99 protein-coding genes and 1 pseudogene (2 of these 100 cut by a window edge) are annotated in these 115,343 nt (G+C 59.0%); 66 read left to right on the forward strand and 34 right to left on the reverse strand.

The window, feature by feature from the left end; genetic code table 11:
• A protein-coding gene (locus tag EKM85_RS00550) for an aldose epimerase family protein (protein ID WP_125584324.1) crosses the window boundary here: on the forward strand, window positions 1–800 show its 3' portion. It extends 202 nt beyond the left edge of the window; only the last 800 of its 1,002 coding nucleotides appear in the window; the start codon falls outside the window, past its left edge; the stop codon is at window positions 798–800.
• A 120-nt stretch (window positions 801–920) separates the two neighbouring features.
• On the opposite strand, the gene EKM85_RS00555 is transcribed toward EKM85_RS00550, so the two are convergent.
• From EKM85_RS00555 to EKM85_RS00565, 3 genes are all read right to left on the reverse strand, one after another.
• The gene (locus tag EKM85_RS00555; RefSeq protein ID WP_125584325.1) at window positions 921–1,424 is read right to left on the reverse strand and encodes a DUF4811 domain-containing protein; all 504 of its coding nucleotides are present in this window, start codon (window positions 1,422–1,424) and stop codon (window positions 921–923) included.
• Window positions 1,421–2,881 carry an MDR family MFS transporter gene (locus EKM85_RS00560; RefSeq protein WP_125584326.1) on the reverse strand — a complete coding sequence of 487 codons (1,461 nt, stop codon included), beginning with the start codon at window positions 2,879–2,881 and terminating at the stop codon, window positions 1,421–1,423. The genes EKM85_RS00555 and EKM85_RS00560 overlap by 4 nt, the downstream gene beginning before the upstream one ends.
• A 179-nt stretch (window positions 2,882–3,060) precedes the next feature.
• On the reverse strand, window positions 3,061–4,446 hold the full coding sequence (locus tag EKM85_RS00565) for a hemolysin family protein (protein WP_125584430.1): 1,386 nt from the start codon (window positions 4,444–4,446) through the stop codon (window positions 3,061–3,063).
• A 613-nt stretch (window positions 4,447–5,059) separates the two neighbouring features.
• On the opposite strand from EKM85_RS00565, the gene EKM85_RS00570 reads away from it, so the two are divergent.
• The 4 genes from EKM85_RS00570 to EKM85_RS00585 all read left to right on the forward strand — a co-directional run bounded on the left by EKM85_RS00570 (window position 5,060) and on the right by EKM85_RS00585 (window position 8,843).
• Window positions 5,060–6,142, forward strand: coding sequence for a hypothetical protein (locus EKM85_RS00570; RefSeq protein ID WP_125584327.1), 1,083 nt, complete (start codon window positions 5,060–5,062; stop codon window positions 6,140–6,142).
• A 136-nt stretch (window positions 6,143–6,278) separates the two neighbouring features.
• On the forward strand, window positions 6,279–7,172 hold the full coding sequence (locus EKM85_RS00575; RefSeq protein WP_125584328.1) for a helix-turn-helix domain-containing protein: 894 nt from the start codon (window positions 6,279–6,281) through the stop codon (window positions 7,170–7,172).
• Complete coding sequence (locus EKM85_RS00580) at window positions 7,169–8,068, forward strand: helix-turn-helix domain-containing protein (RefSeq protein ID WP_125584329.1); 900 nt, start codon at window positions 7,169–7,171, stop codon at window positions 8,066–8,068. The genes EKM85_RS00575 and EKM85_RS00580 overlap by 4 nt, the downstream gene beginning before the upstream one ends.
• 31 nt (window positions 8,069–8,099) lie before the next feature.
• Window positions 8,100–8,843, forward strand: coding sequence for a TIGR02452 family protein (locus EKM85_RS00585; RefSeq protein WP_125584330.1), 744 nt, complete (start codon window positions 8,100–8,102; stop codon window positions 8,841–8,843).
• Window positions 8,844–8,879: 36 nt separating this feature from the next.
• Here the strand turns inward: EKM85_RS00585 and EKM85_RS00590 are convergent, their stop codons facing one another.
• Together EKM85_RS00590 and lysA are read right to left on the reverse strand one after the other, a co-directional pair.
• A complete protein-coding gene (locus EKM85_RS00590) occupies window positions 8,880–9,455 on the reverse strand; it encodes a class I SAM-dependent methyltransferase (RefSeq protein WP_125584331.1) in 576 nt (191 codons plus the stop codon).
• A 56-nt stretch (window positions 9,456–9,511) separates the two neighbouring features.
• Window positions 9,512–10,801, reverse strand: coding sequence for a diaminopimelate decarboxylase (gene lysA / locus EKM85_RS00595; protein WP_125584332.1), 1,290 nt, complete (start codon window positions 10,799–10,801; stop codon window positions 9,512–9,514).
• Between the two features lie 190 nt (window positions 10,802–10,991).
• On the opposite strand from lysA, the gene dapF reads away from it, so the two are divergent.
• Complete coding sequence (gene dapF, locus EKM85_RS00600) at window positions 10,992–11,987, forward strand: diaminopimelate epimerase (RefSeq protein ID WP_125584333.1); 996 nt, start codon at window positions 10,992–10,994, stop codon at window positions 11,985–11,987.
• Window positions 11,988–12,064: 77 nt separating this feature from the next.
• On the opposite strand, the gene EKM85_RS00605 is transcribed toward dapF, so the two are convergent.
• The 3 genes from EKM85_RS00605 to EKM85_RS00615 form a co-directional block, all read right to left on the reverse strand.
• A complete protein-coding gene (locus tag EKM85_RS00605) occupies window positions 12,065–12,430 on the reverse strand; it encodes a hypothetical protein (protein WP_125584334.1) in 366 nt (121 codons plus the stop codon).
• Between the two features lie 66 nt (window positions 12,431–12,496).
• Window positions 12,497–13,285, reverse strand: coding sequence for a tyrosine-protein phosphatase (locus EKM85_RS00610; protein WP_125584335.1), 789 nt, complete (start codon window positions 13,283–13,285; stop codon window positions 12,497–12,499).
• Window positions 13,286–13,374: 89 nt separating this feature from the next.
• Window positions 13,375–13,767: a helix-turn-helix domain-containing protein gene (locus EKM85_RS00615; protein WP_125584336.1), complete on the reverse strand. Its 393-nt coding sequence runs from the start codon at window positions 13,765–13,767 to the stop codon at window positions 13,375–13,377.
• A gap of 292 nt (window positions 13,768–14,059) precedes the next feature.
• Between EKM85_RS00615 and EKM85_RS00620 the strand changes: the two genes are divergently transcribed.
• The 3 genes from EKM85_RS00620 (at window position 14,060) to EKM85_RS00630 (ending at window position 16,467) form a co-directional block, all read left to right on the forward strand.
• A complete protein-coding gene (locus tag EKM85_RS00620) occupies window positions 14,060–14,509 on the forward strand; it encodes a universal stress protein (protein WP_125584337.1) in 450 nt (149 codons plus the stop codon).
• A gap of 471 nt (window positions 14,510–14,980) precedes the next feature.
• Window positions 14,981–15,514: a DNA-3-methyladenine glycosylase I gene (locus EKM85_RS00625; RefSeq protein WP_125584338.1), complete on the forward strand. Its 534-nt coding sequence runs from the start codon at window positions 14,981–14,983 to the stop codon at window positions 15,512–15,514.
• A 29-nt stretch (window positions 15,515–15,543) separates the two neighbouring features.
• On the forward strand, window positions 15,544–16,467 hold the full coding sequence (locus EKM85_RS00630) for a DMT family transporter (RefSeq protein WP_125584339.1): 924 nt from the start codon (window positions 15,544–15,546) through the stop codon (window positions 16,465–16,467).
• A gap of 9 nt (window positions 16,468–16,476) precedes the next feature.
• On the opposite strand, the gene EKM85_RS00635 is transcribed toward EKM85_RS00630, so the two are convergent.
• The gene (locus EKM85_RS00635) at window positions 16,477–16,662 is read right to left on the reverse strand and encodes a hypothetical protein (RefSeq protein ID WP_125584340.1); all 186 of its coding nucleotides are present in this window, start codon (window positions 16,660–16,662) and stop codon (window positions 16,477–16,479) included.
• Between the two features lie 242 nt (window positions 16,663–16,904).
• On the opposite strand from EKM85_RS00635, the gene EKM85_RS00640 reads away from it, so the two are divergent.
• Window positions 16,905–17,396 carry a hypothetical protein gene (locus tag EKM85_RS00640; RefSeq protein WP_125584341.1) on the forward strand — a complete coding sequence of 164 codons (492 nt, stop codon included), beginning with the start codon at window positions 16,905–16,907 and terminating at the stop codon, window positions 17,394–17,396.
• Here EKM85_RS00640 and EKM85_RS00645 read toward each other — a convergent pair.
• Window positions 17,393–17,632: a hypothetical protein gene (locus tag EKM85_RS00645; RefSeq protein WP_125584342.1), complete on the reverse strand. Its 240-nt coding sequence runs from the start codon at window positions 17,630–17,632 to the stop codon at window positions 17,393–17,395. The genes EKM85_RS00640 and EKM85_RS00645 overlap by 4 nt on opposite strands.
• A 149-nt stretch (window positions 17,633–17,781) precedes the next feature.
• Here EKM85_RS00645 and EKM85_RS00650 point away from each other — a divergent pair, with 149 nt between their 5' ends.
• Complete coding sequence (locus EKM85_RS00650) at window positions 17,782–18,948, forward strand: GNAT family N-acetyltransferase (RefSeq protein WP_125584343.1); 1,167 nt, start codon at window positions 17,782–17,784, stop codon at window positions 18,946–18,948.
• Between the two features lie 161 nt (window positions 18,949–19,109).
• Window positions 19,110–20,552 carry an amino acid permease gene (locus tag EKM85_RS00655; protein WP_379882103.1) on the forward strand — a complete coding sequence of 481 codons (1,443 nt, stop codon included), beginning with the start codon at window positions 19,110–19,112 and terminating at the stop codon, window positions 20,550–20,552.
• A gap of 67 nt (window positions 20,553–20,619) precedes the next feature.
• Here the strand turns inward: EKM85_RS00655 and add are convergent, their stop codons facing one another.
• A complete protein-coding gene (gene add, locus EKM85_RS00660) occupies window positions 20,620–21,639 on the reverse strand; it encodes an adenosine deaminase (RefSeq protein ID WP_125584345.1) in 1,020 nt (339 codons plus the stop codon).
• A 116-nt stretch (window positions 21,640–21,755) separates the two neighbouring features.
• Between add and EKM85_RS00665 the strand changes: the two genes are divergently transcribed.
• From EKM85_RS00665 to cydC, 5 genes are all read left to right on the forward strand, one after another.
• Complete coding sequence (locus EKM85_RS00665; RefSeq protein WP_125584346.1) at window positions 21,756–23,057, forward strand: pyrimidine-nucleoside phosphorylase; 1,302 nt, start codon at window positions 21,756–21,758, stop codon at window positions 23,055–23,057.
• 148 nt (window positions 23,058–23,205) lie between these two features.
• A complete protein-coding gene (locus EKM85_RS00670) occupies window positions 23,206–24,630 on the forward strand; it encodes a cytochrome ubiquinol oxidase subunit I (RefSeq protein ID WP_125584347.1) in 1,425 nt (474 codons plus the stop codon).
• Window positions 24,627–25,634 carry a cytochrome d ubiquinol oxidase subunit II gene (cydB, locus tag EKM85_RS00675; RefSeq protein ID WP_125584348.1) on the forward strand — a complete coding sequence of 336 codons (1,008 nt, stop codon included), beginning with the start codon at window positions 24,627–24,629 and terminating at the stop codon, window positions 25,632–25,634. Before EKM85_RS00670 ends, cydB begins: the two co-directional genes overlap by 4 nt.
• Window positions 25,635–25,662: 28 nt before the next feature.
• Window positions 25,663–27,405, forward strand: a complete 1,743-nt coding sequence (gene cydD / locus EKM85_RS00680) for a thiol reductant ABC exporter subunit CydD (protein ID WP_125584349.1) — start codon at window positions 25,663–25,665, stop codon at window positions 27,403–27,405.
• Window positions 27,392–29,113: a thiol reductant ABC exporter subunit CydC gene (cydC, locus tag EKM85_RS00685; protein WP_125584350.1), complete on the forward strand. Its 1,722-nt coding sequence runs from the start codon at window positions 27,392–27,394 to the stop codon at window positions 29,111–29,113. The genes cydD and cydC overlap by 14 nt, the downstream gene beginning before the upstream one ends.
• A gap of 225 nt (window positions 29,114–29,338) precedes the next feature.
• Here the strand turns inward: cydC and EKM85_RS00690 are convergent, their stop codons facing one another.
• Window positions 29,339–30,307: a polyprenyl synthetase family protein gene (locus tag EKM85_RS00690; RefSeq protein ID WP_125584351.1), complete on the reverse strand. Its 969-nt coding sequence runs from the start codon at window positions 30,305–30,307 to the stop codon at window positions 29,339–29,341.
• A gap of 86 nt (window positions 30,308–30,393) precedes the next feature.
• On the opposite strand from EKM85_RS00690, the gene EKM85_RS00695 reads away from it, so the two are divergent.
• The 4 genes from EKM85_RS00695 (at window position 30,394) to sfsA (ending at window position 34,410) form a co-directional block, all read left to right on the forward strand.
• A complete protein-coding gene (locus tag EKM85_RS00695) occupies window positions 30,394–31,308 on the forward strand; it encodes a 1,4-dihydroxy-2-naphthoate polyprenyltransferase (RefSeq protein WP_125584352.1) in 915 nt (304 codons plus the stop codon).
• Window positions 31,309–31,347: 39 nt separating this feature from the next.
• Window positions 31,348–32,439, forward strand: a complete 1,092-nt coding sequence (locus tag EKM85_RS00700) for a metallophosphoesterase family protein (protein WP_125584353.1) — start codon at window positions 31,348–31,350, stop codon at window positions 32,437–32,439.
• A gap of 739 nt (window positions 32,440–33,178) precedes the next feature.
• Window positions 33,179–33,640: a universal stress protein gene (locus EKM85_RS00705; protein ID WP_125584354.1), complete on the forward strand. Its 462-nt coding sequence runs from the start codon at window positions 33,179–33,181 to the stop codon at window positions 33,638–33,640.
• 44 nt (window positions 33,641–33,684) lie between these two features.
• Window positions 33,685–34,410, forward strand: a complete 726-nt coding sequence (sfsA, locus tag EKM85_RS00710; protein WP_125584355.1) for a DNA/RNA nuclease SfsA — start codon at window positions 33,685–33,687, stop codon at window positions 34,408–34,410.
• A 48-nt stretch (window positions 34,411–34,458) separates the two neighbouring features.
• Here the strand turns inward: sfsA and EKM85_RS00715 are convergent, their stop codons facing one another.
• Window positions 34,459–35,829 (reverse strand): MFS transporter, encoded by a 1,371-nt coding sequence (locus EKM85_RS00715; protein WP_225418908.1) that lies wholly within the window; start codon window positions 35,827–35,829, stop codon window positions 34,459–34,461.
• Window positions 35,830–35,992: 163 nt separating this feature from the next.
• Between EKM85_RS00715 and EKM85_RS00720 the strand changes: the two genes are divergently transcribed.
• Together EKM85_RS00720 and EKM85_RS00725 are read left to right on the forward strand one after the other, a co-directional pair.
• Entirely contained in the window at window positions 35,993–36,706 is a 714-nt protein-coding gene (locus EKM85_RS00720) for a class A sortase (protein WP_225418909.1), read from the forward strand.
• A gap of 63 nt (window positions 36,707–36,769) precedes the next feature.
• Entirely contained in the window at window positions 36,770–37,828 is a 1,059-nt protein-coding gene (locus EKM85_RS00725) for an AI-2E family transporter (RefSeq protein ID WP_125584357.1), read from the forward strand.
• Between the two features lie 83 nt (window positions 37,829–37,911).
• On the opposite strand, the gene EKM85_RS00730 is transcribed toward EKM85_RS00725, so the two are convergent.
• On the reverse strand, window positions 37,912–38,121 hold the full coding sequence (locus EKM85_RS00730; RefSeq protein ID WP_125584358.1) for a hypothetical protein: 210 nt from the start codon (window positions 38,119–38,121) through the stop codon (window positions 37,912–37,914).
• Window positions 38,122–38,293: 172 nt separating this feature from the next.
• Between EKM85_RS00730 and EKM85_RS00735 the strand changes: the two genes are divergently transcribed.
• A complete protein-coding gene (locus EKM85_RS00735; protein ID WP_125584359.1) occupies window positions 38,294–38,986 on the forward strand; it encodes a 2,3-diphosphoglycerate-dependent phosphoglycerate mutase in 693 nt (230 codons plus the stop codon).
• Window positions 38,987–39,178: 192 nt separating this feature from the next.
• Complete coding sequence (locus EKM85_RS00740; protein WP_125584360.1) at window positions 39,179–39,595, forward strand: flavodoxin family protein; 417 nt, start codon at window positions 39,179–39,181, stop codon at window positions 39,593–39,595.
• 119 nt (window positions 39,596–39,714) lie between these two features.
• Here EKM85_RS00740 and EKM85_RS00745 read toward each other — a convergent pair whose 3' ends face one another.
• Window positions 39,715–40,422, reverse strand: a complete 708-nt coding sequence (locus EKM85_RS00745) for a DUF805 domain-containing protein (RefSeq protein WP_164510618.1) — start codon at window positions 40,420–40,422, stop codon at window positions 39,715–39,717.
• Window positions 40,423–40,667: 245 nt separating this feature from the next.
• Here EKM85_RS00745 and efp point away from each other — a divergent pair, with 245 nt between their 5' ends.
• The 8 genes from efp to EKM85_RS00785 all read left to right on the forward strand — a co-directional run bounded on the left by efp (window position 40,668) and on the right by EKM85_RS00785 (window position 51,072).
• Window positions 40,668–41,225: an elongation factor P gene (efp, locus tag EKM85_RS00750; protein ID WP_125584362.1), complete on the forward strand. Its 558-nt coding sequence runs from the start codon at window positions 40,668–40,670 to the stop codon at window positions 41,223–41,225.
• An 811-nt stretch (window positions 41,226–42,036) separates the two neighbouring features.
• Window positions 42,037–43,356, forward strand: a complete 1,320-nt coding sequence (locus EKM85_RS11550; protein ID WP_225418910.1) for a polysaccharide deacetylase family protein — start codon at window positions 42,037–42,039, stop codon at window positions 43,354–43,356.
• A gap of 62 nt (window positions 43,357–43,418) precedes the next feature.
• Window positions 43,419–44,057, forward strand: a complete 639-nt coding sequence (locus tag EKM85_RS00760; protein WP_164510619.1) for a histidine phosphatase family protein — start codon at window positions 43,419–43,421, stop codon at window positions 44,055–44,057.
• Between the two features lie 415 nt (window positions 44,058–44,472).
• Window positions 44,473–45,447 carry an ABC transporter substrate-binding protein gene (locus EKM85_RS00765; RefSeq protein ID WP_125584364.1) on the forward strand — a complete coding sequence of 325 codons (975 nt, stop codon included), beginning with the start codon at window positions 44,473–44,475 and terminating at the stop codon, window positions 45,445–45,447.
• A gap of 428 nt (window positions 45,448–45,875) precedes the next feature.
• Window positions 45,876–46,835: an ABC transporter substrate-binding protein gene (locus EKM85_RS00770; protein ID WP_125584365.1), complete on the forward strand. Its 960-nt coding sequence runs from the start codon at window positions 45,876–45,878 to the stop codon at window positions 46,833–46,835.
• A 30-nt stretch (window positions 46,836–46,865) separates the two neighbouring features.
• Window positions 46,866–47,765, forward strand: coding sequence for an ABC transporter permease (locus EKM85_RS00775; protein WP_125584366.1), 900 nt, complete (start codon window positions 46,866–46,868; stop codon window positions 47,763–47,765).
• On the forward strand, window positions 47,765–48,574 hold the full coding sequence (locus tag EKM85_RS00780; RefSeq protein ID WP_125584367.1) for an ABC transporter ATP-binding protein: 810 nt from the start codon (window positions 47,765–47,767) through the stop codon (window positions 48,572–48,574). The genes EKM85_RS00775 and EKM85_RS00780 overlap by 1 nt, the downstream gene beginning before the upstream one ends.
• 368 nt (window positions 48,575–48,942) lie before the next feature.
• Window positions 48,943–51,072, forward strand: a complete 2,130-nt coding sequence (locus EKM85_RS00785; protein WP_125584368.1) for an ATP-dependent Clp protease ATP-binding subunit — start codon at window positions 48,943–48,945, stop codon at window positions 51,070–51,072.
• Between the two features lie 180 nt (window positions 51,073–51,252).
• Here EKM85_RS00785 and EKM85_RS00790 read toward each other — a convergent pair whose 3' ends face one another.
• From EKM85_RS00790 to spxB, 3 genes are all read right to left on the reverse strand, one after another.
• Entirely contained in the window at window positions 51,253–52,077 is an 825-nt protein-coding gene (locus EKM85_RS00790; protein WP_125584369.1) for an alpha/beta hydrolase, read from the reverse strand.
• Between the two features lie 79 nt (window positions 52,078–52,156).
• Complete coding sequence (locus EKM85_RS00795; RefSeq protein ID WP_125584370.1) at window positions 52,157–53,353, reverse strand: MFS transporter; 1,197 nt, start codon at window positions 53,351–53,353, stop codon at window positions 52,157–52,159.
• A gap of 210 nt (window positions 53,354–53,563) precedes the next feature.
• Window positions 53,564–55,384 (reverse strand): pyruvate oxidase, encoded by a 1,821-nt coding sequence (gene spxB, locus EKM85_RS00800; RefSeq protein WP_125584371.1) that lies wholly within the window; start codon window positions 55,382–55,384, stop codon window positions 53,564–53,566.
• A 288-nt stretch (window positions 55,385–55,672) separates the two neighbouring features.
• On the opposite strand from spxB, the gene EKM85_RS00805 reads away from it, so the two are divergent.
• From EKM85_RS00805 to glgD, 3 genes are all read left to right on the forward strand, one after another.
• Entirely contained in the window at window positions 55,673–56,506 is an 834-nt protein-coding gene (locus tag EKM85_RS00805; protein WP_125584372.1) for a YitT family protein, read from the forward strand.
• Window positions 56,507–56,674: 168 nt separating this feature from the next.
• Entirely contained in the window at window positions 56,675–57,817 is a 1,143-nt protein-coding gene (locus EKM85_RS00810) for a glucose-1-phosphate adenylyltransferase (RefSeq protein WP_125584373.1), read from the forward strand.
• A complete protein-coding gene (glgD, locus tag EKM85_RS00815; RefSeq protein WP_125584374.1) occupies window positions 57,814–58,980 on the forward strand; it encodes a glucose-1-phosphate adenylyltransferase subunit GlgD in 1,167 nt (388 codons plus the stop codon). The genes EKM85_RS00810 and glgD overlap by 4 nt, the downstream gene beginning before the upstream one ends.
• A gap of 87 nt (window positions 58,981–59,067) precedes the next feature.
• Here the strand turns inward: glgD and EKM85_RS00820 are convergent, their stop codons facing one another.
• The gene (locus EKM85_RS00820; protein WP_125584375.1) at window positions 59,068–59,802 is read right to left on the reverse strand and encodes a GntR family transcriptional regulator; all 735 of its coding nucleotides are present in this window, start codon (window positions 59,800–59,802) and stop codon (window positions 59,068–59,070) included.
• A gap of 179 nt (window positions 59,803–59,981) precedes the next feature.
• Between EKM85_RS00820 and EKM85_RS00825 the strand changes: the two genes are divergently transcribed.
• The 7 genes from EKM85_RS00825 to EKM85_RS00855 all read left to right on the forward strand — a co-directional run bounded on the left by EKM85_RS00825 (window position 59,982) and on the right by EKM85_RS00855 (window position 71,252).
• Entirely contained in the window at window positions 59,982–61,355 is a 1,374-nt protein-coding gene (locus tag EKM85_RS00825) for a glycoside hydrolase family 1 protein (protein ID WP_125584376.1), read from the forward strand.
• A 114-nt stretch (window positions 61,356–61,469) separates the two neighbouring features.
• Entirely contained in the window at window positions 61,470–62,813 is a 1,344-nt protein-coding gene (locus EKM85_RS00830) for a PTS sugar transporter subunit IIC (RefSeq protein ID WP_125584377.1), read from the forward strand.
• Between the two features lie 21 nt (window positions 62,814–62,834).
• Window positions 62,835–63,065, forward strand: coding sequence for a hypothetical protein (locus EKM85_RS00835; protein WP_125584378.1), 231 nt, complete (start codon window positions 62,835–62,837; stop codon window positions 63,063–63,065).
• A 666-nt stretch (window positions 63,066–63,731) separates the two neighbouring features.
• Complete coding sequence (gene glgB / locus EKM85_RS00840; protein WP_125584379.1) at window positions 63,732–65,636, forward strand: 1,4-alpha-glucan branching protein GlgB; 1,905 nt, start codon at window positions 63,732–63,734, stop codon at window positions 65,634–65,636.
• Complete coding sequence (gene glgA, locus EKM85_RS00845; RefSeq protein ID WP_125584380.1) at window positions 65,629–67,056, forward strand: glycogen synthase GlgA; 1,428 nt, start codon at window positions 65,629–65,631, stop codon at window positions 67,054–67,056. Before glgB ends, glgA begins: the two co-directional genes overlap by 8 nt.
• A gap of 23 nt (window positions 67,057–67,079) precedes the next feature.
• Window positions 67,080–69,473, forward strand: a complete 2,394-nt coding sequence (locus EKM85_RS00850; protein WP_125584381.1) for a glycogen/starch/alpha-glucan phosphorylase — start codon at window positions 67,080–67,082, stop codon at window positions 69,471–69,473.
• A gap of 9 nt (window positions 69,474–69,482) precedes the next feature.
• A complete protein-coding gene (locus tag EKM85_RS00855; RefSeq protein WP_125584382.1) occupies window positions 69,483–71,252 on the forward strand; it encodes a glycoside hydrolase family 13 protein in 1,770 nt (589 codons plus the stop codon).
• A 150-nt stretch (window positions 71,253–71,402) separates the two neighbouring features.
• On the opposite strand, the gene EKM85_RS00860 is transcribed toward EKM85_RS00855, so the two are convergent.
• Window positions 71,403–72,338 (reverse strand): FAD:protein FMN transferase, encoded by a 936-nt coding sequence (locus EKM85_RS00860; RefSeq protein ID WP_125584383.1) that lies wholly within the window; start codon window positions 72,336–72,338, stop codon window positions 71,403–71,405.
• A 186-nt stretch (window positions 72,339–72,524) separates the two neighbouring features.
• Between EKM85_RS00860 and EKM85_RS00865 the strand changes: the two genes are divergently transcribed.
• The 16 genes and pseudogenes from EKM85_RS00865 to brnQ all read left to right on the forward strand — a co-directional run bounded on the left by EKM85_RS00865 (window position 72,525) and on the right by brnQ (window position 88,890).
• Entirely contained in the window at window positions 72,525–72,863 is a 339-nt protein-coding gene (locus EKM85_RS00865; RefSeq protein ID WP_125584384.1) for an ArsR/SmtB family transcription factor, read from the forward strand.
• Between the two features lie 294 nt (window positions 72,864–73,157).
• Window positions 73,158–74,420, forward strand: coding sequence for a tyrosine--tRNA ligase (gene tyrS, locus EKM85_RS00870; RefSeq protein ID WP_125584385.1), 1,263 nt, complete (start codon window positions 73,158–73,160; stop codon window positions 74,418–74,420).
• A 71-nt stretch (window positions 74,421–74,491) separates the two neighbouring features.
• Entirely contained in the window at window positions 74,492–74,845 is a 354-nt protein-coding gene (locus tag EKM85_RS00875; protein WP_125584386.1) for a hypothetical protein, read from the forward strand.
• Window positions 74,846–75,094: 249 nt separating this feature from the next.
• Window positions 75,095–76,243: a C40 family peptidase gene (locus EKM85_RS00880; RefSeq protein ID WP_125584387.1), complete on the forward strand. Its 1,149-nt coding sequence runs from the start codon at window positions 75,095–75,097 to the stop codon at window positions 76,241–76,243.
• 256 nt (window positions 76,244–76,499) lie between these two features.
• On the forward strand, window positions 76,500–77,708 hold the full coding sequence (locus EKM85_RS00885) for a C40 family peptidase (RefSeq protein ID WP_125584388.1): 1,209 nt from the start codon (window positions 76,500–76,502) through the stop codon (window positions 77,706–77,708).
• Window positions 77,709–77,856: 148 nt separating this feature from the next.
• Window positions 77,857–78,429, forward strand: a complete 573-nt coding sequence (locus tag EKM85_RS00890) for a nucleoside/nucleotide kinase family protein (protein ID WP_125584389.1) — start codon at window positions 77,857–77,859, stop codon at window positions 78,427–78,429.
• Window positions 78,430–78,496: 67 nt separating this feature from the next.
• Complete coding sequence (locus tag EKM85_RS00895) at window positions 78,497–78,928, forward strand: Fur family transcriptional regulator (protein WP_125584390.1); 432 nt, start codon at window positions 78,497–78,499, stop codon at window positions 78,926–78,928.
• Between the two features lie 170 nt (window positions 78,929–79,098).
• Entirely contained in the window at window positions 79,099–79,551 is a 453-nt protein-coding gene (locus EKM85_RS00900) for a hypothetical protein (RefSeq protein ID WP_125584391.1), read from the forward strand.
• A 4-nt stretch (window positions 79,552–79,555) separates the two neighbouring features.
• Window positions 79,556–80,383, forward strand: coding sequence for a DUF6681 family protein (locus tag EKM85_RS00905; protein ID WP_125584392.1), 828 nt, complete (start codon window positions 79,556–79,558; stop codon window positions 80,381–80,383).
• 303 nt (window positions 80,384–80,686) lie between these two features.
• A complete protein-coding gene (locus tag EKM85_RS00910) occupies window positions 80,687–81,424 on the forward strand; it encodes an amino acid ABC transporter ATP-binding protein (RefSeq protein ID WP_125584393.1) in 738 nt (245 codons plus the stop codon).
• A gap of 11 nt (window positions 81,425–81,435) precedes the next feature.
• Window positions 81,436–82,263, forward strand: coding sequence for a glutamate ABC transporter substrate-binding protein (locus EKM85_RS00915; protein ID WP_125584394.1), 828 nt, complete (start codon window positions 81,436–81,438; stop codon window positions 82,261–82,263).
• A complete protein-coding gene (locus EKM85_RS00920) occupies window positions 82,260–82,904 on the forward strand; it encodes an amino acid ABC transporter permease (RefSeq protein ID WP_125584395.1) in 645 nt (214 codons plus the stop codon). Before EKM85_RS00915 ends, EKM85_RS00920 begins: the two co-directional genes overlap by 4 nt.
• Before the next feature lie 18 nt (window positions 82,905–82,922).
• Window positions 82,923–83,576 (forward strand): amino acid ABC transporter permease, encoded by a 654-nt coding sequence (locus EKM85_RS00925; RefSeq protein WP_125584396.1) that lies wholly within the window; start codon window positions 82,923–82,925, stop codon window positions 83,574–83,576.
• A 140-nt stretch (window positions 83,577–83,716) separates the two neighbouring features.
• Window positions 83,717–85,459 (forward strand): glycoside hydrolase family 38 N-terminal domain-containing protein, encoded by a 1,743-nt coding sequence (locus tag EKM85_RS00930; protein ID WP_125584397.1) that lies wholly within the window; start codon window positions 83,717–83,719, stop codon window positions 85,457–85,459.
• A 78-nt stretch (window positions 85,460–85,537) separates the two neighbouring features.
• Entirely contained in the window at window positions 85,538–86,824 is a 1,287-nt protein-coding gene (locus tag EKM85_RS00935; RefSeq protein WP_164510620.1) for a glycoside hydrolase family 38 C-terminal domain-containing protein, read from the forward strand.
• A 672-nt stretch (window positions 86,825–87,496) separates the two neighbouring features.
• Window positions 87,497–88,890: pseudogene (gene brnQ / locus EKM85_RS00940) on the forward strand (branched-chain amino acid transport system II carrier protein).
• Between the two features lie 105 nt (window positions 88,891–88,995).
• Here the strand turns inward: brnQ and hflX are convergent.
• The 4 genes from hflX to EKM85_RS00960 all read right to left on the reverse strand — a co-directional run bounded on the left by hflX (window position 88,996) and on the right by EKM85_RS00960 (window position 95,360).
• Window positions 88,996–90,273, reverse strand: coding sequence for a GTPase HflX (gene hflX, locus EKM85_RS00945; RefSeq protein WP_125584399.1), 1,278 nt, complete (start codon window positions 90,271–90,273; stop codon window positions 88,996–88,998).
• Window positions 90,274–90,467: 194 nt separating this feature from the next.
• Window positions 90,468–91,391 (reverse strand): diacylglycerol/lipid kinase family protein, encoded by a 924-nt coding sequence (locus EKM85_RS00950; RefSeq protein ID WP_125584400.1) that lies wholly within the window; start codon window positions 91,389–91,391, stop codon window positions 90,468–90,470.
• A gap of 323 nt (window positions 91,392–91,714) precedes the next feature.
• Window positions 91,715–93,358, reverse strand: coding sequence for an APC family permease (locus EKM85_RS00955; protein WP_125584401.1), 1,644 nt, complete (start codon window positions 93,356–93,358; stop codon window positions 91,715–91,717).
• 352 nt (window positions 93,359–93,710) lie between these two features.
• Entirely contained in the window at window positions 93,711–95,360 is a 1,650-nt protein-coding gene (locus tag EKM85_RS00960) for an APC family permease (protein ID WP_125584402.1), read from the reverse strand.
• A 310-nt stretch (window positions 95,361–95,670) separates the two neighbouring features.
• Here EKM85_RS00960 and EKM85_RS00965 point away from each other — a divergent pair, with 310 nt between their 5' ends.
• The 3 genes from EKM85_RS00965 to EKM85_RS00975 all read left to right on the forward strand — a co-directional run bounded on the left by EKM85_RS00965 (window position 95,671) and on the right by EKM85_RS00975 (window position 98,981).
• Window positions 95,671–96,429 carry an ABC transporter ATP-binding protein gene (locus EKM85_RS00965; RefSeq protein WP_125584403.1) on the forward strand — a complete coding sequence of 253 codons (759 nt, stop codon included), beginning with the start codon at window positions 95,671–95,673 and terminating at the stop codon, window positions 96,427–96,429.
• Window positions 96,430–96,441: 12 nt separating this feature from the next.
• Window positions 96,442–98,259, forward strand: a complete 1,818-nt coding sequence (locus EKM85_RS00970; protein WP_125584404.1) for an ABC transporter permease — start codon at window positions 96,442–96,444, stop codon at window positions 98,257–98,259.
• Between the two features lie 197 nt (window positions 98,260–98,456).
• Window positions 98,457–98,981 (forward strand): hypothetical protein, encoded by a 525-nt coding sequence (locus EKM85_RS00975; RefSeq protein WP_125584405.1) that lies wholly within the window; start codon window positions 98,457–98,459, stop codon window positions 98,979–98,981.
• A 226-nt stretch (window positions 98,982–99,207) separates the two neighbouring features.
• Here the strand turns inward: EKM85_RS00975 and EKM85_RS00980 are convergent, their stop codons facing one another.
• The 7 genes from EKM85_RS00980 to EKM85_RS01005 all read right to left on the reverse strand — a co-directional run bounded on the left by EKM85_RS00980 (window position 99,208) and on the right by EKM85_RS01005 (window position 106,671).
• Window positions 99,208–100,902 carry an oleate hydratase gene (locus tag EKM85_RS00980; RefSeq protein WP_125584406.1) on the reverse strand — a complete coding sequence of 565 codons (1,695 nt, stop codon included), beginning with the start codon at window positions 100,900–100,902 and terminating at the stop codon, window positions 99,208–99,210.
• A 383-nt stretch (window positions 100,903–101,285) separates the two neighbouring features.
• Window positions 101,286–101,420, reverse strand: a complete 135-nt coding sequence (locus tag EKM85_RS11630) for a hypothetical protein (RefSeq protein ID WP_263853290.1) — start codon at window positions 101,418–101,420, stop codon at window positions 101,286–101,288.
• A 93-nt stretch (window positions 101,421–101,513) separates the two neighbouring features.
• Entirely contained in the window at window positions 101,514–102,071 is a 558-nt protein-coding gene (locus EKM85_RS00985; RefSeq protein WP_125584407.1) for a TetR/AcrR family transcriptional regulator C-terminal domain-containing protein, read from the reverse strand.
• A gap of 3 nt (window positions 102,072–102,074) precedes the next feature.
• Window positions 102,075–102,737, reverse strand: coding sequence for a histidine phosphatase family protein (locus EKM85_RS00990; RefSeq protein ID WP_125584408.1), 663 nt, complete (start codon window positions 102,735–102,737; stop codon window positions 102,075–102,077).
• Between the two features lie 95 nt (window positions 102,738–102,832).
• Complete coding sequence (locus EKM85_RS00995) at window positions 102,833–103,786, reverse strand: aminoglycoside 6-adenylyltransferase (RefSeq protein ID WP_125584409.1); 954 nt, start codon at window positions 103,784–103,786, stop codon at window positions 102,833–102,835.
• An 83-nt stretch (window positions 103,787–103,869) separates the two neighbouring features.
• Window positions 103,870–104,775 (reverse strand): proline-specific peptidase family protein, encoded by a 906-nt coding sequence (locus EKM85_RS01000; protein ID WP_125584410.1) that lies wholly within the window; start codon window positions 104,773–104,775, stop codon window positions 103,870–103,872.
• Window positions 104,776–104,847: 72 nt separating this feature from the next.
• Window positions 104,848–106,671 (reverse strand): monovalent cation:proton antiporter family protein, encoded by a 1,824-nt coding sequence (locus tag EKM85_RS01005; protein ID WP_125584411.1) that lies wholly within the window; start codon window positions 106,669–106,671, stop codon window positions 104,848–104,850.
• 215 nt (window positions 106,672–106,886) lie between these two features.
• Between EKM85_RS01005 and helD the strand changes: the two genes are divergently transcribed.
• The 3 genes from helD to EKM85_RS01020 all read left to right on the forward strand — a co-directional run bounded on the left by helD (window position 106,887) and on the right by EKM85_RS01020 (window position 110,857).
• Window positions 106,887–109,175 carry an RNA polymerase recycling motor HelD gene (helD, locus tag EKM85_RS01010; protein ID WP_191987286.1) on the forward strand — a complete coding sequence of 763 codons (2,289 nt, stop codon included), beginning with the start codon at window positions 106,887–106,889 and terminating at the stop codon, window positions 109,173–109,175.
• 15 nt (window positions 109,176–109,190) lie between these two features.
• On the forward strand, window positions 109,191–109,652 hold the full coding sequence (locus tag EKM85_RS01015; protein ID WP_164510621.1) for an acyl-CoA thioesterase: 462 nt from the start codon (window positions 109,191–109,193) through the stop codon (window positions 109,650–109,652).
• A 176-nt stretch (window positions 109,653–109,828) separates the two neighbouring features.
• Entirely contained in the window at window positions 109,829–110,857 is a 1,029-nt protein-coding gene (locus tag EKM85_RS01020; RefSeq protein ID WP_125584413.1) for a branched-chain amino acid aminotransferase, read from the forward strand.
• A gap of 59 nt (window positions 110,858–110,916) precedes the next feature.
• Here EKM85_RS01020 and EKM85_RS01025 read toward each other — a convergent pair whose 3' ends face one another.
• The 3 genes from EKM85_RS01025 to EKM85_RS01035 all read right to left on the reverse strand — a co-directional run bounded on the left by EKM85_RS01025 (window position 110,917) and on the right by EKM85_RS01035 (window position 114,531).
• Window positions 110,917–111,933, reverse strand: coding sequence for an NAD(P)-dependent oxidoreductase (locus EKM85_RS01025; protein ID WP_125584414.1), 1,017 nt, complete (start codon window positions 111,931–111,933; stop codon window positions 110,917–110,919).
• 160 nt (window positions 111,934–112,093) lie between these two features.
• Complete coding sequence (locus EKM85_RS01030; RefSeq protein ID WP_125584415.1) at window positions 112,094–113,080, reverse strand: LacI family DNA-binding transcriptional regulator; 987 nt, start codon at window positions 113,078–113,080, stop codon at window positions 112,094–112,096.
• Window positions 113,081–113,097: 17 nt separating this feature from the next.
• Window positions 113,098–114,531 carry a sucrose-6-phosphate hydrolase gene (locus tag EKM85_RS01035; protein ID WP_164510622.1) on the reverse strand — a complete coding sequence of 478 codons (1,434 nt, stop codon included), beginning with the start codon at window positions 114,529–114,531 and terminating at the stop codon, window positions 113,098–113,100.
• Between the two features lie 155 nt (window positions 114,532–114,686).
• Here EKM85_RS01035 and EKM85_RS01040 point away from each other — a divergent pair, with 155 nt between their 5' ends.
• Window positions 114,687–115,343, forward strand: the 5' end (the start) of a protein-coding gene (locus EKM85_RS01040) for a sucrose-specific PTS transporter subunit IIBC (RefSeq protein WP_125584417.1). Its footprint extends 1,299 nt past the window's final position; the window shows 657 of its 1,956 coding nt (coding positions 1–657); its start codon is at window positions 114,687–114,689; the stop codon falls past the right edge of the window.

A 115,343-nucleotide genomic window follows, 5' to 3' on the forward strand; every position in this document is an offset into this window, starting at 1 on the left:
TCTTGGGCGGCACGGTGGGCCGCGTGGTGGGCCGGCTGCCCGGTCACGTCTGGCACCGCGGGGAGCGTGAGGTCACGCTGCTCGCCGGCGAAGGCGATAACGCGATCCACGGCGGCCCGGAAGGCCTCGACACTCAGGTCTTCACTGGCACGTACCAGGAAGGCGAGAGCAGCGACCGCGTCGTGTTTACCTTTGTCGATCCGGCCGGGCATAACCGCTTTCCCGGTACCGTCAAAACCACGGTGACCTACACCCTGCACGAGAACAATTCGCTGACCTTTGCGCTGCACGCCGCGACCGATGAAGCGACCCTATACAATCCAACGAACCACGTGTACTTTGCGCTGGATGGCCTGGCGGCGGGCGTGGCCGGCAGCACGCTGCGACTGGCCGCGGACTACTACGGCCCCCTGGATGACCATCACCTGCCGAGCGCGGGCTGGGCGCCAGTGGCCGGCACGCCGTTTGATTTTCGCACGGGCGCTAAGCTCGGCGACCGCATTCCCGCGGTTCTGGCTGGCCAGGGATTCGACCATCCGTTCCTGCTTAAGGCAAAGGCGGCGGCCGTTCTCACCGGGCAAAATGGCCGCAAGATGGCGCTAACGACCACCGCCCCGGCGCTGGTCATATACACCGCCAACCACTTCGACCACACCGGCATTCCGCACAACATCGGCGCCCACAGCGGGGTGGCGCTGGAAGCGCAGATCGCGCCGCCAAGTGGGCCTGACTGGTCAAGTATCACCTTGCTGCCGGGCGAGCCGTATGATCTGGAAACGAGTTGGCGCTTCTTTGAATAACCCGTCGGCGCCGGCGGAAAGCATTTTTTAACCGTCAGTACGCAAAAATGGCCAGCTGCCCGTGATGGGGCGGCTGGCCATTGCTGTCGGCGCTTAGCTAACGTGCCGGTTGGGTATCACCTAGCGCTTGCTGATGACGGCCCAAGACAGCGGGATGTGGAACGTGTAGGTGGTGCGGAGGACCTGCCCGTTTTGCCCAGAGCCGGCAAACAGGACCGCGGCAAGCGTGTTGGAATAATGCAGCTTAGTCCGCGCGATTGTCATCCGCGCTGTGCTGGCGTTGGTGCGGTGCACCCGGACCGCGGTGGTGATACTAGGTTTGGCGACGGTCACTTTTTGGCTCAGCGGGTTCGCCCGGTAAGCGACCGCGTAGGCCTTTTTTGCCGCCCCGACCGGGGTTGCGAAGACCGTGTGGTTCGCCGCCCCGACGATTTTGACCGTCTGGGTGGTGGTGGTCGTTTTCATGCCGAAGCGTGACGCGTCGTTAAGGGCGATCACCACGACACTGCCGATCAGCACGGCGCCGATAATGCCGATCCACAGCCGCCGCTGAGCTGTCGGCTTGCCCAGCACTGCCACCAAGAAGAGCAGGAGCGCAGCGAGCACAAAGATAAAGAGAATCATGCACGGTCACCTCCCTGGTCGATCGCGTCGTTTTTCAACCGCAGGCTCAAGCAAAAGCCGATGACGGCGAAAGTCAAGGACACCACGAAGGCCGCGCGGTAGCCGGCGACGGTGGCCGTTTGCATCTGCGTGGCAAACGCGACGGGGTCGGCTTTCGCCAGACCCGCAGCCGGCACCTGGCCCTTCGTGACCGAGGCCAGCACGGATACCAGCACCGCGGTGCCGATCGATGCGGCGATCTGGCGCACGGTGTTGTTAACGGCGGTGCCGTGGTTGATCAGGTTGTCCGGCAGGGCGTTCATGCCGCTTGTGGTGACCGGCATGGTGACCATGGTGATCCCGAACATCCGCACCGTGTAAAGGACGGTGACAAAGAGAATGGGGGTATCTGGGGTCAAGGTGATCAGCGGGAAGGTCCCAACCAGCAGGAGAAACAGCCCGGTCGTGGCCAGCCGCTTGGCGCCCATGCGGTCAAAAATGCGTCCGGTGATCGGTGACATGATCCCCATCATGATGGCGCCGGGCAGCAAGATCAGGCCGGAGTGAAAGGCACTTTGGCCGCGGATGGTTTGGATGTACATTGGCAGTACCATTTCAACGCCGACCATCGACATGAAAGCAACGGCCGTCAGGATGACGGACAACGTGTAGGTCTTGCTGGTGAACACCCGGAGCTCCAGCAGGGGCGTTTCCAGGTGCAGCTGCCGGTAGACAAAGGCCCCGACGACCACGACGCCGAGCGTCAGCGTCCCGAGGACCAGCGGCGAGCCCCAGCCGGCGTCCCCAACGCTGGAGAAGCCGTACAGCAGGGAGCCAAAGCCAATGGTTGACTCGACGACGGACAGGACGTCGATTTTAGGATCGGTAGTGGTGAGCACCTTACGCATCGAGTACGCGGAGAGGATGAGCACCAGTGCCGCGATCGGCAGGATGACGGAAAACAAGGAGCGCCACGAGTGATTGAGCAGGATCCAGCCGGACAGAGTCGGCCCGACCGCCGGTGCCAGCCCGATGACGATCCCGGCCAGGCCCATCGCAGAGCCCCGCTTGTTGGGCGGAAAGACCGAGTACATCACGGTCTGGAAGGTCGGCGCGGACATGCCGACGCCCATCGCCTGGATCAGGCGCCCGCTTAGAAGCATGGGGAAGCTGATCGCAAAGCGGGAGATCAGCGTCCCCAAAAAGAAGATCGAAATTGCGGTCATGTAAAGGTACTTCACATTAAACTTACTGAGCAGCCATGCGGAAACCGGGATCATGATCCCCATCACCAGCATGAAGCCCGTCGTGAGCCACTGAACGGCCGAGGCGTTGATGTGGAAGGCGCGCATCAGCGTGGGAAAGGCCGTGGTCAGGATCGTCTGCGTTAAGAACGTGGTGAAGGTCCCAATCAGCATGGTCACGACTAGCAAGGTCCGATTGTACGGCTTGCCATTAACATCTGTCGGCTGATTCACGTGTTTTCATTCCTTTCGATAATAAATTGCAATTAATAATACTAACACTTATCAATAATAAGACACAAGCGTGAATGGCGGTCAAGGTCCGAGCTGGCCGACCGAACGCGAGTGCCCAGGCGCCGACCGCCAGAAAACACCACCAAAAAAGGCCGGTTTCCCGGCCCTTGCGTACTTGGTTAAAGTGGCACTTCTTCGTCTTCACCGTCGCCGTCAACGTCCATGACCTTCGGAATTGCCGGCCCGACGGTCACGTTAAACCAATTGGCAAAGCCGCGGCTGAAGTCGGTAACGGTCAGGTTGAAGCGGTCGAGCACCACAGAGTCATTCAGGCGCAGGTCCGGATACAGCTCCATCAAAAAGCCGGCGATGGTGACGATGTCCGAGTCCTCGAACTGCTTGAGATCGACGTGGAAGAACCGTTCGAAGTCGTAAAGCGTGGTTTTACCAGAGACGCGGTACACGTTCGGCTGATCGGTCTTGATGATGTACTCGTCAGACACGTCGTCGATCTCGTCCTTGACGGTCCCGAAGAGCTCCTCGTAGATGTCCTTATCCGTCACGATTCCGGAGGTCCCGCCGTACTCGTCGACAACGACCACGATTGGCGTTTGCTTCTTGATCATCTGCTGCAAAATCGCGTTGATCGGCGTGGCTTCAGGCACTGTCACCATCGCCCGCAGCAGCTTGGAGACACGCACCGAATCGTCCACTTGTGCCTGCTTGACCAGGTCGTAAATGTAGACGTAGCCCAGGATCTTATCCTTATCCCCGTCGGCCACAACCGGGAAACGCGAGTAGCCCTCCTGCAGGTAATCGCGGATCACCTCGTGGACCGTCGCCTCAATGTCGATGACCACCAGGCTCGTCCGGTCGACCATGATGTCATGCGCGGTTTTGTCGTTCAGGTCGAACGCGCGCTGCATGTAGGTGACGTCGTTTTGCTCCATGTCACCGTTGTCGATCGCGGCCTTGGACAGGTTCAGGATCTCAGCTTGACTGAAGGCCTCATTGCCCTCGTCGGCAGGCGACATCCCCAGCAGGCGCACCAGACCGTTCGCGCTGACGTTTAACAGCCAGACGAAAGGGTAGAAGATGGTGTGGAAATAGTGGAGCGGGGTGACGACCACCATCAGCACCTTGATGGGGATGTCGATCGCAATGTTCTTCGGCACGATCTCGGTGATCACGACCTCAAGGTAGGTCAGGATGATGACCCCAAGGACGGCCCCCACGGCGTGCAGGCTGCCATTGGGAAGCTGCAGGTGCGTGATCTGCATCAAATCAATGAGCAGAAACTCGACGAAGTTCTCGCCGATCCAGCCCAGGATGATCCCGCAGACCGAAGTGCCGACCTGCGTGGTGGACAGGTACTCATTGAGCCGATGGACCATCCGCAGCGCCCGCTGCAGTTTTTTCCGATTGCCTTCACCGTTGTCGATCATTTCCTCTAAGGCACTGGGACGACTTTGCACCAGCGCAAACTCTGCCGCCACAAAAAAGATGGCGAAGATGAAAGTGATCACTAAGATGGTCAGACTAGAGGCAACTTGGCCGCTATCCATTGATTCCATTCCTCATTTCATGGTTAATTCTGCGTCTATTGTAGCATTTTACAGGAATTGACGAGTATTTTGCTTAGGCTATCTTAAGCCGTCATTTATAGGAAACGCCGAATTAGAAATCCTGAAGGCCGCCTGCTCATCGTTTTCACTATTCGCCTAGTGTAACCTTTCGTTCGTTTAATGACATTAATTCGTTGAAATATAATGTACTCCGCGGAAAAATGAAGGGTTTAGCCGGCTTGGATAGCAATCTGTAAAATCCAATCGCTCCCGGTTAGGCTGGTTGCGATGGACTCAGTTTGAGAACTGCCAGGCGATACAGCATGGGTCCGTTGCCTGTCTTTTTCCATTGTGTTTTACGCGTTTAAGTGCTTTAATTGGGCCATAAGAACATCCACATAGTCGGCCGACTGTGTGTCTCGAATTCAATACTTGCTAGCATTCTTGCAAGACCGAATTTGAAACACCCGCAAAATTCACTAGTTGAGTTTTGCACCGGCCGATTTTGTTTTGCATTTTTGCAAGGTAATTGAATTCTTCTTGGTAGTGCTAACAAACTTACGTAATTGTTTTCCTATTTTGGGGCACGGTGAATACAAAGGAGAAATGAATTATGTCAAAGACTCTTAGTTTCAAGAAAACGCTCTACACCTCTATGGCGGCCATTGCACTGCTCGGTGCGGGGGCTGCAACAACGGGGGCTGCTTTCACGGGTTCCCAGACGGTTAATGCGGCAAGTACGACGGTTCCAGATGGTTACGGCCACGTTGACCTGACTGTTAAGACAACCGACGGCAAGGTTCTGACACACTCCAGTTGGGATAACATTCTTAATACTCGTTTGAAGCAAGGTTTTGGATACTACATGACGGGGTATGAATTTGTTTCTGTAAATGATCCAGCTTTTACTTATAATACTGCTTCTGAAACATTAGACGGTATTGTTACTAAGACTAATACTGTCATTGTTGTGACGGTTAAGAAAGCTTCTGCCAACACCAATGAGGGTACCGGTGAGGACAACAACGGTTCCACGATTGGCTGGTCAGTTGATACCAGCAATGTCGATGAGAATGGTAATGCTAAAGTAACTGTTGACCCAGACGTAGGGGGTGGCGGGGATACCAATACATCCAGTCAAGGCGACCAAGGCGACCAAGCAGCGCCGGAACAAGGTAGCCAAACAACGCCAGACCAAGGTAGTGCTGTAGGCACACAACCTTCGGGCAATACTTCCAAGCCATCAGACACCACTGGGTCTAAGGACAATACATCCAAGCCATCAGATACCACTGGATCAAAGGACAATAGCTCCAAGCCAACCGGTTCTGATACCGCAAAGACGCCTAATCAGGGCACTGATGACAATGCTCCGGCTGAGGTGGTGTCGCCGTCGGGCGCAGATGATGCGGACACGCCAGCCGCCGCTGAGGACACCCCAAATGGTGCCCAGGACGGTTCCGCGGCTGCCGCTGGGAAGAATGCCAGCGGTGCCCAAAACGCCGCAAATGGCACCCAGGGGGCTTTGGGAAAAGTGGCCCCAGCCGGGACGGTAAACACTCCTAAGTCCGGGGCTGAGAATAAGAAAACCTTGCCGCCACTCGGAGAAGCTAACAATAGCCTCAGTACGATTGGTATGCTTGGGCTAGCTATCACTGCACTGCTGGGTATTGCTTACAAGAAACAGCGTAACTAATCCCGCCACGTCGAGAAGAGAAGCCCTCTGTACTGGGCTTCTTTTTTATGTAGCGATGACCTATTCGATGGTACAGTATGAGCGGAAGAATTTATCGGGCAACGGAAGATGGTGTTTAAATTGGGGGCAAGGACAAATGGCAATCTCTGAGAATAACGATATGTTGGGCCAGACCTTCAAGAAGTTCCGGGAAGCGCGCGAAGTGACGCTTAAAGAGGCTGGTTATGGCTCTTCTGTCTCGGCACTTTCCCGGTTTGAACGTGGCCAAACCAATCTGAATAATCAGGCGCTGAATACTGTGATGACCAACATCGGGGTAGTTCCAGCAGACCTGCGCATCGACTCAATTATGTTTTATTCGCCGTTTATCAAGTCGCTGGGGATCATCAAGGCATTACGCTTGGGTCTCAGTCTAGACCGAGCGAAAGGCGCAGTGGCTCTGTATCGTAGTAGTACGGCAGATCATGAGTACCCGCTCCGTGATTTGAATACCGCCGTGTTTGAATGGATGATCAAGAGCTACGAGGCCAATGAGGAGCTGCGGATGCCGGCTGACTTGCAGAAGCAGATCAGCCGTGTGCTGATCAACAACCACGCCTGGTATCTGTACGACTACAATCTGTTCAGTTTCGTTATGAACTTTCTTGACACAGACGTTATTGTCCAGGCCTACCATTCGTTACGCGCGCATGAACACTTCCGAGAAAATACCCCCTATGCAGACGATATTGCTTTTGTGATGTGGCATGTGGGGCTGGCGCTGGTCATGCGTGGTGTTTCTGAGCTACTGCCTACTGTTCAGAAGGATATTATCCGGTTCCGTGATGCAATGACCGACCGGCAGGGGCCTTTGATCAGCAATTTGGTGCTGGCACTGGTGGTTGAGAAGGAAGCACCGAGCCCGGCGCATACCGCCCGGGTGGCCCAAGCACTTAACGCGCCTAAGATCATTGGCATGCCTAATCTGGCAGAGTTTTGTCAGCTAATTGTGAATAAAGCACACGGGGCAAAGGCGGGGGTCATCATATGACGAATAACAACATGGGGCGCCTCTATAAACAGGCCCGGCAGCAGCGTGGTCTGACGCTCAGTGAGGCGGGTCAAGACGTGGGCGCGTCCTCGTATTCCCGGTTCGAAAATGGTAAGAGTGACATTAATAACAGCCGGCTTGGCTGGTCTCAGGAAGCTCTGGGGCTATACCCGACTGATTTAAGGAACGCTGACGTGATGGCTCCCGTAAGGCTTGGTGATTTAGCATACGCGTGGGGAAATGATGCCAAGAAGATCCAAGATAATCTAATTGCAATTGATCAACTGGCAGTTGCCCCTGACAATCCCATCTGGTCAATGGTGAAGTCGTCATTAACGGAGCTGTTAGTACTGACTCAGGAACCGGTACTTATTCATAGACGGATTAGTCGTGAACTGCAAAAGCGCATCAGCCATTATCTCCTAGGCCACCTCTTTGGCCTTAACGATTACGATTTTGCTTTAACGGTCATGCCAGCGTTGGATCCGATCTTGGCGGTGCGAATCGGCGAACACGTCTATAACAATATGAGACAAAATAACAACTTCAGACACACAGTTTATTATTATCAGACTGCGGCAGTTGTCAGTGCGGCGGTGATTGCGGGGGTTAATGGCAATCTTGCGCCAGAACAACTGGTTAAAATTGATACAATGCTGGACAGTCTGGAAATGTTTGAATATTACGGCGTCTTAGTTCACTTTGATTGTTCGTATGCGCGCAGTCTATTGGAAATGAATGCGCAACAAACGAGCTCACAAATTCGGGAAGACCATTTGGCCATTGTGAAGGCGGCTGAAGATCTGGTTATTACGCCTCGCTTCCAGTATATCGTTGAGAGTGAGCGCCAGTCTGGACGGCTGCCCGCCGCTGCATTACCCGGGTCAATGAAGTAAGCTAGGGCAAGGCGAGCAAGGGGGAGTTGCGATGGATCAGATTGAAATGTTGCGCCAGAGCCTGGCGGGGTATGCGGAAGACCCCGCTAAGCCGCACAGCGAACTCATTACTGAGCGCTTGCCGGAGACGGCGGCCAAGGGTGCGACGCCGGCGCGCTGGACGGTGGTCAATGAGGATGTGGTCAAAACCATGGCGCGCCTGACCGGCCACGTGGGGGTGATGAACTTTGCCAGCCCGACCAACCCTGGTGGCGGTGTGGAATACGGCGCCAAGGCCCAAGAAGAGAGCATCGCCAAGTGCACCTACCTACTGCCGGCACTGAGGCAGTTCCAAGCGAGTTACTACGCGCCCAATCTGGCCCGGCCCAATCGCGGTTTGTTCAGCGCCGCCCTGATCTACTCCAGCCGAGTCCGGCAGGTGTTCAATGAACGCGGCGAGCGCTTGGCCGATCACTTCGTTGACGTGGTCAGCGTGGCGGCGCCGAACCGGGCCGCCTATCCTGACCTGACGGCGGCCGAAACGACCCCGGATCTGACCCTGAAGATCAGCCAGACGCTGCGGACCTTCAAGGACCACGGCGCCCGCCACTTGATTCTGGGCGCCTTTGGCTGCGGCGTGTTTGCCAATCCGGGCACGCAGGTGGCGCGGCTGTTTCGCGAACAGTTGCTGCGCTCGGAGTTTAATGGCGCCTTCAGTGAAATCGTGTTTGCGATCTATGACCCCGCCGGCCACCTGGTGAGCACCTTTGAAGCCGGGCTGGCCGCCCGGCAGTGAACGTAAAACGCCTGCCATTTTAAAATGACAGGCGTTTTACTTGGTGCGACTCGGGCGGCGCCGCGGGGTGGGTGGGGTCAGCTTGGTGCGGCCGGCCACGACGACGAAGAGCTTGGTGCCGCTGGGCTGCTGGCTTGGCGCGAAGCACTCGCTCACGGTGATCAGGCTGGATAAATTGGCCCGGACCTGACTGGCGTCGGCCGCGCCGGTGATGGCCAGGATCATCTGACCGGTGGGCCGCATCAGCTTGGCCAGCTGGTGCGTGCTTTGCCGCAGGTCCTCGGCGGGAAATGCGAAGGGCCCGATCACTAAGTCGTAGGGTCCCGTCAGCATGTCAAACCGCCGATCGGGCATGATCCGGTAACGCAAGCGGTCAGAACTTGCCACATCGCGGGCGGCGCTGATTGCATGGCGGTCATGGTCGACTCCTAGCACCGCGATCGCGCCGGCGTTGATGGCCGCCCGGCAGAAGGCGCCGTCGCCGGAATGGATCGCCAGCACGCGCTTGCCCACCAGTGCCGGGGCTTTTTTGGCCAGCACCTGCCACAGCGGCTGATTGCTAGACGTGGGCAGGCTTCCTGCGGCGGGTTTCATTGTTGGATAAGGTTCCATTTCTGCACGACCTTTCGCTACCATTATACGGGAAGGACCCTGGCCAGGAAAGCAGGCTAGAGGTAACTCAAATCGTTTTGGATCAGGTCGGAAAAACTTTCGCGCCGCACGACCAGCTTGGCCTGACCGTTTTCGGCAAAGACCACGGCTGGGCGCGGGTTGCGGTTGTAGTTGGACGCCATCGAGTAACCGTACGCGCCGGTGGCTAAGACCGCGATCACCGCCCCTGCGGTCAAGTGCGGCGGAGGGGCCTGATCGATCAAAATATCACCGGATTCGCAGTACTTCCCCACGAGGCGGACCGTTTCAGTGGCAGGGGCGGCCGGGTCTTTGGCGGCGACGGCCTCGTACTTCGCCTGATAAAGGGCAGGGCGAATGTTGTCGCCCATCCCGCCGTCGACGGCGACGAAGGGGGCTAGGCCCGGAACGTCCTTGCGGCTGCCAACAGTGTAGAGCTGGTACCCCGCCGCACCGACGATGGCGCGGCCCGGCTCGATCCACACCGCGGGCACCGCAAAGGGGAGGTCAGCGGCGCTGATGGTCTCGAGGATCGCCGTGATAAACCGTTCGGCGGGCAGCGGATCGTCCTGATCGGTGTATTGAATCCCGAAGCCGCCGCCGAGGTTAAGCACGCTGGGGGTGAAGGCCAGCGTCTCGTGCCAGTCGGTCAGGATCGCCAGCAGCCGCTTGGTGGCCGCCACAAAGCCGGCAACTTCAAAGATCTGGCTGCCAATGTGGGCGTGAATCCCGAGTAGGTGCAGTTGGGGGTTCGCGAGGACCTGGGTGGCCGCAGCTTTGGCCTGGCCGGAATCCACGTCGAAGCCAAACTTGCTGTCGGTTTGGCCGGTTTGGTCGTAGGCGTGGGTATGCGCGGAGATCCCCGGGGTGACACGCAGCATGACGTCCTGCACGCGCTGCGGCGTCTGCTTGAGCAGGGCAGCCAGCAGCGTTAACTCGTGAAAGTTATCAATAATAATGGTGCCCACGCCTGCGGCCAGCGCCTGCTTCAGCTCGGCTTCACTTTTGTTGTTGCCGTGAAACGAGACGTTGGCCATGGGAAACTGGGCGGCCTGCGCGGTGTAAAGCTCACCGCCGGACACGACGTCAACGTGCGCGTGCTCTTGGGCGGCCACCTGGTACATTGCCACCGTCGCGAACGCTTTGCTGGCGTAACTGACGGCGTACTGGACGTGGTGCTGCTCAAACACCTGGGCGAACGCCCGCATCTGCCCCCGGATCTGCGCGACGTCGTAAACGTAAGCCGGCGTGCCGAACTGCGCGGCCAGCGTCAGCGCGTCGCAGCCGCCGATGGTCAAATGACCCTCATCATTGGTTTCAAACTTCATTAATTGTTACCCCCTTGGCTGCTCAATGTATGTTAAGGAAAGTCTAGCCTTTAGGCAGCAGGCGGTCAATGACGGATGGCGAACCCGCAGGCGGTGTGCTACAATTTAGCCACTTACTTTTCGTGGCGGCTGCTCACTGCCAGCTTTGTTTGAGCATAACTTTGATGTGGTGAGTTGGGGAGGTTTTATCATGGCAGAATTGCGGCGCGTGCACGGCTCGGAGAACACGTTTTTCCTATTAGATCAAACAACGCTCAGGCAAAAGCTTGATCAGGCGACCCTGGTCGCGTTGACGCAGAAAATTACCGATCGGCGCTTCGGCCTTCTAGGCGGTGCGGACGGGATGCTGATCGTGGACGATGCGCCTCAGGCCACTGGGGCCATGACGGTGATCAACGCCGACGGCAGCCTGGCCAAGATGTGCGGCAACGGGTTGCGCACGGTGGCACGGTACCTCAGCGAAAAGACGGGGCAGCAGGCCTTCGCGGTGCAAACGGCTGAAGCCAAGCTGCGCGTGCGCCACGTCGCCGATTTTGCCGCCGGGGTTCCCGGCTACTCGGTCGAGATCTCGCCGGTCAGCTTTGCCGCGGCGGCGCTGCCGTTTGCCAGCCTGAATACGCAGCGCATCGTGGACCAGGTCCTGCCGGCGCTCGATCCGGCGCTGCACTTTACGGCGGTGGCGGTGCCCAATCCGCACCTGATCGCGTTTGTGGGCGAGGCGGACCTAGCGGGCGAGAAGCTCGGCGCCTTGGGCCGGCGGCTGAACGCACCGAACCCGTACTTTCCCGAAGGCGTGAACGTGACGTTCGCGGCGATTGAAGGACCGCACACGCTGTTTGCGCGCACGTTTGAACGCGGCGTTGGCTTCACTAACGCCTGCGGTACGGGGATGGCCGCGACCAGCTTGGCCTTTGTGCTCACCCACCCCGAAGCGGCGGCGCTGGACCAGGTCAACACGGTTTACAATCCAGGCGGCGTGGTGAAGACCAACGTCCATGGCAGCGGGGATGATTACTGGATCGAACTGATCGGCAACGCGACCACGACCCACCTGATCGCTGTGCCAGAAGCCGCACTGCGCCAGGCCGACTTTGCCGGCGCCGAAGTGGCCGCGACCGGTGAGGCGGTTGCGTATGAAGCCTACGTGGCGACTCTGCCGTACCGCGGCCTGGTGGCGGCAATCTAACTGTGAACCGCAAAAACACCTCTGCCTAACGATTCAGTGACGAATCGCGAGGCAGAGGTGTTTTTGGTGAGGCTGCTTTAATCCACGAACACCAGTTGGAATTCGTGGCTCTTTGTGTCGAGGTTGACGGCAACGTGGCGGTTGAGATCCTGCACCATGTTCCGGGCGAAGTTCATCTTGTCTTCGAAATCCTTGTAGGCGCGGGTCTCAGGAATGCTGGAGTAGTCGAAGTTTTCCCCGATAAAGGCGGGGTCCGTCACAAAGCGCAAATTATTTTGGTCGTGGCGGCTGCCGGGCTTCAAGACGCTGTCGATGTAGTGGAAAAGCGTCGCCGGCGCAAAGTTGAGGGGCTTGTCCAGCTCGGTTTGAATGGTAAAATCCGGGGCGTCGTCCACCAGTGAGTCATTCACCTGAACTTGGGTCAATCCTTGGTATAATTTCATAGCGCTGTCTCCTTTCCGCTCATTCGTCCCTATTATAACGCAGATGCAAAAAGGGTGTGGTCACGCTTACTCGAGATAAAGCGCGCGCAGGTCCCGCTGTTCAGCGGCACTCAGCATCAGCTCAGTTTGCAGATAATTCGGCAGGCTCCCGTACTCGTGATTAATGGTGAACAGTGCTGAGTCGAGGTACTCGTTGGCCACGCTCCCTAATGAGCGGTATGACGCCTGCAGCGCCGGCGAGCCGCCCTCTGCGATCACCGCATCCACCAGCCGCTGGCCTTCCTCGACCAAGTAGCGGTTTGAGGCGAGGTAGTCCTGCCGAATGGTCAGCGGATCCACCCCGAGCGCGGTCAGCAGGTACACGGCACCCATGCCGGTGCGATCCTTGCCGGCACTGCAGTGGAAGAGCAGGGCGCCGGTGTCGCCGGCACTCAGCAGGGCGTCAAAAAACTGGCGGTAGGCCCTCTTGGCACTCGGCTGCACGACCATGGTCGCGTAGGTATGGACCATGCTGCGAAACCCCGCTAGCGGGTCGCGGGCGAGCGCGGTGTGGCGTTCCTCTTCGGCCGCGGCGGTCACCTTGGTCTCATCAGTCGGAAACACCGGATTGAAAATGTCCACGGCGCCGGCGGGGACCCGGTCCGGGGCATCGGCGCGTTCTTGAGGCGAGCGGAAGTCGATCACCTGGCGCAGGCCGTAGTCGGCAAGGTAGTTCAGATCCGCTTCTGACAGCTCGTTCAGGCGGCCTGACCGCAGGATGCGGTGGGTGCGCAGCGTTTGGCCGGCCTTGGTTTGATAGCCGCCCAAGTCGCGCAAGTTAATGCCGTGCTTTACGTCTAAGACAATTGGTGTCACAGTGCAGCCTCCTCAATGGATTCGGTTTCAGTATACCGAAAGCGCGTAAAATAAAAAAGCCGCCATTTCGCGACTTTTCTTAGGTCGGCTTAGTCTTGCTCGGCGGCACTACCGATAATCAAACCGGCGGTAAAGGAGGCAACTAGGTCTTTTTTATTCTGCGCTAGGCGAGTCCCGTTGTAAGTCAGCACCGTGTTGTCTGCGAGCAGGTCCTCAACGCGGATCACGTTATACTCATCAAGGTCGATCGCATCGTGATCCGTTGCATATTTGTCCGGATAGGCGAGCGCCAAGATATTAGTGGCGTCCGTGTTGTAGTATTCCGCCAGTTTGCGGATACTCCGCTCGCTTGGAATCGTCTGATCGTTTTCCCACTTGGTAAAGCTGGCCGGGGAGGTGTGCGTGGCTTTGGCGACTTCAACGATCGATTCGCCACGGCCCTTGCGAATCTGACGCAAGGCACTGCCAACTGTTTCTGTCATGTTTTCACCACATTCCTATAAAATTAGAATAACAAAACCAATGAAATCGGTTCATCGTTTAATTTAGCTTTTTTACAAGCGAAATGCAATTCATTAGCGACAATTTTATCGAGTTTTTTATTATCGCGGGTGGCCGAAATTGATTAGGTATCTTGGGACCGCGCTTTTTTCGTTCTTTTATGCCAAAACAGTCGCGCGAAAAAGGCTTTAAAACAGGCCGCAAACGGTGGTGCTTCTGCTTGTTTTTAGGCGGCCGATGATTTACGCTTAAGAAAAGAGAGGGTGTGATCACATGGATCAAGAATATACCACGATACTGGTTCCAGTTGATGGCTCTGACGAGGCGGAACTGGCATTCAGCAAGGCGGTCAAGGTCGCCCAGACCAACCACGCCCACCTAGACATCCTGAACGTCCTTGACACCAAGCAGTTCATTGGCGGCTATGGCGGCATGATCTCCGGCGACGCGATCTACCAGCTGACCCAGGATGCCCAGAAGTACTTAGAAGGATTAGAGGAGCGAGCGAAGCAGGCGGGGCTTGACGACGTGGCGATCCACGTCCGCTTTGGCAACCCCAAGAACGTGATCGCGACCGATTTTCCGCACGATCACAAGACCGACTTGATCATGATCGGGGCAACGGGGCTGAACGCGGTTGAACGGGTCCTCGTCGGCTCTGTCACCGAGTACGTCAACCGCACCGCGCCGTGCGATGTGCTGATCGTTAAAACTGAAGCATAGACACTTAGTCGGATAAAGTAGTGAGGGATGTGGCCATTCGCCGCATCTTTTTTGTTAAGGTGCGCAGGGTCGACGCACTTAGCCCGACGCTTAGCCTAGCCCAGGGCCTTGCCGCTGAACTTTAGCGGCGAGGCCCTGGGCGTAGCTAGGCGCTCGGGCGTTGTCGACCCGTAGCCCAGTTAAGGTGCGCAGGGGTCGCGTACTTAGCGGGACAGGTAGCCGCTACGCATGTCAGACTGTACGCCATAAAAGGCTACAGTCTGAGCATATCACCAGCCATTGCCGGCGTACTTTGCCGGCGAGGGCTTGAGCGTAGCTAGATGCTCGGGCGTAGCCAAGCCGGTGCCCGATTAGGCAAGCGGGGCGACACTGCCCGGAACCAAGCCGTTCCGCAGCCCCCCTGACGTGCGGCGAGCCTTAAGTCCAGAAATTCGGCAGGAATACGCGTAATCTAGGCGTGGAGGTGATACTATGGAAGAATCAGTTTGGTGGGCGAAAAGCCCGGTGCTCAAAGCTTATCACGACCACGAGTGGGGTGTGCCCAAGCATGATGATCGCCAGCTGTTTGAGCTGCTCAGTCTGGAAAGTTTGCAGATCGGGCTCAACTGGGAATTGGTGCTCAACAAGCGGGCGGCTTTCAACGAGGCGTTTCACGGGTTCGATATTCCGGTGGTCGCGGCGATGACCGCAGCCGACTTGGCGCCGCTGCTTGAGGATGTGCGGCTGATTCGCAACCGGCGTAAGCTTGAATCGATCCCAAACAACGCCCGTGCGATCCAGCAGATTCAGCGTGAGGACGGGAGTTTTGATGCGTACGTCTGGCATTTTACAAACGGCCAGCAGCTCATCAACAAGCCGCGTCGGATGGCCGACGTGCCGGCTTACACGGCCCTTTCGACGGCGGTTGCGGACGATATGAAGCGGCGCGGCATCAAGATGATCGGGCCGACTTCAGCCTACAGCTTCTTGCAGGGCGCCGGGGTGATCGATGACCACCTCGCCTGACTGATAATCTGCGTTTGGTAGGGAAAACAATGCACAATAAGCGGTTGTTAGGATTAAGTCTTGCCATCTTCGGCTCCAGTCTCTGGGGGGTGTCGGGGCCGGCGAGCGAAGTGTTGTTTCAGCAGGGGACTGACGTTGCCTGGCTCATCAGCAGCAAAATGCTGATCGCGGGCGTCTTGACCATGATTTTTGCCTGGCTGAGGGAAGGTAAGCGAGTCTTCGCCCCCTGGCGCAACAGGCGCGACGCTTCACAGATGATCATTTTTATCATCTTTGGCATGATCACCATGCAGTTCATTTACTTTAAGGCCGTCGCAGTGGCAAACGCGCCCACCGCGACCACACTGCAATACCTGTCGCCGGTGGTGATCCTGCTGATCCTGGCGCTGAAGACGCGCGAGCTGCCAAGGCGCACTGATGTGCTGGTGATCGCGCTGGCAATGCTCGGGACCCTGCTGGTGGTGACCAAGGGCCATCTGACGACGCTGGCCATCTCGCCGGCGGCGCTGTTGTGGGGGCTAGGAGCGGCCCTTGCGGCGGCCCTGTACACGTTGCTGCCGTCGGGGCTGTTGGCCCGGTTCTCACCGCTAGTGGTCGTCGGCTGGGCGCAGCTGATCGGGGGTCTGGTCATGACCGTCTACCGGCCGCTTTGGCGCGGCATCCCGCACCTCAATGGCTTTGGCTGGGGCGCCTTCTGGTTCGTTGTGATCTTTGGCACGCTGATCGCCTATCTGGCCTACCTGGCCAGCCTGCGGTACATCTCGGCCACCGCTGCCGGCCTGCTTGATGCCTTTGAGCCGATTGGCGCCACGGTGGTCTCGGTGCTGGTCCTGCACTTACACCTTGGGGCGGCGGAGATATTGGGGACGGCGATCATTATTGGCACCGTCTTTCTGATGGCGGCGGCCGGGCCGCACGCCCCGAACCAAAAAAAGCCACGCCCTGCGGCATGACTTTTGCGCCTATTGGGCGTGGGATTGACGATCAGATAGGTGAACGAGATTCGGTAAGCGGGTTTGGTGCTGGTTGGAGGTCAGTGCGAGAATATAGCCGTTCTTCACGCGCAACTTGTACGTGATTTTAGGCTTTAGCCGCAGCGGGCGGCCTTGCGCATCAAACACCGGCAGTGGCCGTTTGAGGTCGGGCATGATCATCCCTCCTTTGAAACTGGCAACTGGCAGCAGCCGGTGCTGGCCGGAAGCTGCCGAAGCGAGGCATGAGTCGCGCTTAAAAGACTCATCCTCAACGCTAATTATAGCAGGCTTGGCGCGCGAGGGTTAGGTGGGTTGCCGGCGTGGCCGCTCACCTTGGGCAGATGCTTGGACAATGGTACAATATCATTGATGAAAATTCGGGCGAAAGGTTCGTCCCGTCACACGTGGAGGGCACAATGGATCAATTTGGAATCAGCGAACTGGCCGACTGGCTTGAGGCCAACAATAATCAGCTGCTGGACAAGACGGCACTCATGCCAACGGACAAGGTGCTTGCGGCGATCGACTACCTGAAGGTGTTGGCACAGCCTGCCGCCGCTTACCTAGTTATGAAGCAAGGCAGCTATGACCGCGAGGAGTCTGACCACAAGCTCAACTTGATGGCCGATGAGCGGCCGCTTGGCGAGGTGGAAGACCGGATCATGGTCAACCACGTGGACGGATCGATCACCAAGGATGAAATCAATTTTACCTACAACCACGAGCCTGTTTTCGATAATGGCTACCAGGCCAAGAAGGATCTGAATATCGTCAAGTTTGGGCTCGAAGTGATCGGTGCCGTGGCCACTTCTGGGCATTTGGCCACGATCACGGCGGCTTTGTCGCGCGACGCAGCAGTGACGTTGATCGTCGCCGCCGCTCGTTTTCGCCAGTGGCAAGAGGCCTAGCTTGGTTCAGGCATCAGCCAATCTGAGTCAGTCAACTGGTGCAGCCTAAGCGAAACTGGCACCCACAGGCGAGGCTTGAGAATAGCGCTGATGGCCTGCCAGAAGGCGGGGTCGTCGCGCTGTTTTTCGTTCGTTTCGATCATCACCGTGGTGCCTCGTTCGGTGCGCGCCACAATCTCTGGATAGGCAATTGCCTCAAGCTGGGCAGCCACCACGTTCGTTTGGTTGAGTTCCATGAGAATCATCCTTTCGCTTAGTTGATAATTCAAGGATAACCAGGATTTATGGCCTTTTCGCTGGTAAAAGATGAAGTTTGTGAGTAAATGTACTTAAGAAAGTCTTGGGCCTCAGCCGCTTAATGAAGAACCGTTTGTAGGAGGATAAGATGACATCAGTTGACCGCTTGACCGCTTCCGACGAGGCCGCCTATTACGCGCTCGCCCGCTACGCCTTTAACAAACCGCAAAGTGCAACGCGCGACCGGGCGTTTGCCAGCTTGTATGAGCATTCAAGTGCGTGGGGGATCGGCACACCGCTGGAAAGCGGTGTGCTTGGGACCCACTTTGAGGTGGATTTTGCGGGCGTTACTTACAAGATGAGTGGCGTCGGTTACGTGGCTTCCTACCCCGAGGCGGCGGGCCACGGCGGCATCGGCGCCATCATGAAAGAAGCCTTCAAGGATATGCGCCAGGCAGGGGAGACCCTATCTTACCTGGCCCCGTTTGCCAGTACTTTTTACCGCCGGTTTGGGTACGAAGGCGCGTTCGACCAAGTTGAACACCGACTGATGGCGAGCGCTTTTCCTAAAGTACCGCAACGCAGCTCTGAGGTGAGCGTGCACCGCGTCCCGTTTCGCGCGGCGATCCCGGCCATGCAGGAGGTATACGGGCGCAGCCTGGATGCCACCCGTGGCGGCCTGCGGCGGGCTGACTGGTGGTGGCTGAACCTGGCGGATCACTATCCTGACCGAGAAGTCGCGATCGCCACCTTGGGCGACCGGCCGACCGGCTACGTGGTCTACCAGCGCGAAGCCGCCACCTTCCGGATCTTCGAGCAGTTTCACGATGATCTGGATGCGCTGCTGGCGCTGGCCCGCTTCATTGGCGGTCACCGCACGGCCTACCGCGAACTCGTCTACACGACGGGCAACCCGGAGTCACTACACGATCTGCTGCCCGACCCCAGCGTGCTGCACACCACCGTGCGTCCGTACATGATGGCGAGGATCGTGGACGTGGCCGACTTTATGCGGCGCTACCCGTACCAGACGTCAGATCTGGCCCCGGTGTTGATCGCGATCCAGGACGATTACATCCCAGAAAACGCCGGCGTCTGGCAGCTCGCCTTGGACGACGGGCAGGCCAGCTTCACCCGGCAGGCGGGGACCCCGCAGATCACGCTGTCGATCCAGCAGCTGGTCAAGGCCACGTTCGGCGTGCGCTCCTTGCAGGATGCGTACAGCCTCGGGTTGATCGATGGCGACCCCTTCACCATCACCAGTGTGGGGTCAGCGCTGAGCGGGCGCCAGGCGCAGCTGTACGATTACTTTTAACGGAAAAACGCTTCGCGGCCGCCGCACTTTGGGGCGGCTTTTTGATTACTAACGACATTCTCATCAGATTTTGACTGACGATTCACTGAAATCCCTGGCCGCCTCCGTAGACTGAAAGAGATTCCTGTGTCAGTCTGCACGGGGGAAAGTAGGGAAATCTGATGGAAGAAAGCAAAAAACTGCGCTGGTACAACGTGGCGCTGATCGCCTTCGTCGCGGTGTGGGGCCTCGGCAACGTGGTCAACAACTACGCCCAGCAGGGGTTGTCGGTCGTGACCTCGTGGGTGCTAATCATGCTGCTGTACTTTGTGCCGTATGCGCTGATCGTTGGCCAGCTCGGCTCCGCCTTCAAAGATGAAAGCGGCGGGGTGTCCAGCTGGATCAAGCGCACGTCCACTAAGCGCCTGGCCTATTATGCCGCCTGGACGTACTGGGTCGTGCACGTGCCGTACCTGGCGCAAAAGCCCCAGGGGATCTTGATCTCCCTCAGCTGGCTCTTCAAGGGCAATGGTAAATTTGTTAATGAGGTCTCCTCAATGACGGTTTCGCTCATTTGCCTGGCGTTGTTTCTGGTCTTTCTGTGGCTGTCTTCGCGGGGCCTGGCCACGCTGAACCGCATCGGTTCGGTGGCCGGGACGGCCATGTTCATTATGTCGCTCCTCTTTATCATCCTGGCGGTGTCGGCCCCGTTTATGGTGAAGGGCACGCCGATCGCCACGCCGCACATGGACCGGCTCAGCACCTACCTGCCGAATTTCAACCTCAACTACTTCACGACCCTGTCCATGCTGGTCTTTGCGGTCGGCGGGGCGGAAAAGATCTCGCCCTACGTTAACAGCACCAAGCACGCCGCCAAGGAATTTCCGCTGGGGATGCTGGTGCTGGCCGGCATGGTCGCCTTGTGCGCGATCCTGGGGAGCTTCGGCATGGGGATGCTGTTCAACTCCAGTCACATTCCTCAGGACCTGATGGCGAATGGGGCCTACCTGGCCTTTGCCAAGTTGGGTGGGTACTACCACGTGGGGAACGTCTTCGTGATCCTGTACGCCTTGGCGCAAACCATGGCGCAGATCTCCGCGCTCGCCTTTTCGATCGACGCGCCGCTGAAGATCCTGCTGGGCGACGCCGACCCGGAGTTTGTGCCCCGTGGCCTGCGCAAGCTGAACCAGAACGGGACGCCGGTGAAGGGGTACTGGATGACCGGGGTGCTGGTCAGCCTGCTGATCGTGGTTCCGGCGCTGGGCATCGGCAACATGAACATGCTTTACAATTGGTTGCTAAACCTGAACTCCGTGGTCATGCCGCTGCGCTATCTCTGGGTCTTCCTTGCTTACATCCTGCTGAACAAGCATCTGAACCGGTTCCAGTCGGACTACGAGTTTGTGAAGAATCCGCGCCTGGGCATGGTCATTGGCGGCTGGTGCTTCTTCTTTACGGCCTTTGCCTGTGTGATGGGCATGATGCCGAAAATCAGCTTTGCTGCGGACCCCGCGACTTGGTGGTTCCAGATGGGGTTGAACGTGATCACGCCGCTGCTCTTCCTGGCGCTTGGCCTGATCCTGCCCGCCATCGCCCGGCGGCAGAAGCCTGAGCTGAAAGCCTGAGCGCGCTGACCAAACGCAAACGCGCCGCCCTCAAGTGCTGAGGGCGGCGCGTTTTTAACGGTTACGATTAGAGGTACCGCTGATAATCCTTTTCCAGCCGGGCGTGCAATACCGCCTTTTGCGCCTCGGTGCAAAACGCAGCGTCAACCGCGGTGTGGTTAAAGGCCAAAAGGTCAGCGAGGGTGACGCCGAAGTTCTGCCCGAACAGCCAGTACTCACGGGTCAAGGTGGTGTTCGAAACGGTCCGGTTGTCTGTGTTGATAGTGATTTTGGCCCCCGCCGCGTGTAAGGCAGGGTACGGGAATTCGGCGAGGCTGCGGGCGGCTTTGGTCTGCAGGTTCGAGGTCAGACAAAGTTCGGCCGTTGCGCCAGCGTTCACGAATTGGTGGATCAGCGCCGGCTGGTCGTAGAGCGCAGTGGCGTGGCCGATCCGCCGGATCCCTAGCCGCAGCGTTTGTTCGATGTTCTGCGGCTCATGGCATTCGCCGGCATGCAGCGTCAGCGGCACGCCGAGCTGCTGGGCCCGCAGAATGGCGGGCTTGATCGCGGTCGGGGGGAAAGCCGCTTCATTGCCGGCAAAATCGGCGCCGACGAGGCCACGGGTCAACAGTGGGGCGGTTTGCTCAAACATTTTCGCCGTCGTGCCCACGGGCAGCTGGCGCATGCCGCAGACCAAGGCGCGCGCGATGATGTCGAACTGACTCATGCCGCGGTGGAGGCCAGCGATCACCGCCGTGGTTGCCTCGGCCACGCTCAGGCCTTGGTCGGTCGACTGATCAGGGGCAAAGCGCACCTCGATGTAACGCACGTTCTCTGCCGCGGCTTGCGCGATGACGTCATACGCGGCCATTTCAAGCGCCTGCTTGGTTTGCAGCAAGGGCCGGATGAAGTCGAACGGCTTGAGGTAATCCATGAGGTCTTCGCTGTCCGGTGGGGCAGAAACCAACTGACGCAGCTCCGCGTCACTGGCCGGCAGCGGCTGGCCGATCAAGGCGGCCAGCTGCCGGATCATTTCCAGGCTCAGGGAGCCGTCAAGGTGGCAATGCAGCTCCACTTTACCGATTGCATGCAGCACTTTTTCGTCCATAATCGCCCTCCTATTCTACATGCAGTGTAACATACTGGCCGGGCAGGCAAACGATTTCAGCCGCCATTTTGGTTTCTGTTACAATGGAGGCATCTAGAAGGAAAGCTGGAGATTGTATGCGAATGGTAGATCTGATCGCCAAGAAGCGTGACGGCCAAACACTGACGAAGGAAGAAATCGCTTGGATGATCACGGGGTACGTGAAGGACGAAATTCCTGACTACCAAATGAGCGCCTTTCTGATGGCGACCTACTTTCAGGGCATGACGGACACAGAGCAGGGCCACTTGGCGTTTGCGATGTTGAATTCGGGGGATCGGCTTAATCTGGATGCGATCCCCGGCATCAAGGTCGACAAGCACTCGACGGGCGGCGTCGGGGACAAGATCAGCATTCCGCTGACGCCGCTGGTTGCTTGCTTAGGGGTGCCGGTGCCGATGATCTCAGGCCGCGGGCTTGGCCACACCGGGGGCACGCTGGACAAGCTCGAAAGCATTCCCGGGTTCCGGGTCAACTTAAGTGAGCAGGAATTCAAAAACCAGGTTGGCCAGATCCGGCAGGCCATCGTCTCGGCTTCCGGCGACCTGGCGCCGGCGGACCGGCGCATTTATGCACTGCGGGACGTCACCGCTACCGTCGAGTCCATTCCGCTGATCGCCAGCTCAATCATGTCGAAGAAGATCGCCTCGGGCACCAACGCGCTGGTGTTTGACGTGAAGGTCGGCGGCGGTGCCTTCATGAAGACCGAGCAGCAGGCCGAAAAACTGGCGCACGCACTGGTTGGCATCGCCAAGCAGGCCGGTGTTCAAAGCGTTGCGCTGCTCACGGACATGGATCAGCCCTTGGGCATCACCATCGGGAATTCGCTGGAGATCGCTGAAAGCATCGCGATCCTGCGCAACAAGGGGCCAAAAGACGTGCGCGAGCTGACGCTGACGTTAGCCGCCCACATGCTGGTGCTGGGGGGCAAGACCCACAGCCTGGAGCAGGCGATCGGCATGGCGGAGGACGCCCTGCGCGACGGGCGGGCGCTGGCGGCGTTCAAACAGCTGATCCAGGCGCAAGGCGGTGATGTGCGCGTGGTCGATGATCCCAGCCGGCTGCCGCAGGCCAAATACAAGGTGAACGTCAAGGCGCCGCATGGTGGCGTGGTCACCGCCATTGACACCAACGCGCTGGGCCTGGCAGTGATGCAGCTGGGCGGCGGCCGGGCCAGAAAGGACGACAAGCTGGATCTGGCCGTTGGCCTGGTCCTTCACAAGAAGCTGGGCACCCCGGTCACGGCCGGCGATACACTGGCCACCCTGCATGCGGATACGGAAGACGTCGCGGCCGTCGAAGCGGCAGTTCAGCGGGCCTTCACCATTGGCGAAAAGGCTCCCACCAAGGCGCCATTAATCAAAAAAGTAATTCGTTGATAAGAAAGGTGCGGTTTTCCAAAGAGGAAACCGTGTTTTTTTATGCCTCAGGTGCTAAACTAGAATCGTAACAATGTAAGCACTTTTTTCGACGTGGGGGACGTCGACAATTTCGGTGCCGACCTGGCACCGCGAGGAGGTTATGGCGATGATTGCAGGGTTGTCAGTTCTTGATCTTGCACGGTTTCAGTTTGCCATGACGACCGTTTTCCACTTCTTTTTTGTGCCGTTTTCTATTGGGATGGCGTTGGTCACCGCGATCATGGAGACGCTGTACGTGCGCAAGAAGGACGAAATGTACAAGAAGATGGCCAAGTTCTGGGGAAGGATCTTCCTGTTGAGCTTTGCTGTCGGGGTCGTCACCGGTATTATTCAGGAGTTCCAGTTCGGGATGAACTGGTCGAATTACTCCCGGTTCATGGGGGACATTTTTGGCGCGCCGCTAGCGATTGAGGCGCTGCTTGCGTTTTTCATGGAGTCGACGTTCATCGGTCTGTGGATGTTCACGTGGGAACGCTTCAAGCCCGCGGCGCACGCGGTGCTGATTTGGCTGGTCTGGCTGGGCACGACCCTGTCGGCGATCTGGATCCTGAGTGCCAACTCGTTCATGCAGCACCCGACCGGATTTGCCATCAACGAGGCCACTGGGCGCGTTAAGTTGGTGGACTTTATGGCCGTGATCACCAATCCGCAGCTGTGGGTCGAATTCCCGCACGTGGTTTTTGGCGCGTTTGTGACCGCGGCGTTCGCCGTGGCGGGGATGTCCGCTTGGCGGATCCTCAAGCATGACCACGTGGACTTTTACAAGCAGTCCATGCGCATTGGCCTGATCGTTGGCCTGATCGCGTCCATCGGCGTGGTCGTGGTCGGCGACTTCCAGACCCGGTTCATGATGAGTGACCAGCCGATGAAGTTTGCGGCGACTGAAGGGATCTACAAGGATACCAAGAGCCCGGCACCGTGGACGGTGGTCGAGCTGATTGACACCAAGCACCACACCACCAAGGGTGCAGTCGACATTCCGTACCTCCTGAGCCTGTTGTCTTATCACAAGACGACCGGTGCCGTGAAGGGTATGGAGACCGTCAACAAGCAACTGGAGGAGAAGTACGGGGCCGATAAGAATTACTACGTGCCGGTCAAGACGCTGTTCTGGTCCTTCCGCGTGATGGCGGGGGTCGGCACGGGCCTGATTATCGGGTCCGCGGCAGTGCTGTGGTTCTCACGCAAGAAGCGGGACACGATCGAAAATAAACGGTGGCTGCTCTACCTCACGGGCTTTGCGCTGTGGCTGCCGTTCATCGCGAACACCGCCGGCTGGTTCATCACCGAGCTCGGCCGCTACCCGTGGGTGGTTTACGGGCTGTACACAATCGCGGACGCGGTTTCGCCGACCACCACGGCGGGGCAGCTGCTGTTCACCAACATTATGTACTTCCTGATCTTTACCCTGCTGGGCGGCGTGATGATCTACTACAGCCATCGCGTGCTCAAAAATGGGCCGGATGGTCCGCTGGACACCGATTACGGTGTGACCAAGGATCCGTTTGCGAAGGAGGCGTTCGCAAAATGAGCGGCTTACAACTGTTATGGTTCTTATTGCTGCTGGTCCTGTTCGTGGGCTTCTTCTTCCTGGAAGGCTTTGACTACGGCGTCGGCATGGCAACCCGGCTGCTTGCCCACAACGAGGACGAGCGGACCCAGCTGGTCGCCACCATCGGCCCGCACTGGGATGGCAATGAGGTCTGGCTAATCACGGCCGGTGGGGCGATGTTCGCGTCGTATCCGCTGTGGTACGCCAGCCTGTTCTCCGGGTTCTACATCATGTTCTTCCTGGTGCTGTTCGGGCTGATCGTGCGCGGCGTCTCATTTGAGTTTGCGGCGCATGCGGAAACCCTGCGTGGCCGGAGCGTTTGGCGCTGGGCGCTGTTTATCGGCTCCTTGATCCCGCCGTTTGTGCTAGGGATGATCTTCACGGCGATCATTCAGCCGCTGCCGATCGACGCTAAGGGCAACGTCTTTGCCACGCTGGGCAACCAAGTCAACCTGCTGACGATCGTCGGCGGGGTGGCGGTCACTTTGATGTGCTTCATGCACGGGTTGAACTTTATCCGGCTGAAGACCACCGGTCCGCTGCGGGCTCGCGCGCGGCAGTACAATCAGGTTCTCTCTTGGGTCCTGTATGCCGGCGAGGTCGTCTTCGCGCTGCTGGTATTCTTCTTCACCGACTTCTTTGCCAAGCGCCCGATTTCCACGACGCTGATCATCTTGCTGATCGTGTGCGCGGCGGTGATCCAGCACTATGGGGTACTCAAGGACAACGAACTGGTGTCGTTCATCGGCTCTGGCCTGGGGCTCGCCCTGGTGGTCGGCCTGATCTTCAACGGTCTGTTCCCCCGCGTGATGATCGCGCAAAACGCGGCGCACTCGATCATGATTGCCGACGCGTCGGCCAGCCCGCTGACGCTGGCAATTATGACCGGGGTCACCTGCGTGCTGCTGCCGATCGCGCTGGCTTACTTCATTTGGAGCTACGTGGTCTTCCACAAGCGCATCGCGCCAAAAGGGAATGCCTGATTTTTAAGTCAACAAAGGAGTTCACAGTATGATCGACAAACGACTACTGCGTTTGCCGGGAATGCGGACGATCATGACAATGCTTGCCGGGCTCGCGCTCGTGCAAGCATTTGTCATTTTAGGCCAAGGTCATTTTCTGGCCGCCGGCATCGTGCACGCCTGGCAGCGCAAACCTCTGACTGGGATCTGGGTGTTCGTCCTCGGCTTTGCCGTCGCGTACACCTTGCGCCAGGCCATTACCTGGCTCCGCAACGTGATCGCTGAGCGCTTCGCCCGCAAGACGGCCGGTGCCTTGCAGCGGCAGCTCCTGGCGAAAATGTACGCGCTGGGGCCCGCGGTTGCGGCGACGGAAGGCACCGGTAATTTGGTGACCATGGCGCTGGACGGCATTCCCGAGACGCAAAATTACATCGAACTGATCTTAAACAAGATCCTCAACATGATGATCATTCCCTGGGTGCTGCTAGTGTACATCTTCATGCAACAGCACCTGGCCGGCATCGCGCTGCTCATCATGTTCCCGGTGATCATTTTGTTCATGATCATCCTGGGCTACGCCGCCCGCGACGAATCCGAGAAACAGTACGCGGGGTTTCAGTCGATGTCTAACCAGTTCATTGATTCCCTACGCGGGCTGAAGACCCTGCAGCTGATGGGCATTTCCAAGCAGTACGCGGCCAATGTCTACCAAGTCTCCGAGCGCTATCGCAAACAGACGATGAGCGTGCTGAAAATTGCGATGCTGTCGAGTTTTGCCATGGACTTTTTCGCGACGCTGTCGATCGCGGTCGTCGCCGTGTTCATGGGGATTGACCTGCTGAATGGCCGCCTTTCGCTGTACCCGGCGATGGTGGCGTTGATCCTCGCGCCGGAGTACTTCATGCCGATCCGCGAGTTTGGCAATGATTATCACGCCACGCTCAACGGCAAAAACGCCATGAGTGCCGTGCTGGCAGTGCTGGCGCAGCCGGTGCCGACGCCGACCGAAGGCCTGCCAGAACTGACCGGCTGGGACCACGGCGCGACGCTCTCTGCAACGCACCTGAACTTCACGTACCCTGGTCGGCAGACGGGGGTGACTGATGCGAACTTCACGCTGCACGGCGGCCAAAAAGTCGCCATCATCGGCCCCAGCGGGTCAGGCAAGTCGACCTTGCTGAACCTGATCGGCGGCTTCTTGCAGCCGGCGGGGGCCACGACGCCGTTCCGCGCGAATGGTCACCCCTTGGCGCACATGGCGCAGCCCGCCTGGCAGGACCACCTGTCGTATATCCCGCAGGCGCCGTACATTTTTGCGACGTCGATCGCTGATAACGTCCGCTTCTATCGGCCGGATGCCAGCGATGATGACGTGGCGGCGGCCGTTGACCAGGCCGGGCTGACCGACTGGCTGAAGACGCTGCCCGAAGGCTTGGCCACGCGCATCGGCGAAGGCGGCCGGGGGATTTCCGGCGGTCAGGCCCAGCGAATCGCGATGGCGCGGACCTTGCTGGACACCAAGCGGCAGGTCTGGCTGTTTGACGAGCCGACCGCGCACTTGGACATCGAAACCGAAGCCGCGCTGAAGGCTACGCTGGTCCCGCTCTTTAAGGACCGGCTGGTGATTTTTGCTACCCACCGGCTCCACTGGCTCAACCAGATGGACTGGGTGATTGTGATGGCGGCGGGCCGGGTCGTCGCGCAAGGCACGCCGGCTGACCTGCAGGCGCACTCGCAGCCTTACCAGGAACTGGTCGCGGAAATGCGAGGTGAGTTCAATGTTCAAAAATGATACCTGGGTGCGGCCGGACCTGCGCCGCTACAAGAACCTGCTGTTTTGGTCGCTGGCCCTCGGCGTGCTGACCTATATTGCCGCTGGTGCCTTGATGTTCACCTCGGGCTACCTGATCGATTTTGCGGCCACAATGCCGCTGTTCGCCGCGATTTACGTGCCCGTGGTGCTGACGCGGGCGTTTGGGATCGGGCGGCCGGTGTTTCAGTACCTGGAGCGGCTGACCTCGCACAACTGGGTGCTGAAGGTGACCAGTCACATGCGCCGCAAGCTGTATCAGGTGCTCGAAACCGATGCGGCGTTCGTGCAGGAACACCACCAGACCGGCGACATCCTCAGTCTGCTGAGCGATGACATTGGGCACATTCAAAACATGTACCTGCGCGCGATTTTTCCCACTGTGGTCGCTGGCGGCTTGACGGTACTCATCACGCTGGGTCTGGGTCTCTTTGACTGGCGCTTCGCTCTGTGGGTGCTGCTTTTGCTGCTGATCCAGATCGTCCTGATCCCGTGGTGGGGACTGTTGATCGAAACCAAGCGGAAGCTGCGGCAAAAGGAACTGAATCAAAAGGCTTACGTTGACCTGACCGATGCCGTCCTGGGCCTGTCCGACTGGGCGATCACCCACCGTCAGGGTCAGTTCGTTGATGAAGCCAGCGCCACGACCACCAAGCTGGCCGCCTCGACGCACCAGTCCAAGATGTTCCAGTGGGCCCGCGATTTTGTCGCCGCCCTGTTCTTCGGCGCGATCCCGGCGTGCCTGATGGTGTGGGCAAGCTGGTACTTCGCCGGCACGCAGCTCACCGCCGATTGGATCGGCGCGTTCGTGCTGGTGATGTTCCCGCTGTCGATGGCCTTTTCCAACGTCGCCCAAGGGATCGGTGAATGGCCAACCTACAAAACGGCGCTTACCCACCTCAACGAGCTGAAGCCGACCACGCGGACGCTGCCTGCCCAGTTAGCGGCACCGGGCGCGGTCAAGGCACTCACCGTGAGCGACTTGGCCTTTCAGTACGATGCGGGCAGCGAGGCGTTGATCGACCATCTGAATCTGACTGTTGCGGCCGGCCAAAAGCTGGCCATCCTGGGCCCCAGCGGCATGGGCAAAACCACGCTGCTGCAGCTGGTCTTAGGTGACCTCACGCCGACCAAAGGCAGTGTGACGCTGGACGGCGTTAATGTGCTGCAGTACCAGGATCAGCGCACGAAGCTGTTCGCAGTCCTGGACCAAAGCCCGTTTCTGTTCAACACGTCGATCCTCAACAACGTGCGGCTGGGCAATGAAACCGCCAGCGACGCAGACGTTCAGCGCGTGCTTGAGGACGTGCAGCTGGCCGAGCTGATCGCGGGCCTGCCTAAAGGCGTCAATACGCCGGTCGAAGAGGCAGGGTTCGGCTTTTCCGGCGGTGAGCGGCAGCGGCTGGCCCTGGCGCGGATCCTGCTTCAAGACGCGCCGATCGTCCTGCTGGATGAGCCGACCGTGGGCCTGGATTCGATCACCGAGCAGGCGCTGCTGGACACCATGTTTCGGGTGCTGGCCGGCAAAACGGTGTTGTGGGTGACCCATCATTTGCAGGGGGTCAGCCAATGCGACCAGGTCATTTTCCTGGAAGCCGGCAAGTTGACCATGGCTGGTAAGCCGGCAGACTTGATGGAACAAAACGAGCGGTACCGGCGTCTGTACGCGCTGGATGCGGGCCAAGCGTAAGCCAGCACTGGGCCGACTAGGGGAAAAGGCGGGTGGGCAAGGCCAAGGTCTGGCGGTTTCCCGCTGGCTGGACATGCAAAGGCCCCTGCGCGGTGATTCAGTGCGAATCGCCGTGCAGGGGCTTGTTGCATCATGATTCGTTTTTTGAATCATATTGCAGGGGCTTGTTGCATCATGATTCGTTCTCTGAATCATAACGCAGGGGCGCTTGTGTGCGCCCCGACTTTATCTGGTCCGCCTCAGCAGTGCCTGGGTCAGGTGCCGCAGCTCGTCGCGCTTTGGCCCGGCCGGAAAGGCGGCCAGACTGGCCAGCGCTTTTTGCGTGTAGGCAGCGGCCACTCGCTCGGCCTCGGGCACGCCGGCGCTCGCGATGAGCACCCCCGCCCGGTGGAGGCGCTCCGGGTCTTTCGCCGCGTCCGCTAAGAGGGCGCTAAGCGTGCCATCGTCTTGGCGGAGGGCGAAGAGGGTCGGCAGGGTGTAGATGCCGTTTTTGAGGTCCTCCAGCTGCGGTTTTTGCATGCGATTGGGATCACCCGTGACGTCAAGCAGATCGTCGATCATTTGGAAAGCCATGCCCACGCAGCGGCCAAAGCGGTACGCGGCGGCCTGCTGCTCAGCGCTGGCCTGAGACAAAAGGGCCCCTTGATACGTGGCCAGGCCGAACAGCGCGGCGGTTTTGCCGCTGATCTGCCGCAGGTACTGGTGGACGGTGAGGGCAGTGCCGCGGGGCACCGCGTTTTGATCCAGCTCGCCCATGAAAATGCGGTGCATGATCCGAGCGTTCAGGCCGACGTTGGCCACGTTCGGCGCTGCCTCGGCCAGCAGATCGAAGTAGACGGAGAAGAGAAAATCGCCGGCATAAATGGCGGCCTTGTTGCCGGCCGTCGTGTTCAACGTGGCGGTGCCGCGGCGAGTCGCGGCGGCGTCCAAGACGTCATCATGGGCCAGGGTGGCGAGGTGCAGGGCCTCGATGGCGGCGCCCGCGGAGATCAAAGCCGGATTGTCAACGGAATGAAAACGCGCTAGCATGAACATAAGCCCGCTGCGGAGCATTTTGCCGCCGGCCGCGATCTGCGCCTGCACCCGTTGATTCACTACCGGGACGCGCAAGCGGGTGCGGCTGGCCAGCTTGGCCTGGACTAAAGTAAGCTTGTGATAGACTTCTGGATACTGCTGCCACTGCATCTGAACCATCCCGTTGACCTCCGCTTGTACGTCAACTCTACCCCAGCGGCTTTGACAGTGTCAACGACAAGACCGATTTCAGGGGGGTTCAACTGATGAAGCCAAAAGTGTTTTTTGAATTGGTGGAGATCAAGGCGAAGACGGCGTCGGTGTTTCCTTTTCTAATGGGCACCCTGTACGCGTGGTACCATTTCCATACGCTCCACCTGGCGGAACTGGTCGTGTTTTTTATTGCCATGCTGCTGTTTAACATGGCCGTCGACGCCAATGACAACTATCAGGACTACCGGCGCGCCGAGCGCGAGCAGGCCGATGCGTTTCGCGAGCGCACTAACATCATTGGCCGTGAACACCTGAACCCCAGCATGATCGGATGGCTGATCGCGATCATGATCGCGGTCAGTGGGGCGTTGGGCCTGTGGATGGTCAGTCGCACCGGGTGGCCGCTGCTGGGGCTGGGTTTGTTCAGTTTCGTGGTCGGGTACTGTTACGCTGGCGGGCCGCGGCCGATTTCCAGCACGCCGTTTGGGGAGTTTTTCTCTGGGTTCACCATGGGCTTTGTGATCTTCTTGATCGCCGTCTACGTCAACGTGTTTGCAGTCGCACCGTTCACGTGGTCGCTGGTGTGGCCCGTCCTGCTCGCCTCGGGCCTTTCGCAGGCTGCCATTGCCGCGCTCTTGTTGGCTAACAACATTGCCGATGAGACAGAAGATAAGCAGCTCGGGCGGCGGACGATCGTGTATTACCTTGGCCGAAAGAAGAGCCTAGTGTTCTTCAAAGCCCTGTACGCGGCCGGCTACCTCGCCTTGATCGCGGCGGTCGTGGTGCGCGCCGTGCCCGCCCTCACGCTCCTGACCTTGGCGACGATCCCGGTCGTCGTGAAGAACGTGCGGGCGTTTGTCAGCCGGCCGGTCAAAACGGAAACCTTTGTGATGGCCATTAAGAATCTGTTTCTGATCACCCTGGCGCAGGTCGTTTTTATGGCGCTAGGGGTCTTGTTCGATCTCTAAAATTCGCGGTGCCGTGGCACCGTTTAGGAGGACGTCATTATGTTGCTTCGTCCCAATATTTCGATTCGCCGGTTTGCTAAAGCTGATTTGACTCGGTTTGCCGAGTGGGTGCGGCCCCAGCTGCCGAGCACCGCGTTGAACTTGGCGGTGATCACCGATAGTCATGACCGGACGGCCTTTTCGCGCACGTACTACGGGCCCAACGGCTACTGGCACGTGCAGGAGCAGCACTGGCTGGCCGGTGAGTTGCCGGTGTCGTGGCGCATTCACCTGGGCGATCTGGTCGACGGGTCCGAGCCGACGTTCATGACGATGTGGCGTCTGCGCAACATTGCGGCTGACTACAAGGCGGACGACCTCCCGTTCGTGATCGCCAAGGGGAACCATGACGACAACGATAAGTACGCTGAGAAAAATCGGCGCTTCGCGGGCAGCTTCCACCCCTGGGTCTTTAACGAAACGATCTTCGCCCCGATGCGGCAGCAGGTCGGCGGCCCGACCGTGACCCGCCACGGGGTCGCCTACTTTGACGCGGCGAGCGTCCGCGTGGTCGTGATCAACACGTCCGACGTGCCAGTGCGCTGGATCGGCGGGCGCCGCAATTACGACTTAAAAAAGACGCTGGCGGTGACGGCCGACCAGATCCAGGAGCTGATCGACATTCTGCAGGACGCCGGCGCGCGCGATGTGCTGATCATGGCGCACGCGCCAGCCATGGTGCGCAGCGGTAAACCCGGCCTGCGCTACAACGGTCGGCCGCTTCATGAGGTGCTGCGGGCCTTTAACGAGAAGCTTGCCGGGCGGGTCGAGTGCGGCAGTCACCCGGACTTTGGCGGAACGGCGCGCTTTGATTTCACTGCGACTGGTGGGAAAATCATCGCTTACCTGGCTGGCCACTGGCACACCGAAGAGGACTACCGGGTCAATGGTATTCACTACAGCCTGCTCAATTGCTCGGCCTTGATGGGGCGCCTGCACGGGCTGACCACGAATTACAACCGCAAGTGGAACCGGCTGATCAATACCCCGAGCGAGTACGCGGGCTACATCGTGTCGGTGGATCCGGCCAAGCGGATGCTGCGCGAATTTGGCTACGGGGCAGCCTCGCCGCTGCGGCAGTTTCGGTACTAGGAAAGGGGCGGCGTTGCCGCTCTTTTTTCTCGCAAAAATAACAAGTAAGCGCTTGCACCTTGGCGGGGTTCATGGTATATTATAGGTGGAGTTAGGGGAGGTCACTCGGAAGCACCACCAGTTCCAAGTGTAAGACCAGCTCGAACATGTCGGTTGTCCAACACATGCATCGAGTGAAGGTACAGCAAGTACTGTGCCACCAAGTGAACTACCTGATAGAACCAAGAAGTTGTCAGTTTAATGGAGGTGTGGGTCTGCTAAAGAGACTCAATAATCCAAGCGGAATGACGACAAGATAAAGGTGCATATCGGTTGATTAGAGTAACAACACACAACGCCAAGTTATCTGGCCGCACCACAGTTCTTCAAGTTGTCTGACCGTAAAAGTGAATAAGAGATATTAGAGGTGTCGCAGTATCCAAGTTTTGAGTAAGCAATTTCAAGAAACTGAGGATCACCTTAACTCTTAAGGGCTTCGAATCGTGATTAGTGCAAGATCCGATTTGAAGCCTATTTTTTTGCGTTTACCGCGCTTGCGGTGAGTCGCAGGCAATGCTATCTTAAGGCCAAAGCCGGCGTTGCGGCCGGCCCGCTGGTGCTGGATCGTTATTATCGCGACAATGGGTCCGGCGACTCGGTCCCTGCTTTTTCCTGACTTGAGCCAGCTGCGGTATAATCAGGGGAAAGCACCGGCAGGCCACTGCGTCAGCTGGAGGGTCTTTGGAATGGAGGAATGCACATGGCTACTGAAAATGATTTTGAAGTCGAATCGATGCATTATAACCGTCTGCTGCTCGCGGTGGACGACGATGACGATGATTCGTCGCACAAGGCGTTCAACTATGCGGTTACACTGGCAAAGATCTACAACATCCCACTCGGCATCGTCTCCGTCCTGGAGACCGGCGACTTGAACATCTACCAGTCGCTTTCCCCGGACCTGCTGTCGGAGCGGCGCAGCCAGATGGCCGACCACTTGAACACCTACGTGGAAAAAGCGGAGGCGTTTGGCGCGCAGAACGTCCAGCCGTTGATCGGTGAAGGCAAGCCGGCCGCGGTCATCCTGGACGAGATCGTGCCGGCGTTCAAGCCGGATCTGATCATCTTGGGCTCGCACGAGCGGCGCGGCCGCTCGCGGCTGGGCCACGTCGCCGCCGAAATCGCCCGGGAAGCGGACGCTTCAGTCATCATTGTGCGTTGATCACGTTGCCGGCCCGGTGCCGGCTTTTTTAATTGGAGGGTATTGTGAAGTATTCAAACGTCGTTGTGGGTCAGGTCATTAAACGCATCAGTCGGTTCACCGTGACGGTTGACCTTGATGGGCAGGCAGTGGCCGCGCACCTCAGTAATACCGGTCGCAACAAGGAACTGCTGCTGGCCGGGGCACCCATCAGCATTCGCCGCGCGGACAATCCGGCCCGTAAGACCCCGTATGACATCCTGGCCGTTCAGCGGGACGGTCGCTGGATCAACATCGACAGCCTTGCGCCTAACCGGGTGGTCAAGGCGGCGCTGAGCGATGGTAGTTTGGTGCTGCCGGCCTGCCAAGAGCCGTACCAGGTGCGCCCGGAAACCACGTACCGGGATAGCCGCCTGGATTTCGCCGGCCAGGATGGGGCGGGCCGGGCCTGGTTCGTTGAGGTGAAGGGCGTGACCTTGGCCAACGGCGCGCGGGCCGCGTTTCCCGACGCGCCCACCCTGCGCGGTTTAAAACATGTCCACACGCTGACCCACGCGGCGCAAAGCGGCTACCTGGCGTACCTGGTGTTCGTGGTGCAGCTGCCAGGCATCACCAGCATGACGATCTTCAAGGACCGGTTTCCTGAGCTCGCCCCGGCCATCACGACGGCTAAGGCGGCAGGCGTTCAGGTGCTCGCTTTGACCTGCCGCACCGCGCCGGACGAGATCGTCCTGGACCACGCCATCAGGTTTGACGAACAGCTGCCGTTTCAAGAGCTCTCGCTAGCTTAAACAAACGCCCACTCGCGCGCATTGCGGCGGTGGGAATTATTTTGCGGGTCAAGCGCTTTGTTTGCCCGGCATAGTTAGCCCCAGCAGCAGCCCAACCACCGCAACGCCGGCAAAGGCAAAGAAGGTGGCGGTGAAGCCGGCGGGTTCGCTGCCGGTCGCCGCCTGCACCGTGCTGAGGATCATCGTGGCGACGGCGACCCCGGTGGAGCCCAGCAGCTGCCGGACCGTGGTGGTGACGGCGGTCCCGTCAGAGATCAGGTTCCGCGGCAGCGCGTTGGCCCCGGCGGTCACCGCCGGCATCATGACGAAAGCATTGCCAGCTTCGGTCAGCATTGCCCCGATAATGGCGATGATCAGCGGCATGTGGCCGACTAACAGGCCAAGCATGACAAAGCCGATGATGATGAGGCTCATGCCGATCGTGACGACCCGCCGCGGGCCGATCTTATCGAGCAGCGCCCCGGCCCGCGGGTTCAGCAAGCTGAGGCCAACGGCGGCCGGGACCAGGGACAGGCCGGAAACCAGCGGTGAGACTTTCAGGATGTCTTGAAAATACAGGGGCATCACGATGGTGGTGACGATCAGGCCAATGTACGAAATGCCGGTCATCAGGACCGCCTTGGTGAACAGCGGCGTCTTGAACACGCGCAGCTCAAGCAGGGGCTTGTTCATCCGCAGCTGCCGGGTGACGAACCAGACGGCCGCCAGGGCCGAGACCAGCAAGATCATCCACAGGATGGCGGTCATGCCGGTGTGGGTGGCTTCAGACAGCACGTACAGCAACGCCGGGAAGCTGGCGGCCAGCACCACGGACAGCCAGTCCAGCGTCGACAGCTGCTGCGGCATGACGTCGGTGATGGTGACCGGCGAGGCCGCCAGCACCAGCAGGGCCACGATCAGAAACAGGGCGAAAAGGGCCTGCCACGGGAAGAAGCTGAGCAGCACGCCGGAGATGATCGGCCCCACCGCCAGCGCTGACCCCATGACCAGGCCGGCCAGACCCATGGTTTTGCCGCGGCCCTTGCGCGGGGTGATCGTCAGCAAGACCGTTTGGTAACTGGGGAAAATGATGCCCACGGCCAGGGCCTCCATCAGCCGGCCGATCATCAGCACGGTAAAGCTCGGTGCCCAAATGCACAGCAAGGTGCCCACCGCAAAGACGCTAACGACGCTTTGGAACAGTTTTTTAAACCCGACGTTATTCAGGAGCCAGGGTGAGACGGGGATCATGAGGCTCATGACCATCATGAAGCCGGTCGTCAGCCAGGCGACGGTGCTGGCACCCAGGTCAAAGCTGCGCATGAAGGCCGGGTAGGCGGTGCTCAACGACGATTGGGAGATCGACATGGAGAAGGTCCCGGTCAGCAGTGTGACGATAAATGCGGTGTGCCTGGAGCTTGATACTGGTGCTTTTGCCAAAATACCTCATCCTCTTTTTGGGTCGCCAGTTAGGCAGCCCTTAACTTCACCGACAATTATAACCACTCTAATGTGAGACGCAAGGCGCTTCGTTGTGCTCAATTCAATTCCGGGTTATAATCAGCATCAAGAACCAGGCAGCAAACCAGGAGGTAGGATGAGAATGGCAAATGAGCCAAGGCGCCACAAGCGCGCAAGCAAAGCCAAAACGTGGGCCTGGCGGGTCTTTCTAACGTTAGGCCTGCTGGTCGGCTTGGCATTGGTCTTTAATGAACAAATCAAACTGTTTGTGGTTGACTGGATGAGCCGCACCACGCTCAATGCGATCGACAAGAACACCGTCGATAAGAACAGTAAGAAAAAGGCCACCTACGACTTTTCCAAGGTGAACGACCTGGACCTGGGCACAGTCGGCAATGCGGCCATGAACACGAAAAACGCGATCGGGATGATCGCGGTGCCCAAGGTGTCGCTGCGCCTTCCAATCATGAAGGGGCTGGCCAACGACAACCTTTCCGTGGGGGCGGCAACGATGACGGCGGACCAGAAGATGGGTGAAGGCAACTACGCCTTGGCCGGCCATGACACCTCCCACAAAGGGGTGCTGTTTTCGCCTTTAGGCTACGTGAAGAAGGGCGATAATGTCTACATCACGGACCTGAAGAACGTATACCGCTACAAGGTGACGCTGAAGAAGAACGTCGACCAGTACGAGGTGCAGTGGGTCGATCCGGTGCCGGGCAAACGGCTCATCACGCTGATCACGTGTGAGGTCACCACGGCCACGCGCGCAGATCGGATCATGGTGCGCGGCGAGCTCACCAAGGTCACCAAGGCGACCGCCAAGCACCTGAAGGTCTTTAAGGCAGATAAGTAAACCGCAGCAAAAACGCCGGCCCTGCTGCCGGCGTTTTTGCGTGAGTAACCTGGGAGGAATTTGATGACGAAGTATGAACGGTTTGTGGCCAATGTTAAGATCCGGCGCTGGGTGGTGCTGGCCAGTCTGATCGTGATCTTGTGGTTGGCCCGCGCGGTCATGAGCACGATCCTCTTGACTTTCATCTTTACCTTCTTGGTGACGCGGCTGATTCGCCTGGTGCGCCGCTTTGGCCACGTGCCGGCGCTGGTCGTGGTTGTGCCGCTGTACCTGCTGATCCTGGCGGGGATGGCGTACGCGGTGCTTCACTATGTTCCCGCGATCGCCGAGCAAACCGTTCACCTCGTGGACTCGGTGACGGATTTTTACAACAGCAAGGCCTTCGCGAACAACCAGGCCATGCAGTGGGTGCTTCAGGCCGTCAACCAGATGAACCTGAACGACCAGATCAAGACCTCGGTGTCGGCCTTGCTGCAGTACGCCGGCAGCATTACCGCGATGGGCGTGACGTTGCTGCTGTCATTGATCCTGAGCTTCTTTTTCTCCGTCGAGATCGATGAGCTCACCAAGTTTGGGAAGAACTTCACCACCTCGACCTTCGGCTGGTACTTCCAAGACGTCGGGTACTTCGCCGGCAAGTTCATCGCGTCGTTCGGGGTCGTCATTGAGGCGCAGCTGTTCATTGCCTTGGTCAACACTGTGATCACCACGATCACGCTGATCGTAATGAAAATGCCGAATATTCCCAGCTTGGCGATCATGGTCTTCCTGCTGTCGCTGATTCCAGTCGCCGGGGCCTTGATCTCGGTGGTGCCGCTGGCCATCATTGCCTACACCGTCAGCGGGATCCAGGGCGTGATCACGATCATCGTGATGATCATCGTGATCCACCTCCTGGAGACGTACGTGCTCAATCCGCAATTTATGAGCAGTCGCACCAAGCTGCCGGTTTTCTTCACCTTTGTGGTGCTGATGGTCGGTGACTGGCTGTTTGGGACGTGGGGGCTGATCGTCGGCATCCCGATTTTTACCTTCATTTTGGACCTGCTCGGCGTCAAAAAGCTGCCGGGTCAGTCCCGTAAATTGCCGGCGGAAAAGGCGAAAGGCCAACGTTCCGCCTGACGAACTGGCCATAAGAACCGGACCGGCCCCAGCAACGCCGAGGCCGGTCCGGTTGACTGCTGCCTGGCGATCAGCACGGGCCACTAATGCCGGCGGAAGATCCGCGTCATTAGTCCGGCAATCAGGGCGATGCCCCCGCCGATCAGCAGCAGGTCCATCACCCCGTGCAGGATGGACAGGGCGAAGCTGGCGTTGACGGCCATTTGCAGGCCGGGGCTGTTGACGTAAACGATGAAGTAACCAATGCTGAGCAGCCACAGCACGGCTACGGTAAGCCACCAATATTTGCGCATAAAATTGCCTCCGCATTGAGTTTACCAGAAATCGCCTGCCGGCGGCCCCCTGACTTGACCGGCGCCGCCCGCGGTCCGCGAAAGTCATCGCGCTTTTTCTGCAAATGGTGTATCATTAAGTGTCGAAAACAGCTGTGCATTCAGCAAAACTAAAAAGTGAGGTAATCTCTCGATGGCAAAATTAGTGCTTATCCGTCACGGTCAAAGTGAATGGAACCTGTCCAACCAGTTCACCGGCTGGGTCGATGTTGACCTGTCCGAAAAAGGAACTGAAGAGGCGAAGGAAGCTGGCCGCCGCATCAAGAAGGCCGGGCTCGAATTCGATCAGGCTTACACGTCCGTTCTGACTCGTGCGATCAAGACTTTGCACTACGCACTGGAAGAATCCGATCAGCTTTGGATTCCAGAAACCAAGACCTGGCGCCTTAACGAGCGTCACTACGGCGCCTTGCAGGGCCAAAACAAGGCTGAAGCAGCCAAAAAGTGGGGCGACGAGCAGGTTCACATCTGGCGTCGGTCATACGACGTTCTGCCACCACTGTTGAGTGCAGACGACGAAGGCTCCGCTGCTAAGGACCGGCGTTACGCCAACCTTGACCCACGCATCGTGCCGGGTGGCGAAAACCTCAAGGTCACTTTGGAGCGCGTTATCCCATTTTGGGAAGACCACATTGCGCCAGACCTGCTTGATGGCAAGAACGTCATCATCGCGGCGCACGGCAACTCCCTGCGTGCTTTGACCAAGTACATCGAGAACATTTCCGATGAAGATATCATCAACCTGGAAATGACCACCGGCGAACCCGTTGTTTACACCTTCAACGAGAAGCTGGAAGTCACCGATAAGGTTAAGCTCAGCAAGTAATTGCCAGCAGCCAAGGACCGTCTGCCTCGTGCAGGCGGTTTTTGTGTGGGTCAAAAACGGCGCTGACGTCAGCTTAAGGCGCCCGATCCACCGGTCAAAAGTCGCCCAGCCGCCCCCAAGTGCCGCCGCCGGCCTATAATGGAGGCGGATACGGTTGGGTTATAGGCCGGCGCGGCCGAGGGGGTAAGATCAATGACGATTGCGATTCGGTATTGTTCTAGAACGGGAAACACGGCAAAAGTGGCGCAGGAGATGGCGACAGCACTGCACGTGGAAGCACGCAGCATCGAGGCGCCATTGCCTTTGCCAGTTGATGACTTGTTTCTCGGCGGTGCCATTCACATGGCGACAATGGACCGGGAATTAAAGGAGTTTGTCGCCAATCTGGCGCCAGGGCAAGTGGGGCAAGTCTTCATGTTTGGCACTTCTGGCGGCGTGATGTCGATTGCCCGCGGCCTTGCCCATGCGCTGAAGGAAAGGCACATCAAGGTGGCCAGTGCGCAGCTGTTTCTGCACGGCATGATGCCGGACAAAAAGGCGCTCAGCGATGATGAAAAGGCCAAGATTGCCGCGTTTATCCACCAGGCTGCGGCAGAGCTGACGCGGTGATCAGCCTTGGCGACGGTCAAGCCTGACGCTCAAGTCTAATGCTACGCAGTCGCGAAAAGCCGCGCTGATCGGTGCTTTCGGCACTGATCAACGCGGCTTTCGTGGCTGTGGCGGGTGCCTTAGCCTTCTGTGTACGGATGATTCGGATCGTCGTGGCGGCTGCCATCGCGATCAGGTTGCGTCTGATCTGGGTCCGCCGGAGCGGGATTATCGGCCGGCTGGGCCTTGGCGGGTGCCGCAAACACGGTGGAATCGATTCGCGCGTCAAGGTTGGCCTGGGCGGCCGTAGATGGTTCAGGCCCGTCCGGATTCTCAGGCAGTGGCACGGACGGGAGCAGCGTCAACACCAGTGTGGTGAGTTGAACGGCCCACAGAAGCACGCGCTGAATGGTTGAGTCTGCGGGAAAGGCGTACTGGGAAGCAATATTGATCAACACCTGGATGAGGTAGATCCACCACGGCACGCCAGTATCGCGGTACCGGCGAATCGTCAGGGCAATTGCCGGAATGATCACGATCAGGAAGAACAAGAGGAGGAGCAAGAGAAAAATGACCAGCCCAATGCCCATTTTACCCAGCAGTTTTTGCGGGGTCACGGCGCCGGACGCACCGGCCACCACGCCGATGACGGCGCCGAGGAAGCCGAAAAGGGCAGCGAGGCCGAGGATCATCGCAAAAAGGAACATCCACCAGTACTCACTGCGGCTTGACCGGCCGGTGAAGTTGATGTAATTACTGAAGAACGCCTTGATGGTGGTCCACCCGGTTGCCCGGTAGTAGCGGTTGCCGGTGGCACTTTGCGCCTGCGCGTTGGACTTGATTGCCATATTGCTCACTCCTGACCTTAATTTGACTGAATCGTAGCATAACCGCGGCGTGCTGACAATCGGCCGCGGCTGGCAGGGCGTGATGCGGCTCGTGCTGGCAAAAGAGAAATGGTATACTGAGATGGATAGTGCACTGACGAACTGTAAAGGAGGCCGTTGCATGGACTTTTTACGTTGGCGCGTGCTGCCGCCCCCATGGCCATTAGCCAGTCGGATGCCGCAACGCCTATAAGGAGAGATAAATAATGACTCAAGCAATTGATTTACGTGCCGGGATGACGTTCGTGAAGGACGGCAAGCTCATCAAAGTTCTGGAAAGCAACCATCACAAGCCTGGTAAGGGGAACACCCTGATGCAGCTCAAGCTCTACGACGTGCGGTCAGGCTCCACCGTCCAGACGACCTACCGGCCCAGCGAAAAAATCGAGCTGGCCGAAATGGTTACCAAACCCGCTCAGTACCTGTACACCCAGGACGACCTTGCCTACTTCATGGACCTGGACACGTATGAGCAGTACGAGATCCCGACGGAAAGCATTGAAGTGGAAATGAAGTACCTGCTGGAAAACATGCAGGTCTCCATTGAGTTCTACGGCAAAGAAGTGATCGGCATCACCCTGCCAAGCACGGTCAACCTGAAGGTCGTTGAGACCCAGCCGTCGATCAAGGGCGGCTCGGTCACTAACGGCGGCAAGCCTGCCACCATGGAAACCGGGCTGGTCGTTAACGTGCCTGATTTTGTTCAGGCGGGTGAGACAATCGTGGTCAGCACCCAAAACGGCAGCTACGAGAAACGTGCATAACCTGGAAACACCGCCGCGGCGGTGTTTTTTTTGAAGGTGCGCAGGGTTCGCGTACTTAGGCAGACGCATTGCCTAGCCTGGTGCTTTGCTCGCAAAGCGAGTGAAGCGCCAGGCGTAGCAATGCGCTCTGCCGTTGCGAACCCGGAACCCAGTTAGAAGGTGTGTAGAGTTGGCGCTTTTAGCGGGATGGGCAGCCTAGCCAAAGGCATTGCCGCTGGTCTTTGGCGGCGAGGCCTTTGGCGTAGCAGCCCACTCCCGCGTTGCGAACTCGGAACCCAGTTAGAAGGTGTGTAGAGTTGGCGCTTTTAGCGGGATGGGCAGCCTAGCCAAAGGCATTGCCGCTGGTCTTTGGCGGCGAGGCCTTTGGCGTAGCAGCCCACTCCCGCGTTGCGAACTCGGAACCCAGTTAGAAGGTGTGTAGAGTTGGCGCTTTTAGCGGGATGGGCAGCCTAGCCAAAGGCATTGCCGCTGGTCTTTGGCGGCGAGGCCTTTGGCGTAGCAGCCCACTCCCGCGTTGCGAACTCGGAACCCAGTTAGAAGGTGTGTAGAGTTGGCGCTTTTAGCGGGATGGGCAGCCGCTACGCATATCATCCTATACGCCATAAATGGCTACAGGGTGACATGCGATAGCTGCGAACCCGAAACCAAGTTAGCGGCAGAACAATCGCCGCGGCAAGCGCAAGCCTGGGGCGACGGCTGGCGGTCAATCAAAGCGGGCACCACTCGTCTAACAATTTTGTTAGGAAAACCAGCGGCATTGCCTTTATACTAGAAGGAGAGTGTATGGGGAAGGGCGGAAAATATGAGAAGCATGCGAAAGCAGAATAAGCGCTTAGGGTGGCGCCTGGTCGCCTTGGCAGTGGTGTTAGTGGCGCTTGGGCTTGGGGTGGCCTTCGTGCTCAATCGCCCGACCGCCCAAAAGAACGCGCTGAAGGCGCAGGAAGCGGCGCTGTTAAAGAAGCAGTACCCCGGCACTAAGGTTCAAGTCGCCCTTAAGCGTGGTCAGGGCGTGTTCTTCATGGCCGGAGAGAAGACGGTCCCGGCGGCGCTCAAAGAGGCGGCCGAGGCGGCGCTGGCGGGCCTGCCGGCAACGGCGGCGGGCAAGGCCGTTGTCGTGGTCGCTAGCCGGCGCAAGGCGCCGCTGGCGTTGACCAGCGTGCAGGCCAAGCTGCAGACGCTGTACCGCCAGCACGACAAGCTTCACCGCCGCCGCACGAGTCAGCAGCTGATGGTGACTGCCGCGGGGAAGCGGGCCACCGTTGCCGACCTGGTCAGCGATGACTTTGGCCGCCGCGCTCTGGACTATGCCGCCCAGACGGCCAAGGCGGAGGCCGCGGACCTGGACCAGGCGCAGCTGGCGGCGCTGATGAAGACGCCCATGCTGGCAGCCATGACGGCGACCAATTTTCGCCTCGACGACCAGGCCCTGACGATCCTGACCAAGGGTGGCCACGTGGCGGCGACGGTGCCACGGCGCAAAATCGCGCCGTACCTGTTGGGGGCGTCCGCCGCTGCGCCCAGCGGCAAGCTGGTCGCGCTGACCTTTGACGACGGGCCGAACGCACAGACCACACCTGGTATCCTTAAGGCGCTGGCGGATCACCACGTCAAGGCGACTTTTTTCGAGCTCGGCACCGGGATCGTTGAGAATCCCGCTCTGGCCAAAAGCGTGAAGGCCGCCGGACACGAGGTGGGGACGCACACGTACGATCACCTGTACCTGCCGGGCCTGAAGCCCGCAGCGGCGCTTGATCAGATGTACGGTAAAAACCTGTGGACCTACTATCACGTCTTCAAGACCCTGCCGCCGTTCATCCGGCCGCCGTACGGTGCCATCAGCAAGGCAAATGCGGACCTGGTCGGCATGCCGGCGATTCAGTGGTCGGTCGATTCGCAGGACTGGAAGTCTAAGAACCGCGATGCAATCATTGCCCGGATCAAGGCGACGACGCGCCCAGGGGGCATTGTGCTGATGCACGATATCCAGCCCGCCGAGGTCGCAGCGCTGCCGGCCGTGATTGCTTACCTGAAGAGCCAGGGCTACCAGTTCGTCACCGTCAGTCAGTTGCTGGGCCAAAAGCTGCTGCCGGGTCACCAGTACTTCGGCCAAGGCGATGAGCGCGTCATTTAGCCCGCGAAAGGCGTTTGCGTAGGCAGACGCTTTTTTGCTACACTCGGCATGGGGGTGCGATGATGACAGACTTTTACTTGGTGCGGCACGGTGAAACTGAGATCAACCGCAAAGGCGCGTTCAACGGCGGCCTGGTCGACTCGCCGCTGACGGCAAAGGGCCTGGCTGGCGCCAAGGCAGTCGGGGCTGCGCTCGCCGGGGTTTCCTTCACTCAGGTGCTGACCTCGCCGCTGCCGCGGGCGCAAACAACGGCTAGGCTGATCATGGCCGCCAATCGGGATGCCGCCCGCACGCCGCTGACCCCGGCTAACGGCCTGTGGGAAATGCGGCTGGGCCAGTGGGACGGGCGCACCGTCGCAGAAGTGGCGGACCCGCCAGCGCTGGATGTGTATTTTCACCGCCCGGCGGAATTTGATGCGGACTGGGCGACGCACTTTGGAATCGAGCCTTACGCTGCAGTCGCGCGGCGGGCAATGCCGGTGTTTGAAAGCGCGGCGGCCGCGCACCCAGCGGGGAAGATCCTGGTCATCGGGCACGGGCTCTTGTTTCAGATCCTGCTGACGGTGCTCGTGGGTCACCCGCTGGCGCTGCTGCGGACCACCCCGATGCTGAAAAATACCACGGTGTCGAAACTGACGACGCTGGACGGCCGCCACTTTACCCTGGCCTTTCGCGACCGGCGGCCAGAAGCATTTGACTAGCCGAGTGCGGTGATGCGAAAACAGTGGTTTGAGGCCTGACGGAAAATAAATATTTGCTTTGGCCTTGACATTGTTTTCTAATTTTTGTATTCTCTTGTCATACCAGTTGAACTGGTGCGAAGGAGTGTTGATCATGACAAACATTAAACCAACACAACTAAATCGCTCGTATTACTACGGCTATTACGGATAGCGGCTGCATCGCCTTTGGATGCAGACCGCGCAGCAGGTTTGCATCCATGATAGGCGCAGCGTTTAAGTATGACTTTAAACCGCCACATGGATGAGAGGATCTCTTCCATGTGGCTTTTTCTTTCCGGAAAGAAACTGGCCGGCCACAGGGAGAAATCCCGTGGCCGGCTTTTATGTTCGCGGCGGACGAGCACTCGCAAACTATTATTTGGAGGAAATCATCATGAAAATGGACAAAGTCTTGTTATCAGTAGCAGCACTGGGCATGGCCACCGCGCTGGCGGCGTGCGGCAGCACGAATGCGACCAAGAATAAAACGGTCAAGGTCGGGGTTTTGCAGCTGATCGATCAGCAGGCGCTGAACGCCGCTAATAAGGGCTTCAAGGAAGAGCTGGCCAAGCAGGGCTTCAAGGGTAGCAAGGTGAAGTTTGACAACCTGAACGCGCAGGGGGATCAGGGCAACCTGAGCTCCATGTCCGCCCGCCTCAAGAGCGATAAGAACGACGTCAACCTGGCTATCGCGACGCCAGCCGCCCAGGCGCTGCTGAAGGCGGATAACCAGACGCCGATGGTGTTCACGGCCGTAACCGATCCCAAGTCAGCCGGCCTGACGACTAACCCCAAGCAGCCTGACAAAAACGCCACCGGGGTCACCGACATGGTCGACGTGAAGGGGCAAATCGCTTTTACCCACCAGCTGTTCCCGAAGGCCAAGACAATTGGGCTGCTGTACAACGCCGCCGAGGAGAACTCGGTGGTTCAAATCAAGATCGCCAAAAAGGAGATCGCCAAGCTGGGACTGAAGGCCGTCGTGAAGACTGCCGCCACCACTAACGACGTTCAGCAGGCTGCCGAGACCCTCGCCGGCCAGGCCGATGCCATCTACATCCCGACGGACAACACGGCGGCGGCTGCAATGCCGACAATCGGCAAGGTTTCAGCGGCCAAGAAGGTGCCAGTGGTCACCGCCGATGCGACGATGGTCAAGCTGGCCGGGGTCGCGACGGTTGGCATCAACTACGAGGATCTGGGCAAGCAAACCGCCAAGCTCGCGGTGAAGATCATCAAAGGTAAGAAGGTCTCCCAACTGGGCGTTCAGGCACCCGCCAAGGCGACGCTGGTCACCAACGTCAAGCGCATGGCCCAGTTTGGGCTGACCAAGGCGCAAGTCGAGAAGGCGGCCAACGCAGTGGAATAACGCGAGTGGGTGTCCCCGCCGCCAGAAGTTTGTGATTAAATCCCAAAAGGTCCTTGACAGCATTGGCTGAATGAGTGTATTCTCATTTACATAGCAAAGGCTAATCTTTGCTAGCAAAGGACGTGTTGACAATGAAACAACCGATCTCAACACAGCTTAATCGCAACTTTTTCGCCGGCTTTTTCGGATAGCGGTTTGCATCATGGATGCAAGCCGCGGGCTTACATCCATGATGGCCGGCACCTTTAAACGTGCAATCAACCGCCACATGGAGCAAATCATTCCATGTGGCGCTTTTGTTTTCCTAGGACAAAACAATCGCCAGCCACGGGAATGAACCGAGTGGCTGGCGTTTTCTGTTTCGCGGACAGAAAGCTCAGCCGCAGTGGCGGCCGCAGTCGGTGACACACACTTAGGAGGATAATCACATGAAGTTGAACCATCTCGCATTGGGACTGGCCGCCGTGGCCACGTTAGTACTGGCAGGGTGCAGCAGCAGCGCCAGCGCTAAGACACAAGGAAAACCGGTCAAGATTGGGATCCTGCAGCTGATCAATCAGACCGGGCTGGACGATGCGCGCAAAGGGTTTGAGCAGGAGCTGGCCAAGCAGGGCTACAAGGGGGCCAAAGTCAAGCTCGACTACGTGAACGCGCAGGGCGACCAGAGCAATCTGCAAAGCATGAGCCAGCGCCTCAAGCAGGATAAAAACGATGTGAACTTGGCCATCGCGACCCCGGCGGCGCAGGCCCTCATGAAGGCCGATAAGCAGACCCCAATGGTGTTCACCGCCGTGACGGATCCGCAGTCGGCAGGGCTGGTTCAAGACCCGAAGCACCCTAGTGCCAATACGACCGGCGTGACCGATATGACGGACATCAAAAGCCAGCTGAAATATCTTAAGCAGTTGTTCCCGAAGACGAAGACCGTGGGGATGCTTTACAACGCCGCTGAGCAGAACTCGGTGGTCCAGATCAAGACCGCCACGAAGGCCGCCAAGCAGCTGGGCCTGAAGGTTGCCTTGGCCACCGTGGCGTCGACCAACGACGTCCAATCCGCCACGGAGTCGCTTGCCGGCAAGGCGGACGCGCTGTACCTGGTCACGGATAACACCGTGGCCGCCGCAATGCCGACGGTGGGCAAGGTCTCACTGAAAAAGCACGTGCCGGCCGTTTGTGCCGCGTCGACGATGGTCCAGGACGGGGGCGTTGCGACGAAGGGCCTCTCTTATAAGGAGCTCGGTCGGCAGACGGCGCGCATGGCGATCAAGATCCTGAAGGGCAAGAAGGTGGCAGAGTTGCCAGTTGAAAGCCCGGCTAAGACCATGGTGGTCAAGAACGAAAAGATGATGAAGGCGTTCGGCTTAACGGATGCGGACGTCGAGAAGTAACGAGCAGTCACTTAGTTTTTGGAGGTTAACATGGACATCCTGACATCGAACATATCCACTGGGTTTTTGTGGGCAATCATGGCGATCGGCGTTTACCTAACGTTTCGGATCTTAGACATCGCCGACATGACCGCCGAAGGGAGTTTCCCTTTGGGGGCGGCAATCACGGCGCACTCGCTGGTTTCCGGCGTGGGCCCGCTGGCGGCCACGCTGCTTGGGTTTTGCGGCGGTGCGCTGGCCGGCCTGGTTTCGGGGCTGCTGCACACAAAGCTAAAAATTCCGGACCTATTGACCGGGATTTTGACGATGACGGGACTATACTCAGTCAACCTGTTTGTGATGAAGGCAGCGAACTTGTCGCTGCTAGCTGATGTCAAAACGGTTTTCACCATGGTCAACGTTGGGGATGCCACGCTGACCACCATCGTGATCGGCCTGTTGATCCTGCTGATCGTGATTGGCCTGCTGGTGCTCTTTTTCAACACCGAAATGGGGCTGGCGGCGCGCGCCGTCGGGAATAACCAGGCGATGGCTGCGGCCAACGGGATCAACAACGATAACATGAAGATCATCGTGTACATGCTCTCCAACGGCCTGATCGCGCTGTCCGGTTCACTCATGGCGCAGACGAACGGCTATGCCGACGTCTCGATGGGGATCGGCACGCTGGTCATTGCGCTGTCTGCGATTATCATTGCCGAGATCCTGGTGCGCAACGTCACTTTCGGGCAGCGGCTGCTCATGATCATTGTCGGCGCGGTCATCTACCGCTTGATCATTGCCGGCGTGCTCCAGCTGGGGGTCGATCCAAACTACCTGCGCCTGTTCTACGCGCTGATGTTGGTCCTCTTCCTGGCCCTGCCGCTGGTGGAGAAGGAAGTCAAGAAGGCACGCGAGCGTGCCGCGAACAAACGGGAGATGAATAACTGATGACAACGCCAGCCTTAGAAGTTCACAAGTTGAATCAGTGGTTTGAAAAAGGCACGCCCAACGAGAACCACGCGCTTAAAAATATCGAGCTGACGCTGCAGCCCGGCGAGTTCGTCACCATCATTGGTGGCAATGGCGCCGGCAAGTCCACGCTTCTGAACAGCGTTGCGGGCTCCCTTCAGGTCACCCAGGGGCAGATCAAGATCGCGGGCAAGGACGTGACCTACCAATCCGTGGCCAAGCGCGCGAACCTGATTTCCCGGGTGTTCCAAGATCCCCGCTCCGGGACGGCGCCGCTGCTCACGGTCAAGGAGAACCTGGCACTGGCGCTGAAGCGCGGCGCCTGGCGCAATTTCTGGCGCAAGGGCGTACGCCGCGAGGACTTGGCGCTGATGAAAGCCAAACTGGCCAGCCTTAACCTCGGGCTGGAGGATCGCCTCGACACCGACATCGGGCTGCTGTCTGGCGGTCAGCGCCAGGCGATCACGCTGCTGATGGCCACGATCAACCTGCCGGAGCTGCTGCTGCTGGACGAGCACACCGCCGCGCTGGACCCGGCAACCTCGGCGACGGTGATGGCACTGACCCAGCAGATCGTTTCCGCCCAGAATATCACCACGCTGATGATCACGCACAACATGCAGGACGCGCTGAAGTACGGGACCCGCCTCATCATGCTGGATCATGGCCGCATCGTGGTCGACCTGCCGCAGGAGAAGAAGCAGGGGCTGACGATCCCTGATCTGCTTGACCTGTTCAAGGAGCAAAGTGGTGAGGAACTGAACGATGACGCCGTGCTGTTAAGCTGAGCGGGCCTTCGGAGAAAACAGGCTGAACCATCCGCAGTTTTAGCCTCAGCCACAGGCGCCCCGCCGCCGTGCATTCGTCCGCTGAATGCACGGTGGCGGGGCGTTTGCGTGGCTGGACGCTGCTGGGCCACGGGCGGCTCGGCGCAGCTTTTTTGCTAATTTAGCACTCTACTTGCAAGAGTGCTAAATCGGTGGTATGATACATTATGTAAACAAGAGGACGTACAAAGCGGTGCGGCTGACAATAAGAAGGAAGACCCTGCCGCCTGGTGGGGTCTTTTGATCCGTGCAAGTCCGCTTGCAAACAGTGAGTAATTGAGAAGAACGTGTCCCGCGTCGCCAAACGTAGGGCCAAAGGAGGAATTGATATGGCACAATTTAATGATCCATTCTTTAACAGCGGCATGGATGATTTTCTGGATCAAGTGCTGCGCCAAATGGGCACCGATGGTCGTGCGCGTTACATGGTGAACGGACACGAGCTGACCCCACAAGAAGTGGCGCAGCTGCAGCAAGGCGGCCGCATGCCGGCGCAAAACGCGCAGGAGATCCCAGTGCAGGAAGGCCAGCGGCAAAAGAAGGGCATTCTTGAAAAGCTGGGCCGCAACCTGACCAAAGAAGCGAAGGCCGGGACCCTGGATCCCGTGATCGGCCGGGACAAAGAGATTCAGGAGACCGCCGAGATCCTGAGCCGGCGCACCAAGAACAACCCGATCCTCGTTGGGGATGCCGGGGTAGGCAAGACGGCGGTCGTTGAGGGCCTTGCGCAGGCCATCGTTAAAGGCAACGTGCCTGCGGCCATCAAGGACAAGCAGATCATTTCCATCGACTTGTCCAGCCTGGAAGCGGGCACCCAGTACCGCGGCAGCTTTGAGCAGAACATTGAGAATCTGATCAAGGAAACCAAGAAGGCGGGCAACGTGATCCTGTTCTTCGACGAGATCCACCAGATCCTCGGCGCCGGGGCGACCGGCGGCGAGGACGGCGGCAGCAAGGGCCTAGCTGATATCATCAAGCCGGCCTTGTCGCGTGGTGAGATCACGGTCATCGGCGCGACCACCCAGGACGAGTACCGCAATACGATTATGAAGGACGCTGCTTTGGCGCGGCGGTTCAACGACGTCACGATCAACGAGCCGGACGCCAAAACGACCTTGGCGATTTTGCAAGGCGTGAAGGGCCTGTACGAGAAGCACCACAACGTGAAGCTGCCAGACGACGTGCTGAAGGCGGCGGTCGACTATTCGATGCAGTACATTCCGCAGCGCTCGCTGCCCGATAAGGCCATCGACCTGATCGATATGACGGCGGCACACCTGGCGGCCAAGCACCCGGTCGTCGATAAGGTCACCTTGGAAAAGGACATCAAGGCGAAGACCGCGCAAAAGGATGCGGCGGCCAAGGCCGAGGACTTTGAAAAGGCGGCCAAGCTGAAGACGGCGATCGCCGCGCTAGAAGCACAGAGAGACAACGCTGAGACCCAGGCCACGCCGGTGGTGGCGACGCCGGATGACGTCGCGCAATCCGTTGAACGGCTGACCGGCATTCCGGTCGCCCAGATGGGGGCCAACGACATCGAGCGCTTGAAGAACATCGGTAAGCGGCTCAAGGGCAAGGTAATCGGCCAGGATGAGGCCGTCGACATGGTGGCCCGGGCCATCCGGCGCAACCGCGCGGGCTTTGACGAAGGCAGCCGGCCAATCGGCTCCTTCCTGTTCGTTGGGCCAACCGGGGTCGGCAAGACCGAGCTGGCCAAGCAGCTGGCCCTGGACCTGTTTGGCAGCAAGGATGCCATCATCCGCCTGGACATGTCCGAGTACAGTGATCGCACGGCGGTGTCCAAGCTGATCGGCACCAGCGCCGGGTACGTCGGCTATGAGGACAACGGCAACACGCTGACCGAGCAAGTCCGGCGCAATCCGTACGCCATTGTCCTGCTGGATGAGATCGAAAAGGCCGATCCGCAAGTGCTGACGCTGCTGCTGCAGGTGATGGACGACGGCCGGCTGACGGACGGTCAGGGTAACGTGGTCGACTTTAAGAACACCGTGATCATTGCGACCTCCAACGCTTGCTTTGGCGAAGAGGCCTTGACCGGTGAGCACGCCAAGGATGAGGACCTGATGAAGCGCCTGGCGCCGTACTTCCGCCCCGAATTCCTGAACCGCTTTAACGGCATCGTGCAGTTCAGCCACCTGACCCGGGCGGATCTGGGCAAGATCGTCGACTTGATGCTCGCAGACGTCAACCAGACCCTGGCCAAGAAGGGCCTGACGTTGACGGTCACGGACGACGCCAAGCAGTGGCTGATCGCCCAAGGCTACGACGAGGCGATGGGCGCACGGCCACTGCGCCGGGTGATCGAGCAGCAGATCCGCGACAAGGTCACCGACTACTACCTGGATCACCAGGACGTCAAACATTTGCAGGCGGCCCTGGTCGAAGGGACGATCGTGATCAGCGCGGTGAAGGAAAAAGCGGCCGCCTTGAGTAAGTAAAGGCGTAAAGGCCCGAATGAGGCTTTGACGGCAAGTGACTTGAGCCCCAAACGCAAGCAATCCCTGCATGATGATTTGGTTTTTCAATCATCGTGCAGGGATTTTTTTGGCGTGATTTAATGGTGAAACCGGCGTGCGGAGGCGGCGGTTTGACGCTCGGCTGGGCCAGCTTCGCCAAGCTCACGGCCAGAGAAAGTGATCGGTGGCCTGGATGACGGCGGGGTTGGTGCGCAGCAGGCGGTGCTGCGCCAGCGGGCCGGTGAACTCCAGGGCCTCGTAGCTGCGCAGCCGGCTGCCCAGCAGGTAGCGCAGGGAGCGGGAGGACACGTTGTTGACCTTGCCGTCCCAGTGGCGGCCATCGCCAAGGTCGCCGTAGATGTTGAGCACGGAGACCTGGTATTTAGGAAAGTGGCTGCGCATGTGCATGGCCTGAAGGTAGGCCGGCGCCATCCAAGGCGGCTTGCCGCCGGGACCCATGCGGTGGGCGGCGCGGGGGCGATGCACGCCAGGGACGCCGTCGAAATTACCGGCGATTGCCACGTATTTCTGCAGCTGCGGAAGCTGAGTGTACTGGCCGTAGCGCAGCTCGTAGAATAGCACCGCTGCGTTGCCCAGCGAGTGGGCGACAATGTTGAAGCGGCGGATGTGGTAGCGGTGCTGGAGGGTCGTGATCACCGCCGCCAGCCAATCAGAGATTTTACCGTAGCGCAGCGTGCGGTTGTTCTTAAACACGACCTTGATCAGCGGCCGGTGGCTGGCAACTGGCCAGCGGCCGTGCAGCTTGACGGCCCCGTCATTATTGACGGTCGCGGTGAGGACGGACGTCGCGTGGTCTTCAGCCTGGGCCGTCTTGATGAAGGCGGCCATGGCCCGCGGCCCAGAGCGGTGGCCGTGGAGGTAAAGGGTTGGCACTTGGCGCTGGATGGTCGCCAAAACGGGCGCCGGCTGAGCGGCACCAAGAGCGAGCGCGACAAAGGCCAGTAGGAACCAAATATGTTTTCGCATGCGCTCACCTCGATGAGGCAAGCTTACAAGGAACGCCGGCCGCCTGCAAGAACACTTTTGTCACCTTGGGGGGCGTTGGTCAGCGAAGCGCCCGCGCCGGCTTGGCCGCCGCGTCTTCGCTAACGGGCTGGTCCTTCACAAAAACTAGGAGCAGCACCAACGCGAGGAGGAGCAGGCCGATCATGATGCCGAAGACGCCATGGAGGCCAAACTGGGCGTCAAGCAGCCAGCCCACCAGAAACGGGCCGATGGTCGACCCCACCCGGCCGACGGACTGGGCGGTCCCCATCGCGGTGCCGCGGATCCGCCGGGCGAACTGACCGGGCGTCAGGGCGATCAAGGTGCCCCAGGCGCCCAGGTCGAAAAAGGACAGGGCCGCGCCACCAATGAGGATCAGTGCCGTGGAGCTGGCAGCGGCGAAGACCAGGCTGGCAAGGATCGTGCCGGTGAGATACAGCGCCATGATCTTCTTGCGACTGATCTTCGTCATGAGCCAGGCGGCAAGGTAGTACCCCGGCAGCTGGGCAAAGCTCATGGCCAGGGTGTACCCCAGTGAGCTCACGATGGAAAAGCCGCGCATGGTCAGAACACTGGGGAGCCAAAGGAAGATCCCGTAGTAGGTCAGCATGACGATAAACCAGAGCGCGCTCAGCGGAATGAGGGTGGCCAGATTGCGCCCGGTCAGCAGCTCCCGAAACGGGGCCCGCGCATGGTCAGTGCGCGGCGCCTCTGCCGGCAGGTGCTCACGCAAAATGAACGCGTAAAAAGACGCGATGAGGGTGACGCCGACCGCGATGCGCCAGCCAAACGCGGGCATCACCAGGTAGGCAATCAAGGAAGCGACGATCCAGCCCCACGCCCAGAAACTGTCGGCAAGCACCAGCATCTGGGACTGCTTGACCCCGGTAAAATGGTCCGCCAGCACGGTCGCGGCAACGGGCAGCTCTCCGCCCAGGCTGATCCCGGCGACGAAGCGAATGATCATGAACCAGGTGACGTCCGGGGCGAACGCCAGGGCGAGGTTGCTGAGGGAGAAGAGGACCAGCGTGCCCATCAGGACCCGGCGCCGGCCGAAGGTGTCGGCGAGGCGGCCGCAGCCAACGGCGCCAAAAATCATGCCCACGTTGGTCATCGCGCCGACCAGTCCCAGCTGGGTGCTTGATAACTGCCACTCCGTTTTGAGCATTGGCATGATGAATGAGAGCAGGGCAACGTCCATGGCGTCAAATAGCCACGCCGTGCCAATGACAAGCAGCAGGTGCTTTGGTGTTTTCATGAATAAGGCCTCCAAGAAGTTTGATCAGCGTTGAGCTGCTGACCACGTTACAGGAGCACATGGGCCCTGTCAAGACAGTGAAACGATGTTGGCGTTTGCTGGCTGATGCGCCAGGCTTGGCCGGGCAAACTGGTCAAAAAAACCGGCCGCGCGTTGGCGACCGGCTCACTTCGGCAAAAGTGGGTAATAGGAGTAGTGACGATGGAAGGGTTAAAGCGTGACCCCGGCCTCGTCAAGGAAGTACTGAAGGGGCTTGAGTTCTTCACCGTCATAGTGGGCGAACAACTCTTCAAGGGTCGTGATGGTTGGCTCAACTTTATTGGCGTTGAACTCGGGCGCCACGGTTTCTTCGACCTTGCCGGCCACGACCTTGACCTTCAGCGCTTCAACGGGGAAGCCGCGCTTGAGGGTGATCTTGGCGTTCAGGACGAACGGGCGGCCGGCTTGAAGGGCAGCCACTGCCTGGTCGAAGGCGGCGGGCAGCTCGGAAGACTTGGTGACGGTTGCGCCTTCGATGCCCATGCCCTCGGCGATTTTCACGAAGTCTTGGTCCTCAAGGTCGATCCCGGAGTAGTCGTTCATCCCGGGAATGTCGGCCTGCTCGTCGCGAATAAAGCCGAGCGTGGTGTTGGAGGTCACAATATTCAGGATCGGCAGGTGGTACTTCTTTTCGGTGATGAGGTCCTGCATGACCATGGAGAAGGCGCCGTCACCGGAGATCGACACCACTTGCCGGTCAGGGAATTCCAGTGCGCCTGCGATCGCGCCCGGGATCCCGGCGCCCATGGAGGCGAACAGGGCGGAGACGGTCCACTTATTGGTTGGGGCGATTTTCAGGTAACGCAGCAAGTTGATCGTGTTGTCGCCGACGTCCAGCGAGATGACCGTCTTGTCGTTGGCGATGCGGTTGAGCTCCTTGTAGACCGGTTCGAACTCAAGCGGATCGGTGTCGCGGTTGTAAAGCTTTTGCAGGTAGGCCTGCCAGTTCTGGTGATCGCGGACCGCGGCTTTGAAGAAAGCCGAGGGGGCCACTGCGGTTGAACGGTCCAGCATCTTCTCGATGAACTGAGTGCCGTCGCTCCAAATGCCAAGGTCGATGTAGTGGTGCCGGCCAAATTCGGCTTCGTCGTTGTCGACCTGGATGAACTTGAAGGGGTGACGCGTGTACACGTTGTTAGCAAACGGGAAGTCAGCGCCAATGGCGATCACCAGGTCGGCAATGTCAAAAATTTCGTTGGCCGACTTGGACCCAACGCGGTTGACAAAGCCGATGTTGCCCTCGTAATCCTCACTCACGAGGCCCTTGCTCAGGCCGGTCATGATGATCGGGATCTGCAGCTTCTGAGACAGTGCGATCAGCTTGTCGCCGCCTTGCCGGATCCCGCGGCCGACGTGGAAGACAGGCCGTTTGGCTGCCTTGACCAGCGCCAGGGCCTGATCGACTTCCTCATCCGTCGCGGCCGGCTGCGGGGTCGGCTTCCGGTCTGAGGGGCTCGTCGACTTGTAGGGCACATCTGGAATCGCGGCGTAGCCAAAGTCGTTGGGAATGATCACGACGGCGACGCCCTTTTGCTTGTAGGCTTCCCGAACCGCCTTATCAACGACGTACGGCAGGCTTTCCGGGGTCATGACGGTGCGGCAGTAAACGGCGACGTCGGCAAACATGGGCCCCTCGTCAAATTCCTGGAAGAAGTTGTAGTTCATGTTGTAGTGCGGCACCTGACCGACCAGGGCCAAGACCGGCGCGTGGTCCTCCCGCGCGTCGTAAAGCCCAGTCAGCAGGTTCGTTGCCCCAGGGCCGGCCGAACCGAATGTAACCCCGATGCGGCCGGTCAGCTTGGCGGCGGAGCTGGCGGCCAAGGCGCCGACCTGCTCGTGGCGCACTTGGATGTAGTGGATGTTCGCTTTTTCCTGCTCCAAGGCGGACATGGTCGAGTTAAAGGAGCCGCCGGGGTAACCGTAGATATTCTTGACTCCCCAGGCTTCGAGCACCTTCAGCATTGCAACACTGGCTGGAACGGTGTTTGTCATGATTTCGCACTTCCTTAATCGGTTTTTAATAACAGTTGCATGCAATTACTACGCTTACAATGTATCATCGATAGAAAGCGGTTGCAACAGTTTTCGATAGATTTATGACACAAGGCACCAAATTTATTCGTGAGGGTTTTCACGGATGACGCGGGTTCTCGTGGCGCCATGCCGCAAGAATGCGATCAGGACGCCATTAGATGAGCCAGTGCCGCCAGCTGACAGTCGCTCCCCGGCCTGAGTTTTGATAACATTAAGGAAGAAGGCAAGGAAAACACGAGGTGACGAATGAAAAGTAAAACGAATCAACTGGTCGTGCGCGGGGTGTTGATGCTGACCGCGCTGGAGCTGATCGCCATCAGCATTAACCTGTTCTACGCGCCCCACGGGGTGGCCGCCGGCGGGGCGACGGGGCTGGGGATCATCGCTCAAGAGACGTTCGGCTTGCCGGTGGCCGCGGTCACCATGGGCGTGAACGCCGTGATGTTAGCGCTGGCCTGGTGGCTGCTCGGCCGCGGCACGTTTAAGCGGATCTTATTTGGGAGCATCGCCTTGCCGCTTCTGCTGGCGCTGACGCCGCAGCGAATGATCGTGGCCGACCGGCTGCTGGCGGTGATGGTGGGGTCGGTGATTTTTGCGCTTGGCGTGGGGCTGAATTACCGCTTGGACGCCTCCAGCGGGGGAACGACGGTGCCGCCATTGATCTTCCAAAAGTACTTCCGGATCCGCCCGGCGGTGGGGCTGTTTGCCGTCGACTTTGTGATCTGTCTGCTCAACATTCCGGTCGCGGGGCTGGAGGCCTTTATCCTCGCCGTGTTTGCCGTCGGGCTGAGCAGCCTGGTCATGGACTACGTCGAAACCGGCCTCGACCGCAAGAAGGCCGTCTACGTGATGAGTGCCTGCTTGCCGGCGATCAAGGCGGCCATTCGCGATAAGACCGACCACGGGCTGACCATCCATTCAGTGGTGGGCGGATATTCGCAAACCCCGCAGGAGATGCTGATGATCGTGGTGGAGCAGGCGGATTTTCAGCGGCTGATCGACGGCATTCACCGCCTGGATCCGGCCGCGTTCGTGTTGGCGGTGGAGGCGACCGAGGTGCACGGCGGCTCGCTCGGTTGACGCGGGCGGCCCCCGCCGCGGCCAAGTGGCAGCGCTTTTGGTGAGGACAATAGCGGGCCAAGACTTTTTGCTAGGTAAGCGCTTTAATTCGTGCTACGCTTGACCCGAGAAGGTGGGGCACGTCAACTCGTTGGGACGCTGACGCCCTGCTGGCAAGGAGGGACAAACATGCGTACTGAAATGTTGGGGATGATCCTCGCGGGCGGCCAGGGCACTCGCTTGGGAAAGCTGACCCGAACGACGGCGAAGCCATCGGTGCCGTTCGGGGGGCGCTATCGCATCATCGATTTCACGTTAAGTAATTTGGCCAATTCCGGGGTCGACACGGTGGGGGTCATCACGCAGTACCAGCCATTGGAGCTTAATCGGCACATTCAAAATGGCGCGGCGTGGGGCCTGAACGTGGCCGGCGCCGGGGTGACGATCTTGCAGCCATACGCGTCCAGCGAGGGCGAGAAGTTCTTTGAAGGGACGGCGCACGCGATCTATCAAAACATTGCGTACATCGACTCCTACAACCCGGACTACCTGCTGGTGCTTTCAGGCGATCATATCTACAAGATGGACTACGAGCGGATGCTGCGGGCCCATAAGCTCAAGAAGGCGGCCTTGACCGTGGCCGTCATGCCGGTGCCCAAAGCCGACGCCTCGCGCTTTGGCATCATGAACACCGACGACACCGACCGGATCATCGAGTTCCAAGAGAAACCAAAGGAGCCCAAGTCCAATCTGGCCTCCATGGGGATCTACATTTTTGACTGGCCGATCCTGCGGCGCTACTTGACGGAAAGTTACGCCACCGACGGCAAGATGGAGGACTTCGGCAACGATGTGATCCCAGCTTATTTGGCGCACAACGAGCCAACCTACGCGTATTCGTTCCACGGCTACTGGAAAGATGTGGGGACCATCCAGTCGCTGTGGGAGGCAAACATGGAGTTCTTGTCGCCGACGAACTCGCTAAACATCGCCAACCGCAGCTGGCGGATCTTCTCGCAGACCGAGGCCCTGCCGCCGATGTTTTTGACCAAGACGGCTAAAGTTTCGCGCTCGATGCTGACGGACGGCTCGTACATTGCCGGGACCGTGGACCACAGTGTGCTGTCGCAAAGCGTGCGCGTGGGTGAAGGCAGCGTGGTCAAGGATTCGATGGTCATGCCGAACGCCACCATTGGTAAGAATGCGACGATCGATCACGCCATCATTGGGGAAAATGCGATCGTCGGCGATAACGGTGAAGTCATCGGCAAACCCGATGAAATTGCCGTGGTTGGCTACGGGGAAGCCGTGGGCAGAAAGGAGAAAGCATGACACAAGGAGAATTGAGCGCTGTTATCGATCTCAACGAAGATGGCGAAGCGCTGATGCCGTTGACCGCGTACCGGCCAATTGGCACGTTGCCGTTTGCCGGCCGCTACCGGCTGATCGATTTTCCACTGAGTGCGGTGACCCATGCCGGGGTCCACAGTGTCGGCCTGTTCATGCCCCAATCGGCCCGGTCCGTCCAAGACCATATTCGCGATGGCGCGTCCTGGAACCTGGATCTGATCCAGGGTGGGGTGTTCATGTTCCCTTACATCGCCACCCGCGATTACAGCGATCCGGCGCTGCGGCAGCGTTACTACGATGACTACACAACGTTCCTGCGCCGCAGCGGCTCGACCTACACGGTGATCATCGGCAGCAGTAACATCGCTTCGGTGGACCTGACCGCCGTTTTGGCCTACCACGAGGCGGGGGATGCGCCGATCACGCTGGTTTATAAGAAGCTGCCCAGCGAGGACTTCACCCCGGATGACTGGACCTTGACGTTGTCAGAGCAGGGCACCGCCTCGGCGATCCTGCGGCAAAAAGACCGCCACGAGCGGCCAAGCGAGACGCTGCCGGCGTTCATGGACACCTATTTGCTGGCGACCAACGACCTGATCGATCTGCTTGACGTGGCGGCCGGCGCGAAGACGTTTGTGACACTGCCGGAGCTGCTGCGCGATTACGTACTGGCCAACAATGCGAATGCTTTTGAGTACACCGGCTATCTGGCGCGGATCTCCAGCATGCAGCGCTTCTTTGCTGCCAGCTTGGGCATGCTGGACGATGCCAATTACCAGTCGCTGATGTTCTCCGCCGTCCCGGTGCTGACTAAGAGTAAAAACGAGGTCCCGACGTTCTTTGCCCGCGGTGCGGAGGTGAGTGATGCGCTGCTGGGGACCGGGGCCTACGTCGAAGGCGAGATCAAGCACAGCGTGATCTCCCGCAGCGTGGTCGTGCACCAAGGCGCCGTGGTCGAAAACAGTGTGATCATGCAAGGCGCGAAGATCTCAACGGGCTCCACGGTCAGAAACGTGATCCTCGACAAAGGCGTGGTGATCGGGCCAAACCTCAAGCTGGAGGGCAAGCCGGAGGCGCCGCTGGTGATCGGCAAGAACCGGTCAATTCTGAAGATGAAGGATCTGACACCGCAGCCCGCGGGATAAATCCGGCCGCCGGGGGCCGAAAAGCAATCGCAAGCGTGTTTGTGCCCCAAAAAAAATAGGTCATTGCGCGGCAGTTTGCGCAATGGCCTATTTTGCTGCCTTGGGTTTGAATGGCCCGAGCTCCACGTCGGCAGTGACGCTGGCGTGCTGATAGGGGAAATGGCTCTCGGAGAATTCAAACGGCGCCCCTTCTTCGGTGTAACTCGTCTGCTTGATGACGAGGACCGGATCGTTCAGCTTCGCCCCGATGGCCAAGACGTCGGCCTTGGTGGCCTTAATCGCGTAGACCTTACGATGCGAGCCGGCGATCTTCACCCCGTGCGCCAGCAGCGCGGCGTAGACCGACCCCTGGAGGATCTCCTCGGTGATGGGCATGATGGCAGTCGGCATGATGGTGTGCTCGTAGGCAAACACCGTGCCTTCCACGAAGCGCACGCGGTCAATGACGTACACGGGATCCGCCGTGCCGATCACCAGCGCCTTTTGTTCTTGCTTCGTGGGCATGCGTGCCGTCAGGCCGAGGACCTTGCTGGTGACTTTGCGGCCCTGCTGGGTGGCAGTGGTGCCGATCGGCTTGTCGATCGGTGAGTCTTCGGGATTCTCGGCGGGCTGATAATCCTTGCGCAAAAAGGTCCCCGCGCCTCGTTTTGAGTACACCACGCCTTCGACGATCAGGAGTTGAATGGCCTTTCTGATCGTGATGCGAGTAGTGTGAAACTGTTTGGCCAGCTGCTCCTGGTCGGGCAGCAAGGCGCCCGGGGCATAGGTGCCGTCGGTGAACATTTGGTGCAAGGCCTGGGCGATTTGTTGGTACTTATACATCTTTGCGTCCTCTCTTTTCCACCTGTCTGCCTTCATTGTACGACACTACCTGGGGAAAACCAGGCGGTTGGCCATTTGAATTTAAAAGTGTAGACAACAGTTATAAAAAACATTTACATATATCCATGAAAGCGCCATAATGGAACCGGATCCAATAATTAACGAGGAGGCTGCGCAGGATGAGTCAAGCATTACCAAAAGGATTTTTATGGGGCAATTCAACTTCCAGCATGCAAACAGAAGGCGGCTGGAACGAGGGCGGCAAGGGCAAGTCGGTGTACGATGACCGGCCAGCTTCGAAGGACGCTTCGGACTGGCACGTTGCCATCGACGACTACCACCGCTACGACGAGGACATCAAGCTGATGGCCGATCAGGGCATGAATGCTTACCGGTTCCAGATTTCCTGGAGCCGGGTCTGCCCGACCGGCGATGGTGACTTCAACGCGGAAGGGATCAAGTTCTATTCCGATTTGATCGATAAGCTCATCGCCGCCGGGATCACCCCGATGATCTGTCTTTATCACTTCGACATGCCGCTGGCCTTGGCCGAAAAGTACAACGGCTTTGCCAGCCGCCACGTCGTTGAGGCGTTCGTGCGTTACGGCAAGAAAATGATCGACGAGTTCGCAGACCGCGTTCCGTATTGGATCACGTTCAACGAGCAAAACCTCTACTTTATGCCCGACGCGTACCGCATCGCTGGTGACCTAGATGGTGAACGGAGCGACTCCGCTTTGTACACCATTTCCCACCACGTGATGGTCGCCCATGCCGAGGTTGCCAATTACCTGCACGCAAAGTCTGCCGCCAAGATCGGCGGGATGCTCGCGTACAGCGAGGTGTACCCGGCCAGTTCTGCACCGCGCGATATTCTGTACGCGCGCCAGATCGATGAGTTTTTCAACAAGAACCTGCTGGACGTGTTCGTCAACGGCCAGTACTCTACGGAAGTCATGACCTTCGTCAAGAACCACGCCATCGACATGGACTTCACCGCTGAAGACAAGGCCGCGTTCAAGCAGCTGAAGAGCGACTTCATCGCCTTTTCCTACTACCGCTCCGGTCAGATCAATTCTGACAAGGTGCCGATCAACACGATCGTCAACCACTACCTTGACTACGGGTCCGAGCAAGTGCCTGGGCTGCCGGTCAACGAGTGGGGCTGGAACGTTGATCCGCTCGGCTTCCGCGACATTCTCACCAAAGTTTACGATCAGTACCACGTGCCGATGTTCCCCATTGAAAACGGGATCGGGGTGCGTGAACAGTACACGGGCAAGGAGATCCAGGATGATTATCGGATCGCCTATCACCGCGTCCACATTCAGGCGCTCAAGGATGCCGTGAACATTGATGGCGTTGACGTCATCGGGTACCTCGGTTGGGGGCTGATCGACATTCCAAGTTCCAGCGGCAACATGGACAAGCGTTACGGCATGGTCTATGTCAACCGCACCAATTCTGATCTGAAGGACCTGAAACGGGTCCCGAAGAAGTCATACGCCTGGTTCAAACACGTGATCGCAACCAACGGCGCGAATTTGGACTAAGCCGGCTTAGCGAAAGCGCCAGGCCAGTGATCAATCGTGCCTCAGCCTTCAGTGCGCTGAAGACGGCGGCACGCGATATTATTTTTCGTTGTTTAATCTAAGGGGGATTTACTCATGGCCAAAGAGACCTCGTCCGAGAAGCTGCAAAACAATGCCTTCTTGAACAAATTTACGGAGATCGCGGTCAAGTTTGGCAACCTACTGTATCTGCGCTCATTGCGTGATGCGTTCGCTGTCATCCTGCCGGTCTTCATCATTGCCGGCCTGGGCACGATGCTCAATAACACCGTGTTCGTCTGGCTGTTTAAAGGCGCGACGCTTGCCAAGTGGCAGGTGTTCGGCAACGCCATTACTAATGGGACTTTGAACGTCGCTGGCGTTCTGGTCGCCCCAATGATCGGGTACTGCCTGGCGAAGAACATGAACTTCGAGAACCCGATCGCTGCGGCCGCAATGTCTTTGGCGTCCACGTTTATCGTGATGCCACAGTCTGTGCCCATGACGACCCTGGCCGGTAAGACGGTCACGGTCACCGGCGGCTTCTCCACCCTGTGGCTGGGGACGCAAGGCATGTTCGGCGGGATCATCGTCGGCTTGGTTGCGACCTCGCTGTTCGTCAAGCTGGCCGGGGTCAAGAAGCTGCAGATCCACCTGGGCGAAAACATTCCGCCGGCGGTTTCTGCCTCCTTCAGCGTGCTGATCCCAGCTTTGATCTTGATGTCACTGTTCGCTGTGATCGCCGCCCTCCTGGCTGGGATCTTTAACTCCGACCTGGTTGGCCTGATCAAGACCTGGATCCAGGAGCCACTGCGTGGGTTCAACACGAGCCTAGTTGGCTACTGTGTCATTTATTTCTTTGCAAACTTGCTATTTACCTTCGGGATTCACCAGACCGTTCTTTCCGGCTCACTGCTTGATCCGCTGGTCCTGGTCAACATGAACCAGAACATGGCGGCTTACGCGGCGCACAAGGCCATTCCGAACATCATCAACACCAGTTTTGTTTCCACGTTCACCCTGGTCGGCGGTTCTGGTTCCACGATCTCGCTGATCATCGCGATCCTGCTGTTCAGTAAGGTCAAGTCCTCGCGGCAAATCGCGGCGCTGTCCTTGGCGCCTGGGATCTTCAACATTAATGAACCCATGATCTTCGGCTATCCAATCGTGTTCAACCTGCCGATGATGATCCCGTTTGTCACCTTCCCAATTATTGGGACGCTCATTGGGTACTTCGCCACTTCCTGGGGCCTGATCTCCCGGATGAAGGTGCTGGTCCCATGGATCACGCCACCGATCATCGGCCCATGGCTTGCCACTGTTGGCGATTGGCGTGCGGTCCTGGCGCAGATCATTGTGATCGTCGTTGGGGTGCTGCTCTACCTGCCATTCATGCGGATCTCTGAACGGGTTGCCGCTCAGGAAGCCAAGATGGACGAAGCAAGCAGCACTGAAGCTTAGGCTTAAGTCAGGAGGGTGAACATGGAACAAAAGAAACCGACTGCTGGTAATCCGCGGCGTATCTGGATCAGTATCGCAGGGGCAGCGCTGATGCTGATGCTGGCGATCAACGACGTTCGGCACTTTGGCTGGGGGGTCGTGACCCTTTCCACGTTTGCCATCTGCGCGTACTTCATCTACGAAATCGTCGAGGCGATTCGCCACCCCCAGCGGGTCGCGGACCGCTTAGATAAAAAGCACCGGTGGCACTGAGCGCCGGTCAGCAGCCGTCAGTTTATTCTGACGGCTGTTTTTTGCACGGTGCCAAGTCGGAGCCCAAGTGCTTAGCGGCACCGGCGGTCATCGCGAGCACCAGCGCTGGCCGGACTTCAGGCGAGCTTGTGATTATATAAATAAACGAATTGCGTAAACGCGAGTCCAACTGGTAGTCAAAGAGTGGCAAAGGCGTTATGCTGGCTTTGGATGATGGGAGGGCGAGGAAGGAACAACCCCGTCAGAGTCACCCGGAAACTGCCTGACAGTCCAACCCCAGCGATGGGGGAGATCAGGCATGCTGAGCCTTCCGATCGGTTTGGCGACGAAGACCATGTGGAAAGCACGGGGTCCTTTCAGGACGCATGACAGGACGCTACTACCACTCCTAACTGAATACAGCGACCCTTGGCGGCAACGACAAGGCGGTAGTAGGCCCGGGCAACCGGGACAACAAAATCCCCGGGGAGACCCGGGGGGCGGGACACCATTTCGCAAGGGATGGTGCCCTTTGCGTGGCTGCGGCGCGGCAGCACGCGGTCACAGGGCCGGTTTTCCTGAAATTATTAGGAAAGCCGGCTTTTTTGGTGGCGGGGCGGCCTAAGCGTTTTTTTGCCGGTTGACGGCGCTTACATGGTATAGTAGCGGGGAAAGGGGGCGTGGCAGTTGGCAGAGGATTTAGCGAAATGGCTGTATTTATTCAACCGCGGGCAGGATAACCAAAGCTTCCGGCGGTTTGGCGCCCATCGGGTGGGGGCAGACCAGTGGCAGTTCTTGGTGTGGGCCCCGCATGCGCGCACGGTCGCCATCGTCGGTGAGTTTTCCGCGTGGCAGCCGGTGCTGCTGACGCCGGTGGGCGAGACCGGCTGCTGGCTCGGGCAACACCCGGGACAAGCCGGCCAGCTGTACAAGGTGCAGATCACCACGGCCAAGGGTGAGGTGGTGGAGAAAATCGACCCGTACGGCTTCGCGTTTGAAAAAAAGCCCGGGACTGCGGCGCGGCTCAGCGACTTGCCCGCGCATCAGTGGGGCGATGCGGCTTGGCTGGCCAAGCGGCGCACGCAGCTATCGTACGATCAGCCGCTTAACATCTACGAGCTGCACCTGGGATCGTTCAAGCGCCACGAGGATGGCAGCTACCTGACCTACCGTGAGGCGATCGCCCAGGTCCTGCCTTACGTCAAGGAGATGGGTTACACCCACCTGGAGCTGATGCCGCTGATGGAGCACCTGCTGGATGCCAGCTGGGGCTACCAGCTGATGGGCTACTTTGCGCCCACCAGCCGGTTTGGTTCACCCGCGGATTTCCTGGCGTTGATTGATGCGGCGCACCAGCTGGGGCTGGGCGTGATCATGGATTGGGTGCCGGGCCATTTTATTCGCAATACGGACACGCTGGCGCAGTTTGATGGCACCGCGACCTTCGAGTACGCCGATCCGCACCGCGCCGACAACGTGCGGTGGGGGACGTGGAACTTTGACCTCGGCAAGGCCCAGGTCCAAAGCTTTCTGCTGTCGTCGGCGATGTTCTGGCTTGATTGGTGTCACCTGGACGGCCTGCGAGTAGACGCGGTGTCCAACATGCTCTACATGGACTATGACGCGGGCAAAGAGCATGATCGCAATCGCAATGGTGGCCGCGAGAACCTTGAAGGCACCGCATTTTTGAAGCGGCTGAACACAGAAGTGTTTGCCGCCCATCCGGACGTGCTCATGATCGCCGAGGAAAGCTCCGACTACCCGCAGGTCTCCGCGCCCATCGACGCGGGCGGGCTGGGGTTCAACTACAAGTGGAACATGGGCTGGATGAACGACACGCTGAAGTACTTCAGCACGGATCCATACGCCCGCCGGCAGCACATTGATCAGCTCACCTTTTCTTGGGTCTACATGCAAAATGAGCAGTTCATCCTGCCGTTCTCCCACGATGAGGTCGTGCACGGCAAGAAGTCGCTGATGCACAAGATGCCGGGCGACCGGTACAACCAGTTCGCCAACCTCCGCACCATGGCCGTGTGGCAAATGACGTTCCCGGGCAAGAAACTGCTGTTCATGGGCAGCGAGTGGGGCCAATTTCTCGAATGGCGCGACTGGAGCCAGCTCGAGTGGGTCGACTTGGCCGACCCGCTGAACGCGAAAATGCAGACCTTCACCAAGGCGCTGAACCACCTGTACCTGCACACGCCGGCCCTGTGGCAGCAGGACTTCCAGGGCGCCGGTATCACCATCACCATCGGCGATCGCCCGGATGTGATTGCCTTTGAGCGGCACGGCAAGCGGGCCGGAGACTGCCTGATCGTCGCGCTGAACCTGCTGCCCGAGGAGCGGCAGGCGTTTGTGCTGCCGGTGCCGGCGGCCGGGACCTACGAGGTGGTGCTTAACACCGAAAGCGCGCGGTTTGGCGGCACCTGGACCCACCTGCAGCGGATCGTGCGCTCCCGCGGCATCCCTGAGCGCGGCCGCCCGGACAGCGTGACCGTGGTGCTGCCGGCGATGGGGGCGCTGCTGCTGAGACCCTTGACCGAGAAAGTGAACCTGGATTCCCACTTGGAGGTGAGAAGCGATGACTAAAGTATTATTTGCCGCCGCAGAAGGTGCCCCGTTTTACAAGACAGGGGGCCTTGGCGATGTGGCCTACGCGCTGCCGCAGGCGCTGCACGCGGCCGGACTGGACGTGCGCGTGGTGCTGCCTTACTACAGTCAAAAAATGCCCGCGAAGTACGCCAAGCAAATGCAGAACCTGGCGCAGTTTACGGTGCAGGTTGGCGGCGTTGAGAAGTACGTGGGCGTCAAAACCCTGGCGTTAGGCGGGGTGCCGTACTACCTGATCGATAATGAGGAGTTCTTTGGCCGCGGCGGACTTTACGGCTACTGGGACGACGGCGGGCGCTTTGGCTTTTTCCAAATGGCGCTGATCGAAATGATGCAGGTACTCGACTTCATTCCCGATGTGCTGCACGTTAACGACTGGCACACGGCCTTCGTGCCGGTCCTGCTGCGGGATAAGTACGGCTGGATCACGCCGTATCAAGGAATCAAAACCGAGCTGACGATCCACAACCTGCAGTTTCAGGGCTGGTTTCCGCCGAGCATCCTGGACACCGTGTTTGGGATCGGTCGGCAGTACTTTCACGCCGATGGCTTCGCCCAGGACGGTCAGGTCAACTGGTTGAAAGGCGGCATCAATTTTGCCGACGTGGTGACCACGGTGAGCCCGACCTACGCGCAGGAGATCCAAACCCCGGCGTTCGGTGAGCACCTTGACGGGACGCTGCGGCGGCAGGCGGGCAAGCTCCGCGGGATCCTGAACGGGATCGATACCAAGCTCTACGACCCGGCCACGGATGCCAACGTCAAGGCGACTTATTCGGCCAAGACCATCAAGGACAAGGCGAAGGACAAGCGTGACCTCCAGAAAACGGTTGGTCTGCCGCAGCGCAGCGTGCCGATTTTTGGCATCGTGTCGCGGCTGACCCGGCAAAAGGGGATGGACCAGCTGCTGGCGGCGCTGGAGACGCTGCTACCCGGGCTGGACATTCAGGTGGTGATGCTGGGCACCGGCGACGGCGACATTGAGGAAGGGTTCAACCATTTGCGTGACCGCTTCGCCGGTAAGGTCGCCAGCCTCGTGCGGTTTGACGAAGGGCTGGCGCAGAAGATCTACGGCGGTGCCGATTTCTTCGTGATGCCGAGCGCCTTTGAGCCTAGTGGCCTGGCCCAGATGATGGCCATGCGGTACGGGACGCTGCCGATCGTGCACGAGACGGGCGGCTTGCGCGATTCGGTTCAGCCGTACGACGAGACCACCGGCGCGGGGACGGGTTTTTCCTACTACGACTTCACCCCGCAGGTCTTGGCTGACACCTTGGTGCGGGCCGCGACGATCTATCAAAAGCAGCCTAAAGTTTATGCCCAGCTGCAGCAACAGGCGATGGCGCAGGACTTTGATTGGGTCCATGCGGCCAAGCTTTACATCGCCAGCTACCGGTAGTTTGGCACATTGGAGGGGAGTTCATGGCACTGACGACTTCGCAATTTGTGCGCGAATTTGAAGATAACGCCTTGGCGCTGTTTGCCGACGAGCTGGATCAGCTGTCGCCGCAGCAGCAATATCAGGCGCTGGCGGTGACCGTCAAGCGTTACTACGCCAAGCAGTGGGCGGACACCAAGGACCGCTACGACCGGACGCAGGAAAAGCAGGTGTACTACTTTTCCATTGAATTTCTGCCCGGGCGGCTGCTGGCGTCCAATCTGCTGAACCTCGGCATCAAGGACACGGTGGAAAAGGGCCTGCGCAAGCTGGGGCTTGATCCTGCAGTGATCTATGCGCAGGAAGCCGATCCGGGGCTGGGCAACGGCGGGCTGGGGCGACTGGCGGCGGCGTTTATGGACAGCATGGCCAGCGTTGGCATGGCCGGCAACGGCAACGGCATTCGCTACCAGTACGGGCTGTTTCAGCAGCGCTTCGTTGACGGCTACCAGGTCGAGCTGCCAGACGACTGGCTGCGTGATCCAGATATGTGGGAGACGCGCAAGGAGAACCGGGCCGTGATCGTGAAGTACGGCGGCCAGGTCGCACTGCGGCCGCGGCAAAACGGCAGTCTTCAGGCCATTTATCACGACACTGACGACGTGCTGGCGGTTCCGTACGACACGCCGATGGTGGGGTACCAGACGGGCGTGGTCAACACGATGCGGCTCTGGAGCGCCGAGACCGTTCCTGGGCGGGTCCACGACCTCGCCGAAAAGGCGCGGATCAACGCGATCACCCAGATCCTTTATCCGGACGATTCTGACTCGGCGGGCCGCGAGCTGCGGCTGCGGCAGGAGTACTTCTTTGTCTCGGCCGGGATCCAAAGCATCGTGACCCACTTCAAACGGTTCCACCGGGACCTCAGTGTGCTCCCGCACTTCGTTGCCATCCACATCAACGACACCCATCCGGCCATGGCCGTGCTGGAGCTGATGCGCATCCTGCTGGACGAAGAGGAAATGAGCTGGGAGCAGGCGTGGCAGGTGACCGTGGCGACGATGAGCTACACGAACCACACGCTGATGGCCGAGGCGCTGGAAAGCTGGCCGCAGGCGATGTTTGCCAGCCTACTGCCGCGGCTGTTTCAAATCGCCCAGGAGATCGATCGCCGCTTCCGCCTGACGTACGTGCGGCGGTACGGCGAACTGATCGTGAACCAGGCGGCGCCGTTGGCCGACGGGCAGCTGCGCATGGCCTTTCTGGCGGTGATCGGCAGCCACGCCGTCAACGGCGTGGCCAAGCTTCACTCCGAACTCCTGAAGCAAAGCGTGCTCAAAGCCCTTTACCAAATCTTCCCGGAGCGGTTTACCAATGAGACGAACGGCATCACACAGCGGCGGTGGGTGCAGATCGCCGATCCCGCGCTGGCGACGTTGATCGATACGAAGATCGGCCCGGGGTGGCGGCGCAATCCGCTGGCCCTCACCCGGCTGCGGGAATTTGAGGACGACGAGCAGTTTTTAACCGACCTGATCGCCGCCAAGCAGCAAAACAAGCTGAAGCTGGCGGACCTGATCCAGCGCCAGCTCGGCCTGACGGTGGCACCGGCGTCGCTGTTTGACGTGCAGATCAAGCGCCTGCACGCTTACAAACGCCAGCTGCTGCATGTGTTTGGGATCCTTGAGGCGTACTTGGCGCTGAAAAACGGGGAGGACCGGCCGCCGCGCGTTCACGTCTTCGGCGCGAAGGCCGCGCCTAGCTACCGGTACGCCAAGGCGGTCATCAAGCTGATCAACGCGGTGGCCGATTTGGTCAACCATGACCCGGCGGTCAACACGAAGCTGAAGGTGGCCTTTTTGCCAAACTACGGGGTCAGCCTCGGGGAACAGATCATCCCCGCGGCCGACATCTCGGAGCAGATCTCGCTAGCCGGCACCGAGGCTTCGGGAACCTCAAACATGAAACTGATGGCCACCGGTGCGATCACTCTGGCCACGCTTGACGGGGCGAACATCGAGATCCGCGACGCTGCCGGCAAGGACTCAATGGCCGTGTTTGGCCTCACCGCCGCCCAGGTTGAAGCTGCCCAGCGCGATCACACCTACAGCGCGCGCGCCCTGTACGACCAGGACCCGTTGATCCACCGCATTGTCGATATGCTGACAGACGGGACGATCCCCGGCGTCGCCACCGAGGGCCGTGAGATCCAAGACGAGCTGCTCGAGTACAACGACAATTACTTTGTGCTGGCGGATTTTCGCAGTTACCTTGCGGCTTCTCGCAGGCTCGATCAGCTATCCCAGACGCCGCTGGCCTGGGCGCGCCTGGCCCTGGCCAACATCGCCGCCAGCGGGCAGTTCGCCGCTGACTTCACGGTGGCCCGCTACGGCCGGGAGATCTGGCAGGTGCTACCGAGCCAGCCGGCCGATGAATAGGAGACTTGTATGAGATACGATTCGTTTCTTGACCGCCGCCCCTGCGGCGCGCTGGTGGTGAACACGGTGCTTCATTTCACCGTGCGCGGCAATGACGCCGATGAGGTGTTGCTAATCTTGCGCCAGGAAGGGCAGGCGGCGCAAACGATCCCGCTGGCGCACACCGCAGAAGCGTTTGAGGGCAGTGCCACGATCGGCGCGGCAGGGCTGTGGTTCTACCGGTTTGCGGTGGTGGGTCCGGGTGGTACCAGCGTGCTGGCGCCCAGTCTTGCCGGCAGCGGCGGGCCCAGCGGTGAGTACCAGGACGAAAATGCGGCGCCGTGGTACCAGCTGACGGTGGTGCAGCGGCAAGAGACGGTACCCGCCTGGTACGAGAATGCCCGCATTTACCATATTTTTGGGGACCGGTTCAACAACGGCAATGCGGACGGCCACGTGAATGCGCCCAAGCCCAACACCTTCTTGTACGGCCAGCTGACCGATGACCCGTATTACATCAAGGATGCGGCCGGCGAGGTCGTGCGGTGGGATTTTTACGGGGGCAATCTCCAAGGCATCATCCAAAAGCTGGACCTGATCCAGGCCCGCGGCTTCACCGCGCTGTACCTGAGCCCGATTTTTGAAGCGGCCAGCAACCACCGCTACGACACGGGCGACTATTTCAAGATCGACCCGGTGCTCGGCACGTTGGCCGACTTTAAGGCCCTAGTGGCGGCCGTGCACGCGCGGGGGATGCACCTGATCTTGGACGGGGTGTTCAACCACGTGGGGCGCGATTCGCGGTATTTCAACGCCTTTGGCCACTATCCGGCCGGCGGCGCCGCCCAGGATCCGGCCAGTCCTTACGCCGACTGGTTCACCTTCAAGCATTTTCCGGACGACTACGCCAGTTGGTGGGGGGTCTTGGATCTGCCGGCGATCAACAAACAAAGCCAGTCCTTTCACGACTTTATCGCCGGCGGCCCGGACTCGGTGCTGGGCTACTGGACAGGGCTGGGCGTTGACGGCTGGCGGCTGGATGTGGCCGACGAACTCGACTTGGCCTTTCTGCGCCAGATCCGGCGCCTGCTGGATCAGTACCCGGAGCGGGTCCTGATCGGGGAGGTCTGGGAGGACGCCTCAAACAAGATCGCGTACGGCCGGCGGCGCCCTTACCTGATGGGCGAGATGCTGCAAAGCGTGATGAACTACCCGCAGCGCGCCTTGATCTTGGACTTTGCGGCCGGCCGGCAGGCGGCGGCGCTGGTGCTGCAAAAGCTGCTCACCCTGCAGGAAAACTATCCGGCCGCCGTGTTCGCCTCGAATTTCACCAGCCTTGGCACCCATGACACGCCGCGCGTCCTGACCGTGCTGGACAATGACTTGGCGCGCCTGGCGCAGGCCGTCCTCCTGTGGACGGTGCTGCCTGGCAACCAGGTGCTGTACTACGGCGATGAGGCGGGGCTGACCGGCGGTAGCGACCCGCAGAACCGCAAGTTCTACCCGTGGGGCCGAGAAAATGCCGCGGTCCTGGCCATCTACGATCAGGCGGCCCAGTGGCGGCGCCAGCCGGTCCTGCAAGCCGCCGCGGCCTTCACGGGCTTCACTTTTGGCGCTGGGCTGGGCATCGTCCGCACGCGCGGGGCGCAGTCCTTGGTGGCGCTGTTCAACCCCACCGATGCGCCGCTGGCGTTCGCGCCGCCGCTTGCCGCCGGGGCCTACCTGACGCCGGGCCAGCAGGCCAGCCTGCGCGCCGAGACCATCGCGCCGCACAGCCAGGTGCTGTATCTGACAGAGTAAAAAAAGAGACCAGGACAAAATGCCCTAGTCATGTTCCATAGGCAACGCCACGTAGACAAGCGCCTCCGCAGCACGATTCTAAAACCGAATCGCACAGCGGAGGCGCTTGGGCTTTGGGCTAAAACTACATTCTGGCTCAGCCTGTTTTCGTTAGTGACCCATCTCGGGCATCAAGGTCTCACGCAGCCCACTGGTTTGGCTGATGCGTGTGTCTTTGGTGATGAAGACTGCTTCAGCACCTTCGGTTTCGATCAGGTGCAAACCCTCAGGCAGGCCGGCGTAAAAGCCGATCGAGGAGAGCACGTCGGCCTTTTCCGCCGAGTCGGCGACCACGGTGATACTGGCCATGGCGGAGTCGACCGGGCTGCCGGTTTGCGGATCCAGCAGGTGGTGGTAGACGTGGCCGCGGCGATCGAAGTGCCTGAAGTAGATCCCCGTGGTGACCAGGGCTTTGGGCGTGGTGGTCAACGTGGCGATCGGCGGGTTCTGCGGCGCCCGAGGATCCACAATGCCGATCTGCCAGAGCGGCACTCCGCTTTCACTTTGGCCCACCAGCACCTGATTGCCGGCCAGGTCGATGCGGCCGCCAAGCACGCCTTGCCGCTGCCAGAGCTTGCTCAGTTCATCAAGGATGAACCCCTTGGCGATCCCCCCGAGGTCAAGCGACATGCCGGGCACGCTGAGAAACACCGTTTGCGCCTCGGAGTCCAAAACGACCTTGTCGGGGTCGGTCAAAGCGAGTGCAGCCTTGATGCGGTCGCTGCTCGGGACGCTGGCATCGTCAAAGCCGATCCGCCACAAGGCCACCAGCGGACCGATCAGGGCGTTGTAGCCCAACCCGCGTTTGCTCCACGCGACGGCGCGGGCGATCAGGTTGAACACCGGCCGCACGGGAATGTGCACCGGGGCAATGCCCGCCTGCTGATTGATTGTGGTCAATAGCGAGTCCGGATCGTAGAACGAAAGCAGCTTGGCGTAGGCGGAAACCATGGCGACGCTTTGGTCAAAGGTGTCAGGACCGCCGCCCGCATGGATTGTCAGCGTATTTTTGGCGCCCAACCCATCGAATTCGAATGTCGAAGTCATCAGAAGAACCTCTTTTCCGGGTGTCGTCTCGCAACACCTCACGCGCTTTCATTATCCGTCCTTGGGCAACCGTTTTCAAGATAGACACTTTTCTAAAAAGTGACCAGAAAAATATGCAATTTTGACAAAACTTGTTCTATAAAAAGAGTAATATAAAAATTAACGAAGACTTTGGAGGTGAATGTGGTGACGGATTATAAAGCGGCACACGAGGCCGCATTACGGGAGTTTCAGGCAGATATTGGGCATTTAAATGCCTTGGCCAACGCGAATCGGCAGAAATTATTGATGATTTTGGGGCAGTCCGAGGAAGCGCACGGCATCAAGGTCAATGATTTAGCAAAAGCGATCGGCTTGTCGCAGCCAGCCACGTCGCACCATCTCAAGACCTTGCATGACATTGGCATCGTGGGGTCTCACCAGGTGGGCAACGTTGTGTACTATTACTTGACGCTGGACGACACGATCGCTCGGCTTGAGCGCATCACGCAGGCGCTCAAGGCGCGGTCCTGCGAGAAGGCCTAGCGCGCTTGGGGTGGTCATTGACAGCCGGCAGTGGACGTGCGACACTAGCGTTAATATGACGACCGGAAGTTCAGTAGGTTGGCAGCGAACGTCTCAGAAAGTCGGCGGCTGATGGAAGCCGACCGTTGCTGCCAAGCGAATTACACCTTCGCGAAACGGTCTGCGGGTGATGACGTTATCCATTGTTGAGTGATGGCCTTGGCCATAACGTGGGTGGTACCGCGGATTATTCCGTCCCTGTTTGCAGATGCAAGCAGGGCTTTTTTTCGGTCCGAAAATACGAGGAGGATAGCCATGGAAGCAAATATTTTAGACGAACTCGCCTGGCGCGGGGCACTGAACCAGATGACGGACGAGGAGGGGCTGCGCAAGCTCACGACCGACAAGCACGTCGGCATCTACGTAGGCACGGATCCGACGGGCGACTCGCTGCACGTGGGGCACCTGATCCCATTCATGATGCTCAAGCGGTTCCAGCTGATGGGCCACAAGCCGGTGATCGTGATTGGCGGTGGGACCGGTTCGATCGGCGATCCCTCAGGCCGCAATTCCGAGCGCGTCCTGCAAACGATGGCGACGATCGATGAGAACAAGAAGAAGCTGACCGCCCAGATGGAGCGGCTGTTTGGCACGGACAACTTCCGCATCGTTGACAACTATTCCTGGCTCAGCAAACTGAGCCTGCTGGACTTTTTGCGCGACTACGGCAAGCTGTTCCCGGTCAACCAGATGCTGAATAAAGAGGTCGTCGCCAGCCGCCTCGAAAACGGGATCTCGTACACTGAATTTACTTACCAGATCCTGCAATCGATCGATTTTCTCAAGCTATACCAAACCGAGGACGTCCAGGTGCAGCTCGGCGGGGCGGACCAGTGGGGGAACATCACCGCGGGCATCGACCTGATCCACAAGGTCGAGGGGCCAGCGGCCAAGGTCTTTGGGCTGACCAACCCGCTGATGCTGAAGTCAGATGGGACCAAGTTCGGCAAGTCCGCCGGGGGGGCGGTATGGCTCGATCCGGAGAAGACCTCGCCGTACGAGTTCTATCAGTTCTGGTTTAATCAGGACGATAAGGACGTCGAGAAGTTCCTGAAGTTCTTCACCTTCCTAAGCAAAGAAGAGATCCAGGAGCTAGTTGAGGCCACGCACGCGCACCCGGAAAAGCGTGAGGCCCAGCGCCGCTTAGCCCAGGAAGTCACCAAGTTTGTGCACGGGCAAAAGGCCGTCGCGCAGGCGGAGGCCATCTCCGCGGCACTGTTTTCCGGGGACGTGCAGGATTTGACCGTCGAGGAGATCGAGCAGGGCTTCAAGCAGTTCCCGAGCAAGACGGCACCGGCGGCCGCAGAGAACATTGTCACCTGGCTGGTAGACACCACTGGCATTGAGCCGTCACGGCGCCAGGCCCGCGAGGACGTTCAAAACGGGGCGATCACCATTAACGGGGTCAAGCAGCGCGATCTGGCCTTCGTGGTCGATCCGCGCGCGCACTTTGACGGGGCGTTCACCATCGTTCGCCGCGGCAAGAAGAAGTACTTCCTGGTGCGGATCGCGCGTTAGGCCGTTGCCAAGGATCAGGCGCGCCGGGCGTGCTTTTAAGATGCTATACTGAAGAAAAAGGGGGAATCGGTATGGCATATTCCGTGATTGGCGCCACGTATCAGCATCAATCCCTAGCCGTGTTTTATTCCGGGCTGGACGGCCAGCAGCTGCTCAGCTTTACTGCTGCCTGCCGCGAGGCGCTGCGGCTACTTAACGCGGAGCTTGCCGCCTGTCCACTGCCCGACATTCGTGAACTGGCAGAGCAGGTGCTGGCGTTGGCTTTGAAGCAGCCCCTGGATCTGCACCAGCTCGCCGAGGCGACCGGCGATACCTTGTCTTTGAGCTGGTTTGCCGATGATCATTTCGTCATCGCGGTGATGGACCGCACCGAGGCGTTTCAGCTGCATCTGGAAGTCGTGCCGGTCCATGCCGAGAAAAAGTAGTCAATGAGAGTGAGCCCAGATTTCTCTAGGCGCGTTCTATAAAGCGCCGCCACGTAGACAAGCGCCTCTGCACCGCGATTCTAAAAACGAATCGCATTGCAGAGGCGCTTGTGCTTTGGGCCAATACCGCTTGATGGCGCAGCCTCTTTTGCTTGACGTGAAGTGACTCGCTTTGTTAACCACACTGTAACGCCTCTGTAACGTACGACTGATATGGTGGGTGCAGATCAAAAAGAGGAGTGTGTCCACATGAGGTTAGGGAAAGTTGCTGCAGTCTTGGGGGTTGCAGCGCTGATCGGGGTCTTCGGCATGGCCGGCGAACCAGTTAATGCCGCCCCGGCTGGCAGTGCCAGTCAGGCGACCGGTAGCCTGATCCAACAGTTGCAGGCCGCGCAAAACAAGGTGCTGAAGGCAGCCAACAACGCGTCGAACTTGGTTTCGCAAATCGACGACACGCAGGCCGCGATCGACCAGGCGCAAAGCAAGATCAGCGCCTACCAAAGTCAGATCACGAAGGCCAACGCCGAGGTCAAGAGCCGCAAAACGGTCCTGAAGCACCAGCTGGTCTCCTTGCAAAAGCAGATCGGTGATTCGGCGACCGGCAACGTCTACTTTGACTTTATGCTGAACGCCAAGGACCTCTCGGATCTGATCTCCCGGGGGTTCACCGTTAACAAACTGAATCAGGCCTCCCAAGAAGCGCTGCAGGCGGTTCAGGACGCGCAGGCCAAGGCCAAGGATCTGAAGGCCGAGCAGACCGCAAAGAAAGCCGAGCTGATCGCCAACAAGTCCAAGTTGACGGCGGCGAAGGCGGCATTTGACGCCACGGCAGCCAAGGCCAAGGCCGATGCGGCGGCATTGCAAAAGAAAATTGATGACAATAAGGCGCAGCTGACGCAGCTGGCCACCTCAAAGAACCAAGCAACCGCCAAGGCGGCCGCAGCGATCGTCGCAGACAACGCCAGCCGGCCGCAGGCAGCCCCGCGGCCAGTGGCGCTGGCGCACCAAGTTGCTGCTAGCACCGCGGTGGCACCAAGCCTTCACGGCGGTTCACTGGTTGGCAACGCGCTCGGGATGCGCGGTGTCCCTTACGCTTACGGCGGCAAGAGCGCCAGTGGCGTTGACTGCTCCGGCCTGGTTTACGTGGCCGGGCGCGCGGCTGGCATTCCCGCTTTGAGTTCTTACCACACGTCTCAGGCCTTGAGCACGATGGGGCGGTCCGTTTCCCTGGGCAGCCTTCAGCCCGGCGACCTGCTGTTCTGGGGCGGGGTCGGCTCTGCCTACCACGTGGCGATCTATGTTGGCGGCGGGCAGTACGTGCACGCACCAAAGCCGGGCGACGTTGTCCACACGGCCAGCGTTAACGGCTGGCGGCCTAACTTCGCGCGCCGCGTTTAGGCGCAAATTGATTATTCTCTTTTCAGCCCGTATGCAACTACGGGCTTTTTTTATGCAAAAAATGGTTACGGGATTGTCTTGCTTTAATCCGTAATCTGTGGGTGTACACCGCCCAAATGTGCGGGGATTGTTGCATTTGCCACAATGACATAAAACGCGGTGCGACCGACTTTGTTTGTTAACGTTGCTGTAACATCCCTGTAACGTGCGCTTGTTACACTCATCTACAGTTAATTCATTGAGGAGTGAATGTTTAATGAAAATTTCCAAAGCCTTATCAGTGATCGCGGTGGCTGCACTGCTTAGTGCCGGCACCTTAAGTACCAGCACAACAGTTTCAGCTGATTCCGTCAGCGACGCGAAGAGCGCCGTTTCCAAGAACCAATCAGCCACGGCGACCCTCGTTGAGAAGTTGCAGGACGCCCAAAACAACGTGACGAAGATCAACAACCAGATCTCAGACACGATGATCTCCCTGCAGAAGACGCAGGCCAGCATCGATGCCACTCAGGCCAAGATCGCGGCCTATGCGGTTCAGATTGACAAGGCGACAGCCGAGGTCAAGACGCGCAAGACCGTTCTGAAAAAGCAACTCGTCTCCCTGCAAAAACAGGTCGGCGATTCGGTGACCGGCAACGTGTACATGGACTTCATGCTGAACGCCAAAGATCTCTCCGATTTGATTTCCCGCGGTTTTACCGTTAACAAACTGAACCAGGCCAGTCAAGAAGCACTGACGGCCGTTCAGCAGGCGAAGGCCAAGGTGGCCTCACTCAAGGCGGAGCAGGAAACCAAAAAGCAGCAGCTCACGGCGAACAAGGCTAAGCTGGTTGCCGACAAGAGCAAGCTTGAAACCATGAAGGCCAGCGCCACCAAGCAGGCCAAGGATCTGACGAGCCAGATCAACGCCAACAAAGCAAAGCTCACAGACCTGAAGAACAGCGTGTCCCAAGCCACGGCTGCCGCGGCTGCCGCGCTGGTCGCTCAGGCTAATGCTGCTAAGGCTGCCGCTGCGCCGGCCGCAACCAGCCATCGCGCTGCTAGTGCCGCTACTGCGAAGAGCACGGTCGTTCGCGTCAATAACAACACGCCGGCCCCAAGCGTTTCCTATGGTAATGGCAGCAAGTCCGGTTTCGTTGCCGCGGCCCTTGGCCAAATGGGCAAGCCGTACGTGTGGGCGGCTGCTGGGCCTTCCGCGTTTGACTGCTCCGGGCTGGTCGTTTACGCCGCTAAGCTCTCTGGTCTTGGCAGCCTGCCTCACCAGGCTTCACAGCTGCAACGCATCGGCAGCCCCGTTTCCTTGGGCAACCTGCAGCCAGGCGACCTGCTTTTCTGGGGTGCCCCAGCCTACCACGTCGCGATCTACATCGGCGGCGGTCAGTTTGTCCACGCGCCGAACCCGGGCCAGTCAGTCACCACGCAAAGTGTTGGTTCCTGGACCCCGACGAACGCACGCCGGATCTAAACCAGTAAACATTCACTCAAATTGGAGTCGGCCGCAGGGTCGGCTTTTTTCATGACCTAGTTTAAGGTAAAATGGGCTTATTCAATTGGCGCCAGTGCCGCTGCACCGCTAGACGTGGGGGGCTGGCGCCCACAAGGAGAACTGACGCATGCGGCACAAACTGATCGTGATCACCGGGGCGACGGGCACCGGGAAAACGACTGTCTCTTCCTATCTGACAAAGCAGTACGGGGTGGACCGCGTCATGACCCACACGACGCGGCCAAGGCGGCCTGGTGAAGTTGACGGGGTGGATTACTACTTCGAGACGCCTGCCAGCTTTGCCGCGAACCACTATATTGAGCACGTGACGTACGCCGGCTACGAGTACGGCAGCTCGCGCGAATCGTTGGCCCGGTCGTTTGCCAAGGCCGATTTTGCCAGCATTGTCCTTGATACCGCGGGGGCCATCACCTATGCCCGCGAGCTGGGAGACCAAATCGCGGTGCTGTATCTGACGATCGAGGACCCCACGATCCTCAAGCAGCGCCTGTTGGCCCGCGGGGATCCCGAGGCGATGGTGCAGCAACGGTTGGCTTCGGCGGAGTACAAGCGGGATCTGCAGCTGCCGGCCGCTTTGAAGCCGGTGGCAACGGTCATCAAGAATGACGATTGGCCCGCGGCCTGCAAGCAGATCGATGCGTTTATGGCGGCACTGCGCGGTGGCGCCATGGCTGATTGAATTGAAGCGGCCCGTGTGGTAGACTGACCTAAATCGTAATCAGTCCGATTAACCAAGGGAGGCTATCATGTCGCAAGCAACTATCGCCATCGAGAAAATGAAGCAAAGCGGGATGCGGGTCACTAAGCAGCGCCGCGCCTTGGTCGCTTATTTAGATCAAAGCGGTAAGTTCGTGCCGGTGACCCAGCTTGATTCCTATATGCGCGGGCAGTACCCAGGGCTGTCGCACGACACGATTTACCGCAACGTCAAGGCGTTTGAGCAGCTAGGGATCCTGGAAAGCGACGTGGAAAACGAGCAGGCGATCGTTAAGCTCCAGTGTGATTTCCAGCATCCTCACCACCACCACTTCATCTGCACCAATTGTCACCGCGTGCAGGAGGTCAAGATGTGTCCCCTTGGTTACTTCGAAAACCAGCTGCCAGGAGCGAAGATCGCTAGTCATAATTTTGAGCTATACGGGCTCTGCGCTGACTGCGCAAAAAAGCTCGGCAAATAACCGAATCCCGCCAGTGTGCGGGATTTTTTGTCAATAACGTCGCCTGCGCATTGCCACCCTGCAGTCTTTCGCCCAGCGCAATTTTGGGCGGCTTTCGGGATTCTTAACCGGCGAGCGGGCTAGTTTACGTTAGAATCAGAGTATCAACGCTTGGGCAAGGAGGACTTCACATGGCTTATCGAACGCCGCCGCTGCTGTCGCCAGCGGCCATCGTGTCACTGATCGTCTTGATCAGCGGCTATAATTGGATCAATAATGCCGTCGACCCGACGAGCACGCCGAAATCACCGGCGGCCCAAAGCTCACTGATTTCCAGTATCAAGGAGCAAAAGGCCAGCAGTGCCACTTCAGCCAGCACCCCTAGTCGGCCGGCTTCATCGAGCAGTAGTGCGGCGTCAAGCCAATCGGCGCCTGCGGCATCGTCTTCCAGTGCGACCACGCAGGACAAGGCGGCAACGTCGGAGAGCCGCACGAGCGCTTCGGGCAACGAGACTGCTAAGGACAGTCCGCACGCCAGCAGCAGTAGCAGTGTGACCAGCGCTAGCGCCAGCTCAAGTACGACTAGCAGTGCGGATGCAGACGCCGCGAATGATGGTGCTGCGACCGCACCGGCGGGGAGGTGACCGCATGCTAACGGCATTAGACATTCTCAACCGACTGCTTGGGTACTTCAACATCCAAGATAAGGCCAAGGGTAAGGCGTTTACGGTCGTGGCCGGGCTCGCCAATTTTTACATCCTGTACCTCGCCATTTCGTGCCTGCGCTATCAGGGGTATCGGCTGCGCGGCGCCTTGTTTTTGCTCCTGTTCTTCGTGTTTCTGTACTTCATCGTCTTGAACGCGGTCTATTACTACACGGACAAGACCGTGCCGTTTGATCTTTCACCCAAGGTGGAGCGCCTGCTTGGCGGCAACCAGGAGCACCTGAAGGCCGCAGAACGAGCACTGACGGCGGGGCCGCAGACCGGGGCGGCCAGCGGCGTGTTTGCCGATCAGCAGCTGCTGCCCACGACGGTGATCACGAGCCCGGCGCAGCAGGCGGCGCTCGATCAGCTGGTGCGCCAGCTGGTCGCGACCGGGGTGATGAGCTTGAATTACCAAGGACTAGACGAGCGGGCGGTACTGCACGTCGCACGCCAGACCCACGCGCCAGTGGCGGCCATGGGCGCGCCCGTGGAGCTGCCCTACTTTCGGCTGAGCGAAGAGCAAGGCCGATTGCTCGTGTACGGCGGCTTAAATGCCCTCAAGCCGCTGGCACTTGGGGAGATCACGCGGGTCGGGCTGATGCCGGTCAAGGCCGCCCAAAAGGACTACCGGCTAGCGGCCGCCCATGTCCTGATTCAGGGTGGTGAGAGCAAACGGCCGGGCCGTGCCGGGCTTTTGACCGAACACCAGCCATACACACTGCGGGTCCAAATCGCTTACACCCCGCGGGAAAATGTGACATCCAAATAACTAAATTTGCGTCGAACCAAATATCTGGTAGAATTATTTTATGGATATGATAATTCTCGTCCCTGGCCCGGCGCTTTTGTTTACCCGGAAACGTTCGTTATTGCTCGCTGACCGGGGTCCGTGGCCGCCCGGAAGAAAACGCATTTTGGGTTCGTAAAGTGTTGGCCAGTAAGGATTTTCACTCCACCCGCGAGTCAAGACAGGCGATTTGCAAGCGCATTTTCTTGCATCTGCCCTGCCGGACGCGGTAATCTAGACGCAAGCAGTGCGCACCTAATTGATTTGCGTAAAGGGGGAATTGCGATGTCAATGATCGAATTTCACGACGTCGAGAAATACTATGGAAAGTTTCACGCCTTAAAAAACATCAACCTGACGATCGATCGTGGTGAAGTCGTGACCATCATCGGGCCTTCGGGGTCAGGTAAGAGCACCTTACTCCGAACGATTAACGGCTTGGAACGTATCACGTCCGGTCAGTTGATCGTCAACGATTTTGATCTTGCGGATAAAAAGACCGATATGAACCGCATTCGCAAGAACGTCGGCATGGTCTTTCAGCACTTCAATCTCTACGCAAACAAAACGGTGCTCGAAAACATCACGCTTGGCCCAACGCTGGTGCTGAAGGCCGATAAAGAGAAGGCCAAGAAGGAAGCCATGGACTTGCTCGACATGGTCGGCCTGGCCGACCAGGCGCCCAAGCTGCCGGCCGCGCTTTCTGGTGGGCAAAAGCAGCGCGTGGCCATCGCCCGGTCTTTGGCGATGAATCCGCGGGCCATTTTGTTCGATGAGCCGACGTCTGCGCTGGATCCGGAAATGATCGGCGACGTGCTCGACGTCATGCAAAAAATCGCCAAGCAGGGCATGACCATGGTCGTGGTCACTCACGAAATGGGCTTTGCCAAGCGGGTTGGCGATCGCATCGTCTTTATGGCGGATGGGCAGATCCTCGAGGATTCAAAGGACGTTACCGGTTTCTTCGATCACCCAAAGGAGCCGCGGGCGCAGGAATTCATCAGCAAGATCTTGAACCACTAGGAGGGAAGACTATGGCTAAACGAATTCGTCAGTTTGGCGTCTTACTCGCAGGTCTGACCTTGCTGCTGCTGATCAGCGCGTGCGGCAAGCCGGTGGCCGATAGCGATGCCCTTGCCCGCGCGCAGCAGACCGGCAAAATCGTCTGGGGCGTGAAGGCCGACACTAGGCTTTTCGGCTTGATGAACACCAAGACCGGCAAAATCGAAGGCTTTGAGGTCGACATGGCCAAGGCGCTGACCAAGCAGATCTTGGGTCAAAGCGGCAAGGCGGAGCTGACTCAGATCACCTCCGACACGCGGGTGCCGATGCTGAAGGCCGGCAACGTGGACGCCGTGATCGGCACGATGTCCATCACGCCTGACCGGCAGAAAGTGCTGAATTTTTCCAAGAGCTACTTCAGCGCCGGCCAGTCGCTGCTGGTGCCCAAGGGCAGCAAGATCCATTCCGTTAAGGACCTGAAGCAGGGCACTTCGGTGATTGGGGTCCAAGGCTCTAATTCCGTTGACAACATTAAAAAAGCGGCCCCGGCGGCGCGGGTGCTGCAGCTTGCCGACTATTCGCAGGCGTTCACCGCGCTCAAGTCGCATCAGGGCGACGCGTTGACCACCGACAATGGCATCCTGTACGGGATGTCTCAGCAGGACCCCAGCTACGTCGTGGTGGGCGGCACTTTTACCACTGAGCCGTACGGGATCGCGATGAACAAGGGGCAGGATCGCCTGACCAAGGCGATGAACAAGGCCTTAGATCAGCTGGATAAAAATGGGACCTACGAGCGGCTGCTGAAGAAATGGTTCAGTGACGTGCCTGGCTTTGATGTGAAGGAGGTGCACCCATGATCAACATTTTCACCACTAACTTTGGCCCGCTGATTTCTGGGCTGGGCTACACGCTGCTATCTTCAATCATTGCGCTGGTGGCCAGTTTGATCATCGGCACCGTCTTCGCGCTGCTGGAGATCTCCCACAAAAAATGGGTGCGCGTGATCGGCAAGGCCTACGTGGAGTTCATTCGCAACATTCCGCTGCTGGTCATCACGATGGCATTTTACGTGATCGTCCCGCAGTTCATCGTGCAGATGGACGGCTTCACCGCCGGCACCATCGGGCTGACGATTTACACCTCGGCCTTCATTGCTGAAACGGTGCGGGCCGGCATCGGGGCGGTACCTGTCGGCCAGATGGAAGGGGCCCGCAGCAACGGGCTCACTTACACGCAGGCCATGGTGCAGATCGTTTTTCCCCAGGCCATCAAGATCGTGGTGCCATCGCTAGGGAACCAGTTCATCAACCTGGTCAAAAATTCCAGTGTGCTGGCCTTCGTCGCCGGCTTTGACCTGATGTACCAGGGCAAGCTGATCGCGGCGGCCACCTTCAACACCTTTGACACCTACCTCGTGGTCGGGGTCTTGTACCTGGTGGTCACGATGCCGATGTCGTACGCGATGCGGTACCTTGAAAAACACTGGTCACGGGCCTAGAAGGGAGGACGAACGCATATGCAAAACTTTATTGATGCTTATTCTGCGGTTAACCTGTCCTACCTCCTGCGCGGCCTGTGGGTCACCGTCGAGGTGTCGGTGGTCTCGATCTTTTTCAGCTTTATCATCGGGACGCTGCTTGGGGTGGCGCGGTACGTGAAGATCAAGTACTTTAGCGCGATCGTCGGGTTCATCATTGATCTGATCCGGAACTTACCGCTGCTGTTGATCTTGTTTTTCACTTACTTTGCCCTGCCTAACATCGGTATCCGGCTGTCCGTGGTGCCCGCGTCGATCATTGCCATGACGGTCTTTGAATCGGCCATGCTGGCGGAGATCATCCGCTCGGGGATCGGCGCCGTGCCGATCGGGCAGATGGAGGCGGCCCGCAGCAACGGGATGACCTATTCGCAGGCGATGCTGCAGATCATCTTGCCGCAAGCCTTTAAGAAAATGATCCCGCCGCTGGTGTCGCAGTTCATTTCGCTGGTGAAGGACACCAGTCTGGCGACCATCATTCTGCTGCCGGAGCTGACGCAGCACGCGCAGATCATCTACGGGCAAAACGTCAACTACACGATCCCGATGTTCGTGGCCCTGGCGCTTTTGTACTTCATCGTTAACTACGCGCTGTCGGTGGGCTCGCACGTCATTGATCGCAAGCTGAACTGACCAAGTGAATGAGTCCTGAGCAACGTCGCCTTCTCATGAAGGCGGCGTTTTAATGTGGAGCAAATGAAATTCAAATGTCAATGTTTTCACTTAAAAATGTATGCGCTATACTTGCCCCAATGTGAGCAAGGAGGTAAACAATGACAGAAGAGTTTAATCAGCGCAAAGCCAACCAGCAGGTCAGACTGCTGCACCAAGCCATTTACGCTGGCTTTAGTGAAATCGAGAATATGTCACTTTGGCACGAGACGCGCACGGATCACCGGGCGCTGCCGCCGGCCGATGCCAACTGGCAGCCCGTCAAAGTCGGTGACCAGTGGTCCGGCCGCGACGATTACTACTGGCTGCGCTTCAAGGTGCAGGTCCACGCCAGCAAGGAAAGCAGCACAGTCTTGCGCCTTGATCTTGGACGCACCGGTGAAGGAAACAACTCCGGCTTTGAGGGCCTGCTGTTTGTTGACGGCAAGCCGCGCCAGGCGGTCGACAGTAACCACGAGGAGGTCTTTCTCGGCCCAGAATACGACGGGCAGACGGTTGATCTTCAGCTGATGATGTGGACCGGCCTTGAAGGCGGCGGGCCAAAAAAGATCCAGCATTACACCTTTACGACCGCCAGCCGCGGCCCAGAGCGGCGGACGGTGCGGCTGGCCTACCGGTACCTGAGCAACATCGTCAACTTGATCCCGGAGCTCAGTGAGGATAACCCGCTGCGGTACAGTTACATTCGATTGGTCAAGCGCGCCTTTAACGGCTTCTTCTGGGCCACGGCGACTCCGGCGGCGACGGCCACAGCGGCAGTCAACGCGCTGGCCTTGATCAAGGCCTTCATTGCGCGGCACCAAAACGAGAAGCTCAACTTTTCGATCGACGCCATCGGCCAGACCCACATCGATGTCGCCTGGCTGTGGACGTACCGCCACACGCGGGAAAAGGCCCGGCGCTCGTTTGCCACTGCGCTGCGGCTGATGGACCGCTACCCGGACTTTAAGTTCTTCTATTCGACGCCCCAGGTCCACAAGTTCATTGAGCAAGACGATCCGGCGATGTTCAAGCAGATCCAGGCCCGGGCGGCGGAAGGCCGCTGGGAGCCGGACGGCGGCACCTGGTTGGAGCCGGATACCAACCTGCCAAGCGGCGAGGCACTGGTCAGACAGTTTCTGTATGGGACCCGCTATTTTGAGGAGAAGTTCCACCACAAGCAGACCGTCATGTGGCTGCCGGACGTGTTTGGCTACTCCTACGCGCTGCCGCAGATCATGCGCGGCTTTGGCATCGACCGCTTCGTGACCATCAAGATTTCCTGGAACGACACCAACCGGATGCCACACGATCTCTTCATGTGGACGGGGCTGGACGGCAGCCGGGTGTTGACGCAGTTTTTGACCACCGTGGAGCGGACCGAGGATTACTCGCAGGCCAAGGTGTGGAACTACACGTATAACGGTGAGATCTCGCCGCACGTCGCGTTAGGCTCCTACCACGAGTTCAAGGACAAGGACAAGTCCAACGTGCTCTTGATGCCTTATGGCTTCGGCGATGGCGGCGGCGGCCCCACCAAGGAAATGATCGAGAACCTGCACGTGATCGATGAGCTGCCAGGCCTGCCTCACGCCAAAAACAAGACGGTGGCGGACTTCTTCAAGGACCTTGATGAAACCGTCAAGGCCAATCAGGAGCCCCTGCCCGAGTGGAACGGAGAGCTCTACCTGGAGTTCCACCGGGGGACCTATACTTCCCAGGCCAGAACGAAGCGGCACAACCGGAAGCTGGAGCTGGCGCTGCGGCGCGCTGAGATCCTGGCGACCACGGCTTACGTTGAACACGGGACCCCTTACCCCAAGGCTGCCTTCGACCGCGCGTGGGAGATCCTGCTGCGCAATTAGTTCCATGATGTACTGCCAGGCTCGGCCATTGGCGAGGCTTACGAGGACGCCGACAAGCTTTACGCCGAGGCGTTCTCCTTGCTCGCTAAGGTCGCCGCGGACCGCACCAACCAGCAGCCGGGCGTCGAGCTGAGCAATCCGCTGCTGAGTGAGAAGACGCAGGCATTTGTTCCGGAAAAGCGGGCCGGGGTCTTTACGACGCCTGCCGGTGATAAGGTGAATGCGCAGCGGCTGGGGGCGGGTTATCTCCTGCCTGATGTGACCGTGCCCGCGTTTGGGACCACGGCGCTGACCTTCACGCCCAGCCAGACGCCAGCACCGGTGCCGCAGCCGTGCGAAGCAAATGCGATCGAGACCCCGCATTACAAGATCGCCTGGAACGCTGCCGGCCAGCTGACTTCCGTGTACGACAAGGATAACCAGCGCGAAGCCATTCGGCCGGGTGGTCTGGGCAACGTGCTGACGATCTACGAGGATCGGCCAACTGCCTTTTCTAATTGGAATATTGACGCCGATTATCCGGATAAGTCGCGGGTCCTGGCGGCCGAATCGATCACGACCTACCAGGAAGCGGCCGGCTATCGGGTGGTCTTCAAGTATCGCTTTGATCAGTCGACCATCACCCAGACGCTGATTGCCGCCAACGCGGCGCGGCGGCTGGACTTCAAGACGACGGCGGACTGGCACCAGCACGAGCTGCTGCTGCGGACCAATTTTGATCTGAACGTGCTGACCGACCAGGCCACGTATGATATTCAGTTTGGCAACATTCAGCGGTCAGTGGCTCGCAATACCTCGTGGGAGCAGGCGAAGTTTGAAGTGGTCGGGCACCAGTGGGCCGAAATGGCGCAGCGCAACTTCGGGGTCGCCTTGCTGAACGACTGCAAGTACGGCTATGCCGCCACTGCCCGCGGGTTGTCGCTGTCTTTGATCAAGTGCGGCGTCTACCCAGACACCGACGCGGACCAGGGACTGCACGAATTCACGTACAGCTTGCTGCCCCACCGCGGTGACTTCATCGAAGGCCAGGTCGCTGAGGAAGCCGCCGCCTTGAACGATCCGGTGGTCGTCCGGCAAAACACGGCCAGTGGCCTTAAGCCGCTGTTCACGTTTAGCGGCGCCGAGGCGGTCCAGGTTGATGCCATCAAGCTGAGCGAGGACGGGGATGCCGTCATCGTGCGCGTGCACAACAACACGCCAGGGGACACGCAACTGGCCGTCACCCCGACCTTTGACTACGCGTCAGCCGCCCGAGTGGCACTGGATGAGTCCGTTAAGCAGCCGCTGAGCGCTGAAGCTGATGGGTCCTTTGCCTTGGCCTTGAAGCCGTACGAGATTGTCACCGTGGCGTTCAAGCAGGTTTAACCCGCATCTCTCATCTTTTCTTCATGCTGAGGGTTGACACTTAGCAGATTTTAATCTAAGATGACACTCAACAAAGACGAAGAGTAGCAGAGTAACTGAGTCAGCCATGTCAGTGAGCCGCGGCGAGTGGAAAGCGGTGATGGTCAATCAGCGAAAGTAGGCTATGAGTTGGTGCCGCGACTGCGGAAGTGGCACCTGGGATTGCGCCCATTACAGCAATGGCATATCGCCGGGCAACCGGCCGTACGCTCCGAGGTCTAGTTGGCGACAACTAGGCGAATTAAGGTGGTAACGCGCGCAGACGCCCTTAGCAGATCATTTGCTAGGGGCGCTTTTTTTGCACGGTGCGCAGGGTCGACGCCCTTAGCCCGACGGCTAGCCTAGCTCAGCGCATTGCCGGCGTTTTTTGCCGGCGAGGTGCTGAGCGTAGCTAGACGCTCGGGCGTTGTCGACCCAGAGACCAAGTATGCACGGTGCGCAGACTTGGCGCACTTAGGCCGATGGTTAGCCTAGGCTGCGGCTTTGCCCGCGCAGCGGGTGAAGGCGTGGCCGTAGCTAAGCACGCGGCCGTTGCCAAGTCGGAGCCCAAGTCCGCACGGTGCCTCTGCCCGGCTCACTTCGTCTACTCACCACTGTTTCGCTCTGCATCCGCGCAACTCAGGAGGGATCCCCATGAAAGAATCAACTGCTAAGCTGACCAAGCGTCAGTACATCACGTTAGGCTCCATGCTGTTTGGCCTGTTCTTCGGCGCCGGCAACCTGATTTTCCCGATCCATCTGGGCCAGCTTGCCGGGGGCAACTGGGTGCCGGCCACGCTGGGCTTTCTACTGTCGGCGGTGCTGCTGCCGCTGCTGGCGATCCTGGCGATCTCGATGACCGAATCAGATTCGATGTTTCACCTGGCCCGGCCAGTCGGACGCGGGTTTGCGCTATTTTTCCTGATCGCGACCCACGCCAGTCTCGGGCTGTTGATCGCCACGCCGCGCACGGCGACGGTCGCGTTTGAGATGGCCGTCCAGCCGTTCGTTGGCAAGGGGAATAGCCGCTGGTGGCTGCTGGGTTTCACGGCGGTATACTTTGCAGCGGCGTACTTGTTTCCCGCAAGCCGTCGAAGATGACGGACTATGTGGGTAAAGTGCTGAACCCGCTGTTGCTGCTTCTGCTGGCCAGCGCCTTTATCACCGCGTTTTTGATCAAAGGCGACGGGCCGACGCTGCTGCACGCGACGCACGTCACCGCTGCTGGCAGCAGTCTGACCAATGGGTTCCTCCAGGGTTACAACACGATGGACGCGCTGGCCGGGTTGGGCTTTGGCGTCACGATCGTTGCGGCACTGGGCTTCTTCGGGGTTAGCCGGCCGCTTCAACGCTCGCGGGATGTAGCAAAAGTCGGCGTACTTGCGATGGGGCTGGAGGCCGTCATCTATGCGCTATTGATCGCGCTTGGCGTGCTTTCGCTAAACTTTACGGCGCGAGCTGCGAACGGTGGGCCAGCCTTTACCGCGATCATGACGCACTATACGGGCCTGATCGGGACCGGGCTGCTTGCGGCCATGACGCTGCTAGCCTGCCTGACCTCGGCCATCGGGCTGGTGACTTCGCTGTCGCAGGACCTCGGCCGGCGGTTTCCGGCGGTCGGGTTCAAGCGGTTTTTGCCACTGACCTGCTTGGGGTCGTTTATCATTGCGAACTTTGGGCTCAACGATATCATCACCCTGTCCACGCCGGTCCTGATGTTGCTCTACCCGCTGGCCATCGCGCTGATCGTGCTCGGCATCTTGCATCCGGTCATCGGTAAGAATCCGCTCATCTACAAAACGACGGTCCTCATGACCTTGATCCCAGCGGTGCTGGATGCGTTGCACGCACTTTATGCGGCCTTTCCAGCGCTTTCGCTGCTCAAGGGTATCGACGCCTTTGCCAATGCTTACATTCCCCTGTTCAGCATCTCAATGGACTTCTTGCCATTCATGCTGATTGGCCTGATTGGCGGTACGCTGGCAGCCAAGCTTTCCGGCCGGCCACTGCGAGATCAGTCCTACGAGACGTTCGGCAGCGAAGATTAGGCTTCATGGCTTCCTCCCCAAAGCGCAAAACGCCCAGTGAAGGTATTTGCCTTCCTGGCCGATTGGATAAAAAAACTGACCCGCCGAAACGAGTCAGTTGTGATGTTAGTCTTCTTCAACCAGGTACTGCCGCAGCTTGCCCGCCTGGATCGGGTTGACCGTAGTTTTGACCTTGGTGCCCGCATCGACGTACTCAGTGTTGATCACGCCGGTTTCGCGGTTAATGAAATCCACCAGCTGGCCTTTGTCAAACGGGATGAGGTAGGTGTGCACGGCTGAATCTGAGAAGATCCGCGCCGTGATCATCTGCACCAGCTTGTCCAAAGACGCGGGGTCCTTGGCCGAGTAGATCAGCGTGTTGGCGTTTTCTTCTGGGAACCGGGTGCCAGGGCGCAGGTCAGCCTTGTTGTAGGCTTCGATCATCGGGATATTCTCGATGCCGATGCTTTTCAGGGTATCGACTGTGACCTTCATCATTTCCGGGTAGTGCTCGTCGTGGTAGTCGACGACCTGGATCAGGAGGTCGGCGTTGGCCGCTTCGGCCAGCGTCGCCTTGAACGAGTCGATCAGGTTGTGGGGCAGCTTGGAAACAAAGCCGACCGTGTCGGACAGCAGAAATTTGCGGTTGTCCTTCAGGCTGATCTGACGCACCGAAGTGTCCAGGGTGGCAAACAGCATGTCCTTTTCAAACACCTGTTTGTCGGTGCCGCGGTCGGTGTAGCGCTCCAGCAGCCCATTCATGGTCGTGGACTTGCCGGCGTTGGTGTAGCCGACTAGGGCCACGACGGGCAGCTTGTTCTCCTTGCGCTGGGCACGGCGGACTTCCTCGCCAACGTCGGCGTCTTTCAGTTCGCGGCGCAGGCGGGCGATGCGTTTGTTCAGCACCCGCTTGTCCATTTCCAGCTTGGTTTCACCGGCACCACGGTTGGCCAGGCCGCCGGCACCACCGCCGCCTTGCTGGTCCAGCTTGTTGGCTGAGGGGTGCAGGCGCGGCAGGGCGTACTGCAGTTGTGCGATTTCGACTTGCGCTTGGGCGGTTTTGCTGGCCGCGCGGGAAGCAAAAATATCCAAGATCAGCTGCGTGCGGTCAACGACGTGCAACTTCATTTCCTTTTCCAAGTTGCGCAGCTGGGACGGGGATAGTTCATCGTTGATCACGACAGTGGTGGCGTCATTGGCGCGGGCGAGCTCGGCCACCTCATCGACCTTACCGGAGCCAAAGTACGTCGCGCCGGTGGGCCGATCAAGATTCTGCCGGGTTTCGCCGACCACGTCGTAGTGGCGGGCCAGGGCGAGTTCCTTGAGTTCCTGCATTGAGTAGTCGAAGTTCTCTTGCATCCGGGAGATCCCGGCAATAATTACTTTTTCTGGTATTTCTTGCATATATCCTCCATAAGCGCTGGTTGCAAGCTCAAAAAAAGGGAAGCCACGAAGCTTCCCAGACGTGTGAGACCGGCTTGCAAGCAGCGCAAAAATCGTTAGTCATCGGTCGGCGTTGCTTTCTTTACGCGCATCGCAAGTCGGCTCCTTTCCTGATAGATGTGTTCAGTCTACCACGAATGCTCAGCTGCGGCCAATCATGCCTGGCGCTGGCTGGCGACGCCGAGGTGACCAACGGGGTCCGCCGGTTTGGTCACGACCTGCACTTTGCCGGTGATGACCTGAAGCTTCAGGGGCAGATCAACGCTGGGGTCCCCGTCGATGCGGCTGCTCAGCTTGGCCGTGGGGCTTTCAACGGTCAACCGGTCGGTCGCAAAGTAGGTCATCCCCGGCAGCTTGGCGAAGTTGCCCGTGAGAAAGTAAGGGATCATGAGCAGCACCCGGCCCAGGGTCGGCCGCGGGGCCACAAACACGTGCAGCAGCCCGTCGTCTGGCTTGGCCTGCGGCAGAAAATTGCGAAAGCCGCCGACGGAATTGGTCATGGTGACCAGCAAAAAGCTGGTTTCCTGCTGCCAGGTTTGCTGGGCGCTGGTGAGCTTCAGCGGCCAGTGCTGCTTGCCGCTGAGGGACCGCAACCCGCGGGTCAAATAGACCAGCGGTCCGAAGCGCTGCTTATCTTCCTGGGAGACGGAGACCGCCGCGTTGGCCAGCACCCCAAGCGTCAGTGTCGAGATCATGACGTGATCGTTGACGATGCCGATATCGAGCGGCGAAGGCGTGCCTTCGAGCAGATTCAACAGCGCCAAATCTGGCATCAGGGGAATGCGCAGCACGCGGGCCAGGTTGTTCACGGTACCTTGCGGGATGATGCCGAGGTGCGGCGGCTGCCGGCGCTTGATCAGGCCGGCGGCGACCTGGTTGATCGTGCCATCGCCGCCGATCGCGACCACGACGTCGCTTTGCGCATGGTAGGCGAGCGCTGTGGCATCGCCCGGCGCTTTAGTTGGCACGAGAATGGCGGTGCTGCCGGCGGCTTGGATCCGGCTACCGATGTGCTGCGCCACGGCGGTGCCGCCCTTGCGTCCTGCTTGGGGATTGTAGATCAACGTGTAAGTTGTCATGAAAGCATCCCTCCCATGGCTCTAGTGTAACACGCAAGGGGGCAAGCCGTTTGGGATGCGTGGCCGGCTTGGGTGCGCGCATACTAGAGTAAAAGGGGGGATCGGGATGTTTCACACCACAGTGATTGTTGCTTGTGCCCTCACACTGGGGGCAGTTGTTGCCGTTTCACTGGTTCGGCAAGGGACCAACGTGCCCTTGCCTCAGCCGGCGCGCCGGGGCCGCTAAGCATTCAGCAACGGTGCCGCACCCAATGCGGTGATTGATGCAATCAAAATGGCCCTGCCACCTGCGGATCACCGCGGCGGCAGGGCCAGTCTTTGTTTTACTCTTCTAAGGTGATCCCGTGGCGCCCGTTGCGCGTGGCGCTGAGCGTGACGGCAACCATGATGACGTCAACGATCACGATGACGCCCCACTTGAGCCAAACCGGCGAACTAGCCAAAATGCTGGTCGCTAGGCCGTAGCTGACGAGGATGATCAGCGCGGCGTCCATCACCACGGTGAGAATGTTCCAGGTCAGCGGCTTAAACGCGTTGCCGCTTTGCTGCCGCTTGGCGATCCAGGGCATCATGAAGCCCAAAACGATCATGCCGATCGGCACGATGATGTTCATGGTCAGCTGCAGGGCGAAGGTGTCCGCCGTTGCGTCCGTTGGGAAAAAGCCAAGCAGCGCGAGCAGGGCGGTAATGCCGAGCATCCAGCCGCCGACGAAAATGCCCACGTGGCGGTTTTTCAGGTAGGTGTAGCTCGGCTTCGGGAAGCGTTCCGGGTGCAGGCGCACCATCAGGTAGGCCCAGAACAGGAAGCAAGTTGACGCCGGGGAGACGATCCCGTTCAGGTTCAGCAGCCAGTTGAAGATATCGTTGATCCGCGGCAGCAGGCCGCCCAGCGCCATAATCAACGCGCACAGGATGGTGGTCATCCAGTAGCCGTTGATCGGCAAGCCGTCGCTGTTCTTCTTCGTCAGCTGGCGCGGCATGAAGCGCTTGGCCACGTCGGACAGGAACACGCGGGTCGAGGCGTCCAGAATGACCGCCAGTTGGGCCAGCATGTAGATGCCTTGCACGCCGGCAAAGAGGTACATCAGGCTCTTGCCCATGCCGAACTGCTCGCCGATGCGCAGGAATGCGTAGTAGGAGCCGTTCATTTTCAGGTCATTCGGCAGGTGGTGGGCATTGAAGTAGACGCCCAGCGAGAACGTACCCAGCAGGGTCAGGAACATCGTCATGATGGCGATCATTTTGAGCGCCTTCGGGAAGTCCTTGGCCGGGTGCTTCATGTCCGCGGTATACGGCGCCGCCAGTTCCGAGCCGTTCATCGCAAAGACGAACAGACCGAACGTGGACAGGAAGCCGAGCGAGAAGAAGTCCTTTGGTAAAAAGGCTTTGAAGTTGAACGGGTGAGTGGCGATCGGATTGCCCTTGGCCAGGCCCACGAAGGTCATGACGACAAACAGCACGGTCATGATGAACATCGCGCCCCCGCCGATGGTGGACATCACCTCCAGCGACTTGTTCTTGAACAGGTGCTGGATCCAGATGAAGACCACGAAAATGACGGCGGTGGTGATCCCGAACCAGGCGTTGCCCAGGTGGGTTTGAATGTCGCCGTTACCAGTGATGATCCAGCCCAGGGAGATCACGACCGAGTTGGCCACGTCCACGACGTACGGCAGGCCGGTGATCCAGTAGAACCAGGCGGCGTAGTAACCGACGGTGTCGCCGTTGGTCTCACGCATCCACGAGGTGATGCCGCCGCCGCGCTCGGCGAAGGTCGAGCCCATGTGCGCGACGATCAAGTTATAAGGAAGCACGTACAGGAAGGTCATCAGCACCCATGAGGTGACGGCGACCAGGCCTTGGTTCTGAAAGTTATAAATAATATCATCAAAGCCGATGACGGTAACGAAATCCATGAGGCCGACGATGACCCACGGAATATAATCCTTCTTTTCTTGCGTATCCATTTTATCCTCCAAGTGTGATCAGTGATCAATCAGCACTTGGCAGACCGGGTGCTTTGTTTCGCCACATACTGCTCCTCCAAATCGGGTCGATTAAGTCTTAACCATTTTACCCTATCTTGGTTTTCAGTAAACAACTATTTTTATTCATCCGGGTAAAGTTCGGGATCGCTTGGCCTGAGTCGTTTGCCGCGCTGAAAAGGGCCGCAATTCATGACCGCAGAATTGAAAGGCAGGTGGTGTGCAGGAAGGGGCGAATCAATCATCGGGGGGCGGGCCCTCCTTGATCTAAAAAGCGCTGCGACAAGGTCGCAGCGCTCAGTCTAGATTTAGCCCAGGTAGCTGTCAGTGATGCTCAACTCGCAGTCACCCCTTTGCGGCCATTGCGGGTGATCAGCAGGACTAAGCCCACCGCCAGAAGGTCGGCGGCGATGACCAAGGCCAGTTTCGGCAGGGCGGCGAGGCCGGCGAACAGCCGCACGTCGATCCCGTAGCTGACCGCAGCCACGGCGGCAATGGCCAACAGTACGGTGATGATCTGCCAGCCGCGCACGCCGAATGCGGTGCCGCGGCGCTGTTGGCGCTTGGCGAGCCATGGCATCAGAAAGCCCAGAATGATCATGCCGGCGGGCACCGCAAAGTTCAACGTCAGCATGGTGATGAAGGTTTTCGGATCCGAGTCTGTCGGGAAAAAGCCCATGACGGCCAGGATGAAGGTCACGCCGAACATCCACAACCCGACCAGAAAGCCCAGCTTATCGGATTTGATGTAGGTGTACTCAGGGGTCTTAAACTGGTCGGCGTGGCGGCGCAGCATCATGAAGGCCCAGAACAGAAAACAGGTGGCAAACGGGGACACGATCCCGTTTAGGTCCAGCAGCCAGTTGAAGATGTCGTTGATCTTTGGCAACAGGCCGCCAAGCGCCATGATGACGCCACAAATTGCGGTGGTCGGCCAGTAGCCGTTGATCGGCAGGCCGTCGCTATTTTTCTTGGTCAGTTGCTTGGGCAAAAAGCGCTTGTTCACGTCCGCCAAGAAAATCCGCGTTGAGCCGTCCAGCAGGATCGCGAGCTGAGCCAAATCGTACAGTAGCTGGGTGACAGTGAAGGTGTACAGCAGCGTGTTGCCCAGGCCAAACTGGTGGCCGATCAGCTGAAAGGCGTAGTAATTACCGTTCATTTTCAGGTCGTTCGGCAGATGATGGGCGTTGAAGTAAACGCCTAAGCTGAAGGTCCCAAATAAGGTCAGGAACATGGTCATGATGGCGATCATCTTCAGCGATTTAGGAAAGTCGCGGCTTGGGTGCTTCATGTTGCCGGTGTACGGCGCTGCCATTTCAGAGCCGTTCATCGCGAAGACGAACAGACCAAAGGTGGACAGAAAGCGGAAGGACCAGAAATGTTTGGGCATGAACGCCTGCAGGTTGAAGGGGTGAGTGGCGATGGGCCGACCCTGCTTCAGGCCCACAAAGGTCATGATGACAAACATGACCGTCATCCCAAACATCGCGATCCCGCCGATCGTGGACATGATTTCCAAACTCTTATTTTTAAATAAGTGCTCAAGCCAGATGAAGACGACGAAGACGAACGCAGAGAGGATGCCGAACCAGGCGTTGCCCATGTGCGATTGAATGTTGCCGTCGCCGTTAAGGATCCAGCCGGCGGAAATGATGACCGAATTGGCCACGTCGACCACGTAAGGCAGCTCGGTGATCCAGTAGAACCAGCCGGCAAAGTAGCCGACCGTGTCCCCGTTGGTCCGCCGCATCCAGGAGGTGATCCCGCCGCCTTCGTCAGCAAAGGTCGAACCCATGTGCGCGACGATCAGATTGTACGGGATCACGTAGAAGAACGTCATCAGGACCCAAGTGAACAGGGCGACTAAGCCCTGGTTGCGGAAGTTATAGATAATATCGTCGAACCCAATGACGGTGACGAAGTCCATCAGCGCGATGATAAACCACGGAATGTAATGATTTTTCTCGTTTAACTCGTTATTCATTTAACTACTCCTCAGTTGTCAGCAATTAGCGACAAGCTGAGGGCCGGGTGCTTTGTTGTGGGTCATGACTGCGCTCCTTTGTGCTGCACAGCCGGTTCGGTTGCACGGTAAACTTATGACACTATTGATTAATTTTAGCGAATTTAGCGGTGACGTCCAGGCAACTTTCAGAAAAAGGTTGAAAAAGCCTTAAGCAACTTACAGACTTGTTAGCAATAACTGCGTAAACGTAAGGTCAAACGGGCAAATAATACGTTAGGATATTGGTATGGACAAAACCGGGCACAATTACCCAATTGGAGGAATCAACATGGCAGAGCAACCAGTCGTCAGCGTCAAGAACGTCACGAAGACTTACGGCAAGCGCGGCGAGAAGCAGTATCAGGCCTTAAAGGGCATCACCTTTGACGTGCAGCCGGGTGAGTTTGTCGGCATCATGGGGGCCAGCGGCTCCGGGAAGACCACGCTGCTGAATATTTTGAGCACGCTGGATCGGCCGACCGCCGGGAGTGTGGCCATCAACGGCCAGGACGTCACGGCGCTGCGGGGCAATCAGCTGGCCGATTTCCGGGCGAAGCGGGTCGGCTTTATTTTTCAAGACTTTAACCTGCTGGAGAACCTGACGGCACGAGAAAACATTGCGCTGCCGCTGGCTTTGCAGAACGTCAAAAGTGCCGCGCAGCAGGCCGCGGTGACTCAGATCGCCCAGACGCTGGGCATCGCCGCGGTGCTCGACCACTACCCGACGGAACTGTCCGGCGGTCAAAAGCAGCGGGTCGCGGCCGCTCGGGCCCTCGTGCAGCAGCCGGCGATCCTGTTTGGCGACGAGCCGACCGGGGCGCTCGACTCGCAGTCGGCGCGGGAGCTGCTGAACACAATGGCCCAGCTCAACGCCCAGCAGCACGTGTCGATCCTGCTGGTCACGCACGATCCGTTCTCCGCAAGCTACGCCCAGCGCATCCTGTTCATTAAGGATGGGCAGATCGGCCAGGAGCTGGTGCACGGCGAAAAGACCCAAGAGCAGTTCTACCAGGAAATTTTGACGACCCTGGGCACATTTCAGCAGTAAGGAGGCGGGAAGATGTTACGCAAATTAGCACTTGGCGGGATTCGTTCCCGCTTTCGCGATTACGCGGTCCTGTTTTCGGGACTGGTGATTGGCAGCGCGGTGTTTTATATGTTCCTCAGCCTCGCGACCAACAAGGCTTTTCTGACTGCTAACACGATGGTGGGAATGACCTCGTTCATTTTCGGGTTCGGTGAGCTCCTGCTGGTCATCATCACGACTGTCTATATCGTCTATGCCAACAGTTTCCTGATGAGTATGCGCCAGCGCGACTACGCGATGTTCATGATGCTCGGTGCGAAGAGTCGGAAAATCGCGCAGTTGATCTTCATCGAAACCGTCACGGTCGGCATCCTGGCCGCGGTGGTGGGCATCGTCTTCGGCATGGGCCTGACCGGGGTGGCTGGCCACGCCCTCATGGCGCAGTTGCACGCCCCGGCGACCCATTTTGCCGTGGCGTGGCCGCCTGCCATTTTCTGGACCTTTGCCTTCTTCCTGGTGATGTTCGTGGTCGGCGCGCTGATCAACGCCCACAAGCTGCTCAAGACACCGCTGCTGGCGCTTCTGCACGCCGCCACCACGCCCAACCGGCTCAAGGCGAAGCCCTGGACACTGGCCGTTCAGGCCGCGGCGGCGCTGGTGCTGCTGGCGATCGGGTACTGGGCGATGAGCCAGTTTGCTAAGCTGGTCCTGATGGGCGTTGCCATTGCGCTGGTCACCATCGTGCTGGGCTCTTATTTCTTGTTCAACTCGCTGCTCGTCTGGCTGATTGGGCTGCTGAAAAAGCGCAAGCGCTTTGCCGCCAAGGGCCTGCACACCTTCACGCTGAGCCAGCTGAGCTTTCGCATCCGTGATTACACGCGCATTCTGGCCGTCGTCTCGATCCTGTTCGCCCTCGCCCTTGGCGCTATCACCGTGGGCCTGGGCTTTGAGCGCGATATCCCAGACCTTGCCGCCAAGCAGAATGCTTACGACGCGGTGGTCGTCGCCCCCAATCAGGCAACCTTGGCGCAGGCGAGGCGGCTCACCGGCGTGGTGGCCCAGGTGAACTACCACCTGAAGAGCGACGCGAAGCACTTTTACTTCAATGCGGCAGAGCTCGACCGCGACCCGCTGATGTTTGCGCGGTTCAGCCACGGCCCGACCAAGTATACCAAGGTCACGGCGGCTAATTTTGCCAAAAACGCCGGCGAGTACGCGAGCCAGCTTGATCAATTTCAGCCCAAGCAAATTGGTGGCCGCCAGCCGGCGGTCCTCAGTGCTGCGGCCTTTGCCAAGCTGGACCGGCCGGTGCAAATCGCGCATACTTGGCGTCTCAAGGATTTCACCGCCAACTACGACCAGCTAGCCGCCCTGAACAAAGCGATGATCAAGCAGTACGGCAAGCAGAGCAGTGCCGTCTACGGCCAGAAGTTTACCTATTACGCCATGGTCAACGGCGCCTTTTCTGGGATGGCCTTCATGGGCTTTTTCCTCGGCATCGCCTTCCTGGCCATGCTGGCCTCGACGTTGATGTTCAAGATCTTGAGCGGGGCGTCGTACGACCAGAGCCGTTACCTGATGCTGCAGAAGATCGGGGTGCGGCCGGCCCTTCTGCGCCGGTCCGTGCGCCAGGAAATTGGCGCTTTGTTCCTTTTTCCGGGTTTGCTCGGCATCACCCATGTGCTGTTTGGCCTGAAGATGTTCGTGGGCTTGCTGCAAGAACCGTACGGCCATCTGGCGTTGCCGTTTGGGCTGTTTCTGATCCTTTACGGCGTCTACTACGTTCTGACCGTCTGGCTGTATGAACGGATCGTGATCCGGCAGGACCTCGCCGCCGACTCGCAGCAATAGCGGTCAGTCCTTTACTGAAGGCTGGGACGCGACTGGGGTAATGTTGGCTCACTCACTTTGCCGTTCCTTGAAGGCGGACTGAGCCCCACCGTGCCGCGGCTTGAGGGAATGCTTGACATCGCCCTAGGCAAGCTGTATGCTAGCTCTCGTTTTCAATTCACGGGGACTCGCATTTGGGGCGGGTCAGGGAGGCAATCATGATTTCGCAAGACCTGGCGTTCGCGCCGATGACTGACATTGGTGCGATCACATATCCTAGCCTGGCGGGGCTTTCTTGCCCGCACTGCGGCGGCGATCAGTTCATCCCGATGCGGCTTGCGCACAAGAAGGTGCGCATGGACATGGTGATGGAAGACGACACCGTGCAGCGCGTGGTGTTTCATCCCATCGAGGTGCAGTGCCTGGTTTGCGGCCGCCGCTTCGATGCCATGCCGCACGACGCCGGCCCCGAAGAGCGGCTCACCGTGCCGCACACGTTGACTATCACCCGCGAGAAGAATCGCCTGGGCGGTACGGTGTACGTGATGGTCAACGGCTTTGCCCAGTGCGTGCCGATCGAAAACGGGGAAACCGTGCAGCTTGAGATCGCCACCAAGGACGTTTACGTTTTTGTCGGCGGCAGCACCAAGCGGTTCGACCGGCAAAATGCGTTCCACCTCAGCCTGACGGACTTGGCCGATGACCCGACGATCAGCTTCAAGTTCCATCCCCAATTCATCTGATAATGACGCGGCCTTCGCCAAGAAGGCCGCTTTTTTATTGGGTCCGGCACCAGCCAAGAGGATGCACCATAATTACCTTAGTCGCGTCCCCGCAGCGCCCAGACACGCAAACGCCCCTCCACCACGATTCCAGAGTTCAGAAACGCGATGCAGGGACGCTTGCGTTTTAGGCTAAAACCGCTTTGTGGCTCAGCCGCTTACCGTCAGTTCCCCCAAACCAGCGGTGTTACTCAAACATTTTCTTCGTCGCGCGCAGCAAAGTGGGGATGTCCTTGTCGTAGCGCGGCGTCTTGACCAGGTGGCTCATCGGAATGCCGGCGAAGTGGTACGCAGCAATTTCGCCGGAACGGACGGCACTTTGCTCGGTGAAGACCATCTGGTAAGGCTGCTCGGCGAATTCACCGGTGAAGGCCAGGTTCGTCGAGTGGGCTGGGATGACCAGTGGCCGATCATTTTTCGCCCGGTTGTTGAAGAGGGCGGACGCGTATGGCATGTAGACGGGGATGCAGTTGATCACCGAATCCATGATGGCCTGCTCGTGCTCCTTGATGTTGATCGGGCCGGGATCGACCATGGCCAGCTGACCGAGCAGCTCCTTGAGCATTTCCTCGCCGGTCATTTCGATGTACGGCTTCTGGACAAACTCACCGGTGCGCCGCGGGTACAAGAAGTAGCCCCAGATGACGCTTTCGTTTGGCTTTTGCGTCGTGAAGTGCGGCTGGTGGTGCACCACGATAGACATGTTCACGTCCGGCTGACCCAGCGGGGTGATCGGCGCCGTGCTCAGGAAGGAATTCAGCGCGTTGCCAGGGACCTGCGTGGTGATGCGGGTGATCTCGTTGAGCAGCAGGTGATCCTTGGTGGTCAGGGTAAAGCTGACCCACTCTGAGGCGTCGCGGTCGGCGAAGAACTTATCGGGATTGCCCAGGTTGTAGAAGCGGTCAGCGGCCTTCTTCCACAAGCTGGCGGCAATGCCGTAGTCCATGTTCTCGCGCGCCGGGGTGTGGTAGTCGCCGATCGTCGCGGAATCGGTGATCGACCCGTTGGTGAAGATCACGGCGGTGTCGTCGTCGACCGGCACGTGCTCAACTTCACCGGAGGCCGCGTCAGTCACTTCCAGTCCAGTGACCGTGATCTCATCCTGCATTGCGGAATCCTTGAATTGCCAGTCGGTGACAATTTTGTCCAACACGATGGTGACGCCTTGGTCCTGCAGGTACTTGATCAGCGGCATCATGATGCTTTCATACTGGTTGTAGCGGGTGCGGTTGACGCCGACCAGGTGCTCGATCTGCGTGAATTCGTACAGCATCATGTGCATGTAGCGGCGCAGTTCCTGCGCGCTGCTTTGCGTGCGGAAGGCAAACGTGGTCTCCCACATGTACCAGAAGTTGGTCGTGAACATATGCGGGTCGTCCTGGAAGTACTCGGCGATGGTGACATTGTCGAGCTGCTCCTCGTCCTTGTCCGGCATCATGACCAGCTTGGTCAGCAGCATCCGGTCCTGGTTATTGAGGCCGAGGTGCGAGGCGTTGATAATGCCCTCGCCGCGCCGCAGCAGCCGCGCCTTATCGAAGGTGCGGTGCTTGCTGTCAAAATCGCGGGTGTCTTCAGCCGCGGTCATGCCGGGTTCGGTGACGGACTGCACGCGGCTCAGCAGATCCATCAGATCCACGTAGGTGCGGTAGTTGAGCATGCGGCCGCCGCGGGCGATGAAGCCCTTGGTGTTTTCGAGCGGGTGCGCCTTGTTCCAGTACTCAGCGGCCTGGTCGGTGGCGGCACTACCGTCGTTGGAGCCGTGGTCGTCTAAACTGTAAAACGTGATGGCCGAGCCATCCCATTTGCCTTCCTGAATCAGATACACGGCCGCGGCCATGTTGGCCAGGCCGGCCCCAATCATAATTGCTTTGTGTTTGATCATGTGAAAACTTCCTTTCGTGATAAGGCTGCGTAGCACTGGCGTTCTTAGCGGGATGGATAGCCTAGCACCAGGCATTGCCGCTGGTCTTTGGCGGCGAGGCCTGGTGCGTAGCTAGCCACTCCCGCGTTGCCAGTGCGAAGCGCGACTAGATAAGGCTGCGTAGCACTGGCGCACTTAGCGGGATGGGTAGCCGCTACGCATGTCAGCCTGTACGCGCTATGCGCTACAAGCTGATCATATCTCCAGGTATTGCTGCTGTTCTTTGGCGGCGAGGCCTGGTGCGTAGCTGCTGCCGCATGTCAGCTTGTACGCGCCATGCGCTACAAGCTGATCAAGCCACTTCCGCGTTGCCAGTGCGAAGCGCGACTACGTGTTTGATCCCCCTAGCGACGTTGAGATTCAAAAATGGCGTAATCCTTCGCGTCATCGTGGAACCAGTCCAGCTTCTTTAAGGTGTAGACGGTTGCCCCGGCCACCGCGCCGAGGACCAGGCCAAGCAGTAGTGTTTTCTTCTTCATGGGTTGTTACCACCTTTCTGTTTACGCTTTCAGTGTAGGCGGGATCTGGGACCAAAAAAATAGGCAACCCAGGGGGATTGCCCAAAATTATGCTCAGCGCAGAGTGTTCGCGTTGTGAATGGCGTTTTGCACCGCACCGGTCAGCATGATGTCGCAGCGGTGAACGATCGCCTGCTTAGGTTCGGCCAGGCCCTTCATCAGCCACTGAATGATCTGCGCGACGATCGCCAGGCCGTAGAAGTTGCAGATGTCGTCTGTCAGCGGCTTGGCCAGGCTGGGGTCGGCGTCGTTGACGACGCGCCGCACCAGTGAATCGGCGACGGTGGCCAGCAGCTGTTCCAGCAAGTCGCGCCCGACTGAGTTGAACGAGGCAACGCAGAACGACCGGTTGTCGTCGATATAGTCCAGCAGCATGCGCAGGGCCTTTTGCCACTCGGTGATCTGCGCGTAGTTGGCCATTTGGACGATGATCTCCTGTTCGTAGATCCAGGCCAGCAGGGAATAAATGTCCTCGAAGTGGTAGTAGAACGTGTTGCGGGTCACGCCGGCCTTTTTCGTCAGCGCGCTGATGGTGATGTGTTCCAGCGCAGTGGTGGTCATCATTTCGCGCAGGGTGTGGGCGAGTTTCCGCTTGGTCGTGTCCGTCGCCATCGCTTAAACCAGCTTCAGCTCGTTGTAGCCGAGGACCTTGATGCCTTCGTCCGTCAGCGCGATGCGCGAGATGGAGCCGTTGCGCGGTGAATCGGTAACGACCCAGCCGTCGTCTTTGCCGAACTTGTCGATAATGCTGCGAATGGTCGTGCCGTGCGTGACCAACAAAACATTATCGCCGTTTTGATTCTGATCCCGCAGCAGCTTGAAGCCTTTTTGCAGTCGGTTCCAGTAGGTCAAGGCGTCTTCAGCGTCGTGGAAGGGGTCGGCCTCGTGCATGAAGTCCTTGGTCGCATCGACGCCGAACTTTTCGATCAGTTCCTTGAAGGTCCGGGCGCCGTGGGGCATGCCCACGGCGTACCAGGTCTTCGGTGAATCCTCGCCTTCGTAGTAGCCGTAGAACTGCTCGCGAAACAGCGGGGTTTCGGTCAGCTCAACGTTGGTGTTGAAGTTTTGCTCGAGGATGAAGCCTGCGGTCCGCCGCGCGCGGGTGGTGTCGCTGCAGTATGCGTGGGTGAACGTCACGTGGCGCAGCGCTTCGCCGGCGCGCTTGCCGTCTGCGATGCCCTTTTCCGTCAGTGGTGAGTCCGACCAGCCCTGCATCTTGTTGAATTTGTTGAACCAGGTCTGGCCGTGCCGGACGAGGTAAACGGTAACTGTTTTCATGGCGCACCTCCGGGTGATTTACTTCAAGTTTACCACAGCACAAGCCAGCGCTGAGGCTGAAAAAGGGGCGGCTGGCGGCCGTCCCTCGAGTCGCACTACTGCTGATGAGCGCCTGCGTAATACGCGGCGCGCTTGGCGGCGTGACGCTTGGCAATTTCTTCCTTCTGTGCGGCGGCCGCGGCTGCCTGCGCCTTTTTCTCGGCGTTCAGCGGGGCAGTCAAGTCGAAAAACCAACTGGTGACCTGGGCGTCGGCGGGGCCGAGCCAGGCCGGGCGCAGTAGGGTCTGGTCGTCGTTAAACTCGTCCACCAGGCTTTCGACGATGACCACACAGTTTTTCAAACTGGCCAGCGTCGCCGCGCGGCTGCTTTGGTCGTATGTGGCCGCGAGTTGACTTTGCTCATAGGATGCCAGCTTGGACCAGACGTTCTTGAAGTTAACGCCAGGGTCAAAGTGGCCATCTTGCGCCAGCGTTTCCCGGTAGGCGTAGAGCCTGAGCACCTGCGGCCGCAGGTGGGCGTTGAACTGTTCATTGGCGTAGAGCAGGTTGTTGCGGGCCAGGCCCTTGATCACATTCCCGGCGATCCAGAAGATTTCATTGAGGGTCGCCTCGTAGTCCGCCTGCGTTGGCACCGGGAGAAAATGGCTGGAGGCGTCAGTGGCGCGTGGAGTGACGCGGCCCTGGCCTTGTCGCCAGATGATCGCGTTCAGCCGGTCGGCGGCCAGGTACGCTGCTTCGTCTGCGGCTGGGGCAATTTTCCAATCGATCCGCCGCGTGCCTTGGTAGCGGGTCAGCCAGGATTCCCAGGCGCCGGTGGCGGGGCCGAACAGGTGAGTGTCGTGCAGGTGTTGGACCAACTTAGGCACCCCCAGTGCGTTCACCCAGGCTTTGGCAGCCACCTGACCCGGGTCAGCGGCAAACAGGGTGACGTCCAGATCGGTCCATTCGTCCGGTTTTTGGTCAGGATTGTTGCCTGATCCTTCAGTCCCAATCGCCAGAATGTTGGGATCGTTTTCCGCACGCTCAAGAATTATATCGATGTCTGCCATGTTGCGCCTCCGTGAGATTTTGTCATTATTATAGCGCTTTACGGGAACGAAAAAAGCCAGCCGCAGCGGGCTGGCAAGATGACTTAATCGTTGAACTGGCCGGATTCGACGTCCTTGATGAACTGCTTCAGGTGCGCGAAGTAAACCGGCGCGTTGTCGATCATGTGGTGATGGCCACCGTCTGGCGTGGTGACCAGGCGCGCGTGCGGGATGTCCTCCGCCATCCGCTGGGCAGAGCGCAGCGGCATGGTTTCGTGTTCACCGAACGTCAGCAGGGTCGGGACCTGAATGTTGTGGATCTGGTCGCGAATGTCCCAGTCCTTCAGCTTGCCCGTGACGACAAACTCGTTGTCACCCTGGAAGGCGTTGTAAACCGGGGTGCCGGTGGTGTCGATGAGGTGAGAAATGGCAGGCGGCTGCTTGCGGTCAACGTAGCTGCGGTTCAGGACGTCGACATACTTCTGGTACTGCGCGTCCTTCCAGTTGCCTTCCTTTTCGATCTTCTTCATGTACTTGACGGCCTTGGGCGGCAGGCACTCCTCGCGGACATAGTTGACGTGGTCGACGTACTCGTCGATGTTGTCGATCATGGAGGAAATGATGGCGCCCTTGAGGTGCTCGCCGTACTTGAGCGCGTACAGCTGCGTCAAGGCCCCGCCCCAGCTTTGACCGATCAGATAAAAGTGATCGAGGCCGAGTTTTTGGCGGACCTCTTCGACTTCACCCAGGAAATAATCGGTCGTGAGGTACTTCTTAGCGATTTCCGGATCCGAGTAGTCGGGCTGATCGGAGTACCAGCTGCCGAGCTGATCGTACATGTGCACCTGGACGCCGAGGTCTTTGAGCTCCTCGCCGAAGTTCTCCCAGTATTCATGGTTGCCGCCGGGGCCGCCGTGCAGGCAGAGCAGGTGAATGTCGCCCTCGCCCTGCGTGTTGGTCCACAGGTGGTAGCCGTTATCAAGCGTAATGATGGTGGTTCCTTGCTTCATTGTGGTCACCGCATTTCCTTAGAATAATCTCATTCTAACACTTTCCCGGCGCGGCCGGGGCCGGCTTTCGGGTTAGTTGACCTTTTCAAATTCTGCCCGCATTCGGCCGATCTGCGCCTTGTCGCCAGAGAAAATGATGTGGTCACCCAGGTGCAGCTGGGTGTCGCCGTGCGGGGCGATGAAGTGGTCGCCGCGGAAAATCTGGCTGATGGTGATGTCGTTGACGTACGGCAGGTTCTTGACCTCCAGTCCGGCAAAGCGGCGATTGTTGACGACGATTTCGAAGATGCCCGCGGTGGTGTCCTGCAGGATCTTCAGCGTCGACGGCGTTTCGATCAGACTGCGCAACATTGCGATGTTGGTTTCAAAGGTATTGTAGACCTCAACGCCTTGCGCGGCCAGCTCGTCGTAGCGGCTGTCAGTGGCATTTTTAGCGTCGAAGCGGGCGATGATGCGCGGCACCTTGGCGGCCAGCGCGAGTTCGGCAACGGCAAAGTTCTTATCCTCATCGAAGTGGGCGAGGACGATGATGTCGGCGTCAAACACGCCGGCCTGCTGGAGCGTTGGCTCGGTCACGTCGGTCAGCAGGGTGACCGGCGCTTCGGAGTTGTAGGTCTTGAACTTGACCGGGTCGTCGGTGTACAGGCGGACCTCATACAGGCCGCGGGTCAGCTGCTGAACGATCGGCACGGTCATCAGGTTGGCACCGATGATGTGGACGCGCGTCTTTTTGATGTCGTCTTTTTCCGCGACGTAGAAGGTGTTGAACAGGATCGGGCTGGCGATGCAGGTGATGACTGCGGCCAGCGTGAAGGCGGCGCTTTGGGTGCTGGAGATGATGCCCAGACTCTTGCCGATCGACAGCGCCGGAATGACCAGCGTGATCGTGGTCGACGTCAACAGCATGCCGGCCAGCGCGTTGTGCTTGCGGAACCGCATCAAAAGTAGCGGCACCAGCAGCGCTTTGGCCGCGTAAAAGGCGATCAGCAGTACGGGAATCAAGGCCAGGCTGGCCGGGTCCTTGAACATGGCCGGCAGGTTCATATTCGCCCCGGTCATAATGAAGAAGATCGGGATGAAAAAGCCGTAGCCGATGCTGGTCAGCTTATCCTCAGTCTCCTCGCGTGGTTTGAGCAGTTTCATCACCATGCCGGCGAGAAACGCGCCCAGAATATTTTCGGCGCCGACGGACTCGGCCACGGTGACCAGCGTGACGATCAGGAAAAAGGCCAGCCGGATGTCCAGCTGCGTGGTGCTTTTATCGATGTCGGCGAACCACTGATACGGCTTGCGAAACCGGTGCAAAAGGAAGATGGCGGCCACAAAAATCAACAGTAGCAGCCACACGCTGCGCGAGGAGGTGCCGTTGAGGTTCTGGTAAACGGTCAGTGCGATCAGCGGCAACACTTCGCCCAGCGCCGCCAGCAGCAGGACAGTTTGGCCGAACGGTTTGCTCAGCAGCTCTTTTTCCTTCAGCGCAGCGATGACCACGCCCAGCGCCACCGTGGCGAAAATGATCGCGGCAAACACGATGTGGTGGTACAGCCCGAGCAAGTCGAGCACCCAGGCCGCAGCCAGTGCCATGAAGGCGATGCTGCCGTAGCTGAGAAAGGCCAGTGGGGCCACGCCAATTTTGCTGCCAGCCTGCTTTTGCGGCCGGAACAGGGAAAAGTCGATTTCCATCCCCGATAGAAAAATCAGGACGATGACGCCGAGGGTGCGCAGCTCCTCGAGCACGGGGTTGCTGGTCACCCAGCCCAGCAGGCTGTTGCCCAAAATGATGCCGACGATGATCTCCGCCACCGCGGTGGGCAGGCTGTGAATGTTGAACTTGGCCATGAGCAGCGGGGTGAGCAGCGCCGCAAACAAGACGACCAGAAGTGAAAGACTCTGCATGATTGGCCTCCAATTGCGTCCATTTGAGGTTATTTTACCGCAAGCGCTGCCGCTTTGCCCGGAAGCGTCAGGCGCTGACCCCGCCCCTTTACCCAGCCGGGCAGGGCGGGTAAACCCGCAAAGCGCGGGCAGTGCCGACCCGCGCTTTTCGTTGCGGCGGCGGGCTGCAAGTGGTATGATTGTTCAACGATTATTTTACTTAAGGGGGCCCTTGCGTGGCAGATCAGAAACAGCTCGAACAAGCGCATCTTGATACCACCATGAAGGAGTTGGCGGCGGCCGATCAGCGGCTAAGCGCCGAGGTTGAACGGACCAAAGCCGAAGAGACCAGTTTAAACAAGAACTTCTTTGCGGATACCAAGATCAATTTGACCAACGACGCGGAGACCATCGAAACGGCGGCGAGCATTCAGCAGCAACAGCAGCTGCTCGATGAGCGCAGCAACGCCTGGAAGCAGTCGACGCTGCAGCTCGCCACGGTGCGCCGGCTGCGGCACAATCCGTACTTTGCCCGGATCGATTTTCAGGAAGGCGAGGAGAAGCCGGAGACCATTTACATCGGCCTTGGCTCTTTTACCGATGCCGCCGGTAAGTTTTTGATCTACGATTGGCGCGCCCCGATTTCTTCTATCTACTACGATGGCGGGCTGGGCCACGTGACCTACCAGACGCCGGACGGGCCGCAGACCGTGGACGTGACGCTGAAGCGGCAGTTCGTGATCGCAGATGGCAAAATCGAGACCATGTTTGACACCACGGAAACCATTGGCGATCAGATGCTGCTGGAGGTGCTGAACGAGAAGTCGGACACCCAGATGAAGAGCATCGTCACCACGATTCAGCGCGAGCAGAATCAGATCATCCGTGACACCACGGCAGATCTGCTGTTCGTGCAGGGCGCCGCTGGTTCGGGGAAAACGTCCGCCGTGCTGCAGCGCGTGGCCTACCTGCTGTATCGCTACCGCGGCAACCTGTCTTCCAGCCAGGTGATTATGTTCTCGCCGAACCAGCTGTTCTCCGACTACATCGGCAACGTGCTGCCGGAGCTGGGCGAGCAGAACATGGTGCAGTTTACGTTCTACCAGTACGTGACCCGCCGCGTGCCGCGCACGCAGATCCAGGATCTGTTCTCGCAGTTTGAGGCGCGCCTGACTCCGGCGCAAAAGAAGATCCAGGCTCTGAAAGCCAGTTTGGCCTTTTTCCAGGCGACCAGCCGGTATGCGACTTCGCTTGAAAAAGGCGGCATGCGGTTCCGCGACATTCGCTTTCAAGATAAGGTGTTCATCTCGCGCAAGCGCATTGAGGACATTTTTTATTCCTACAACGAGAACTACCACCTGGGCAACCGGCTGGATGCAACCAAAAACCGGCTGATCTCCATGCTGAACCGCAAAGTGAAAACCGAGATGAAGGCCGACTGGGTCCAGGAGACGGTGCAGAACCTCTCGCAGGAGCAGTTGCGTGACCTTCAGCAGGACGGCCCCCAGGAGTTCAAGGACAGCGATAGCGAGTACGACTTTTTCGCGCGCAAGATCGTGATCGACGCGTTCGGCGCGATCCAGCAGGCGATCGTGCGCAACCACTTCCTGAACGTGCGCGGCCAGTACGTCAGCTTCTTGCGGGAGGTGCCGCACTTCCTGGACCTCAGCGAGTTTGATCTGACTGACTCAGAGTGGGCCGACGAGGTCGAGCGGTTTGTCGAGGCGTTCAAGGCCCGTCAGCTGGCGATGGTCGACGCGACGCCGTACCTCTACCTGTACGACCTGATGACCGGCCGCCACGGCGAGCGCGACATGCGTTACGTCTTCGTCGACGAGATTCAGGACTACACGCCGTACCAGCTGGCCTACTTGCAGCGCAGCTTCCCGAAAGCCAAGTTCACGCTGCTTGGTGATTTGAACCAGGCCATTTTCACCAAGGAAAACTCGCACTCGCTGATCGCCGACGTGTCCAAGTTGTTCGCTCCGGAAAAAACGCGGGTCGTGCAGCTGACCCGCTCGTACCGGTCGACGAAGCAAGTCACCGAGTTCACCAAGGCAATTTTGAAGGCGGGGCAAAAGATCGAGGCGTTCGACCGGCAGGGACCGCTGCCGGTGCTGTACGTGCGCCAGGACGAAGCGGCCCTGGTTGCGGCACTTCTTGATCAAATCAAAATCGACAACGCCGCTCAGCAAACCACGGCCATCATCGCCAAAACGCTGGAAGAGGCCGAAAAGCTCCATCACGCGTTGCTCAGCCAGGGCGTGAAGACCACGCTGATTCGCTCTGAGAACCAGCGGCTGGCCGCCGGGGTCATCGTCGTGCCGTCATACCTGGCCAAGGGGCTGGAGTTTGACGCGGTCGTGCTGTGGCAAGCCAATGAAGCGATGTTCCATCACGAAGACGAGCGCGAGCTGCTGTACACCATTGCCAGCCGGGCGATGCACCGCCTGACGATTTTTGCCAGCCCGGCCCTGTCGCCGCTGCTGGCCGATGTGCCGAGTGATCTCTACGAAACGAAGTGAACACTAGTAATGAAAATGTCTGAGACGTTATCGGTCACGACCCACCGGATTTTTGAGGGTCAAATGAACGAGCACGACAGCCTGTTCGGCGGGCAAACGCTGGAATGGCTGGACGAAACCGCCAGCATCTCCGCGCACCGCTTCGCCCGCAGCCACATGGTCACGGGCTCCCTGGACCGGATGGTGTACGTGAACCCGGTGCTGATCGGCCACGCGCTTACTTACGAAAGCTTCGTCACCGGCGCTGGCCACCGCTCGATCGAAGTGTTCACCCGGATGGTGGGTGAGGACCTGGACACGGGCGAGCAGTACCTGGCGGCGTGGAGCTTGATGACGTTTGTGGTGGCCAAGGGCACACAATTGCCGCCAATCGCAGCCGATACGCCGCTGGGCGCACAGCTGCAGGCTGGTTACGCCGCCCGCACCGCCGCCAACAAGGCCGCCCGCGCAGCCATGCCTGAGATCCCGATCGATTAACGACGTGGCAGCGTCTGTTGTTCACGCGCCAATGACCTAAGCCTTTTTGCGGCTTAGGTTTTTTTGCGGAAAAGTGCGCCTTCATGTCAGCTTTGATGACAAGAGGCCTTGAGTCATCGCGGCATATCGGCTAAGATGCACACGGATGTTGTCGGGTCAAAAAAGGGAGGACTAACGTGACTGTATCGATCGATTGGAACGCGCTGGGCTTTAATTACATGGAGTTGCCGCATCGCTACGAGGCCCATTACCGCAATGGGGCTTGGGACAAGGGCGGTTTGGTTGAAGGCAACGTGCTGACGCTGAATGTCGGCAGCCCCGCGCTGCATTACGGTCAGTCCGCGTTTGAAGGGATGAAGGCGTACCGCACGAAAAGTGGCACCATTCAGCTTTTCCGGCCGGAACTGAACGCCAACCGGCTGCATGATTCAGCAGAAAAACTGCTGATGCCGCCGCTTTCGGTCGCGCAGTTTCTGGACGCGGCCATGCAGGTCGTTGCGGCCAACGCGGATTACGTCCCGCCATATGGCACCGGGGCAACGCTGTATCTGCGGCCGCTACTGCTTGGTGTCGGCCCAAACATCGGGGTGGCGCCGGCCAAGGAATACCTGTTCACGATCTTTGCCATGCCAGTGGGGGCGTATTACAAAGGCGGCATGGTGCCAACTAAGTTCATGGTGGCCGATCACGCCGACCGTGCCGCCCATTACGGCACGGGTCAAAGCAAGGTCGGCGGCAACTACGCCGCTAGTTTGCAGGCCGGGAGGTACGCCCACGAGCACGGTTTCGGGGATGCGATTTACTTGGACCCGATTCAGCACCGCTACATTGAAGAGGTCGGCAGCGCCAATTTCTTTGGCATCACCAAGGATGAAAAACGGTTCCTGACGCCCCAGTCGCCGTCGATCCTACCAAGTATCACGCGGCGGTCGCTGCTGACGCTGGCTCGGGATCGGTTCGGTCTGGACGCCGAGGAGACCCAGATTCCCATTGATCGTTTGGATCAATTTGGCGAGGCCGGTGCGTGCGGCACGGCGGCCGTGATCACCCCGATCGCCAGCATCACCTACAACGGCGAGGTGCATCAATTCGGCGCCGGCGGCATCGGGCCAATGACGCAGAAGCTGTACGATGAGCTGACAGGCATTCAGTTCGGCGACGTTGCAGCTTCGGCGGGTTGGATCGTCCCGGTGCCAGTAGACTAACGCAAAAAAGCAGCGGGGCCTCACCGTCACGGGGGGCGCGCTGCTTTTTTGCATCCTAGTCACTCTGCTTGCTGCATCCCGGCTTCCGGGTAGACTTCGCAGTCGCTGGCTTGCCGCTCGGTCAAGTCATGCAGCGCCTGCAGCGCGGTGTCCACCATGTTGCGGACCGCCGTTTCGGTGTAGTAGGCGATGTGCGGGGATAAAATGACGTTGGGCATCGCCAGCAGGGTCTGCCACTGCGGGTCGGTGAAGTGCCCGGCAGCCTCGAGGGCGAGCAGGTCCGCGGTTTCGTGTTCGAACGTGTCGATCCCCACGCCGCCGAGGTGGCCGGACTGCAGGGCGGCGATCACTGCCGTCGTGGCGACCAGGTTCGGCCGGCCGGTGTTGATCAGCAGGCTGCCAGGCTTCATTCGTGCGATGGCGGCCGCGTCGATCAGGTGCGTGTTCTCCGGGGTACCAGGGACGTGCAGGGTGACGATGTCGCTGCGGCGGAGCAGTGCTTGAAACGACACCGGCTCAAACTGTAGCCGCGGCTCGGTTGAAGGGTGCGGGTCGAACGCTAAGACCGTGGCGCCGAGGCCGTTCAGACTGGCGATTAGGCTGCTCCCAATGCGGCCGGTGCCAATGACGCCGACGGTTGAGGTGCGCAGCTCGCGGCCAATGTGGGTCGTCGCCTGCTGGTAGCAATCTGCGTGCAAGTCGCGCTGCACACGTCCAGTTTGGCGCAGCAGGTAAAGCATGTCCGCCAGGGCAAACTCGGCGATGGCGCTGGGTGAATAGGCCGGGACGTTCGTGACGCGGACTCCGTAATGCGCGGCGGCCGCGAAATCGACGTTATCGGTGCCGGTGTTGCGCAGGGCCAGCGCCTTGATGCCCAACTGGCTCATGCGGTTAAAAACGCCGGCTTCGTAAGGCACGGTTTGAAAGCTGGTGATGCCGGTGCTGCCTGCCGCTTGGGCCACTGTTTCAGGCGTCAGCAGCGCGGTGGTTTGCACCAAGTGATCGCCCCGCTGCCGGGTCCATCGTTCGAGGTGCTGGCGCTCGTCCGGCCGCACTCCGAAGGCGGTAATTTTCATGAGGAAAAACTTCCTTCCGGGTTGGGATAGAAACCTCAGTGTAGCAGGGCCTGATCAAAAAATGAAAGCGGCTTCAGAGAGGCTTAGCAAAATCTTTGAACATCTTTATGCACAAAAGGGTTCACGGCGCCGCCGACTCAGCGCTGTGAACCCTTTTTTTCTAATCGCCAAGCAGCGTGGTGCCGGCATGCAGCTCGATGGGCAAAATGTACTGCGGGTCCAGCTTCACGGCTTCGTCTTCGATGCGGCTCATCAGCAGCTCAATCATCAACTTACTCAGGGCCGGGATCGGTTGCACAATGGTCGCAAGGCCGGGATGCGTGGCGCGGACAGCGGCCGTGCCATCATAACCGACGATCTTGAGGTCACCAGGAATACTGAGACCCATGCCGCGGGCAATCTCTTCGACCATCAGGGCGGTCAGATCATCGGTGGCAAATACAGCTTCCGGCCGCTGCTCCTGGAGCAGCTGGCGCAACCTGGCCCATTTAAGCGGGGCGGCCATGCTGAAGGGGAGTTCAAGCAGGTGGGTAGGCAGCTGGTTTTGGGTCATCACCTCGCGGTAGCCGCGCAGGCGCTCATTGGTCGGGCTGAGCGGACGGTTGGCGCCGGTCACGATCCAAATGGCTTGCGCGCCGGCCTTGACGAGGGCGTTGGTGGCTAGCCGGCCGCCTTCAAAGTTGTCCGAGGACACAATGGGGATGGTGGCCCCGAGGTGGCGGTCAAAAGAGATCACCGGAGCGGCGATTTCCTCGTACTCTTTGATGGTCAGATTGTGCGTCCCGGTGATGATGCCGTCGACCTGATTGGCTAGTAGCATCCTGACGTACGCGGCCTCTTTGGCGGCATTGTTGGCCGAGTTGCAAAGGATCACGCGGTAGTCCTGAGCGAACAGCTGATTTTCGAGGCTTTGCACCAGGTCACCGAAGAAGGGATTGCTGACGCCGGGAAAGATCAGGCCGATCAGTTTGGTGCGCTTGCCCTGCAAGGAGCGCGCCAGCGAGTTCGGCTGGTAATTCAGCGTCTTCATGGCTGCGTGCACCTTGTTGCGAGTCTTGGTGGAGATCGCACCATAGTCATTGATCACGCGTGAGACGGTGGTGATGGACACGCCGGCCAGGGCCGCGACGTCCGCTAATTTTGCCATTGTCATGCTCCTTTCGCCTAAAACGCTAGCCGCTGGCCACTGATATTGGCCCCCAGTGCGGCATCACAGGAGAGTCGCCAGTGTGTCGGATCGCGGGGAAAAATCCGGCCGGACGCAAAGGCCTGGCCGCAGTCCACCGCAAGCTCAAAGCTGGAGTGGTCGAGCCACAGCGTGAACGTATGGGGACCGGGATCCAAGTGCAGGGTCCGCGTCGCCTTGGCGTCCTCGGCAAACGGGACCCCAGCTTGGCTGCGATCGATCATCAGGGTGTTGGCGGTGCCATCGACCACCAGCGTCAGGCCTTCTTGTGCGTTGCCCAGCCTAATGCGGCCCGAGCGTGTCGCCGGGATGCTAATGGTGAGCTTTTCCTGTAGGTTCAGTTTATCACGCAGCGGCGCAAAAGGGGCCCCCACCAGCGGGGCGTCAAGTGGCGTTTGTGTCAGGCGCCCGTTTTGGATGTGCAGCCTGCGCACGAGGCTGTAGCAGCCCTGCCAGCCTTCCTGGTCGCTAGGATAGGTCACATCTGGCAGGCCCATCCAGCTGACAACGAGGCTTTCGCGCCGCGGGCCGCGGGCGACCTGGGCGGCGTAGTTGTCAAAGCCACCATCGAGCAGTTGAAGCGGGCCCGGAGCGATCAACGCCGCGCGCTGCCAGTCGATGCCAGCGGCGATGACGAACGTATTCGGGTAGCGGTTGGGGTAGGGGCAAACCGCTTGATCCATCCCCTGGGGGCAAAAGAGCAAGACCACCTTGCCGTCGACCAAGGTGAGGTTGGGGCATTCGATCATGTACCCCAGCGTGGTGCGACCGAAATCCAGCGGCCCAATCAGCCGCCATGGGCCAGTCGGCGCGGGCGCTTTGTACACCAGGATCTGCCCCTTGCGGTCTGTGCGCTGTGCGCCGATCAGGGCAAAGTAGGCCCCGGCGTGCTTGAGCACCTGCGGGTCGCGGAAGTGGGCGGTGTAGCCAGACGGTGGCGCCGCGATCAATGGTGCAGGCAACTCGGTGATGCGGCCATTTTTCGTCATCCACGCCCCCAGCTGGGTGCTTTTGCGCCCGCCGGCTGGGGTCCGGACGTTGCCGGTGTACATGAGAAATAGCCGGTCCTTGACTGGTAGCGCCGAGCCCGAGTAGACACCATGCGTGGTGTACGGGGCATGCGGGGTGAGGGCGGTGCCCAAGTCTGACCAGTGGTTCAAATCGGCGCTGGTCAGGTGGCCCCAGGACTTGAGCCCGTGCACCGGACCGAACGGAAACTGCTGCTTGAACAGGTGCCACTGATGGTTAAAGTAGGCAAAGCCGTTGGGGTCGTTGATCAGCCCGCTGGTGGGCTGAATGTGGTAGCCCTGATGCCATGCCGACTGGCGCTGCTGTTTCTGCAAGCCGGCGAGGTAGGCGGGCGAGTAGCTCTGATAAGGGGCGTACCGCTGTGCCTGATCCCATTTGATCACGTGATTACCTCCTGAATTGTTAAACGCTAACAGTTATATTTTAACACAGAATGAAAGGCCATCCGCGCAAAATGATAAACGTTTGACAATTATTTCGGAGACGCTTACACTTAATTTGAGCTCACCAAACAAGCAATAGAAACGGGGGAATTATCATGGATCATCGACAAGCGGCCAAAGACATTCTGGCTCAGGTTGGCGAACATAATATTGCGGCTGCCGCGCACTGTGCGACCCGCTTGCGGCTCGTGGTCAAAGACGAGCACAAGATCGACCAAAAGGCCCTGGATGCCAATCCGGCCGTCAAGGGGACGTTCAGAGTCAATGGCCAGTACCAGATCATTATTGGACCAGGGGATGTGGACAAGGTTTACGCTGAGCTGATCAAGCTCACTGGCCTCAAGGAGGCCACACCGGATGATTTGAAGACCGTCGCGGCCAGCGGAAAGAAAGATAACCCGCTAATGGCGCTAGTCAAAGTGCTTTCCGACATTTTTGTGCCACTGATCCCGGCGTTGGTGGCCGGTGGGCTGCTGATGGCCCTTAACAACGTGCTGACCTCGCCGGGCTTGTTCGGGGTCAAGTCGCTGGTCGACATGTATCCCGGCATCAGTGGCATTGCGGGGATGGTCAACACCTTTGCCTCAGCACCGTTCGCCTTTCTGCCGATCCTGCTCGGCTTTTCGGCCGCGCGGCGGTTCGGCGGCAACGCCTTCCTGGGCGCGACAATGGGCATGATCATGGTGATGCCCTCCCTGGTCAACGGTTATGACGTGGCCAACGCCCTGGCGACGGGCAAGATGACGTACTGG

The organism is Lacticaseibacillus jixianensis, assembly GCF_003946485.1.
Classification (GTDB): domain Bacteria; phylum Bacillota; class Bacilli; order Lactobacillales; family Lactobacillaceae; genus Lacticaseibacillus; species Lacticaseibacillus jixianensis.

Coding starts and splice junctions, on each gene's coding strand:
- EKM85_RS00555 (WP_125584325.1), bottom strand. CDS start 1,424: ATGATTCTCTTTATCTTTGTGCTCGCTGCGCTCCTGCTCTTCTTGGTG.
- EKM85_RS00565 (WP_125584430.1), bottom strand. CDS start 4,446: ATGGATAGCGGCCAAGTTGCCTCTAGTCTGACCATCTTAGTGATCACT.
- EKM85_RS00570 (WP_125584327.1), top strand. CDS start 5,060: ATGTCAAAGACTCTTAGTTTCAAGAAAACGCTCTACACCTCTATGGCG.
- EKM85_RS00575 (WP_125584328.1), top strand. CDS start 6,279: ATGGCAATCTCTGAGAATAACGATATGTTGGGCCAGACCTTCAAGAAG.
- EKM85_RS00580 (WP_125584329.1), top strand. CDS start 7,169: ATGACGAATAACAACATGGGGCGCCTCTATAAACAGGCCCGGCAGCAG.
- EKM85_RS00585 (WP_125584330.1), top strand. CDS start 8,100: ATGGATCAGATTGAAATGTTGCGCCAGAGCCTGGCGGGGTATGCGGAA.
- EKM85_RS00590 (WP_125584331.1), bottom strand. CDS start 9,455: ATGGAACCTTATCCAACAATGAAACCCGCCGCAGGAAGCCTGCCCACG.
- lysA (WP_125584332.1), bottom strand. CDS start 10,801: ATGAAGTTTGAAACCAATGATGAGGGTCATTTGACCATCGGCGGCTGC.
- dapF (WP_125584333.1), top strand. CDS start 10,992: ATGGCAGAATTGCGGCGCGTGCACGGCTCGGAGAACACGTTTTTCCTA.
- EKM85_RS00605 (WP_125584334.1), bottom strand. CDS start 12,430: ATGAAATTATACCAAGGATTGACCCAAGTTCAGGTGAATGACTCACTG.
- EKM85_RS00615 (WP_125584336.1), bottom strand. CDS start 13,767: ATGACAGAAACAGTTGGCAGTGCCTTGCGTCAGATTCGCAAGGGCCGT.
- EKM85_RS00620 (WP_125584337.1), top strand. CDS start 14,060: ATGGATCAAGAATATACCACGATACTGGTTCCAGTTGATGGCTCTGAC.
- EKM85_RS00625 (WP_125584338.1), top strand. CDS start 14,981: ATGGAAGAATCAGTTTGGTGGGCGAAAAGCCCGGTGCTCAAAGCTTAT.
- EKM85_RS00630 (WP_125584339.1), top strand. CDS start 15,544: ATGCACAATAAGCGGTTGTTAGGATTAAGTCTTGCCATCTTCGGCTCC.
- EKM85_RS00635 (WP_125584340.1), bottom strand. CDS start 16,662: ATGCCCGACCTCAAACGGCCACTGCCGGTGTTTGATGCGCAAGGCCGC.
- EKM85_RS00640 (WP_125584341.1), top strand. CDS start 16,905: ATGGATCAATTTGGAATCAGCGAACTGGCCGACTGGCTTGAGGCCAAC.
- EKM85_RS00645 (WP_125584342.1), bottom strand. CDS start 17,632: ATGGAACTCAACCAAACGAACGTGGTGGCTGCCCAGCTTGAGGCAATT.
- EKM85_RS00650 (WP_125584343.1), top strand. CDS start 17,782: ATGACATCAGTTGACCGCTTGACCGCTTCCGACGAGGCCGCCTATTAC.
- EKM85_RS00655 (WP_379882103.1), top strand. CDS start 19,110: ATGGAAGAAAGCAAAAAACTGCGCTGGTACAACGTGGCGCTGATCGCC.
- add (WP_125584345.1), bottom strand. CDS start 21,639: ATGGACGAAAAAGTGCTGCATGCAATCGGTAAAGTGGAGCTGCATTGC.
- EKM85_RS00665 (WP_125584346.1), top strand. CDS start 21,756: ATGCGAATGGTAGATCTGATCGCCAAGAAGCGTGACGGCCAAACACTG.
- EKM85_RS00670 (WP_125584347.1), top strand. CDS start 23,206: ATGATTGCAGGGTTGTCAGTTCTTGATCTTGCACGGTTTCAGTTTGCC.
- cydB (WP_125584348.1), top strand. CDS start 24,627: ATGAGCGGCTTACAACTGTTATGGTTCTTATTGCTGCTGGTCCTGTTC.
- cydD (WP_125584349.1), top strand. CDS start 25,663: ATGATCGACAAACGACTACTGCGTTTGCCGGGAATGCGGACGATCATG.
- cydC (WP_125584350.1), top strand. CDS start 27,392: ATGTTCAAAAATGATACCTGGGTGCGGCCGGACCTGCGCCGCTACAAG.
- EKM85_RS00690 (WP_125584351.1), bottom strand. CDS start 30,307: ATGGTTCAGATGCAGTGGCAGCAGTATCCAGAAGTCTATCACAAGCTT.
- EKM85_RS00695 (WP_125584352.1), top strand. CDS start 30,394: ATGAAGCCAAAAGTGTTTTTTGAATTGGTGGAGATCAAGGCGAAGACG.
- EKM85_RS00700 (WP_125584353.1), top strand. CDS start 31,348: ATGTTGCTTCGTCCCAATATTTCGATTCGCCGGTTTGCTAAAGCTGAT.
- EKM85_RS00705 (WP_125584354.1), top strand. CDS start 33,179: ATGGCTACTGAAAATGATTTTGAAGTCGAATCGATGCATTATAACCGT.
- EKM85_RS00720 (WP_225418909.1), top strand. CDS start 35,993: ATGGCAAATGAGCCAAGGCGCCACAAGCGCGCAAGCAAAGCCAAAACG.
- EKM85_RS00725 (WP_125584357.1), top strand. CDS start 36,770: ATGACGAAGTATGAACGGTTTGTGGCCAATGTTAAGATCCGGCGCTGG.
- EKM85_RS00730 (WP_125584358.1), bottom strand. CDS start 38,121: ATGCGCAAATATTGGTGGCTTACCGTAGCCGTGCTGTGGCTGCTCAGC.
- EKM85_RS00735 (WP_125584359.1), top strand. CDS start 38,294: ATGGCAAAATTAGTGCTTATCCGTCACGGTCAAAGTGAATGGAACCTG.
- EKM85_RS00740 (WP_125584360.1), top strand. CDS start 39,179: ATGACGATTGCGATTCGGTATTGTTCTAGAACGGGAAACACGGCAAAA.
- EKM85_RS00745 (WP_164510618.1), bottom strand. CDS start 40,422: ATGGCAATCAAGTCCAACGCGCAGGCGCAAAGTGCCACCGGCAACCGC.
- efp (WP_125584362.1), top strand. CDS start 40,668: ATGACTCAAGCAATTGATTTACGTGCCGGGATGACGTTCGTGAAGGAC.
- EKM85_RS11550 (WP_225418910.1), top strand. CDS start 42,037: ATGCGAAAGCAGAATAAGCGCTTAGGGTGGCGCCTGGTCGCCTTGGCA.
- EKM85_RS00760 (WP_164510619.1), top strand. CDS start 43,419: ATGACAGACTTTTACTTGGTGCGGCACGGTGAAACTGAGATCAACCGC.
- EKM85_RS00765 (WP_125584364.1), top strand. CDS start 44,473: ATGAAAATGGACAAAGTCTTGTTATCAGTAGCAGCACTGGGCATGGCC.
- EKM85_RS00770 (WP_125584365.1), top strand. CDS start 45,876: ATGAAGTTGAACCATCTCGCATTGGGACTGGCCGCCGTGGCCACGTTA.
- EKM85_RS00775 (WP_125584366.1), top strand. CDS start 46,866: ATGGACATCCTGACATCGAACATATCCACTGGGTTTTTGTGGGCAATC.
- EKM85_RS00780 (WP_125584367.1), top strand. CDS start 47,765: ATGACAACGCCAGCCTTAGAAGTTCACAAGTTGAATCAGTGGTTTGAA.
- EKM85_RS00785 (WP_125584368.1), top strand. CDS start 48,943: ATGGCACAATTTAATGATCCATTCTTTAACAGCGGCATGGATGATTTT.
- EKM85_RS00790 (WP_125584369.1), bottom strand. CDS start 52,077: ATGCGAAAACATATTTGGTTCCTACTGGCCTTTGTCGCGCTCGCTCTT.
- EKM85_RS00795 (WP_125584370.1), bottom strand. CDS start 53,353: ATGAAAACACCAAAGCACCTGCTGCTTGTCATTGGCACGGCGTGGCTA.
- spxB (WP_125584371.1), bottom strand. CDS start 55,384: ATGACAAACACCGTTCCAGCCAGTGTTGCAATGCTGAAGGTGCTCGAA.
- EKM85_RS00805 (WP_125584372.1), top strand. CDS start 55,673: ATGAAAAGTAAAACGAATCAACTGGTCGTGCGCGGGGTGTTGATGCTG.
- EKM85_RS00810 (WP_125584373.1), top strand. CDS start 56,675: ATGCGTACTGAAATGTTGGGGATGATCCTCGCGGGCGGCCAGGGCACT.
- glgD (WP_125584374.1), top strand. CDS start 57,814: ATGACACAAGGAGAATTGAGCGCTGTTATCGATCTCAACGAAGATGGC.
- EKM85_RS00820 (WP_125584375.1), bottom strand. CDS start 59,802: ATGTATAAGTACCAACAAATCGCCCAGGCCTTGCACCAAATGTTCACC.
- EKM85_RS00825 (WP_125584376.1), top strand. CDS start 59,982: ATGAGTCAAGCATTACCAAAAGGATTTTTATGGGGCAATTCAACTTCC.
- EKM85_RS00830 (WP_125584377.1), top strand. CDS start 61,470: ATGGCCAAAGAGACCTCGTCCGAGAAGCTGCAAAACAATGCCTTCTTG.
- EKM85_RS00835 (WP_125584378.1), top strand. CDS start 62,835: ATGGAACAAAAGAAACCGACTGCTGGTAATCCGCGGCGTATCTGGATC.
- glgA (WP_125584380.1), top strand. CDS start 65,629: ATGACTAAAGTATTATTTGCCGCCGCAGAAGGTGCCCCGTTTTACAAG.
- EKM85_RS00850 (WP_125584381.1), top strand. CDS start 67,080: ATGGCACTGACGACTTCGCAATTTGTGCGCGAATTTGAAGATAACGCC.
- EKM85_RS00855 (WP_125584382.1), top strand. CDS start 69,483: ATGAGATACGATTCGTTTCTTGACCGCCGCCCCTGCGGCGCGCTGGTG.
- EKM85_RS00860 (WP_125584383.1), bottom strand. CDS start 72,338: ATGACTTCGACATTCGAATTCGATGGGTTGGGCGCCAAAAATACGCTG.
- tyrS (WP_125584385.1), top strand. CDS start 73,158: ATGGAAGCAAATATTTTAGACGAACTCGCCTGGCGCGGGGCACTGAAC.
- EKM85_RS00875 (WP_125584386.1), top strand. CDS start 74,492: ATGGCATATTCCGTGATTGGCGCCACGTATCAGCATCAATCCCTAGCC.
- EKM85_RS00880 (WP_125584387.1), top strand. CDS start 75,095: ATGAGGTTAGGGAAAGTTGCTGCAGTCTTGGGGGTTGCAGCGCTGATC.
- EKM85_RS00885 (WP_125584388.1), top strand. CDS start 76,500: ATGAAAATTTCCAAAGCCTTATCAGTGATCGCGGTGGCTGCACTGCTT.
- EKM85_RS00890 (WP_125584389.1), top strand. CDS start 77,857: ATGCGGCACAAACTGATCGTGATCACCGGGGCGACGGGCACCGGGAAA.
- EKM85_RS00895 (WP_125584390.1), top strand. CDS start 78,497: ATGTCGCAAGCAACTATCGCCATCGAGAAAATGAAGCAAAGCGGGATG.
- EKM85_RS00900 (WP_125584391.1), top strand. CDS start 79,099: ATGGCTTATCGAACGCCGCCGCTGCTGTCGCCAGCGGCCATCGTGTCA.
- EKM85_RS00905 (WP_125584392.1), top strand. CDS start 79,556: ATGCTAACGGCATTAGACATTCTCAACCGACTGCTTGGGTACTTCAAC.
- EKM85_RS00910 (WP_125584393.1), top strand. CDS start 80,687: ATGTCAATGATCGAATTTCACGACGTCGAGAAATACTATGGAAAGTTT.
- EKM85_RS00915 (WP_125584394.1), top strand. CDS start 81,436: ATGGCTAAACGAATTCGTCAGTTTGGCGTCTTACTCGCAGGTCTGACC.
- EKM85_RS00920 (WP_125584395.1), top strand. CDS start 82,260: ATGATCAACATTTTCACCACTAACTTTGGCCCGCTGATTTCTGGGCTG.
- EKM85_RS00925 (WP_125584396.1), top strand. CDS start 82,923: ATGCAAAACTTTATTGATGCTTATTCTGCGGTTAACCTGTCCTACCTC.
- EKM85_RS00930 (WP_125584397.1), top strand. CDS start 83,717: ATGACAGAAGAGTTTAATCAGCGCAAAGCCAACCAGCAGGTCAGACTG.
- hflX (WP_125584399.1), bottom strand. CDS start 90,273: ATGCAAGAAATACCAGAAAAAGTAATTATTGCCGGGATCTCCCGGATG.
- EKM85_RS00950 (WP_125584400.1), bottom strand. CDS start 91,391: ATGACAACTTACACGTTGATCTACAATCCCCAAGCAGGACGCAAGGGC.
- EKM85_RS00955 (WP_125584401.1), bottom strand. CDS start 93,358: ATGGATACGCAAGAAAAGAAGGATTATATTCCGTGGGTCATCGTCGGC.
- EKM85_RS00960 (WP_125584402.1), bottom strand. CDS start 95,360: ATGAATAACGAGTTAAACGAGAAAAATCATTACATTCCGTGGTTTATC.
- EKM85_RS00965 (WP_125584403.1), top strand. CDS start 95,671: ATGGCAGAGCAACCAGTCGTCAGCGTCAAGAACGTCACGAAGACTTAC.
- EKM85_RS00970 (WP_125584404.1), top strand. CDS start 96,442: ATGTTACGCAAATTAGCACTTGGCGGGATTCGTTCCCGCTTTCGCGAT.
- EKM85_RS00975 (WP_125584405.1), top strand. CDS start 98,457: ATGATTTCGCAAGACCTGGCGTTCGCGCCGATGACTGACATTGGTGCG.
- EKM85_RS00980 (WP_125584406.1), bottom strand. CDS start 100,902: ATGATCAAACACAAAGCAATTATGATTGGGGCCGGCCTGGCCAACATG.
- EKM85_RS11630 (WP_263853290.1), bottom strand. CDS start 101,420: ATGAAGAAGAAAACACTACTGCTTGGCCTGGTCCTCGGCGCGGTGGCC.
- EKM85_RS00985 (WP_125584407.1), bottom strand. CDS start 102,071: ATGGCGACGGACACGACCAAGCGGAAACTCGCCCACACCCTGCGCGAA.
- EKM85_RS00990 (WP_125584408.1), bottom strand. CDS start 102,737: ATGAAAACAGTTACCGTTTACCTCGTCCGGCACGGCCAGACCTGGTTC.
- EKM85_RS00995 (WP_125584409.1), bottom strand. CDS start 103,786: ATGGCAGACATCGATATAATTCTTGAGCGTGCGGAAAACGATCCCAAC.
- EKM85_RS01000 (WP_125584410.1), bottom strand. CDS start 104,775: ATGAAGCAAGGAACCACCATCATTACGCTTGATAACGGCTACCACCTG.
- EKM85_RS01005 (WP_125584411.1), bottom strand. CDS start 106,671: ATGCAGAGTCTTTCACTTCTGGTCGTCTTGTTTGCGGCGCTGCTCACC.
- EKM85_RS01015 (WP_164510621.1), top strand. CDS start 109,191: ATGTCTGAGACGTTATCGGTCACGACCCACCGGATTTTTGAGGGTCAA.
- EKM85_RS01025 (WP_125584414.1), bottom strand. CDS start 111,933: ATGAAAATTACCGCCTTCGGAGTGCGGCCGGACGAGCGCCAGCACCTC.
- EKM85_RS01030 (WP_125584415.1), bottom strand. CDS start 113,080: ATGGCAAAATTAGCGGACGTCGCGGCCCTGGCCGGCGTGTCCATCACC.